The following is a 115,343-nucleotide window of genomic DNA, read 5'->3' on the forward strand; positions in this document are numbered from 1 at the left end:
CTCAACAATTGGTTCAGGCTCAACAACTGGTTCAGGCATAGCACTAGCCACTGACTGTGCTAAATTGTCATTATAATCAATACCGCTTTGTAGCTCAGCGTGACTTGAAGTCTGATAATCAACACTATAAAGCTCTGGCGGCGGTGCTGAGGCTTCATGTGCAGCAGCATCTGGGGCTGATGCCGAAGATACTGGTTCTATAGCTGGTACTTTGGTAGCAGACCCATCACTATAATAAGTATTGCTCAAGACTTCATCGACTGGCAACGGACGAAACGCCAGTAATCGCAAGATGCACATCTCAAGCGCTTGCATCGGCGTACTTGCCAACTTAACACCTTCACGGGCTTGCACAACGATCTCGTAATACAGTTGCAAGACATCAGGGCTGATATGCTGAGCTAGCGTATAAATGTCTTTTGCTTGCGCCTCATTGACATTAAGAGCGACCTCAGGCAACAGCTGAGTCAATGCCAACTGATGTAACAGCTCAGCGAGCCCATCAAACATACTAGTCGCATCGACCATTTGCGCGCGCATTTGCTCAATATGAGCAGCAACCGCAGACTTATCATGATTATAGATATCTGTGATTAGACGCACTAAGTCAGCAGCATCAATAAGACCAAGCATTGCATTAACAGTCGCATCATCCAGTGCGCCTTGACCAAAAGCAATGGCTTGATCGGTCAATGATAGAGCATCACGCACAGAACCTTTGGCTGCACTTGCTAACTGCCAAATCGCTGGCTGAGTATAGCCTACCTGCTCTTTGGTCAAGATATTTGCCAAGTGCTCGCTAAGTAACGTTTGAGGTAATGGGCGCAGAACGAACTGCAAGCAGCGCGAAATAATCGTAATCGGTAACTTTTGTGGATCAGTCGTCGCTAATAAAAACTTCACATGTTCAGGTGGCTCTTCTAACGTTTTTAATAGCGCATTAAAGCTGTGCGTAGACAGCATATGTACTTCATCAATAAGATAAACCTTATAGCGACCCTGACTTGGTGCATATGGGACATTGTCTAACAACTCGCGAGTGTCTTCAACTTTGGTACGCGAGGCAGCATCAATCTCAATAAGATCAATAAACCGCCCTTGATCAATGGCAACACAGTTATCACATACGCCGCAAGGCGTACTGGTAATACCTGTATCACAGTTCAAGCATTTAGATAAAATACGCGCAATCGTTGTCTTACCCACACCGCGCGTACCTGTGAACAGATAGGCATGATGCAGACGATTATAATCAATCGCATTAATCAGCGCTTGAGACACATGCGTCTGCCCAATCAACTCGTGAAAGTTTTTTGGTCGGTATTTGCGAGCTAAAACTTGATATTGCTGCGTCATAATAAATGCCAATGTAAATAATACAAATATAGAGGGAGCGTCGAACTAATGAATCATACTATGTTTTGGTTATAACTGAGCTTGAAGTTGGGCCAGTCGGTCATATAAGCGTTGAGTACTTTCATCAATCAATGAGCCTGCTTGATGAAATATATCCAGATAAACCTCAGTATTTACACTGTCTTCGCACGGCCTAAACTCTACGCCCAGTAAAAACAAATTGTCCATCACTGGCTCTTGTAACTGGACATTGATATCTGACAATAAATCTTTATAAGAGAGCCGAACATTCTCTGCGCTTAGCGAACTGCTATCGTCTTGCGCATAAAACACCATGAGATAATGGCGTCCAAATACATGATAAGAATGCTCATGACGGACATATCCATTCCAGCGCGATTCTTGATCCATGGTTCTATAAGCTAAGATTTTCTCTACTAGACATGCATAGGTATACATTGACTCATCTACCAAAATATCAACCTGATCATTTGGTAAAGGTCTACCCGCTTCATAATAACGCTCAAGAACACTGTTAAACAGCTTGAACCACATCCGAGTATTTTTTTGCATCTCAGCCATTAAGGCATCGGCATACACAGTCTGATTCGGCTCTACTGCTTTAAGTAAGCGTAATTCGACTTGCTCAATTAACTCGTTATCGATTAGCTGCTCTTGCACCCTAATCGCTCTTTGATGAAAGTCAGGTGATTGTAGAAACTGTTTAAGCAATGTCGATTCGTTTTGAAATGATGCAAAGCTAGATAGTTGACGACGATGAAAATCTAAAAAAGTTGTCAAATCACTTGGCGTCACCAATTGATTGAGGATATCAACGAAGTTTTGATGACTAAAGACTTGTAAGATACTTTGCTCATCATCTAAGTCTAAAACACAGTCTTCTGCAAAAAACCGACTGCCATATTCGTAGCCAACTGCATAAGATGAATGGCCCGATTGATCGTCTTGATGATTGATAGACAATGATGTTAAACCGATAAAGTAAACCGCTTTATCAGTTGTCGCGGCACTTCTATCTACAATTAGGCTATCATTTTTTTGATAAATCTGAGCGTGGCGTTTGATAAGTTGGTTAACAACTTCTTTTCTCCACTCACGAAATTTAGCATTATCCACTTCTTGTCTATTCGCTTGCATCACAACCGTATTGACGAGCAAATAAATAGTAGCGCCAGAAAACTCAAAAACAAAATCATAACCCTGAAAATGATCAGAGTCAGTGATTTTGTCATCAGGCAACTCATACAATGATAAAAAACATTGCTGAATCATTTTTTGCCATGTCGCATGTGATGCTTGCTGAATATCCATAATACCTCTATAAACGATATTTCACAAAAAAGCTTATACCCACTCTGTGAAAATGAGCAAAAGCTTTTTATGCTGAGTTAAGTATCAGTTTGGATTTACAGCAAGCAAACCCATATTAGCTATCTTGTTTGCGGCGCATATGCGGGAACAAGATTACATCACGGATACTAGCAGAGTCGGTAAATAGCATTACTAGACGGTCAATACCAATACCCTCACCAGCTGTCGGTGGCAAACCGTAAGACAATGCTTCGATATACTCTTCATCAAAATGCATGGCTTCATCATCGCCAGCGTCTTTTTCAGCAACCTGACCACGGAAACGCTCGGCTTGGTCTGCTGGATCATTAAGCTCACTGAAGCCATTAGCCAATTCACGACCACCAACGAACAGCTCAAAGCGATCGGTAATCTCAGGATTGTCATCACTACGGCGCGCTAGTGGTGATGTCTCAGCAGGATATTCAGTGATGAACGTTGGCTGACGTAATTGATGCTCAGCCGTTTCTTCAAAGATAATCGTCTGTAGTTTACCCACACCGAACACATCTTTGACTTGTTGCTTAAGTGTCGTTGATGCATATTCTGCTAGGTATTCACGATCATTGATACGCGCCATGTCAAAGTTTTCAGCATATTTTGCAATCGCATCAGACATTGATAGACGAGCAAATGGTGCTTTTAGGCTAATGGCTTCTTCTTGATAAGTCAGCTCTGTTGTGCCCAACACATCTATTGCTAACTGATTAAACAGACGCTCAGTCAAATCCATCAAATCATGATAATCAGCGTAGGCTTGATAGAACTCAATCATGGTGAATTCAGGGTTATGACGGGTTGAAACCCCTTCGTTACGGAAACTACGGTTAATCTCAAATACGCGCTCAAACCCACCAACGACCAAACGCTTAAGATAAAGCTCAGGCGCGATACGTAAATATAAAGGCATGTCTAATGCATTATGATGTGTCTCAAACGGACGAGCTACTGCGCCGCCTGGTATCGGATGCATCATTGGCGTTTCAACTTCCATAAAACGCTCATTAAGCATAAATTGACGAATACCACTGACGATCTGACTGCGAACCATAAAGGTATTGCGAGTCGTCTCATTGGTCATTAAATCAAGATGACGATTGCGATAGCGAGCTTCTACATCAGCCAAGCCATGGAATTTATTTGGCATTGGACGTAGTGATTTGGTCAGTAGCGTAATTTCTTCAATATGCACATACAAATCGCCTTTACCTGAGCGACCGATATAGCCTGATACCCCAACGATATCACCCAAATCTAGTGATTTGATGCTCGCACGCGTTTCCTCATCAAGCTCTTTACGTGCTACATATAGCTGAATACGGCCTGTCATGTCTTGAATCACGATGAACGAACCACGGTTGAGCATGACTCGACCCGCCACGTTGACCTGTGTTTTTTCACCATTTGCTGCTTTTTCTTCAATTTCCTGCTTTGAGACACCATCAAAAGCCGTCTGTAAGTCTTGCGCATAATCAGTGCGTTTGAACGTATTAGGATACGGCTGTTTACCTGAAGCACTGATATCATCTAGCTTGGCTTGCAGTTGTGCGATTAGCTCGTTAGCATCTTCTACGACTGGGGTTTGATCTTGGTTCTGATTATTGTGCTTTGACATAACACTCTCAATATTTTTAGGTAATTAAATGGATAAACGAAAACAGAAAAATTAAATCAATACTTATTATTATAAGAACAGACATGGTGATAAAAACGATACAACTGTTGGTACTTTTAAAGACTAACTACTAGTCATTGCCACCGATACTGGCCATTAAATCGGCCTGATGCTCACGCAACAATGCATCAAGAATCTCATCCAAGTCGCCTTCCATAATGGAGTCAAGCTTGTATAAGGTAAGGTTGATACGGTGATCGGTCATGCGACCTTGTGGAAAATTATAGGTACGGATACGCTCTGAGCGATCGCCACTACCGACCAAGTCACGACGTATAGAATCCGCCACATCGACCTGTGCTTGTACTTTGGCTTGTTGAATTTTAGAGACCAGCATTTTCATAGCATGCGCACGGTTTTTGTGTTGGCTACGCTCTTGCTGACACTCTACCACGGTACCCGTTGGAATATGCGTCAAACGTACAGCAGAGTCAGTCGTGTTCACATGCTGACCACCCGCGCCACTTGAGCGGAAAGTATCCATTTTGATATCAGCAGGATTGATATCGACGGTATCATCAATCTCAACTTCTGGCATGACCGCAACCGTACAAGCGGACGTGTGAACACGACCTTGGCTCTCGGTTTCAGGAACACGCTGTACGCGGTGAGCGCCCGATTCAAACTTTAGGCGACCATATACACTATTGCCAGATACGCGAGTGATGATTTCTTTATAACCGCCATGCTCACCTTCATTTGCAGATAGCACTTCTAGTGTCCAGCCCTGGCTCTGCGCGTATTTTTGGTACATACGGAACAAGTCACCAGAGAAAATCGCTGCTTCATCGCCGCCTGTCCCTGCACGAATCTCCAAGAACGCTGGTACTTTGTCGTTAGGATCTTTTGGTAGCATCATCAGATTGAGCGCTTCTTCCATCTCTACGATGGTATCACGCGCACTCTCAATCTCATCGATCATCATCTCTTTCATGTCAGGATCTGTTGCATCGGCTAGCATCGCTTCTGCATCAGCCTGATCCGTTTCTGCACCCACGTAGTTTTGCCACAGCGTCGTGATCTCCATCAAGTCGCTGTGCTCAACAGACAATTCACGGAACTTATTATTATCACTGATGACACTAGGATCTGATAATAAAGCGGTGACCTCTTCATAACGGTCTACCATCTGGTCTAAACGCAGGCGTAAGGATTCTTTCATAAAAGGACTTTTAATTGGATAAGAGGAATAAGCCCGTGATTATAGCAAATTTTTTGGGGTAAATTAAAACCTCTAAGCATTCTTGTCGATATTCTAAGCAATCTTGTTGTTATCCTCTCAAACATCTCTGTCTATATCTAGATGTCACAGCTTAATTTCAATAGCAAAAACGACAGACAAAAAAATAGCTAAGAATATTCTTAGCTATTTTTATCAAAACAAGTAGTCAAAGTATTAGACCTTGCGAACTAAGACCGATCCAATAGAGTAACCTGCACCAAATGAGCAAATAACGCCCAAATCACCTGATACTAAGTCATCTTTGTGGCGATGGAATACGATCATAGGACTGGCTGAGCTGGTATTGGCAAATTCAGCAATAACACTCGGTGCAATCGACTTATCGGCATCTTTACCAACCACGGTACGCAGAATCAAATCCAACATATTGGCATTGGCTTGATGCAACCACATCATCTTAACATCAGATGTTGGGATGTCGTTTTCTTGCAAGTGCTCAGTGATAATCTCTGACACTTTTGGACAGACTTCACGGAATACTTTACGACCATTTTGCAAAAACAGCTTATCAGTGACCGGTGCTTTGATATCTGGATACATTTCAGTCTGCGCTGCTAGATACTCTGAGCGATCCATAAAGCCATATTCGTTTTTGATGTTGGTCGAAAACTGAGTAAATAGTTTAGAGTTTAAAATCTCGTAACCTTTTGGCGTATCTAGTTCTTCAACAATAGAAGCCGTCGCCACATCGCCGAAAATAAAGTGGCTGTCACGGTTGCGCCAGTTTAGATGCGCTGAGGTAATCTCAACGTTGACCACAGCAATACGCTTGGCCAAACCAGAGATGATAGAACCGTGTGCTTGTGACAGACCAAAAGTCGCCGCACTACACGCAACGTTCATATCATAAGCAAAGCCGCCAATCATACCAATTTCGTTTTGGATCTCGATAGCAACCGCAGGATAAGTACGCTGGAAGTTTGAGCAAGCAAGGATGATGCCGTCTAAGTCATTGGCCTCAAGTCCAGCATCAGCCAAAGCGTCTCTTAGTGCTGCTGCGCCCATTTCGGCCATGACTGACAGCTCTTCGCCCAAGTTACGGTAAGGGATAACTGGCGCCATAATTTCAGTATTTAAGATACCTTCTTTTTCCATCACATAACGTGATTTGATACCAGATACTTTTTCGATGAAAGCAGCTGAAGAAGGCTCAAGTGCCGTCACTGTCTCTGCAGCTATCTCTTCAGCATGTTCGGTATTATAGTTTTCAACATACTGGTTAAATGACTCAACTAGCTCTTCGTTACTAATGCTGTAAGGTGGGATATAAAGACCAGTGCCTGTGATACAAGTCGTCATGATAAGCTTCCTTGTCTACTACTGTGGTGCTTGGAATAAGCATAAAAGTGGAAAAATAATAGCCATTCAAATTCAGTGAATAACTGTAAACTTAAAATCAGTGTGTTTATTATGCCTGAATATTATAATTTTTCTAATACTTTGTTACAAATAATCTGTTTCTTGCCATAAATTAGCAAAGACCGCCGTCCTTTTGCGGTAGCTACGTTATAATTGGCATCATTTATTCTGTACGACTCCTCGAACTATCTTAATTATTCAGAACATTGATACACGCTCATACTTAGGAATGCTCATGGCAGAACTTCTCAACTGGTTATTTAGTCAATACGCTGATTACTCTACGATATTTATCATTCTTGAACTGATTGCCGTTGTCTTTGGCGTAGCAAGTGTCTTACTCGCCAGCAAAACCAATATTTTAGTCTTCCCTATTGGTCTGGTCAGCACTGCTATATTTGTGTACCTACTGTGGAAGTGGCAACTGTTTGGCGATATGTTTATCAATGCTTACTATACTGTGATGAGCTTGTATGGCTGGATTAACTGGTCAAAGAACAAGAAAAACCAGTCTGTTGAACACAAGCAGTCAGATACCAATAATGTCCGTATTGAGCATTTGCATGCAGGTGACATTCCTATACTTTCTGCTTTGGCAGCAGGAACGATAGCTTTTGTAGGATTGGTTTATTATTTCCGTCCAGTGATTAATAATGGCTTTAGTTTCGATGGTGCGGTACTTGGAATCCATCTATTTACTTGGGTCGATTATACTGACATGCTCACTACGGCTTTATTTTTGATGGCAATGTGGCTCATGGCGCGGCGTAAGATTGAGCATTGGATACTCTGGATCATCGCTGATGCGATATCGGTACCGCTATACTTCTATAAAGGTTTTACTTTTACCGCGCTACAATATGTAGTCTTCACTCTTATTGCAATCTGGGCATACTATGAATGGCAACGACGCTACCGTGTACAACCTCGAGCAGCATACGCCTAAACCCGTCATCAACGTCGCGGTTTTAGGGGCAGAAAGTACGGGTAAGACGACCTTATGTCGTGATTTGGCCGCGCATTTTGATACTCCTTGGGTGTCAGAATATATGCGCACCTACTTACAGGCAAAATGGGACGACGAGCAGCTGACTTGTACGTGGGAGGATCTGCTCCCTATCGCACAGGGACAGATTACACTAGAGAATACCTTAGCCAAACAGGTCGCTCAGTCGTCTGATGCCAGTCATTATTTGTTTTGCGATACCAGTTTGTTTGAGCTGATGGTTTATTCCTATTGGTATTATGGCGACTGCCCTACTGCCCTTGAGCAAGCAGCATTGGCCCATCATTATGATTTGATATTATTGACTGATGTTGATACGCCATGGGTGGCTGATGACCTGCGAGACAGTCCGCATCAACGTGATGAGATAAGCAACTATTTTGCCAGTCAATTAAGTAAGCATCAAAAACCATTTCAAAGCATTAGTGGCGATAGAAAAGAGCGTGTTCGGCAAGTAGTAGCGCAGCTCGCTGATATAGATAATATATCGCCTGACTAAAGCTAAACAGCTATACCCAAAAACTTATTCATATTTGTGTCTTTAAGACTTTCTTGTCTTTAACACCTTTTTGTATTTGAAACCTAAGAGATACCCATGCTAAAGAAGTTTGAGCTTTATTTAGAAAAAACCATATTTAATAGCCGCTGGATACTGGCGCCTTTTTATCTAGGCCTTGTGTTAGGCATTATTTTATTATTTATTAAGTTTGTCCAAAAGCTATGGCACATGTTCGCTGACATTCTGACGGCCTCTGAAGCCAGTGTCATTGTAGATATATTGGTATTGGTTGATATCTCTCTAGTTGCCAGTTTATTGCTTATCATTATATTCAGTGGCTATGAAATTTTTGTCTCAAAAATCGATACTGGTATCCATGATGATCGTCCTAGCTGGATGGGCAAAGTAGACTTCTCTGGCCTAAAACTCAAAGTCATCGGAGCGATCGTTGCTATCTCGGCGATTGATCTTTTAAAATCCTTTATGGATATCTCTAGCGGAATGAGTGAACTTGATGCTGACAAACTCATGTGGAAGGTTATTATTCATATGACCTTTGTATTTTCTGGCTTGTTATTCGCTATTATGGATAAAGTCGTTGGCGACACGAAAAAGCATTAAAAACATTAATAATCGAAAAATAATTATCTGGAAATATCAACTCTCACCCTTTCACAGTTTTTTCATATTTCCTGCACATCTTCTCTTCATGCCCTCTCTATGATGTCTTTTAAAGCCACAGTCTGCTATCTCGGCAGCTGTGGATTAAAGACACTTAGGAGGCGACCACATGCAAAAAACATTATTGACGAAATTATCTATCATTGTAGGACTTTGTATTATTTTTTCGATTGGTCTCAGTATGATTAGCGACATCATATATGAGAGACAATACTACGCAGAGTCAGTGATAAAAGAAATCAGCGAGCAGCATGTCAATCCACAAGAGGTCATTAACCCATTTATCGCCATTCCTACGACAATCACACCGGCATGTCAGTCAGATACAACAGATACACCAAATGTAAAGAACAAATGCGAACCGTCATACTCGAAAATCGAGACGATATTTGCCTTTCAGACGCAGGCAGCACAAAACCTAAAAGTAAACACAGAGACTTATAAACGCGGTATTTATAGCTCTACTAGCTATGATGGTCAGCTGACATTCGATCAAAGTTATACGCTTGATGAGACTTTAAAAAATTTAGATCAGATTGGCACTACAATTGACGATGATGTAGATTCAGTCGGTATATCTCCTAATACAGACAAAACACAACTAGCCAAAACCATTACCCACTGGAATAAAGCAAAACTGATCATTCCCGTGTCTGACTTACGCGGTGTCACTACCCTGCCTACTGTCACAATTAACCAAAAAACGATTGTAGCAAACTATCCGCAGATACCAATGATAGAAAACTTAACCTATGTTGAAGTAGATATTCCTAAAGACGTATTGGAGCAATTAAGCAATCCTACTAGCCAGCAGAATAAAGATAGCTTTATTGTTACAGGCTCAGTGGATGCAGATCTAAATAAATCAGAGGTGAGTAGCCAATTATCCAGCCCTAAAGACAATCAAGCGCTCAGTATTGTGATCGACTTGCCATTAGCTGGCATTAGTAATTTAACGACTGTCCCAACTGGGCAGAACTTTACTCTGTCTATGCACAGTGACTGGCAGACACCAAACTTCATCGGCAAAGCATTACCAAATACCAAGAGCATTACCGCTGAAGGATTTGATGCCAGTTGGCAAAATCAGTATCTAACCGTTGCCAATAACCAATACCTTTCTCAATGTCTCAGCGCGCCTAATCACCAATGTACTGTCATAAGTGAATCAACGCTCAATACCAATAGTCATTCGTACAATCCTAATTCGTTTGAGGCATCAAGAGGTCTGACGACAGACAGTGCAGCAGTAGCTAGTAGTAATCAAAGTATTCTGCTAAACAGCTTTGGCGTTAGTTTTGCGAGCCCTAACGATGTCTATCTACAAACTGAACGAGCCATGAAGTACGCCTTGCTATTAATGTTGGTATCGTTTGGCACTTTCTTTTTATTTGAAGTGCTCAAATCAAGTCGCATCCATCCTATTCAGTATCTACTCGTCGGCTGCGCACTATTTGTCTTTTATGTCTTATTACTACCACTTGCAGAACAAATCGCATTTTGGCAAGCCTATATGGTAGCGGCCAGTGCTTGTGTCGGGCTTATTGGCTGGTATAGCTACTATGTATTTGGCGGTTTCAAACGAGCAGTAATCTTTACCGCGACGCTTGCTGGACTATACGCTGCATTTTTCGGTATTTTAAGTACAGAAGATCTCAATCTACTACTGGGTGCGATATTCTGCTTTGTGATACTTGCCTGCGTGATGGTGATGACTCGCAAACTTGACTGGTATAAAGTGACCTAAATAAAGTCACGTAAATGATGAGAGCCATGCGCTGTATAAAGCAAGTCAGACAAACTGTCAGTAAATGAAAGGTTTTTATCTGATAATTTGAAAAAAACTTGGCTGCCTTAGCTTATCAACTGAGCTAAGGCGGCCAAGTAGTAATATTATTTGACGATATGGTTGTTTAACGCTTTAGCCCAATTATTGCAATTATCCTCGCAGCGCGGGCAACAATGATTGGGGTCAGAGATTTCATCAACATAACCGCAATACATACAAGCATAATAAACCCCTGCTTCTACTTGCTCGACCGGTCGATATTGCTTAGGGAAAAGCGGCATACCGTAGTCTGTTTTTTCAGAGGTGTGCAATAAAATACTAAAATTGCCATCAGCTTCGAGCAAACCGACACGAACTTGTCCTAAATGTTCAACCCCTTGTTGGCGCATTTCAGCAAAAAACTCATCGTGTGACATTTCCCCCTGTTTAATCTTATCAAGCACCAACATGCCATCTTCTACAATATACATTGAGCGCCCCTCTAGCAGGTCCTCAAAAGGCTGGAACTTCATCATCGCCCAAGTACACAGCCTATAGAGTGAAATGACCGTACCCATGATGAGTACCGCTTGGATAATAGGCAGGTCTTCGGTGAACATAGGGTCACCTGCAATAGAGCCTAGCGATAAAATAATGGTTAGCTCAAAAATAGAGAGCTGACGAACGCCGCGCTTACCAGTGAAGCGTAAAAATGTGATAATTAATACAAACATTACAGTGACACGTATTAAAATTTCTACGGCAAACAACCAAGTTGTGTCATAAATAAAAATACTTGCCCAATTCATACTATCTTTCCTATTTATTTATCTAATTATTGTGTTTCATGAGTGTTGTTCTAAGAGTTCGTTTGATGCGAAGCACATCATCCCTATTTTTAGACCTTATCGTCAATACAACTATCGTTATTCTGATTTAAAAGAGACTTTTTGCCATAAGTACGACAAAATATCCTGTCTTGTGAGACAACTACGAACCATGAATTGGATTAATCAGTTATCAATCTATTATCTTTGCTAAGGAATAAGCGTTCGTTATAACAGCGTATCTCAAGACCTAAAATTAAAATCCTATGTTTGCCTGTCTTGTGTCATTTATTCATTGTAGGAATTATTTTTGAAAGCCACTATTTATACTATTATTGCGTTAATCGCCTTTGCCGCAAACTCCCTGTTTTGCCGAATGGCATTGGCAGAAGGCTATATCGACGCTTGGAGCTTTACAGTTATCAGGCTAATCAGTGCGACAGCTTGTCTAGGCATTATCATGGCTGTACATGCTTACAGACTGCGACGCCAAACGTCTAATCATGACGAACCTACTGTCCACGCTATATTAAATGATAAAGGCAGTTGGTTGAGTAGCGTCAGCTTGGTGATTTATGCGCTGTGTTTTTCGATTGCGTATGTAGAGCTGGATACTGGCACTGGTGCATTGATTTTGTTTTCAGCGGTTCAGCTGACGATGATTGGCTGGGGTATCTACAAAAAGGAACAGCTCAGCACACTACAATGGTTAGCATTTGCCGTTGCAGTGGCAGGGTTTGTATATTTGATGCTGCCATCAGCTGCCATACCATCACCATTAGCGGCAGCGTTGATGGCTATGAGCGGCGTGGCTTGGGGAGTATACAGTATACGCGGGAAATCATGCGTCTCACCGCTTCGAGCGACAGGGTTTAACTTTGTGCGTAGTTTAGTCGCTGTGCCTATACTATTACTGGTAGGTATGACGTACATAGATGACTTGGGTTTCAAAAATATCAATTTGGATGGTATTACCACTGAAGGTGTACTACTCGCCTGTGCATCAGGAGCAATCGCCTCAGGGTTGGGTTACAGTATCTGGTATACAGCGATGCCACTATTGAAAAACACACAAGCTGCTATCGTTCAGCTATGTGTCCCTGTGATTGCTGCGTTGCTAGGTGTGATATTTTTGTCTGAACAGCTGACTATGCCGTTTATAGTTGCAAGCACAGTCATTTTGGGCGCGGTCTTGGTGTTTACCTTAAATAAAAAAGTACCGGTATAAAATAATGCCATTAACAACCTATCATTAGCTAAACTGCTCAGAAAAAGTTCCAGCTAATTACGTTACCGGACAACATAAAACGCCCCGATTCTTATAAATCGGGGCGTTTTAGTATATGAGTTATTATTTTAATATTGCTAGTCCCTGGTCAACAGCTTTTAAACAACAGTCTTAAACGACGGTCACTTCTAGACGAGTATCGACATTGCCGCGAGTAGCATTAGAATACGGGCACACCTGATGCGTGGCTTCGATCAACTGCTGCGCCTGCGCTTCATCAATACCTGATACTTCTACAGACAACTCTATCTCTAAGTTATAGCTACCGTCAGCTTTCATACCGATACCCACTTGCGCAGAAGTTTTTGAAGCGGTAACAGGCAGTTTCATGTGCTGTGCTGTCATGCTCAAAGCGCTATCAAAACAAGCCGCGTAACCCATGGCAAAAAGCTGTTCTGGGTTCACGCCTTCTTTGTCTTGCTCTTGAAAAGATACCAAGTCAAATCCTAAAGAACCATCGTCTAATCCAGTATGGCCAGAACGTCCACCAGTGGCTGTTGCGCGCGTTTTATAAAATATTTTCATGAGTAATTATTCCTTGTTTCATATTATCAGAGGTCATACTTACGCTGTTGCGATGAGATTATTATAGATTCCTCTGCACTTATACGTTAGAACAAACCTCTATAACTCTTGCCTAATCCTACAAATATTTATACTATCAGGCAATTATATAAAATAAGCATTCGTGATGAATCAAACGACTATTGACCAACTTTTAGCAGTACTACCTAGAAATAAAACCATTGAATCTGCTGTTTCAGGCTTGTTCTTTTACTGCGCGGACAAACCAAGCAAAGCCGTGAGTTATATTCAAGAGCCAAGTATTTGTATTGTACTGCAAGGTGAACGAGAGATTTACTTGGGTGCTGACTGTCAAAGGTTTGACAATAGTAACTTGATGTTCTGTCCAGTTAATATACCGCTAAGTATGCATATCAAGCACGCTTCGATAAAGAACCCTGTTATTGTTTTATCAATGAAATTAGATTTAGCTATGATTAGAGATGTATTAGCGCAGATACCGACCACACACCCAGTAGCAGGCAGTCATTTAGGAATAAAGTGGCACTTAGATGACACCATAATGGACGCGTTTGAGCGATTGATACGCTTGCTTGATTATCCAAACGATATTGATTTTCTGTCTTCTTTAATTCAACAAGAAATATACTATCGCCTACTCTTGGCTGAGCAAGGCAACAAACTTAAGCAATTGGTCGTTAGCGGCAGCCATACACACCGCATTGCCCAAGCAACTGACTGGATAAAGGCACATCTAGATGAACCTATTGTGGTTGAGAGCTTAGCTAGTAGATGCGGCATGAGTGTCTCAGGGTTCCATCAGCATTTTAAAGAAATAACCCAGCTGAGTCCGCTACAGTATCAAAAAAGCTTACGTTTAATGGAAGCCAGACGCTTAATTAAGATGCATGGGGCGCAAATATCACAAATAGCAATGCAAGTAGGCTACGAAAGTCCTAGTCAGTTTAGCAGAGAATATAAGCGGTTTTTTGGTCTGAGTCCGAGTAACGAGTTGTAGTTGTAGTTGTAGTTGTAGTTGTAACCTTGTCTTCTAATAGAATAAATTTTTTGCTTAGGCTATTTATGAAAGTATTCCTTAAAAAATATCATTTTTAAATTGAATGATTTGTGGAGTATTTTAAATAAATAGAAAAATTGGTTGACGTGACTATATATTCGTATTATAACATATTATATATATTTAAAATAATGAATGTATAGGAGCAGCTTTACTCTGCGTACGATCGATGTAAAGCGATCAATAGAAAGCTTAGGGAGGAGATAACATGATTCGTTTAAGCTACACTCTAAAATGCTGGGCACTTGGCATCACTTTTTTTACAGTGTTCTACTTTATGGTAGTCATGAGTGACCCTGGCTTTAGCAAATACATTTACATGTTGGCTTTCAGCACTTTGCTATTCCCTATTGCTAAGCGTGCAGTCGATATTATGACCGATTTTTTCGCACCAGATATTGAGCTGTTCAATGGATTGCTACCATCGCTTTTAATCAATATTGTGATTTGGATGCTTACTCCATTTATCGTCGCATTAACTGTGATTGCCTATGTACTTTATAGCATGGGTGTACTGACAGAAAAAATTAGCCATTAAGTATCAATTATCAAGTACCAATCATTAAATACTAGACATTAGATACCAGTCGCTAATTATCAGACATTAAGCCTTAATAGCTCATAGAGAAGGTAGTTTGCAAACTATCTTCTCTAACTATGTATATAGCGACTAAAACGACTAATAGATTTAACTTACAACGGCTATTTGCTAATTTTTTTGCCAACAAACTGTACTACAGCGCTAAGCCCTTGATGCCGATTTCCTTCTGATACCATGCGCAACTTCTCTACACCAATCACTTCGTTCAGCCCTACAAGCTCATGTTGAAAGTTCTGTAAAGCGCCAAAACGCTCCCTTTGACTGGCAGGTGGTCCACCGATTGCCTCTGTTTCAAGCTGTCGTTCTGTATAAGCCTCGACGATAAATACTCCCTCTGGCTTGAGAGCAGTGCCAACTTGTGCATGTACATATTGACGTACCGTTTCAGGCACGTGTGCCCAGATAGAAACTATGGCATCCCATTTATCCTGACCAAAGTTGTAATCTGCTAAATCAGCTACTTGGGTGGTAATAGCTACCCCTTTCTCTTTGGCCAACTTGTTCGCTTTGTTTAACCCTACTTCGGACATATCCATCGCAGTCACCTTGAAGCCTTGCTCAGCTAAGAATACTGCATTTCTACCCTCGCCCTCTGCTAGACAAAGTACGTGTTCACCTACAGGTATCTGCTCAAATGTCTCTCTCAAAAAATCATTAGGTTCGGTGCCAAATGCGAACTCTGTGCCACTATAGCGTTCATCCCACATTTTAATCGTCCTATTGTTTGAGATTGATATCCAATTTAGTAGGTAACATATGGCATGTAGAACGCTTAGTCATAGAGCCCATATCTTAAGATCAATGTGTGCTCTATATCATAACGTACCATACAAACCTAAAATTTAGCCTAACTCACCTTATCCCACATCTTGCTTAGACGCTTGGGCGATACTGCCATACGTGTTTTCATAGGCTGAGCAAACAGTTGAATACGATACTCTTCCACCATCCAGCGATACTCACTAATGGCTTCTTTGTCCGCACGTCCTGCTAGTCGCTCCATATGCAAATCAAGCGCGTATACACCATCAAGGTCGGCATCGAGATTGTGCTCCAAACGCTCTAGTCTAATCTGTAACGCTTCAAGATAGCGTGGATACTGTTGCCAATGGCTATAATCCATCCGATAAACAAAATCAGCCAAATGTAAATCTTCTAACTGATCTTCGATATCATCGATAGACTCACCAAATATTTCACGATCTAACATCAATAGCCCTTGGCGAATACGTTGCCAACGAGTGTAGACATTCTTAAGCGTTTTGATAACGCTTTGACCAGTTAATAAGAAGTTATTGACTACCACTTCGAGCGTCTGGGCATACTCCTTAGAGGTAAACGGTAGCTCCTCGCTCAATCCAACTGCGATGTCATCGGCGCTTTCTGGTAAATTCTCAGAATGATCAAATAAGACATAGTGCTCTTCGAGAGCCGCGTCTAACGCAGCATCTATAACGATCGTTTTGAGTTTATCCATATCGCCAAGTGGCGCAAATGCCAGTTTAAATATACTGTCGATTTGGCTCGTTAGCTGCTTTTTCTTTGCACCCAGTTTGCCTTTGATTAAAGTCAGCACCCCGATACGATGTGCTTGAAGTGCTGCATTGACATCAGTGTATTGATGAATCGATACAGCTTCTCCCGCTTCATCAGCGACGAGCGCCGCAAACTGTTTCATTACCACGCCTGCGCTATGATGATTTTTGCTAAAAGCAAAATGCTCAGGAAACTCAGTATGCACGCCTTGCTGTTCATTTACCGCTTGACTGGTCTCAGATGCATGACGAATCTGTAGGGTTTGCAGATCACGGCCTTTTTCGATGATACGGTTTTTCTCATCGACCACGCAGATTTGTGGCTGCAAATAACGATCAATCGTAGATGGATTGAAGTTCTCTGGCGTCACCGACATGATACCGCGACGATGTAATGACTGACACAGCTGTTTCAGTAACCCTTGTCCACCCTTTGGTTGCAACTCATCAAACAAACTGTCTGCAGTATTGGGTATCGGTACGATTTGACGACGTATCTCTTTTGGTAGCGACTTGAGAAGCTGCAACACCAATTCATAGCGCCAACCGGGCACGCCCCACAGTAGCTCAATAGCGTCGAGCTGCGGTAATGCGGCAAGCGGTACACGTATGGTCACACCATCATCATCGCTGGCTGGATCAAATATATAACGGAGCGGCAGTTTTAAATCGCCCAGTTGCCACACTTCTGGGAAGTCCCCTGTGGTCGGTGCTTGGCTATTAAGTACGTCTTCATCAGTAAAGAATAGATGCTTGGCATTATGTTTCTCTACTTCTGCACGCCAATCTTCAAACGCTTTGCGACTGGCAACGTGTTCAGGGATTTTCTTGTCATAGAACTGATAGAGCGTCTCTTCATCCACCAATAAATCACGGCGACGCAGCTTGTCTTCGATACGCTCAACATGAGCAATCTTGTCCATATTATGTTGCAAAAATGGTGCATTGCGACCAAAATTACCCGTAACCAAACCATCACGGATAAATATCTCTCGTGATTCAACTAAGTTAACTTGCTCATAATTGGTCAGCTGCTTACTAATAATAATCAGTCCAAACAGACTGATCTGTGCGTAGGCTTTGACGCGTCCTGTTTTCTTAGACCAATGTGGTTCGAAGTAATGATATTTCAGCAAATCACCTGCCGCTGAGATAATCCATTCTGGTTCGATTTTGGCAACGGTACGCATAAATACTTGCGAGGTTTCGACCATCTCAAACGCCATTACCCAAGGTGGTATTTGTTTAAACACTGTGCTGGCTGGGAATATCTTGGCCTTTTGCTGACGCGCCGCCAAATACTCACCGCGACTTTCGGTTTTATGCGCAATAATAGACAGCAGACCCGTCAATAATGCTCTATGCAAATTAGCATATTTGACGGCTTTTAGCTCTTCGTCTTCGATCGCTGTCGGATCATTGACAGCCACATTTTTATCAGAAGTTTTTGATTCATTAACATCAGTTAATTTCAGCTCAGTGACCATTTGTACCAACTGACGATGCGTCTGATGCCATTCACGTACACGCGGGAAGCTTAAATAGTTCTTCTTAGTAAACTGCTTACGCTGATTACCAGACAGTTTATTGCCGTCTTCATCTTTTTCAAACAGCGCCTTCCATAGACTCAGATAAAACAAAAAGTCAGAGTCGTCTTGACGGAAGACCGCATGCTTTTGATCCGCTTGCGTACGTTTATTGGCAGGACGCTCGCGTGGATCCTGTACAGCAAGCGCTGCCACAACGATCAGCATTTCGCGAATACAATCAAAATCAGAACCAGCCACCAGCATACGTGCTAACCTTGGATCGATTGGCATACGTGCCATTTTCTGACCAGTTGCTGTCAAGCGCAGGTGATCAAGCCCTTTTCTAGTTTTTGGCTTGTTGGTTTTGTCCTGAGCAGCAGTATCTTTCTTGGAAGTAATAGCGCCCAATTCATCTAGCAATTTATGACCATCAGTGACCAATCGGCTATCAGGCGGCTCAATAAATTCAAAGTCATCCACACTACCCAGACGTAAATTGGCCATTTGCAAGATTACTGACGCTAAGTTAGTACGTAGAATCTCAGGCTCAGTAAACTCAGGGCGGCCACTAAAATCTTCTTCACTATAAAGACGAATACAAACACCTGGAGCAACACGGCCACAGCGACCTTTACGCTGATTAGCCGCTGCTTGCGAAATTGCTTCAATCGGTAGGCGCTGTACACGAGAGCGATACGAGTAACGCGAAATCCGCGCGAAACCCAAGTCAATCACATAGCGAATACCCGGCACGGTCAATGCAGTCTCAGCAACGTTGGTCGCAATAACAATACGGCGACCTCGACCCGATGGCTGAAAGATACGCTGCTGCTCTTCATAAGTCTGCCGTGCAAACAAGGGCAGCACTTCTGTATGGCGCGGGCCATGACGCTCAAGCACTTCCTGCGTCTCACGAATCTCGGCTTCAGTCGCGGCAAATATTAAGATATCAGCTTGATCGGCATGACCTTTACTTTGCGCGTCGCTAAAGCACTCTTCGACCGCAGCAACCACAGCACGCGGCAGGTTCTCTTCAAAATCATCGTAGCTGTCGTCTTCCGAGCTATTTACTGGTTCATCTGTCAACGGACGATAACGAACTTCTACTGGAAAACTACGCCCTTCTACATTAAAAATAGGTGCAGGAACTTGCCGTTTTAGCTTGCTATCATAACGGCTGAAATACTCACTAAAGCGCTTGGTATCAAGGGTCGCCGAGGTAATAATGACTTTTAAATCTGGGCGCTTGGGCAGCATCTTTTTGAGATAACCCATAATAAAATCGATGTTTAAGCTACGCTCATGCGCCTCATCGATAATAATCGTATCGTACTTACTCAAAAACCGATCATGACCCAACTCAGCGAGTAAGATACCATCTGTCATGAGCTTTACAACAGATTGTGCTGTCCCTTGCTCATTAAAGCGAATCTTAAAACTGACCGTATTACCTAATGGCTCACCCAACTCTTCTGCGATACGGTTTGCCACACTACGAGCAGCCAATCGTCTCGGCTGTGTATGCCCTATCTGCCCTGTGATACCTCGTCCTGCTAGCATCGCAAGCTTAGGCAACTGCGTCGTTTTACCAGAACCCGTCTCACCAGCGACAATAATGACTTGATTATCGATAATCGCTTGTACTAAGTCTTCTGCGCGTTGGCTAACGGGTAGATCTAGATTTAGCTTGGCAGGTAAATCACTTGGAATACTATCAATACGTGCCTGCACGGCTTCTTGAGAACGTGTCTTTATTTTCTCGTACTGAGCACGTTTCTTGGCAAGTACATCATCTAGATTGTTCTTTTGTTCAGAACCCTGATTAGATTTTTTATTTTTAGACACAGCAGCACGTGCCAGCTCTCTTTCAAGACGGCTTAAGTAATAGCTGTCTTTGGCAAGTACTGGTAAATCCGCCAGTGCTACTGTTGGCTTCTTAGTATCTTGAGTTTCATTTACAGTAGATGTATCTGAACTGCTGTTTTTAGGAATATTGGGCTTAGAATTATTGGGCATATTTGCTTAGGCTATTTATTATGTAGAAGTGGTTAGATTATGGGGGTAATTGGGGTACGATTCAAGTTAGTCGAGTCCTGATTGCTCTCGTAAGCTATCCATTAAGTTCATTTAATCAAGCATGTATTGGGTTACTTTTATAAAATTTAGATGAACCTATTATAGCGCCAATTTCTTTAAATTCTTGATGCTTAGATAGCCAACGTATTCTTTGTCTTCGCAAGCATTCAGCTCATCTATATCACTGATAGGCTCAATCGAAAGTCGAACATTTGAGAGAAGATCATTTACGTTATATATGTCATCTATATCTACTGCAAACTTATCATCGATATGTGAGGCAGCATCAAAAGGTGATGTTTCATCTTTAAAAGTAAATTGCTTATAAAAATCACTGTTCTTCGCTTGTTTGATCGCGTCAGCTTGGTTAGGTGCAACGATGAGTAGCTTATAATGGAATTCTTCAAAACTGCCCTGCTGATAGCCACCTAGATTGATAAAGAATAACTTTAAGTCAGCAGCAGCCGTTATTTGCTGACTTGGTTCAATTAACTTGATGGCATAACTACCCACTTTAGTAATTGCTCGATATGAATCAATATGCCATTTATTTTTTACTTCAGGCCAATGTTCATTAATATCTCCTATCAAGTCACTCACTTGACTGGCTGCGCCAAAAAAAATATCGTGTTGCTCAATCAGACGACCTTTAGGACGACCTCCAAGCTGAACCATATATAGTGTTAGCATTTTACGTAATCTCTATTGAATCAAAATCCATAGTTAATCTAAAGGTAATGCTGTTATTACTAGGATAGAATGTTTTTAAGAACTGTCATATTGGAACCACTCTACCCGTCTTCAATGCAAATGCCCAATCTTCACGTCCGTTTCTTAGAGCCATATTTGCTGCTGCTTCATAGTTATAAGCCACTTTGACATGCTCAGTTTGCCAATGTTTACCTTGTTGAGTCTCAATACACTTGATAAGAGCATAATTAGCATGAGGCGAATAAGTTTGCATCTTATGAATAATAGGCAAATCATCTTCGTAAGCTGGATAGCCAACGCTACCACTATTCACAATAGTTTGTCCTGACGACAGTACTACTGTTCGCGGGATATGTGTGTGACCACATAAGATAATATCATTATCAATACCATCAAGTAACGCCAATATAGTCGCATCATTACGCACTATTGGTTGACCCGTTTCAATATCCTCTAGTAAATATATCATGTCATCGGTCGGCGAACCGTGGCAGAGGTATACATCCTCACTTACATGAAAATCAAATGGCAAAGACCGCATCCATTCAATCGCTTTTTTAGAGAGATCTTTGATAATAAAACCCATGGTTGGATTATTAGCAATTTCTGCTGTAGTGGCTTCATAAATCTGCCTATCCTGATTGCCTCTAATGGTAATAATATCATCTCGATTTGCCATTAATAGCTCATAGGTAGCATGAGGCGCTATTGGCCCGTATAAAATATCACCAAGATTGACAATCTGATCAACATCTCGATGTCTTATATCGGCAAGCACAGCTTCGAGAGCGTAGAATTACTATGAATATCTGAAATCGCAGCGATGGTTGTTATCTGTTTCTTTTCTAAGTTATTCATTTCCTGACTCACTAATCAAAAACTGCTTTACAACGTCAACGGTTGCTAACGGATCTTCTTCGTGCGGTACATGACCTAAATTATCAAATATCTTAAGCTGACTATTACGTATATCTCTATGAAATAACGCGGCGTTTTCTACAGGAATAAGATCGTCTTTTGCACCCCATAAGATCAAAGTCGGTATGTCGAGCTGCTTTATCTGCGCTTGGTCACTGGCATCATCGCTCTCATTTAGGCGACGACTTAGTGCTTGCCGATTACCTTGGCGCAAGGTCAATTCATAATATCTATCAACCAAGGCATCGTCGACTTTACTGTCATCGGCATACACGCTTAAAACGCTTTTTTCGACGACACTTCTGGGTAGGATACGATTTAAAATTGGTGACATCATTGGATATTTAGCAAGTTTAAAACCAATAGGGACATGTTTGGGCATTGCTGGATAACCAACTGAGTCTACCAATATTAACCGATCGACACGCTCAGGATACAAAGCTGCGGTGCGCCACGCTACCTTGCCTCCTAATGAATTACCAGCTAGCGTGACACGGTCCAGCTTCAAATGATTGAGTACTTCAATGACAAACGCCGCATAATTTTCGCTACTATATTGTGTGCTCTCATCCACGTAAGGACCGGTCAAACCGAACCCTGGCAAATCCATACTCAAGACACAGTATTGATCAGACAGCGCCTTGGTCCAGCCCTCCCATGTATGCAAACTTGCCGATGTACCATGCAATAAAACGATGGTTTCAGGTTGATTCTTTTCGGCTGTATTGCCACGATTTATATGACAATTAGCTGACTGCACTACATGCGCCTGCATACTTTGTATGTCTATAAATTCACTGTTGGATAGTTGCCATTGTTTTAGCTCAGCGATGGTACGATCAGGTGCCCAGTATTTTGCTATAAATACTATTATCACAGCCATTGCGCCTAGTACTACAAGAATAATTGCTTTTAATAAATACTGTGTCATGTGATCAAATCCATTTAATAAGATGACGTTAATAATAAACATTCTATACCGCTAGCTCGTATGATAAGTCATAAAAAACCCCAACGTTCAATTTGTCTTGAACATTGGGGTTTTTAGCATTTGTACATATGACTATGTCTACATGAGCTATTTAACTACAATAAGAAAAAATATGCCCAACACCCAACGATGATAGTAGAGATAATATTAAGTATGACACCTGTACGTATCATCTCTGTTTGCTTGATCAAACCTGTACCAAACACAATAGCATTTGGCGGTGTGGCAACTGGTAGCATAAAGGCACAAGATGCACCGATACCAATAATAAGCACTAAGACCTCACTCGGTATACCCATGTGCTCGGCAATTGCCACAAACACAGGTACTAAGAGCGCTGCTGAAGCCGTATTTGATGCAAACTCTGTCAAGAAAATAATAAAGGCTGAGATTGCAAGCATCACCACCAATAGTGGCGCTGTTTGTAAGCCATTAGCAACCGTCTCGCCTAGCACTAATGAGGCACCTGATACTTTTAAGATATTTGATAGCGCAATACCGCCACCAAATAACATGAGCACGCCCCAATCCGTATTGTCTGATACCTGTTTCCAAGACACCAGACCCAAGCTCACGACCGCCACTGCTGCAAGCAACGCGACAACGGCATCTGTATCTTCGATACCAACTGCAGCACCAATTTGTTTAGACAATATCCAGCTAACTGCCGTGACAATGAAAACAGTAATTGTTAATACGCGTGTCTTGGTCCAAGGAATAACTTCATCTTGCTCTAGCTTCATAGTACGGTTTAGGTTCGGCTTTAGATACAAATACATCGCACCCAACAGTACTGGTAATAGTATCAGCATCATTGGGATACCAAACTTCATCCAATCAACAAATGCGATATCCAATGCTTTTGCGGCAATGGCATTGGGCGGAGAACCCACGATAGTACCTAGACCGCCAAGGCTGGCTGAATAAGCAATACCAAGCAGTACAAACACAAAAGTACCGCGATCTTCTTTACTATCAACTTGCGTCAAGATACCGAGTGCCAATGGAAGCATCATTGCCGTTGTCGCTGTATTTGAAATCCACATGGACAAGAATGCCGTCACACCAAATATCAAAAATACTGCTGTACTGAGCTTGCCGCCCGACAACGATAGAATTTTTAGCGCGATTTTTCTATCGAGCTTTTGTACATGTAACGCGGCAGCCAAGGCAAAACCACCAAAGAAGAGATAAATAATGGGGCTAGCAAAGCTCTGCAGACCTACTTCAGCATTAAAATCAGGAATGCCAACCAAAGTACCAACTACAACCACTAAAATCGCAGTGATAGTGACGTGTATCGCCTCAGTGAGCCATAGCACACCAATAAAGAATAACAACGCTAGCCCTTTATTCGCACTGACTTCAAATGGTAATACGCTATAAATAATAAAGCTAATGATTGCCGCGATGGCGACCACGATCAACCCTTTTCCCGTTCCCTTTGGGAATGTATCTGTAAATAAATACTCATTGCCATCATTAGGAAGATGGCTATCCAGTTTTTTCTCTGACATAAATTATCCTTATTGCCTCCAGAGGGAATATGACGTCAAAAATTATTGCAATACACAATTATTGTATGACATCATGATATTCATATAGCGAATATTACGCGGGAAAATATCATATCAGAATAATTTATATATGAATACAATCTGATTAATTTTGTTTCTTTAGCTCATCTGTTTGATTCGTTAATAGCGGTCACCCTTCGACTATTTTTATTTTTAGACAATGGCTCTCTCACTGCTTTCATACAGACCTTGATTTATAAAAATTACATAAAGCCTCTAAACATTCATCATTTAGGGCTATACAAGCAAAAACTGATACCACATAATCAAAAGGTTAAATAGAAAATTATCAATAAAAACAAAAGGAATAACTTTATGACAGACGCAAATAAAACTGATGCAACCACCAAAATGGCACCAAAAGACATTAACCAAGATGGGTTGGCCGAAAAAGATCAACAGCGTACTGACGACTCTGTATTAGATATGATGCAAGGTATGCATGAACATGAAGATCATGAAGAAGATAGAAAATAAAAAATAAATCTCATGAACAATGACATTTATCTTCATTTTTAAGTAGATTATGTTTATCTAGTACAAACAAAAAAGATAGGCGTTTATCACTATGATAAGCGCCTATCTTTTTTTGGTTCCCTAACCTCTGGCAAATGATCTGAGACATAGTTGTACACAAATGCTGCTGTCGACACAATGGCGATGGGAACAAACAAAGCATCATAGCTGACTTTTGCAAACAAGAAAGCCCCTACTGCGCTACCACCGCAAAAGCAGTACCAAATAACAGCTTGAAACCCCAAGGTTGGCTTACTAATAGAGCGACCAGCAAGCCAGTTACCAATTGCCGCCCCCATGTCTGAGGTCAGCCCTGTCAAGTGAGTGGTACGAATGACCGCCCCACTATAAGTTGCCACCATCGCGTTTTGCAATCCGCAGGCCATTGCTGCTGCTAATTGCCCCAAGTAATCATGCTGCTGATATAACCAATAACTCACCAACAGTAGTGCTGCTTCTAGATATAGCGCTCGCCCATAACGACGACCGAGTTTCAATGATGTCTGTCCAATGACAAAGCCGCTCAGTATAGCTCCTGCCAAAAAGGACAGCAACAAGGTACCAATATATAAAATACTACGCGCGTCTGAATGAGCGATTGCTGCTGCAAACAAGCTTACATTGCCCGTGACATGCGACACTGATAAATTGGCAAACCCCATTAGCGCCGTCGTATTCACGCAACCAGCACTAAATGCCAATACTGCCCCGCCCCATAGTATCCACTTTGGTAACTTGGTTATCATATCCCTCGCTCAAAAGCACGTAGCTAAAAGTGCACACTGCTAAAAGTGCACATAGCCAAAAAGACTCATAGTATAACTAGAAAAGACAGCCAATTGGCTGTCTTTTCTACTATCAAGCGAATCATCTATAACAATTACTGTGCTGGTTCATCAAGCATCATCAACTGCTCACTGATAGCAACTGTATTAAATCCTGCATCAACGAACATAATCTCACCTGTGATACCAGATGCCCACGGCGACAATAAGAATAATGCAGCGTTACCTACTTCTGTCTGTGTGATGTTGCGCTGTAGTGGCGCAATTTTTTCGCTGATATCGAGCATTTTACGGAAAGATTTAATGCCGCTAGCCGCTAGCGTGCGGATAGGACCTGCAGATATCGCATTAACACGGATACCTTCACCGCCCATAGACGTTGCTAAATAACGAACGCTGGCTTCAAGACTGGCTTTTGCCATACCCATGACATTGTAGTTTGGCAATACTGAAATGCTACCTTCATAGGTCAGTGTCAGCATAGAACCATGACGCATCGCTAGTAACTCACGAGCCGCTTTTGCCAATGCCACAAAGCTGTAGCTAGAGATATCATGCGCGATGTGACTGCCTTCACGCGTAGTGGCATTCACAAAGTCACCATCTAGCTGATCCATCGGTGCAAAACCAATGGCATGTACCACACCATCAATACCGTCGCCCCAGTGAGCAGTCACTTGCTCAAAGCACGCAGCAATTGACTCATCAGAAGCTACGTCACATTCTAGAACCAAATCTGCTTCAAATTTTTCAGCGGCCATATCGACGCGTTTTTTGATTTTGTCATTCGGGTAAGTCAGAATTAGTGAAGCCCCTTCGCGGTGCAGCGCTTCTGCGATAGCCCAAGCGATAGAGAGTTTACTTGCGATGCCAGTTACGACAAATCGTTGTCCTTGCAGTAGCATAAGATTTCCTTTTGAATCAATCGAGATGATTTAGAATAAAAATTTATTTAGAGTAATTAGAAGATTGAGACTACTAAATAGTACAAATGAAAAGATGAGTTATTATACACGAATTAATTTAAGTAAACAGTCGTAAACTGTATTTGGTTCTTGTTATTGGATTGACTGATACAAACAACTAATAACGTCAAAATGACTATATAGCAGTTTATCACTTGAAGTAGTATCGACAATAAGAGTTTTTCGTGAGTTATTAAATTGCATTTTAGCATCAACACTTTACGATAAAATACTCAGACTATAGTAGTTTGCTTATTTCATGAAAAAATCGCACTTCGAATATTAACACTACAACCGTTTCGATTAAGTACCAAGCACCCCTTTATTGATTAAAGACTCAACTGCTAGCTACAGCAGTATGAAGTTCAGCAGATTTCGAGTATAATCACAGCCCTTCCCAGCTTGCACAATTTTTATAAGAGTCCTCACATGATAGGATTCAACGTTAAGCTACACCCACATTTTGGATGGCTGCCAAACTTATGAGTAACACCCCCATCATAACCCCAGATTATAAAGAAAGTACCGAATCTTATCGCCAACTGATTGCTTCAACTGGCGAAGACTTAGATCGTCCGGGTTTGCTAGATACGCCTGTACGTGCTGCAAAGGCCTTTGCCCATCTGACCCAAGGCTATCATCAAAGTATAGATGAAGTGGTCAATGATGCTGTGTTTCCATCAGCCAATCGCGAGCTGGTACTGGTACAGAACATTGAGTTTTATTCACTGTGTGAGCATCATATGCTACCGTTCCATGGTGTCGCTCATATCGGCTACTTACCTGACGGCCAAGTATTAGGACTGTCAAAATTTGCCCGTATCGTTGATATGTTTGCTCGTCGTTTGCAAATACAAGAAAACCTAAGTGAGCAGATTGCGCAGACCATTATGGATGTTACTGACTGCCGCGGCGTAGCAGTTGTCATGGATGCATCTCATATGTGTATGATGATGCGCGGTGTTAGCAAACAGCATTCAACCACGCGTAGTACCGCGATGCTTGGCGAGTATCAACACAATAATCAAGCCCGTAATGAATTTTTGGGTGCGGTACCTAAGCGTCAGCCAGCGTTTTAAGTTGCTGTTAGTTGCATAGGCTGTTGTGAATAACAACCAAACAAAAAGGACGCATATGATGCGTCCTTTTTGTTTGGCTGAGCGATAGGAAATAGTACTAACCAACTGGTTTCACATCATCTACCCAATCACCATAACCAGCAGCTTCCATCTCTGCAAGTGGGATAAAGCGAAGCGCTGCTGAATTCATGCAATAGCGCTTGCCTGTCGGTGCTGGACCGTCATCAAATACATGGCCTACGTGTGAGTCCGCGTAACGACTACGAATTTCAGTACGAGTCCCAAATATTCCTCGATCTGGCTTTTCAACCACTAAGCTCGTATCCAATGGGCGAGTAAAGCTCGGCCAACCCGTACCAGATTTATATTTATCACGCGAAGAATACAGTGGTTCACCAGATACGACGTCTACATACAATCCAGGCTCTTTGTTATCCCAGTACTCATTATCAAAGGCACGCTCAGTACCTTCTTTTTGAGTGACTTTATACTGAATATCACTAAGGGACTTCTTTAGCGCATCTTGTGAAGGTTTTACAAATGTATCTGGGTTAAAACCTTTGCTTACTTTGCTATCTGATGTGTTATTTGGCGTCACTTGCTGTGTGCTATCTGCTTCGGGCGTAAACTGACTAAAATCAAGCTCGTAGTTTTTACCATAGACACTCTCGATAAACTGATAACGACCAGAATTGAAGGTATAGGCTTTATAGCGTATCGGGTTCTTTTTATAGTAATCTTGATGATACTCTTCAGCAGGATAAAAAGTGCTAGCAGGAACAATCTCGATCACTACTGGCTTTTCATACACACCAGAGGCTTGCAGTGATTGCTTAGCCGCTTCTGCGATTTGCTTTTCTTGCGCATTGTTATAGAAAATCGCTGGACGATACTGTGTGCCGCGATCAACATACTGCCCTTTATCATCAGTAGGATCAGCGATTCTCCATAGCGCCTGTACTATGCCATTGTAAGTAATTTTCTTAGGATCATAATACACCTGCGCTGCCTCGGTATGCCCAGTACCACCTGCTGACACCTGCTTGTAGGTTGGGTTTTCAACGGTGCCACCCGTATAGCCAGACACGACTTCTACCACGCCAGGGATTTTTTCATAACCTGCTTCAACACACCAAAAACACCCACCCGCTACCGTGGCTACTGCCAATCCTGGCGTAGTCGGTGCATATGGGTTAGCGGCAGTTGTGTTCTTTACAGTAGAGCTGTTTTCAGTTGATGCGCAGCCTGCGTAAATCGCACTACTCGCTATGATAACTAACCCTATAACTTTAGATGGTAATATGCGATTCATAAAAATCTCCTAAGCGTGATGTCCTTTAGATATCCTAACGCTTTTGTATCACTGAAACATTCCTATAATGTAATATATTTACAGTTTATTAAGATATTTTTTATCAACCGGGTGCAATCACAAGATAAATTAAACGATTATTTGATAACGATCATATATTTTAGTATGAGTTAACTATAGAAATAAGACGGAAACTTTATTACCTCAATGCATTAAAAAAGCCCATCCTCCAAAGAGTAATAGACTTTTTTAGTTTAATATCATTAGCCCTATCAAAAACTATGACGCTGTTTCATTATTACTATCAGCACGTTCGTCACTTGCTTGCTTAATTTTCGTTAGAATTTCTTTGATTTCAGATGCTGATAGATAGGTGGGCACGGCATAGGTGTCACTGACTTCTTTTGCAGCTGCCTTTGCAATATCATTAAAGTCGCTGGTTTGCATACCATTGACAGTCGGATCAATGTTTAGATCTGCAATCAAGTCTCTAACTTGCGTAATAAGGTGATCTGCTATCTCACTATCGCCATTGGCTGCTTGACCATCCTGTACCATACCGGTTCTTTTCGCCAATGCAGCCAGTCTCTTTTTGCTCGCTTTACGATTGACGTCGAGCACATAAGGCAACACGATGGCATTGGCACGACCATGAGGAATACTATAGTAAGCGCCTAACTGATGCGCGATAGCATGCACATAACCCAAACCTGCTTTGTTAAAGGCGATCCCGCCGTAATGAGCGGCGATACCCATCTCTTCTCTTGCTTTTAGATTATCACCATCTTTATAAGCTAGTGGTAGATAATGCATAACAGACTTTACGGCAGAGGCTGCATAGTAATCTGTCTCTACGCTGGCATTGGCACTCATCCATGCTTCTAGTGCATGGGTCAATACATCAATGCCAGTATCTGCTGTGATATGGGTTGGCATGCCTTTCATGATAACTGGGTCAATCGCTGCGGCTAGCGGTACCATTCTTGGATCGATAGACAATGCTTTTTGATGCGTTTTATCATCCGATACTACTGCGCCAAGCGTCGCTTCTGAACCTGTGCCAGCCGTCGTTGGCACGCAGTATAAAGGCGTTGCAGGCTTTCTTGCTTTAAGAATACCGATTAGCTGCTTTGGCTTGCACTTATTGCCTTGAGACATGGCTATCATTTTGGCCGCATCGATCACTGAGCCGCCGCCAATGGCTACGATAGAGTCACAATTGGCTTCTATAGACTGACGGAGCCCTTCCTCAACTACTTTAAAAGTAGGATCTGGCGTGATACCGTCATAGATGTGATAACTGATATTTTTCGCATCTAGATAATCAGTGACCTTTGCAGGTATACCCAGTTTGTTGAGCACTGCATCCGTGACGATAAACACATTGGTATTGCCTTCATTGATAAGCATATCGCATAGCTCATCACAGGCAGTCTCACCGATAAAGAGCATTGGTCTTCTGATAGGTATCACATAAGAGACTGCTTTTAATACCTTTGCCCGAGTCTTAGCGACAGCCAAATAACCAGCATGCTGCAAACTGTTGTTCTTTACCAATTTAGTAATACTGTTTTGTGTTTTCATGGGCACAAAAATCCTTTTTAATGATTGTTTTAACTGCAATAAAGACCGTTTTTGCCAGCCAGTTAAATATTACTAATTTACGAGCGCCAGAATGTATAAAGATACGTATCACAGCATTATAAAATGGGCAGCTCTCTAAAATTATTGTACCACTGCTTTTTTCAATATGTCGCTATTATTATGAACTGCGATGTGTCAGTTTTATACCAAGCCGCTTATTTTAGTCGCTTAATTTGATTGATCAGTCTCAGTGGCTACAGCAAGTCGTTTAAACTAGTCAGTACTTGCCTTGAACAGCTTCTGAGTGTAGGTATGTTGTGGCTGATTAAAGAGATCTTCGGTACGTCCAGATTCTACGCAAGTGCCTTCTTTTAACACCATGATATGCTGACACAGTGCACGTACTACCTTGAGATCATGACTGATAAAGACATAGCTGATTTTTAGTCTTTCTTGGATTTCTCGCAGTAAGCTGACCACTGTTACCTGTGTGGTACTATCGAGCGCAGAGGTCGGCTCGTCTAATATAAGTAAGCTTGGTTTCATAATGAGCGCACGCGCCAGTGCCACGCGTTGACGCTGGCCACCTGACAGCTCATGAGGATAACGCTGCGCAAATGCTAAAGGCAAATGTACCGTAGCAAGACTATCTAGCACCGCTTGCTGACGGGCGACTTTATCCACGCCTTGTACTAACAATCCTTCTTCCACGATTTGCATGACCGTCATACGCGGATTAATACTGGCAAATGGATCTTGAAACACCATCTGTATCTGCGAGCGGAAGTTACGTAGCGCTTTTTTGGACAATGCTGAGATATCTTGATCATTGACCACTATCTGCCCATTCACACGTGCTTGGTTGCTCAGTAATTGGCTAAGCGCCAGCGCAATGGTGGTTTTGCCAGAGCCAGACTCACCGACGATACCCAATGCCTGACCTTTTTGCAGTGTCATATCGACATCTTTGACCGCATCGAACCAGCGCTTAGTACCACCAAACAGACCTTTTTCAATTGGGAACTGTACATTAAGACGCGTCACTTCTAATACGCTTGATTGTTTATCTGCGTTATCGTCTTCTATAGCTAATGCCTGCCCAAAGTCTTGCTTGATAAGTGTGCAAGTATAATCAGCTTTAGGCTGATCAAATACCGCTGACGTTTGACCCTGTTCAATCGTTTTACCTTGGCGCATAACGATGACCTCATCACTATAGCGCCTGACCAGATTGAGATCATGACTGATTAATATCATCGCCATATTGTGCTTGCGTTTGAGATCATCTAGTAGCGCCAAAATCTCATGTTGCAAAGTAACATCGAGCGCAGTCGTTGGCTCATCAGCAATTAAAATATCAGGCTGCTGAGCCAATGCCATGGCAATCATCACTCGCTGACGCTGACCACCCGATAACTCATGTGGGTAACGGTTCAACTTGTCAGCAGGATCTGCAATATTGACATCATTTAGCAAAGCGATACTGGTTTCTCGCCATTGCTTCTTAGCTACGCCAACTAGACGCAACGATTCAGCAATTTGTTTCGCGACCGTATGTAACGGGTTTAATGCGGTCATTGGCTCTTGAAACACCATACCGATACGCTGTCCACGAATAGACCGCAATGCAGCATTACGCGTCTTATCATTCGCTATGGACAAGGTCGACATGCCTGTTGTACTTGCAAGCTTCACCTCACCAGTAACGGTGAGGCTATCTGGTAACAGCCCTAGTAGCGCAAGACTGGCAATTGATTTACCAGAGCCTGACTCACCAACGATGGCCAAGGTTTGCCCTTGTCTTAACTCATAAGACAGTGTATCGACCAACTGAACTCCTGTAGCAGTCGTGATACCTAAACTATCTACGGTTAGCATAAGCTTATCTTGTGCACGATTAGGGCTTTCATTTGGCGCGTTGCTGTGCTCGGCAGCGATAATATTTTTAGTCATATTAAGAACGCCTCGGATCAAACGCATCACGCAGTGCTTCGCCAACGAAGATGAGCAATGACAAAATAAAGGTCAAACTAAAGAATCCTGACAAAGCAAGCCAAGGTGCATCAAGGTTGTTCTTTCCTTGTACCATTAGCTCACCAAGAGACGGCGAGCCAGGTGGCAATCCATATCCCAAGAAATCCAGCGCAGTCAAAGCGATAATATTGGCCGTTAGAATAAATGGCAACTGCGATAAGCTAGAAGCTAACGCATTGGGTAAGATATGTCTGAGCATGATTTGGCTGTCCGAAACACCTAAATTGCGTGCAGCTCGCACATAGTCAAAGTTGCGGGCTCGCAAAAACTCTGCCCGTACCAAACCGACCAAACCCATCCAACCGAACAACAGCATCATGGCGAACAGCATAATAATGCTAGGACTAAACAAACTGACCAAAATAATGATCATAAACAGCTGAGGCATACCGCCCCATACTTCCATAAATCGCTGCCCTGCCAGATCGACCCAGCCGCCATAATAGCCTTGTACCGCACCGACGATAATCCCAATCAAGGCGCCCGCGAGCGTCAGAGCCAGACCAAACAGTAACGACACTCGCATACCATAAAGTATTCGTGCCAGCACGTCGCGTCCCATATCATCAGTACCAAGCCAGTTCTGAGCATTGGGCGGCGCTGGGTAAGGCAGACCAAGCTCGACGTTGGGCGTCTGATCAGCAAACGGGATAGGCGGCATTATATAAAAACCTTGCTCATCAATCAGCGACTGCACTGCAGGGTCTTTATAATTGGTTTCGGTTTCAAACACACCGCCAAACGTCGTTTCAGGATAAGCTTTTAATACTGGAAAGTAATAATCGCCTTGATACTGCACTAACAATGGTTTGTCATTGGCAATGACGTTAGCTGCCATACAAATAACAAATATCACTGCGAAAACAAACAGCGATATCACCCCAAGTCTATTTTGGCGAAAGCGATTTAGACGCGCCTGCCATATAGGGTTTAAGCGAGGCTTTTTTGTGGTAGATAGCTGATCAGGCATTGGCGCTTTATCTGGTTCGCTATTAATAGGACTGCTCTTTGATGAAGGTTGATTATTTGACATTAGCGCCCCTCAAAATCAATACGAGGATCAATTAAGTGATAGCTCAAATCACTGATTAATTGCAGTAGCAGCCCCACTAAGGTAAAGATAAATAGCGTGCCAAATATCACTGGATAATCGCGTTGTTGAATGGCTTCAAAACCTAGCAAACCGAGGCCATCAAGTTTAAAGATAATTTCAATCAAAAAATTACCCGCAAAGAAGATACCAACAATAGCGGCTGGAATACCTGCGATAATAATCAACATCGCATTGCGAAAAACATGTCCGTATAGCACCTGACGCTCACCTAAGCCTTTAGCACGAGCGGTCAGTACATACTGCTTGCCCAATTCCTCTAAAAAGCTGAATTTGGTCAAATAGGTCAAACCTGCAAAACCGCCTACAGTACTTGCCAGTAACGGTAACGCCAAATGCCAAAAATAATCTTTTACTTTACCAAGCGCGCTTAGCTGATCAAAATTCTCGGACGTCAGTCCCTGTAACGGGAAAATATTCCAGTAGCTGCCACCCGCAAAGAAAACCAGTAAAATCACTGCAAAGACAAACACAGGTATCGCATGTCCGATCGCTAGCAGCATAGCAGTGGCTTTATCAATGCCTGAGCCATGATGCATCGCTTTATAGACGCCTAGCGGAATAGCGATCATATAGATGAGCAACGTACTCCACAGCCCAAGCGATATCGAGACTGGTAACTTCTCTACGATAAGATCGGTCACCGACTGCCCTTTAAAAAACGACTCACCAAAATCTAGCTGAGCGTAGTTCTTTAACATAAGCCAAAATCGCTCTGGAGCGGATTTATCAAAACCATATTGGGCATTGATTGCAGCGACCATCTCCTCAGAGAGGCCTCGCGTGCCTTGATAAGTACTGTCGTTGCCACCTGCACTGCCCGCGCCAATATTACCACCAAGCGCATTGTCTTTTGCACCCTGTTCGATGAGCGCCAACTGTTGCTCAACAGGCCCGCCTGGTGCCGCCTGTACGATCACAAAGTTGGCAAGCAATATCAAAAATAGTGTCGGCAATATCAGTAGTAGTCTTTTTAAGATATAACGACCCATAATGGCGACTTCCTAAGTAAAGAGAGATAGCAATGACGTTCAGCAGCGAATTGATTTTTGTTGAAGCAGTACACAAAAGCATTTTTTAAAAGTTGTTTTTTAGCTCACGTAACGCTGCAAATACCGTCAATGACTTCTCATCATCGATAGACATTTTGGATTTCACTCCTGCGATTACACTTGGCTCTTGTGTACGTAAAAACACATTTACCGCGCGCTCATGCTCTAGTGTCACTGGTAGCGTTGCCATGCCTTGCTCAGTTTGAGCCTCTGCTCGTGCTAATGCTTGCTGCATTGCTTCGTTGACAGGTTCAATAGACAGGCCAAAACGCAGATTACTCGCTGTATATTCATGCGCAGGATACAGTAGCGCCTCATGAGGCAAGCCGTTCAAACGCTTAAAGCTCTCATGCAATTGCTCAATCGTACCAGTAAAGACACGCCCGCAACCTGCACTAAACAACGTATCACCGCAGAAGCAGTGCTTTTGCCCATCGATATCTAAGATATAGGCCATATGGCTAGCGGTATGCCCTGACACATCCCAGACTTGCGCAGAGCAGCCCCATGCGCTTACCGTGCTACCGTCTTTGATAGTTTGATCTTCATCGACGCCATGCTCACTATGCGCAACCAGATGAGTCATCGGATACGATTCCTGTAACTCTGCGACGCCGCCGATATGATCATGATGATGGTGAGTCGTCCAAATCGAGGTTAGCTCAAGCTCATGCGTCTCTAGATAATCAATGACCGGCTGGGCTTGACCTGGATCAATGACAATCGCCTGCTTATTATTTTCATTAATCAATGTCCAGATATAGTTATCGCTAAATGCTTTGATTGGGTGAATACGGATACTCATGTTAAATCCTTACCGGTAGTTATTTTTGTTACGTGTTATTTTAAATTATTTAATCTAACTGTTATTTGATAACAGCAGCATATATTTGGCAAAAACAGCATATATGCTCAGCTGTCCGTTGTTATCGAGTCAAACTTTATAATAAACACTGTTTACTGTTTTAAATATTTATTGATACGCCCTTCTGCTTCTTTATCCACCCACCAGTAATCGATACCAACAGCATTGGTTGGTAGTTTTTCGGTATGGCGATACTGATCCCAGTAAGCGACATTGGTACCAGACTTGCCGTATAGCGGTACGACATAATGACCTGCGCGCAACAACCGATCTAGCACCTGCGTATACAGTACAATTTCGTCACGATTTTTGGCATTACCAAGGGCAGCAACGACCTGATCGACGGCTGCATTCTTGATACCAGCGCTATTATGATTGCCAGGCTCGTCGGCTGCAGCGCTACCCCAAAATGCGGCTTGCTCAGCACCAGGAGATAGACTTTGAGCAAATACATCCACGACCATGTCATAGTCAAAACGGCGCATACGCTCATAATATTGCGGCCCATCGACTTGGCGCAAGGTTGCATCAAATCCCAAGCGTTTTAGATTGCGAATGTAAGGCAATAATACACGGCCCATGGTCTCGCCTGTCATCAAAATCTCAATCTGAGCAAGCGATCCATCAGGTTGATATAATTTCATATCCTCATAATAAAACCCAGCCTCTAACAATAGCTTACGCGCTTCTAATAACCCTTGACGATTAAAGCCGTTCCCATCACTGGTGGGTAGCTGCCATTCTGCTAATGTTGCTTTACGTTGAGTCGGTTCGAGCTCAGACAATAACGGCGTCAATACCTGCATCTCTGCATCAGATGGCATACCCGTTGCGGCAAGCTCCGATCCATGGAAGAAGCTCTGCAAACGTTCATATTGCCCATGAAATAGGGTTTTATTCATCCATTCAAAATCGTAAGCAGCTGTCAATGCTTGGCGAACTTTGATATCTTGAAAGATTGGGCGACGCATATTCATCACCAATGCTTGCATCGGTACTGGATTTTGACTGGTTATCGTCTCTTTTTGGATAAGCCCTGCTTTCACTGCGGGGAAATTATACCCAGTTACCCAGTTAGATGCTTTATTTTCGGGGCGAAAACGGTATTGACCGGATTTAAAACCTTCAAAGGCAATTTCATCACTTTGATAATAAACAAACTTGATCATATCAAAGTTGTAGCGGCCACGATTGACCATCAAATCACGACCCCAATAATTGGGATCACGTATATAACTTACCGAACGCCCTGCATCGACGCGTCCCAATTTATAAGGACCGCTACCCATCAATGGTGACAGACTGATTTTCTCAAAATCGGTATCAATGGAAGATTTGGCAAAAATAGGAAACTGCCCAACGGTCAGTAAAATCTCTTTGTTTTCAGCAGATGCAAAGACAAACTTTACTTGTTGATCATTAATGATTTGGATGTCTTTGATATCACTTAGATAACTGCGAATATACATGGGGCCTTTGTTCAATATCGCCTCAAAAGTTGCTTTTACATCGCGACTGGTCACACCCGACCCATCCCAAAAACGAGCATTAGGATTGAGATGATAAATAATCCAGCTCGTATCATCTGGATCATATGTCACTTTACTTGCCAGCTGCGGATACATGGTAAAAGCTTCATTCAATGAGCCAGTCATTAAAGTATCATACAGATAGTCTGTGCCAATCATCGCGACACCCGTGGTCATCCATTTATTGGCGCTATTAAACGTACCGCGAGCATCTAGAGAAAGAGTGCCTCCTGATGGCGCTTTTGGATTGGCATAAGGTAAGTAAGGTGCATCGATGTACTCAGTAGGACTATTATGCCCAAGCGCAGTCGTCGTGATAGGTGCAGCGATACTGCTCGGTATCCAACTGACGGTGATGGTTAGCAATACAGCTTTTAACAGGGCGTTTTTTATTATCATGACGTTATAACAAACCTCTATGCTAACCAATATAAATATCAAAACGTAAAGCCTGACAGCAAAACAGCGTTATAGCAAAATTTTATCATAACAAACTTAGGTTTTTTAACCTAATGGTTTGCCATGGATATGACTTAATGGTGATAGCATTCAGCGATATCCACGACAAACCATTATTACTACGCGCTAATATGACCAAACTGTCTGTTTATACATATAAAAAGGCGCAACCATGACTAGTTGCGCCTTTTTCGATATGAGTTTATATATGAAGACTCTATACGCTAGCAGTTACTATTTCGCTTACGCGTGCTTTTTTTCAAAAGCAATCATAAAGTCAACCAACTGCTGTACCCACTCAAGTGGCACGGCATTGTAGATACTGGCTCGCATACCGCCCACATCACGATGACCTTTTAGATTTAACAAGCCAGCTTTTTCTGACTCTTCTAGGAATACTTTATCGAGGCTGCTGTCTGCTAAAGTAAACGGCACGTTCATGATAGAACGATACTTAGAATCTACTGGATTATTATAAAAACTGCTCTCATCGATTGTCTTATAAAGTAAATCGGCTTTCTGCTGATTGATTTTACCGATAGCAGCCACACCACCCTGCTCTTCTAGCCAATCAAACACTAGCCCAGCTAGGTACCAAGAATACGTCGCTGGCGTGTTAGACATAGACTCTTTATCAGCTTGATGCTCATAATTCAGCAGCATAGGACACCATTCGCTGGCCTGTCCCATCAAATCCTCACGAATAATGACAATAACCAGACCTGCAGGACCGATGTTTTTCTGCGCACCCGCGTAGATCATGCCAAATTTAGACACGTCTATCGGCTGTGACAAGATACAAGATGACATATCAGCAATGATTGGCGCATCTACTTGTGGTGGCTCAAATATCTGTAGGCCATGAATTGTTTCATTGGCACAGTAATGAAAATAAGCGGCGTCTTCACTGATATTCCAATCACTTTGCGCTGGTACGTCAGTAAAGTTACTTTCTTTGCCAGTTGCAACTAGGTTAATCTCTCCCAAACCCAATGCTTCATAGCGCTGGGCTTCCTTGATCGCTTTGCCTGACCATGCGCCTGTCGTCAAATAGTCACCGCGTCCACCATTTAACAGATTCAACGGTATCGCAGAAAACTGCAAACTTGCGCCACCTTGCAAAAACAGCACTTTATAGTTATCGGGTATTTCCATAAGCGTGCGTAGCTTAGCTTCCGCTTTGTCAGTAATGGCCATATACTCTTTACTACGATGGCTGACTTCCATGACCGACAGGCCGCGACCTTGCCAATCAAGCAGTTCGCTCTGCGCGCGTTCTAATACGGCTGTTGGCATGGTAGCAGGTCCAGCACAAAAATTTGGCAGGCGATGCGGTGTAGCAGTTGCTGTAGACGTTGGGGTTGTAGGCATAATCACAGTCCTAGGTATGATGAAATAAAAGGATGTTTTTTATTTCAGTTCGTTGATAAAGGCATTGGTATCGATGTTAGTTTTTATACAACTCAATGAGATATCTGCTCCCACAGCTGACGTTTAGCATCACTGTCTGCGAGCATTTCTTCTAATGTCGGCACAGTGGTCAGATTGGGATGTTGAAGGCCATCAGGCAGCGCGGTCAGTGCAGCAACTTGTATTTCTTCACTCCGGCCAATTCGAAAAATATATCCTGCAAGACTGGCATTGGCAAGCTCAGCAGTATCCATACCGTCGCAAATCGGAAATGACGTCGTCTCGCAAGTGATTGATAGCGCTTGAGTGATGTTTTGCCATAGTTTTTGACTGTCACTATTTAGCGCTTTGATATCAACCAATATTACCCAGTCACCATAGCGGCAACCTTGCAGATCAAATGGTGCTACTTTTTTTAAGCTATCATCATTTACGCTGTCATCACTAGCACTCTGCGGAAAATCACTCTGCGCGAATTGAGGTTGCTCAATATGTGCATTCGTAGAGGTTACAGCAGTTTGGTTCGATGTAGTACTTGGGATGTCATGATAGTTAGACCCAGTACTTGAACTAATAATATTTGAACTAACAGCACTTGAACTAACAGTATTCGAATCAACGGAATCAAAACTATAAGTAACAGGGCTTTGCTCGCTAGCCGTCTGTTCAGTGGTAGCTTGCAAATCAGAATCATACTCATCAGCAACATAGCCGTTAGCATTGTAATTATTGATATCATAACCATCAGTCGGTTGATCAACTGTGTCTACAATTCTAGCGCTCGCTACTTCATTATTGTTAGACTCAATATCAGTGGAATCAATATGTGATTGCTCAACCGAAGCTGTCGCAATGTCAGCCATATTGATGGTTTTTGACACAGGCTGCACCCACTGATTGATACCCATCATCGCTAGAATTTGGCGTTGCTGTACATGGCGCTGTAATACAATTAGCGGGTCTTGGGTATCACTCATTCGACTCTACTATCCTACTCATTTTGTTTATATCATTTATAGATTTTTTTATGGTTTTGGCAGCTTTTATTAAGCATTCGTCATACTATCAATTAAGTACTGAATAAATACCCATCAAAACAGCTGTCGAATGCCTAGCCAATGCTCTGACATTGCCAGCAAACAATCGTATTCATCTTGGCTGATTATCGTATCGTGTAACATCACCGTATGCAACGTACTTAGCCATTGGCGATACTCATTATGAGTCGGCTGGTTCAGCTCACTTTCATTATAATCTATTTGGCTACCGTCCTGTTGCTTCTCTCGATAATTATCAGCATTCTGAGCACCTATCACGCGCTTGATAAAGTGATTGGCAGAGACAGGAACCGCAGAAATAATCGCCAATAACTGAATGCTATTCAAGAGCTGTGCGGTCAATAATAGCCACTGTAAATTAACATCGCTTACTGTCATAAGATCAATATCAATCAAGCGCGCATGCCGTCTCAAATCTACAATATAATGCGCCACACTGTCGTTACCTTCACTCAATAACGATCGGTCATGCATTGAGATCATCTGACCTTTTGCATCTTTTGATAGTCGATAAGCTAATAAGACAACAACTGATACTTCTGATTTATTAAGACCTGTAAATACTTGACCCGAAGGATCTAGTTGCGCCCTTACGTCTTCCATACCAGTCTTCAGTATTTGCGGCCATAGATCCTGCGCGTCTGTATCTTGTAAAACTTTAGACAATATCGGTAGCAACTGCTGCAAATGTAGCGCTCGCCATAATGATAATATTGGCGATTTTTGATGTGCTAAAGCTAACGAATTATTCAGAGCCATAGCATTGGAGTTATCACTAGATATATTTTGATCTGACGAATCATAAGCTAAGCTTTTGGTTAAGTCAGATGTCAGCTGTTGGTTAAATAACTTAAATATGCCCTGCTGATAACGCAACAACATCGTACGGCATTTCTCTTGTTTTTTATAGTACTGATGACTGTCGTGACTATGATCGTCTTTACTTTTGAGTTTTATATTTTCGATACATAGTTCAGATAAATCCTGTTGACGCAATTGGGTTAAGGCGAGCTCAATCAAAGCGCTGTCTAAACGCCTGTCCAAACTGGCTACTACTGTCATCAGCTTAGTATCTATCCTATGCGGTAATATTTGCTCATGGGAAATCGAGTCAGTCACAACAGAGAAGCCATCATTCCAAATATCATTCAAACTGTAAATGGCAATCGTTGATAGTGGTTGATGCTGATGACAAAGCAAGACAGCTTCGACTAATGCTAGCGCACCTAGAGGATGATAACTATGGTTTAGTATGTACTGAGGTAGCGATACCTTTTGAATATCATTAAACCCAATTAGTGTGTTTTCTGGTAGGTCAGCGTCAGGTTTGGCCTGCCACGGTTTTAATAGCTGATGAACGCCAACGTCTTCGGCCTGTACTTGAAGCCGCCCATCAATTACTACATCATCTTCTACGGCAAACTCTAAACCGTCATCACCTTCTGATTCACTACTATCTTTATTACGATTGTCGCTTATAGACTCAGCAAAAACTTTTCTATCACTTATCTGTTTAGTGTCACCTGTATTAATTGTTGCAGCTGTTTGAGTCTCAAATACTGACGAATGCCGCGTATTTTTTTCTGGGAAATCTTCACTTAGGCTATTTTCTTTTGTTGCTCCCCAATCACCTAAGCGTCGTTGCCTATATATTTCTTTAACCTTTTGCTGATTTATTCGCTTTTCTTTGGCGACTTGTACTGCGAATTGATGATAAGCATCCGCATTAATAGCGCTCATACGCTCAGTCAAGCTTGGATGGGTGGCAAACCATGACACATCACCCAAGTCTGCCCCACTACTAGCAAAGAAAAAATGGCTGAGTCCATTGATATCGGCGATGCCAGACAAACGCGAGCCGAGCGAGTCTTGATGTATGGCTTTTAAGGTTTCGATAATCGCAGGCGTACGTGTCAATTGAACACTAGTGGCATCAGCAAGTAGCTCTCGCTCACGATTAAAACTGTGCTTAATCAACTGCGCGCTTGCCATACTGGAGAAGCTTAAACCATGTAGTAGCAATGTCCAGACACTACGCGGGGCTTGACGATCTATTATAGGTGGCGTTTGCACCCATTTAGACTGACGCTTGGCTGAAGACTGCTGTTGTTGTGATTGCTGCTGCCAGTAGGCGACCCATTCACTATGCGTGTTGAAATTGGCGGTTTGCGCTTCTGTATTGCGTGCAAGCGTATCAACCTGTCTTTGTGATAGAGACTTTTGGGAAATACTATCGCTATCAAAGTGACTATAATTAGAGAGACGATTAGAGATATGATTGGATATTGGGTCACTCCAGTCATACAGTATCTGCAAGCCTGCCAATACTACCATCAGCTGTAAGTTGAACGTAGCATCGCCGTGCAATATATGACCATATTCATGACCAATGAGTCCGTATAGCGCCTCATCAGACAGTTTATCTAGCGCACCTTGGGTAACGACGAGTACCATATCTGAGCTATGGCGACCAGCGACGAAACCATTGATACCCTGCTCGTCAGGTAGCACGTACAAAATAGGGGTTTGCAAACCTGCCGCAATGGCCAGTTGTTGAGCGATTTCATAGTAGCGACGATAAACGGGCGGAAAATCGCGCTCGTCACGTACTGCTATATGACGTGAACTATAGCGAACCTTTTCTTCAGCTTCGTGTTGATGAGCGACTCCTTGACTGTGCTCCCATGCTTCTTGGCTGTTATCAATGAATAGCCTAACCGCCCCTACTCGCTGAGCAATAGCGCGGCCACCTGCTCGCAGGCGTCGATACTCTAAAAAACTACCACCAACGAAACTGCCTAACGTCAAGACAATGACCAGAACCAATACCCAGTAGTATATACCGCCTGTAAATACTGTCAGCAGTATAGACATGACAGCCAGTCCCACTGCCATATGAGCAAGTACAATCAGGAAAAACAGTCCATAAAGTAATAGACTGCGCCGCGTACGTATCCGCTGTTCACCAAAAAAATCCATCAGATTAGGCTGCCTAGAGTTCGCCAAAATTGTCTAAACCTTAGCCCATGTTTACAATCGGTGCCTGAGCAATCGCTTCTCTATCTTCAAATACCAAAGGACTGAGTGGACGAAAGCCAAAAGTCGTACTAACGAGGTTATTCGGGAATACTTCGCGATCGTTATTATAAAACATCACGCTGTCATTATAATGCTGACGCGCAAATCCGATACGATTTTCCGTATTGGTTAGTTCGTCCATGAGCTCCTTAATCATACTATCGGCTTTGAGCTCTGGGTAGGCTTCGACGACAGCAGAGAACTGACTTAACGCTTTGGACAACATACCTTCTGCTTTTGCAAACAGTGCCATATGTTCTAGCGAGTCTGGCTGATGTTTATTAGAGTCTTGTAGATCTTGAGCATGATTACGCGCACTAATGACGCGAGTGAGTGTTTCTTCTTCATGACTCAAATAACGCTTGGCAGTTTCGACCAAGTTTGGAATCAGATCATGACGACGCTTCAATTGCACATCTATTTGAGCAAAGCCGTTCTTTGCTTGGTTACGTGCGCGTACCAATCTATTAAAAATGGATACCCCAAACACAACTACCAACACCACAAATGCAATGAATAGCCAAACAAACATCTTCATAATCAAACTCCAAGGTGTCTAGAATGTTAATAAAAAGTTAATACATTGTATTTTAACTCATATTAATCAATAAAACCTTAGAACTAGATCGGAACTACAAAGGAAATCGAACAGGGAATTCAATTGAAAACCACATAAGCAAATAGCTAACCATCAGACGAAATTTTGACCAAAAAAAAGCCCTTTACAATGAAGGGCTTAACATATCACAAATAGGTTTTTTGTACTTTATAAATATAATTATCAAATTTTAGTCAAAAAAAAGCGACTCCAAAAGCACATCCTCGGCACACACTATAACTATTACCGTTGCTACCTTCCGGTCCTGGCGGGATTCATAGAACAATGTTGCGAGGCTACCAATGGAGCCACCAGTCGCAAATTATACAAGAATTTTTTAATTTTACAACCCCTATCTTAAAACTGTTTGCTTTAGACCCTAAATAGTACTGTTAATTAATTCATTAGCTCATGTCAGCAATATATGAGCACAAACTATATCAGCAACTTAGGTCACAAAATTCTCACAGCAACTTATATGAATTTTGCTATTTTAGTGAATGAAGTTGTACCCATGTCGATTTCTAGAGAACAATAGGACAACTTTTCATGTATAAATGAGCGTTGATAATTGTCATTTATATATTATTAGAATCAACTTAGGAGATAATAATGAAAAATACTTTATTGAATAAAGCAGCACTAGCTTCTGGCACGGTTTGTCTTATGACAGCAATGATGGGTAGCGCCCATGCAGAGCCAACAGGCTATGATCAACTGACGTTTCAAACAGAAATAAAAGAAGAAATTCAGAACGACGAAGTACGCGCCAGCTTGTATAAGAAAGCACAAGCAACTGACTCTAAGACTTTAGCCACAATACTCAATACTTCAATCAACAATGCCATGAAAATCGCCAAGCGCTACCCTAGCGTGACCGTGAGTACAGGACAACAGCGCACCTATCCACGCTACGACAAAAACGATAAAATCATCGGTTGGACAGGTCAAGCAAACATAGACTTAAAAAGTACAGACTTTTCAGCGACTAGCCAGCTTATTGCTGATTTGCAAGAAACTTTAGTGATGGACAATCTTAACTTTGGTGTATCAGATACCAAAAAGGATGCTCTAGAACAAAAGCTAATGACCGAAGCCTCTCGTGCTTTTCAGCAGCAAGCTAAGAGCCTTACCCGCGCTTGGGATGCTCGTGGCTACCGCGTCGTCAATGTTAACCTAAACACAGGTAGCAACTATCCACGTCCGATGTATAGCGCTATGAGCATGAAATCAGGAATGGCAGACGAGTCAGTACCAAGTCAAAGCTTTGAGTCTGGTAATAGTACTATTTCTGTGACTGCTAACGGTACCATTGAGCTAACTAAATAAGACAGCTTATAGTTCAATAAAATAAGTGATTTACATTAAAAAAGGCAAGCGTCGTTAACGGTGCTTGCCTTTTTATTTTGCTAGCGATATCTATTCATTATATTCAATCATTATTGAGACTGAGCAACTTCCTGTTGACGCAGCTTTAGCATCAATTTTTGATACCAAGCTAACTTTTGGTAAGCCAATAGCTGCGCAGCCTTTCTTTTGTTGTCTTGCAATGTGGTTGTATTTTGAATCACGTATACAGTACGTGTGATTTGCTCAAGTGTTTGGCCAGTTTCGCTTTGTATAACAGCCTTGATTGTATGAGCGCCTGGCAAAACATCAACAGTAGCAATAGATGCGCTCAAACCTTGTGCAACCTGTTTATCATCAAAATAAATACGGACACTATCACCTGCCTGTAACGCAGGCTTAATCTGCACATTGACATCGATATTCTGTACGGGACGACGATAGGCTCTCTCTTCGCTAGGTTCAGTAATTACTAACTGATAGTTTACTGGCGTGGTAACCTTAGTATTTATCGCAGACGACTCAATAGTAGTCGTCTGCGACGCATTTGATGATTGGCGACTTGTACTAGAATTGGTTGTCGTATTCAGACTAGTTGACCTGCTCGTCTCATTACCCGTCGTAATAGCCGTTTGACTGACTTGTTTGCCAGCTTGCTGCTCATAATCCTGTGGGCGGTCAGTGAAGGTGACTTGACCGGTTTGCTCATCAACCACTTTATAAATAGGTGCAGCATTCGTGAGAGATGTACAAAGACTAGCGAGAGCAACCGTAGTCCATAACCCAACTCTAATCCTACTCTTCAAGAAACTCGGTTTTGCTAATAAAGCCATAATCTATCAACCTAGGTAGTGTCTACTATTAATATGCTTTTATAGAACTATTATGCGTGAGTTTTGACCTGAAATCAGCAGCAATTTCAAAGAAAATTCAGCAATTGGACTGATACACTTTATTAATACGCATAAAAAAACCAGCTAAGAATAACTTAGCTGGTTTTTTTGACTCAAAATAACTGAGTGCTTTAGCGACTAATTAGCAGCTGTAGTACATGTCAAATTCAACAGGGTGTACAGTTACGTTCAGACGTTGTACTTCTTCTTCTTTCAAAGCGATAAACGCTTCTAGCATGTCTTCAGTGAACACATCACCTTTTAATAAGAAGTCATGATCGTCACGCAGTGCTTGTAGTGCAACGTCTAAGCTCTCTGCAACCGTTGGGATTTGTGCTTCTTCTTCTGGTGGCAAGTCATACAAGTTTTTGTCAGCAGCTTCACCTGGATGCATTTTGTTTTGGATACCGTCAAGGCCAGCCATCAATAGTGCAGCAAACGCTAGGTATGGGTTAGCCGTTGGATCAGGGAAACGTGCTTCTACACGTACCGCTTTCGGGCTGCTCACGTGTGGAATACGGATAGATGCTGAACGGTTAGACGCTGAGTAAGCAAGCTTGATAGGCGCTTCATAATGAGGAACTAGGCGCTTATAGCTGTTCGTTGATGGGTTAGTAATCGCATTCAACGCACGAGCATGCTTGATGATACCGCCAATGAAGTACAATGCTGTTTCAGACAGACCAGCATACTCATCACCAGAGAATGTGTTTACGCCGTCCTTTGAGATTGACATATGTACGTGCATACCTGAACCGTTATCACCAACGATTGGCTTAGGCATAAAGGTCGCTGTTTTGCCAAACTGATGCGCAACGTTATGAACAACATATTTCAATTGCTGAACTTCATCCGCTTTACGTACCATTGTGTTGAATGCAACACCGATTTCAGACTGGCAAGAAGCAACTTCATGGTGATGAACTTCAACCGAACCTTCACCAACGATTTCTTCGATACGTTCACACATAACAGCACGCATATCATGTGAGCTATCGATTGGTGGTACTGGGAAATATCCGCCTTTCACACGTGGGCGATGCGCCATGTTGCCCCACTCGTAAGTCTCGTTAGTCGACCATGCTGCTTCTTCAGCCGTGATTTTATGACTAACGCCAGACATATCAACTGACCATTTAACATCGTCAAATACAAAGAACTCAGGCTCAGGACCGAAGTAAGCAGTATCACCGATACCAGTAGACTTTAAATACTCTTCAGCGCGACGTGCGATAGAACGTGGGTCACGGTCATAACCTTGTAGCGTTGATGGCTCGATGATATCGCAAGTCACTACCACAGTCACCGCGTCAAAGAACGGGTCAACAAAAGCAGTTTCTGGATCAGGACGCAAGATCATATCTGACGCTTCGATACCTTTCCAACCAGCGATTGATGAGCCATCAAACATTTTGCCATCTTCCATGACATCTTCATCAACGGTATGCGCTGGGAAGCTGATGTGCTGCTCTTTGCCGCGTGTATCAGTAAAGCGAAAATCAACCCATTTAGCATTAGAGGATTGGATAAGATCTAATAGTTTATTCGACATGAATAGTCTCCGTTGTGTTGATCACGTAATTGCGATTTAAAATTATTAATATGATGTTCTTGTCCAAGAATGTCAGATGTGCTCTCAATACTAAAATAGCGCATTCGATATTATGCTTATTATCAGCACTATTTTGCGTATTAGTCAAGATGCTCATCTAAAGCGTTTACTCAATCAGACCAATATTTATGCACATGGTCTAACATACGCCAATTCAATCCTAACGACATTCTAGCAATATACAACTCATAATGCTGAACTCTTCAGGCTCTTGTTAATAATTATTTTTAGACCATTTTTTGGGCTTTAAAAATAATCATAACAGCAATAGTGCAAAGGCTATGCCAATGTATTGACACTCCAACTCCAGATATAGTTGTAGGCAGATGCAATTATCAATATTTACAGTGATTTATACGATTAATATCGTTATATATTAATTAATTCCCATCAAATTAATTTTTAGAATAGCACTTAATTAGAGCACCAGTTGAGAACTAAAAGCACTAAATTGGTGCAAATAAAAATATATTTATTATTTAAATGCTATTTAATAGTGCGATGCTAATAGTTGAATTCATAACCTTATCCCTGAGCAAACTATCCTCGTTATCAACACAATAATAAAAAATGTGTTTTTACTTGGTGGTTACTTAGATAGCCTATACCCTACATTTGATAGAAAACAAAATAGTGGTAAGATAACCGCGCACAATAACACCCTCTGTTATAGTCATAGCTACTTGTGTCCGGCAATCAAGTAACTCTATAACAGTGAAAACAAATTTTATGTTAAAAATATAATAAAACTGATAAGTTGAAGCCTTAATGATTTTGATGATCGATAATTACGATAGCTTTACGTACAATATCGTACAGTACTTCGGTGAGCTAAAGCAGGACATTACTGTCTGGCGTAATGATCAGGTCAGCATTGAGCAGATTAAAACCCTCGCACCTGATGTCATTGTGATTGGCCCAGGTCCGTGCGACCCTGACCGTGCGGGTATTTCGCTGCAAGCCATTGAGACATTTAAAGGGATTATTCCCATACTGGGTATTTGTTTGGGTCATCAAGCGATCGGTCAAGCCTTTGGCGGTCAAGTGGTCAAAGCTGGCGAAGTCATGCATGGCCGCTTATCCGCTATCTATCACAACGAGCAAGGTGTGTTTGCTGGACTACCTAATCCGTCACAGGTTACGCGCTATCATTCGCTCGTCATTGACAAGACAAGCCTACCAGACTGCCTTGAACTTACCGCATGGACACAAAATGCCGATGGTAGTATTGAGGAAATCATGGGCATTCGCCATAAGGAGATGGCTGTAGAAGGTGTTCAGTTCCATCCTGAGTCGATATTGAGCGAAGCAGGTTATCAATTGCTCAATAACTTTTTACAGACTCATGGTTTGGCTACTCTGACATCCGATGAGCTACCGCAAGTTGGCTAGATTTGACTAAAATCACGTCGGTAAAAAATGCTGCTTTCATAAGCCTATGCTAAATTTCACACAGATTCATATAAAAAATAATAGTAAGTGAGACCATAATGAGTACGACAAAAATAGAAGAAACGCACACACCAGAAAGTATTACAAAATTGTCTGATGAACAAACGCATCAACTGTTAACCACAGCTTTGGGTAGAATATTTCAACACATCGATTTAACCTTTGATGAGATGTATCAAGTGATGCTCATCATCATGCAAGGTAGATGTAGCGACGCCATGATGGGCGCTATCTTGACAGGGCTGCGCATGAAGGGCGAATCCATCGACGAGATTACTGCATCAGCCAGCGCCATGCGTGCACTAGCCGCCAATATTGAACCAAAGAACTGTGATTACTTGGTAGATATCGTTGGTACTGGCGGTGATGGTGCTAACTTGTTCAATGTCTCGACTGCATCAGCATTGGTTGTTGCGGCAGCTGGTGCACAAGTTGCTAAGCACGGCAATCGCGGCGTCTCGACCAAATCGGGTAGCTCAGACTTACTTGAGCAAGCAGGTATCAGTCTTGCGCTCACTCCAGAGCAAGCAAAAGACTGTATCGAAAACCAAGGTATTGGGTTTTTATTTGCGCCCAATCATCACAGCGCCATGCGTTATGCCAACCCTGTACGCCGTGAGCTAAAGGCACGTACAATCTTTAATATTTTGGGCCCATTGACCAACCCTGCTGGCACGCCAAACTTAGTCATCGGTGTATTTACTGCGCAGCTATGTGAGCCGATTGCCAAAGTGATGAAAAACTTAGGCGCACGTCATGTCATGGTAGTAGGCGCAAAAGATGGTCTTGATGAAATCAGTCTTGCCACTTCGACCACAGTCGCTGAGCTAAAAGATGGCGAGATATCTGTTTATGACATGATGCCAGAAGATGCGGGTATCGAATCTCAAACTCTTATTGGCCTCGATGTCGACTCTCCAGCACAAAGTTTAGAGCTGATTCGTGCTGCGTTATCTGGGGCCGACACTCATGACCGTGCCGTACTTAAAGCACGTGATATGATTGCGCTAAATGCAGGTGCCGCGATATACACCGCAGGACTTGCCAGCAACTACCCTAACGGTGTTAGCCGAGCACAAAAAATTATTCAAAATGGCGATGCTTTACTAAAACTTGAGTCTTTAGCCAACTATACCCAAAAGCTAGTCGCTCAAGGTTAATCTATACGCATTTATATACTGTCTATAGTCAAAGAAATCTAAAACGGATATCAGGCAGCCAACCATAGATTGCACAAGTCGTATATCTAAGAAGGGTAATGCCGTAGCCGCTTAGTAGTTATTAATAGCTCTCTGACTATATTTACATTTAACGATATTCGGATACCAGTATGACCACAACCCATTCAGACATACCATCAGTGCTACAGCGCATTGTCGCCACCAAAGTAGAAGAAGTAAAAGCCGCTCGCGAAGCATTGTCTTTAGAGGAATTGAAAGCCCAGGTCGCAGCTGATGATAAACCGCGTCGAGGTTTTGCCGCGGCGCTACGTGCTGCTGGCGCTAAAGAAAATGGTATCGGTATCATTGCTGAAATTAAAAAAGCCTCACCGTCTAAAGGCATTATCAATCATAACTTTACCCCTGCTCTATTTGCACAGCAGTATGAGCAAGCAGGCGCTAGTTGTCTGTCTGTATTGACCGACCGTGATTACTTTCAAGGCGATGACAGCTACCTTATTCAGGCGGCTAATACCTCAAGCTTACCGATATTACGTAAAGACTTTATGATTGATGTCTATCAAATCTATCAATCTTACCTAATGGGCGCTGACTGCATCCTACTCATTATGGCTTGCCTAGATGATGCCCAAGTACAAGAGCTACATGCACTGAGTATTGAACTTGGTATGGACGTATTGATAGAAGTGCATACCCAATCTGAGCTTGAGCGTGCGCTACAGTTGCCACGTTCAGTACACAATATCTACGGTATCAATAATCGTGATTTGAATACCTTTGATGTGGACCTGCAAACCACGCTTAATCTCAAGAATATTTTAAACGATGCCCTCGCTGCTGATAGCGCTGAACAAAAACCACTTATCGTGACCGAGAGTGGTATTCATAGCAGTGATGATATCCGCCTCATGTTAAATAATGAGATTCAGCACTTTTTGATCGGTGAGCAATTTATGAAAACTGATCATCCAGGACAAGCGTTACAATCCTTACTTGCGGGCGTCGCGGCAGACGGGTAAAGTAACTCAATAATTTATGCTTAAATAAATGCTCGATAGCTTGAACAGTGTCTGCGCTATAGACATTGTTCAATCAACCATTCATCAATCAACGATACGTTAACTTTTATGTCAAACTCTCTGTTTTCAAAAGAAATGCAAGACCAGCTCAAAGAACTCAAAGGCCAGCTGAGCAAGGGCCGTGATACCAATTCTCCTGAAGGTGAGAATCAAAAGCCAACTGAGCCGGTGTCGCTACCGACTCAAAAACAAGTAAAAAAGACAGTTAAGCAGCTAGATAGTGAACATATCGATGACGATAAAGTTCTATTTATGCAAGCCATGCACGGTGTCAATCAGTTAGAAGACAAAAATGTCCGCTCACCTGCTAGCGCAACTAAAGCAGGTAAGCCTGATGCAGCGACACTATCAAAACGTGCTGCAGCTCAAGGTAGTGAAGCCAGTGATTTAGGCGCAGGCTTGTCAGATATGCAAGCACTGCTGAACCCTGTCGCTGCTGAAGCTTATTTGTCTTATAAGCAGCCTACACTGCAAAACAAGATCTTTGATCAGCTCAAAAAAGGTAAGCTGCGCTGGTATGATGCGGTAGATATCCATGGCTGTACGATAGAAGAAGCACGCGAAGCGATGACTCAACTATTGAGCCAAGCCAAGCAGAAAAACGAAACTATGGTAAAAATCGTCCATGGTAAAGGTAGCGAAGCGATTCTAAAAACCTGTATCAATGGTTGGTTGCGTCAATTGCCAGAAGTATTAGCTTTTTGCTCTGCGCCACCAAAAGATGGTGGTAACGGTGCTGTACTAGTACTACTTAAAAAACCTAAAGCAGATGGCGAATAGGTCTACTGTTAGTGATACGGTACTACATCAAAAGGACTGCTTATTTGCAGTCCTTTTTTTATCACTTACCAATGGTTTAGACATAGACTATAACCATGTTTCCTTTAATGAATGCCTTCTTTAATGTACATTCCATTTAATGTTAGCTTCTCATTCTGCATTAATATATTGACTTGAGCTCCTTCTAATTAGCAAAGCGAAATCACTATGAGCATACATACTATTGAAAACACCAACGAACTCGAAAAGCAGATTGCTGCACTAATTACCATTGAACCAAGGTTCGCTCCTGTCTACAAGCAGGTAGGCACACCTAACCTTAGGCATAACGCAGGTGGGTTTGAGCAGTTGATGAGAGCAATAGTCGGTCAGCAGTTATCAGTAGCTGCCGCTGCCAGTATTTGGAAACGGTTGGTTGATGCAGAATTGATTACCCCGCAAGCGATACGTGAAGCGACAGACGATACTTTGAAGACGCAAGGATTGTCTAAGCAAAAAACTCGTTATGTACGCTCTTTAGTGGATCATGATATAGACTTTTCAGCCTTAGAAACCTTGCCAAATGAAGAAGTCATAACAACCTTGACAGCCGTGACAGGCATTGGACGCTGGACAGCTGAGATGTATTTATTATTTTCGCTAAAACGTGCAGACATACTCGCTGTCGATGATTTGGCCATTAAAGTTGCAGCCATGGAGTTGTTAGGCTTAGCAGAGCGCCCAACACCCAAGCAGCTTAAAGACCTAACTCAACACTGGTCACCTCATCGCAGCGCTGCCAGTCTATTGCTTTGGTCGTACTACGGCTCATTACATGATAAAACCGCAGTACCTTTATAGCTGATTGGGCAAAAATAGCACTAATATTACTAAATGCCATTCGAGATGAAAAAGTCTCTTTTAAGGCTGGTTCCATATAGAAAAGCCAGATTTGTTTTTAGTGTGCTTAAACTTACTTTTTCTTAGCATATGACTTTTATGCTTGAGTGCCTTAAGCGCACCACTTCTGCTGACGGTCGCCATAGAGAATTTGTGGTGACTTGCAACATCATTTTTAGCCTTGTCGCTATCTTTACGAATATTAATGCCATCGTCGTTGTAATCTTTCCTGTATACGCTTGTGTTTACTTCCTTGTTATCAGACACTTCATTATTAGCAGAGTTACTACTATTATCTGATTCATTTCCTTCTGCTGATTCATCAGTGCTACTTCCCACATGATGTTCAAGCTCCGTTTGATTAACAATCAACTGCTGAGTCGGCAATGCATGTTCTACTTTATATTTCGCGACTTTCTTTAATATATCGACAAACAAAGCGTTTTGTTTGTCATAGAACTCAATGATACCAATAGCATTCACATAAGCTTGCAACTGAATAACATAGCAATCTTGGCGCAGCTCCAAAATATTGACCTGATTCCATTCTTGATTGGTCAAATCATGCTCTTTTATAAATTCATCCAAGTCATTAACCATTTTAAATATTACGTCAAGATCAGCGGTACGCTTAATATATAAGTAATGGAAGAAACGAAACATATCGCGAGAGGTAAAGTTTTCGATCTGCATCGATGAAAAATCACCATTTGGTACCGTAACAATCGTCCGCGACAAGGTCCGTACACGCGATGAGCGAATACCAATATCAATAACTGTGCCTTCGTAAGTACCAAACTTACAATAGTCACCGATACGCACAGGTGAATCGGCCACCACGACGACACTACCAACTAAGTTTTCAATCGTCTTTTGCGCACCAAGGGCTAATGCCAAACCACCCACACCCAGTGCCGCAATACCAGTGGTCAAATCAAAACCCAAATTGCCAAAAATAACAATCACTGCAAATATCAGTAATAGCGCTTTGACAACCTTGCGCAGCAGTCCCAAAATTGAGACTCGCTCAGTATAGTTTTTCTTGTAGCTTAGATTTACCGCTCGGGTAAATATCGCATCGATCACTCGCAATAGTAGCCAAGTCAGCGCCAACCAAGAAGCAATATCCGTAAAGCGATTGACTGGCTCACGTAGTGTCACCGATACGCCTGCATAAACCATCACCTCTGATAGTATCAATGCCATAATGACCACAGAAAGTGGCAATATTACCTTATTAGGTAATGGCAATGGCGTACCACGCAAGTACGGATAGACAATCCTCAATAAATGGTACAGTAACCATACCGCGACATAAGTGAGTACAAAGCTAGTCACAATCATGGTGAGCGCGGCGACCAAATCAGCTAGTTGATAGCCAAAAAGCTTTTTGCCATCTAAAGAGTCAACCGTATAGCGCGAGACTAAGGTCGGCTCAGTATTTTCTATCACTTCTGGTACTGAGGTCAGCGTATCGCTAGAGAACTGCCAATATTGCTCATTCTGTTTTGAGACCACTCTTTCTAGCAATAGCGGAACACTTCGCTCGCCGATATTAATCACACCGACATTTTCTTGGCTAGGTGGCAGTTGGTCAGTTAGATTACCCTCAGGTGAATTGCTAATCTGTAGATCCGGCTGAAAACGCCCTCCGGCATCCAGTGCTTGTTTAAACTGTCGCACAACGGTCGTTGGGTTATCGGACTTTGATAAGTTGAGATAATTACTTGCCAGCAAATAATCATTTTCACCCAGCGCACTGATAAACCCTTGTACCGTATGACGCGGCGTATCTCGGCCAAACGAATCAGGCAATGGCGTACTTACTGTCTCTCCACTACTGTCATTACCCACTCCAAGCGCACCAGCCTCGACAGCATAAGCATTATTTGGCAAGGCGATACTCAACAGCATAGTCAGTAATAGCATCGCGACTATAAATGGCATTTTAGTAATAGCAGAGAATAAATTAGGCGAAGAACTGGGAGTCAGATTATGCTTGATAGACAAAACAAACCTCTTAGTTTAAAAATGGCATGATAGATTGACAGGTGACGTCCATACTATAGTAACAATTATTTATGACAGCAGTGCTTTTGATTACGCAATTTTGTAGCTAACTGTATTGGTATTTGGTTTCTTACTCTATGTGCATTTCTAATAATAAGTATTTCTAAAGACAGCTTTCTCCTATAAAACTAAGAAGATGCTAATGAAATATTTAGGTAAATTAATTTTTAATAAATTATTTAGCAAGCTAACCTGAATAACATTCAGCCTAACCTGAATAAACATTAGGTTAAAGTAGTTTATAAAGCAGGACAATTTGTAGATAATGAGCACAGTTTTGCTTATATACTGTTTTTTGTAACTTTTAACCCCTTTTACGTCATAATAGTTACCTCTCATTTCTGCATTTTTAACTTGATTACTTTGGAATCGACTATGTCTGTATCACGTGCATCTTCACGTACCTATCTTCGTTTAAGTATTTTGAGCGCGCTTGGCTTATTAGCAGTAAATATTGCAATGGCAGCCACTTCTGAAAACACTTCCATTGACGATAGTAACTTACCACAAGTTGAGCTTGATAAAATTGTCGTAACAGCAACCCGTACGCCGACTAAGACCAGTAATATTATCGCTCAGACACGGGTAATTGATAAAGAAGAATTGCAACGTTATCAAGGTCAAACCGTAACAGATGTATTAAAGAATCAACCAGGCATCAACATTACTCAAAGTGGTGGCATGGGAAGTGTTAGTAACTTTTATATGCGTGGTTACGACAGCAAGCAAGTTCTTGTAATCATTGATGGTATCCGCTACAGCTCTATTTCTACAGGCGCGCCAGCACTAAATCTATTATCTGCCGATCAAATCGACCGTATCGAAATTTTATATGGCGCATCAGGTTCTAGTATTTATGGTTCTGACGCGATGGGCGGTGTCATTCAAATATTTACTAAAGGCAATAACGTAGAACAATCTAACGTTTCAACGACCGTGGGTTATGGTAGCAACAACCATTACCAAGTAGGCGTAACAGGTCAGCTTAAAAATGAGACTTCCTCATTGAGTTTGGGTGTCAGCCGCAACGAAACAGACGGTTTTAACGCGATTGCTAACCCTAGTTCTTATGATTACAATGCTGATGATGATGGTTTTAAATCTACCAATGCCAGTCTAGCGTTACAACATAAGATTTCAGACTCTGTAAGTGCTGGACTCAGTGCATTATATTCTGACTCTACGACGGATATTGACTCTGCAGGTAACGCTTTCACAAATGCTTATTCAGATCAAAAAAATGGTAGCGCCAATGTTTTTATTCAGCATCAAACACCGTTAGCTGTCACTAAATTTAGCTATGGCCAAAGCATCGATAAATCCACTACTCATGATGCTAACTCTATTGATTATCAAGATGGTAGTCAATTTGATACTATTCAACAGCAGGCACGTTCAGAAACAAGTATTAATGCACAACCTGGTACCGTGATTATTGGCGCAGAGTGGTTATCACAGAAATTAGATGCATCTGATGTTTTAGATTTTTCAGGTTATCCTGCCCCTGCCACTCAAACTGCTTACGATCCCGAAGATAGAACCGTTAAAAGTGGTTTCGTTGGCTATCAATTATCAGAAGATACTTATGACCTACAAGCCAATTATCGCGTCGATGACAATTCACAATATGGCAATGAGGACACATACAACATAGGTGCCGCTATACGTCCATTAGATGGTTTGCGTATCGGTGCAAGCTATGCGACAGGGTTTCGCGCGCCTACCTTCAACGATTTATACTACCCTGGTTACAGCAACCCTGACTTAAAGCCTGAGACCAGTAAAAATACGGAAGTGTTTGTAGAGTACAATAAAGGCAATCAAATATCCCGTCTAACTGGCTATCATACTGACGTTGATGATTTCATTAGCAATGCCACTAATACGAGTAAGGCACAAATCAAAGGCTTAAGTTTGACTTCAGACTGGCGCATTAGCTCGTTTGTATTTGGCTTAGGATATGACTATTTAGACGCGAAGAACAAAACCAAAAATGATGTCAACTTTGATCAACAACTGCCCTACCGTCCTAAAAATAGTGGTTTAGTTTATATCGGATATCAGCAGCCTACGTTCGATATGCGTCTCGAGGCAAAATATAGTGATGATAGACTTACAACCGAAAATAATGAACTTGATAGCTATACGCTGCTTAGCTTAAGTGGAAGCACCTATATCACATCCAATCTGCGCGCTAACTTACGCGTTGATAATATTACTGATGAAGATTATACCCTTGCCAGCCAATTCGGTAATGAGTACGCTACCGAAGGCACTAGCTATTTTGGCTCTTTAACCTATGATTGGTACTAAACCAGTCATAAATTAATATAGTATCTATTGCAAACAATATAAAAGGTCATCTACAGGTGGCCTTTTTTATACCTATGAAAAATATACAGGTACTTATGCCATGATTGCTTGTCATTTATCTCAGTCAATAGGTGACAATTAACCACTCATCTATTACAATAACGACCTCCGAGAGGTGTTGCGCCATAACAGTGACTTACTGCATTAACATTCTAAAGTTATGCAATCACAGGTTATGTTAGGCTCGGTTAACTGTCGAAAGACCATGCTTTTGGTCGCTCACAGCGCAAACAACGGCACCTGCGTTTTTATTCTTTTTATCATTCGTTAACCACTGATAGGAGCATATTATGGACGCAGTGTCTACTACACCATCTGCCCATACGATCGACCCCTCTTTCACTGACTATAAAGTCGCTGATATCAGCCTTGCTGATTACGGCCGCCGTGAAATCACCCTTGCTGAAGCCGAAATGCCTGCCCTAATGGGCTTGCGTCGTCGCTACGAAGCAGACCAGCCGCTTAAAGGCGCGAAAATCGCTGGCTGTATCCACATGACCATTCAGACTGCTGTACTTATCGAGACACTAGTCGCGCTAGGTGCTGAAGTACGCTGGACATCATGTAACATCTTCTCAACTCAAGACCATGCTGCTGCTGCAATTGCTGCTGCTGGTATCTCTGTTTATGCTTGGAAAGGCGAAACAGAAGAAGAGTATGAATGGTGCCTACGTCAGCAAGTACATGTTGGCGGCGAAGCGTCAGGCCAACTTTGGGATGCTAACTTAATCTTGGATGACGGCGGTGACTTAACTGCTTTGATTCACAGCGATTATGCAGAGCTTCTTGATAACATCCATGGTATCTCAGAAGAGACCACCACTGGCGTTCATCGCTTGGTTGAAATGCTTGGTAAAGGTACGCTTAAAGTACCAGCTATCAACGTCAACGATGCGGTTACCAAGTCTAAAAACGATAACAAATACGGCTGTCGTCATAGCTTAAACGATGCTATTAAACGCGCCACCGATATGTTCCTTGCTGGTCGCCGCGCTTTGGTTATCGGTTATGGCGATGTAGGTAAAGGTTCTACACAAAGCTTACGCCAAGAAGGCATGATTGTACGTGTTTCAGAAGTTGACCCTATTTGTGCTATGCAAGCATGTATGGACGGTTTTGAAGTCTTATCACCATACATCGATGGTGACAACACTGGCGGCGCAGACAACATCAACAAACGCTTGCTTGAAGACACTGACATGATCGTCACGACCACTGGTAACTACCATGTTTGTGATAGACATATGCTAGCAGCTCTTAAGCCTGGTGCTGTGGTATGTAACATCGGTCACTTTGATACCGAAATCGACACTCAGTTTATGCGTGATAACTGGCGCTGGGTTGAGATCAAGCCACAAGTTCATCAAATCTTCCGCTCAGACGATGAGAACGATTATTTGATCTTGCTTGCTGAAGGTCGCCTAGTAAACCTAGGTAACGCAACTGGTCACCCATCACGCGTTATGGACGGCTCATTTGCCAACCAAGTATTGGCTCAAATGTATCTGTTCGAAGAAAAATTCGCCGACCTGCCAGCTGACCAACGTACTGACAACCTATACGTAAAAGTATTGCCTAAGAAGTTAGACGAAGAAGTAGCTGCTGCGATGGTTGCAGGCTTTAACGGTACGCTAACTAAGCTGACCCAAAAGCAAGCTGAATATTTGGGTGTGCCAGTTGAAGGTCCATTCAAGCCTGACGCTTATAAATACTAAAAGGAGCCTGACTGTGAGTAAGCCTGCTTTCTCCTTTGAGTTCTTTCCTGCAAAGACCGAGCAAGGTCACGAAAAGCTTCTCAGCACTTATGATGAGCTTAATAAGTTATCACCAGCTTATTTCTCGGTAACTTATGGTGCGGGCGGTTCAACCCGTAGCCGCACCTTAGATATCGTACAGGCACTAAGTACGCGTGGTACCACTGAAATCGCGCCGCACATGTCTTGTATTGGCGATGACAAAGCTGAAATCGCTGAATTGCTCGAGTATTATAAGACTTTAGGTATTAGACGCTTAGTAGCGCTACGCGGCGACTTGCCATCAGGTCAGGTGGGCATGGGTGAACTACCATTTGCGGTAGATTTGGTAAAATACATTCGTGAGCATTCAGGTGATCACTTCCATATCGAAGTGGCCTCCTACCCTGAAATGCACCCACAAGCGCGTAGCTTTGAGTTTGATATTGATAACTTGGTAAATAAATACCAAGCTGGTGCCAATGCCTCGATTACTCAGTTTTTCTACAACGCTGACAGCTATCTGTACTTGCGTGATAAGTTAGAGAAACGCGGTATTGATACAATAGCTCAGCCTTTGGTCGCTGGTATCATGCCAATTACCAATTCAAGCAATCTCTTGCGTTTTGCTGATAGCTGTGGCGCCGATATTCCGCGCTATGTACGTAAGCAGTTGACGGATTTTGGTGACGATAGTAAGGCTATTCGTGAATTTGGCTTTGATGTGGTTTATCGCTTGTGTGAACGCTTGATTGCCGAGGGCGTACCTGCTATGCATTTTTATAGCATGAACAAAGTTGAGCCAAACAAACGCTTGGTAGAAGCATTGGGATTGACTGCTTAAATTTGTAAGCATTCTAGAATATCCCTTAATCATTCCTGAATACATTGTTAATGACTGGCGCTTCTAGGAGCGCCGGTTTTTTATTGTCAAAATTTTGACCAATAGTCCTTTACAGTCTTACTCATAAACTTTATCTTATTTGATTTTTAAAAATTTCTTCACTGTGTAATAATGCTGCTCTAAAAATAATTATCTTTATTAAGAAAAATTCTCATAAAACAAATGTCATTAATTGTCTCAAGTGATATTCTATAGATCTAATAATAACTATACTCAATTAAATAATAGGAATAAGACCACGTGCGACGTTTTTTTTATGCCGTTAACAACGACAATGCTGATGCCTCATCACTACCTAAACTGGGTGAGTTGCCACTAGGTAGCAATGTCGAATTACCCGATAGTGTTGTCCATCACTGGTGCCGTGTACTACGAGCAAGTACTGGTGATCAAGGGATTTTGTTTGATGGATTTGGCGGCGAATATACAGTAGAGCTACAGGCAATCAGTAAAAAAAATGCCACTGCTACTTTGCTTACACATATAGACGACGATCGTACGCCGCCTACTATCACTCAGATTGGTTTGGTAATGAGCCGCGGTGAGCGTATGGATTATGCTATTCAAAAAGCAACTGAGCTTGGAGTGACTGCTATTCAGTTGCTCAGCAGCCATCATGGTGAAGTCACATTGAAACCTGCTCAAGTTGAAAAGAAACTGGCGCATTGGCAACAAGTAGCGATTGCCGCTTGTGAACAATGTGGTCTTAATCGTCCGCCTCTTATTCTTGCGCCACAATCTATCAACGAATGGCTAAGCAATACCAATTCTGATGCTAAGACTACTGAGGCTATGGCTACTGACGTTACAAAGACGCAAATGGCTGTCAGTTCTATCGTTTCTGTGCTTAGTCATGATTTTTACTATCAAGTATTAGCAAACGCTCCAGATCTATGTATGCAAATGAGTGTACCAGCAGCAGGACAACCTGCCATGCCTAACACTCTATCTGACATTCTCAAACAACAGACCCCTTATATCAAACTGTTGATCGGGCCTGAGGGTGGTCTGAGTCAAGATGAATGTCAGCAGGCACAGAATGTTGGATTTGAGCCTTGGCAAATCGGCACAAGAGTATTGCGTACCGAAACTGCACCAGTGGTAGCGTTAGCTACTTTACATGCCTTAAGCACCTAGTAAAAACTGATAAGTACTAGTATGACTATCGTAGTTTTTATCTTTTATGCTTATAGTCAAAATAAAGTCTGTTCTGTATCGTACACAGTAAAACGCGATACCAACTCAATGTTAATAAATTGATAATGCAGTTCTTATTTTTATAAGCCCTTATCTTTTGTGAGCCACTATTATGAGCAATTTTGACACTATTCCAGTATCAATCAAGCAGCAGTTGATGAGTACGCTATGTGAACAGCTTGAAGACGCCATATTTGTATTAGATGATAATTTACGTTATTTAGCGGTTAATGCCAGTTATGAGCTTATGATTGGCTACAAAGAAGAGTTCTTGGTTGGTCGGCCACTTGGTATTTATGCTGCTGAGTTTTTATCAGAAGCAGAGCAGCTGATCTTGAAAGACATCAGTAAAAACCTAGACAGTCATGGATTTTACGAACTTGATTTTTCGATGATCAATCGTTATGGCGAACCTATTGATTGTCATGTCACTTATCGCAAGATTTATGTCGAACAGACGGCCTACCATGTCGGTATGCTGCGTGACATGTCATCCGTTATCAAAGACCAAAAACAGGTCGCGCATTTACTCAACTATGATCAGCTTACGGGTCTCCCTAACCGCAAGGTGTTTTTGAGTCAGACAAGTGACATGCTATTGGATAGTTACCAAGAGGTTGTCCTTGTACGCTTAAATATTGATCGTTATCGCAATCTCGCCAGCTTATTAGGGCCTGATGGTGCCAATGACTTAATAAAAAACTTTGTAGAAGAAATCGAAAAGCTCAAGCTGCATAATTTACGCTCCTTTTCTCACTTTGGTGGTGATGATTTTGCGCTATTGTTTGAAGTTAAAGATGCCAATATGGTACGTCATCAACTAGACACACTCATGCAAATGTGTGAACGCCCCTTCTCTACTGATAAGAGCCATGCGACAGATGCAAATATCTATTACCATATTTCTGTAGGTGTCAGCTGTTTTCCAAAAGACGATAACGAAGTAACCGGTTTATTGACCAAGGCAGAAAAAGCATTGGACTATGTCAAGCAGCATGGTGGCGATGATATTCGCTGGTACGATGAAGCCATTGAAAGCGCCACCGCTGGTAGCTTAGAGCTAGAGTCTGAGCTTAGGACTGCTACCCTTGAAGGTCAACTCGTTCCTTATTATCAGCCAAAGTTCTCATTAGAGACTGGGGCTATCACAGGTTTTGAAGCATTGGTACGTTGGCAACACCCTACTCGCGGATTGCTCAAACCTGTTCATTTTATTAATGCCATTATCGCGCACAAGCTCTCCTTTGATTTGTTTTCGCAACTGGCCATTAAAATCGTCAAACAACTAGCCGTTTGGCAACAGCAAGGGTTTCATCAACACGTCTGTATCAACGCTGATGCCGCGGAATTTAGCCATCCTGACTTCTTTGATATGGTGAGCACACTACTGACAGCAAATGACGTTGCTGCCCATCAATTGCATATCGAAGTGACCGAGTCGTCTTTGATTCAGCGTCATGATAATGTAAAAAAACAGCTTAACTCGCTTAGAGAGCTTGGCGTACGTCTAGCGCTCGATGATTTCGGTACTGGTTATGCGTCATTGAGCTACTTGCAAGAATACCCATTTGATTTTATCAAAATCGATAAGAGCTTTATCTCCAATATTGAAACCGATCGTACCCAGCACGCGATTGTAAAAGCCATTTTAGACTTAGCAGTCGCTTTAGACATGCAAGTCGTCGCTGAAGGTATCGAAACTGAGCAGCAGCGCGATGTGTTGTTAGATATGGGTTGCAAAATTGGTCAGGGCTATTGGTTTAGCAAACCCGTGGCTGCTGATGTCGCCACTGCTATGCTGATTAAACAAAACACTTCTGAGTAAATGCTAAGCTATTCGCTATAACTTATTAACCATAAGCTACTATGTTCAGACTCCTAGCATATGAGCATGTTTAATGTTTATTACGTTTATATCTGTGAAATAACTTACAGGCTCGGTTCTACCAAATAGTGTTGTAATTTATACCGATGCGTTTGTCTTTATGGCGAACGCTATTTTTTTGGCTGTCGTTTTGTCACGTTAATACTAATCATATAAAGGACTATCTGTCTTAGTAACGTTAGAGTTTTCATATGCTTAATGCTGCTGCTTCCTAGCGCCTAACGTCGATTGCATAACCGATGCAAGATAGGTTCATGACTTATCAGTCCTGTCACCAAACTTGTATAATCACCTATGAAAGCCTATCTTTTATAGTGAATTTGTTAGAGCACATTTAATCTTTCTTTGACTCTGACAATCACCACTCTTTTTAACACTATTTTATGTAATCGATAGCATGGTTGACCTGCTTTACTGTTTATCATTTATTTAGATTTCCAGACTGGCTAGGTAAGAATAACGCACTAGAGGATAGTGCGACCATATGCTCATTATTGGCTATACTCGGTTACATTACAAAAAGGACAGGAAGTTATGCAATACAAAGCGCCCTTACGTGATATCCAATTCGTTATGCATGAACTACTCGATAGTGAAAGCCACTACAAAACTTTGCCTGCGTTCCAAGAAGCTGACCGTGAGCTAATGGACAGCCTATTTGAAATGGCTGCAAGCTTTGCTGAAAACGAACTGTCACCATTGAACCAAAGCGGTGATGCTGAAGGCTGTAAGTTTGATAATGGTAAGGTCACCACGCCAAAAGGCTTTAAAGAAGCTTATGACGCGTATTGTGAGCTTGGCTTCCCTGCTTTATCTGCTGAAGAAGATTTTGGCGGTCAAAACATGCCGTTCTCATTATCTACTGTCATCAATGAAATGGTTGGTACGGCTAACTGGTCATTCTCTATGTACCCTGGCCTATCACATGGTGCTATTCAAACCATCGAGCATCATGGTACTGACGAGCAAAAACAAACCTATTTAGAAAAAATGGTCACTGGCGAATGGTCAGGCACCATGTGTCTTACTGAAGCGCATGCGGGTTCTGACTTGGGTATTATCCGTACCAAAGCTGAGCCTAAAGAAGATGGTAGCTATAGCATCACGGGTCAAAAGATTTTTATCTCTGCAGGTGAGCATGACCTAACTGATAACATTATCCACATTGTTTTGGCTCGTCTACCAGGCGCACCTGCTGGCACCAAAGGTATCTCACTATTTATCGTTCCTAAAATGACGGTAAACGCAGATGGTAGCGTTGGCGAAAGCAACAATGTCGTTTGTGGCTCTATCGAACACAAAATGGGTATCAAGGCCTCTGCAACTTGTGTCATGAACTTCGATGGTGCAACGGGTTACTTGATTGGACCTGAAAACCGCGGCCTACAGTGCATGTTCACCTTTATGAACGTGGCACGTATCGGTACTGCCGTGCAAGGTTTGACTGCAGCAGAGTATGCATTCCAAGGTTCATTGACTTACGCAAAAGACCGCTTAGCAATGCGTTCACTATCAGGTACGAAAGCACCAGAAAAAGCGGCTGATCCTATCATTGTACATCCAGCTGTTCGTAACATGCTATTGACGGAAAAAGCCTTTGCTGAAGGCGGTCGTGCGCTAGTTTATTATCTCTCACATTTTGCAGATACCGTCGCAAAAGGCGAAGGCGAAGAGTTGAAGTTTGCTGATCAAATGTTGTCACTACTGACACCAATTGCTAAAGCGTTCTTGACTGAAACAGGTCTAGAAGCTGCCAACCATGGTATTCAGGTTTATGGTGGTCATGGTTTCGTTAGCGAATGGGGTATGGAGCAGAACGTACGTGATACACGCATTTCTTGCTTATACGAAGGTACCACAGAGATTCAAGCGCTTGACTTGTTAGGTCGTAAAGTCTTGGGTTCACAAGGTAAGCTACTTGCTAACTTTGTAAACGTTATCCAAGAATTCTGTGAAGAAAACAAAGAAAACGACGAAATGGGTCAGTTCATTCGCCCACTTGCCAAGCATCTTAAAGAATGGGGCGATTTGACTGCACGCATTGGCATGCAAGCAACTGAAACGCCAGATGCTGTCGGCGGCGCTGCAGTAGACTATATGTATTTCAGCGGTTATGTCACCCTAGCCTACTTATGGGCGCGTATGGCACTGGTTGCTCAGACTGCTATCGCAAACGGTATTGGCGAAAAAGCATTCTATGACGCTAAAGTTAAAACGGCTCAGTTCTACTTTGCTAAGCTATTGCCACGTACTACTACGCACGTACAGCGTATCAGCACTGGTGTAGAGCCATACATGAGCATGGACGTTGATCAGTTTGCCTTTTAATTAAAGCGCTAAACTTCGTAATCGTATAATCTGAGCGGCAATATACTTCGGTGTGTTGCCGCTTTGTTTTGCGGGTGCTTATGACGACTATCAACATAGTTTTGACAGTAGCAACTATCTATAAGCACCGACCTGTCTACCTTCTCACATTATAGTTATCAGCAAGGTGTCTATAAGCACTTCAATAGCCGCTGCTAACTTTTGGTGTACGCACAATTCACGAAGAAATACACTCGCTCACAAGCTTATTTGTTAAACTTTGATTATTAATCGCTAAGGTTATACCAAGAGAACAGTTGATAATCTTAACAACTTCAATTTTAATTATTTGAACCAAAGGAATGTTTATGGCTGTTTATAATGCCCCTCTTAATGACATGCGCTTTATCTTAAATGACGTATTCAAAGCGCCAGAGTTTTGGCAAAACAACGAAAACTTGGCTCATGTCGACATGGAAACTGTCGATATGATTTTAGAAGAAATGGGAAAACTGTCAAAAAACATTCTACTTCCTATTAACCGTAGCGGTGATGAAGAAGGCGCAACTTTCGAAGGTGATGGCGTCGTCACGACTCCGACAGGATTCAAAGAAGCCTATAAGCAATATGCTGAGTCAGGCTGGGTTGGTTTAAGCGGTAATGCTGAATACGGTGGTCAGGGCTTCCCTAAAATGGTTACCATGCTCACCGAAGAGATGGTTTTCACTGCCAACCAATCATTTGCTCTGTATCCAAACCTAACAGTCGGTGCGACACTTTGTTTAAATGCAGCTGGCTCTGAAGAGCAAAAGCAAACTTATCTAGAAAAAATGTACAACGGCGAATGGGCTGGCACCATGTGCTTGACAGAGCCGCATGCTGGTACTGATTTGGGTATTATCAAAACCAAAGCTGTGCCTAATGATGATGGTAGCTATGATATCTCTGGCACCAAAATCTTTATCACTGGTGGTGAGCACGACCTTACTGACAATATCATTCATTTGGTATTGGCAAAAACACCTAATGCACCAGAAGGTTCAAAAGGCATTTCACTATTTGTCGTACCAAAATTCTTGGTCAATGCAGATGGTAGCTTAGGCGAGCGCAATACGTTAGCGGTAGGCTCTATCGAACACAAAATGGGTATCAAAGCCTCTGCGACTTGTGTCATGAACTTTGATAATGCTAAAGGCTGGATGGTTGGCGCGGAAAACACTGGTCTATCATCAATGTTTATCATGATGAACTATGAGCGTGTCACTATGGGCTTGCAAGGCCTTGGTGGTTCTGAGCTTGCCTATCAAAATGCAGCGTTATATGCCAATGACCGCGGTCAAGGCCGTAGCGATACCCAGCTACAAAGCCCAGAAAAACCTGCTGACGCTATTATTCACCATGCTGACGTCCGTCGTATGCTATTGAACGCCAAAGTAAACACTGAAGCGTCGCGCTGTTTTGCGATGTATGTTGCCAAAAATCTTGATGAAGAGAAGTTTAGTACCGATCCTGAGTCAGCCAAAGCGGCTGCAGCTCGTGTTGCCCTACTGACACCAGTTGCTAAAGCGTTCCTGACTGATAAAGCACTGGAAGCCACTGTTGATTGTCAGCAAGTCTTTGGTGGTCATGGCTATATCCGCGAATGGGGTATGGAGCAGATCGTTCGTGATACCCGTATTGCGCAGATTTATGAAGGCACCAACGGTATTCAAGCGCTTGACTTGTTAGGTCGTAAAGTTGCTCGTAACAACGGTAAGTACGTCACTCATTTCTTGGGTGAGATTCGTGACTTTGTTAGCAACATGCAAGCAGACCACGCTATCAAACAAGCTACGTTGAATGCAGCGGATACCATCGAAGAGTTAACCACCACTGTGCTTAACAACATCGGCGAACGCAAAAATGAAATCAATGGCTGTGCGGTTGACTACATGCATGCGTTTGGCTACCTTGCCTATTCATACATGTTTGCATTGATGGTAGAAGCTGCTAATGGCAAAGAAGGTGAGTTTTATACCAACAAAGCCAAGCTTGCGGACTATTTCGTTGGTCGTGTCTTACCGCGTATCGATGCTCATGCACAAATGGTCAAAGCTGGTAGTGACCCAATGATGAACTTTGATCTTGCTTATTTTGACGTTCCTGCAAGCTAAGCTAGCTTTAAAACTAACCTAAAATACCTTGATTAAAAGGACAGTCGTGTTACTGTCCTTTTTTTTGTCAAAATAACTGCTAACAAAATAATTCAATATCAATAGGCAGTTCCGATTAAAATAACGCAAGACAAGATGTCGCTCGACTACGATTGAACGATTGGCAAACATTACTCAACCACTTATACCAACTTAAATAATAAAAACGATTGAAACAACCATGATAAAGGGTGCGACGTGTCAGAATTAAAACGCATTTTACAACAGATTACCGCCTTGAGCGACGTGCCAGATCCTGCGGTACTCAAACGCTTGATTGATGAGCTACGAGTCAGTGATAAAGAACCTGCATTGGCCAACGAAAAAATTCAATCCCTTATTGATATCATACATCAGCATCCAGAATATGGAGATGGGCTATCTAGTTTTGTGCTAAAACTGATTATCCAATATCGACAAATTGCGCTCTATACCGATACTGGCATCATGTCCGATCAAGGGTTCTTTAACAGTTTACGCCGGTTAATTGGTCATCGGTTTTTACCATTACTACCACAAGATGACTCTGTCGTTGAACTGGTGGGCTACTTATTTAATAAACGCTCTGATGAACGTTGGCTTGCCAATATTGAAAAGGAAAAATGGGACAAACTGGTTGAGCTGGTTCGCGTAGAAGAGAAACATTTAAATCTAGTCGCTACCGCAAAAAACAGTATTTTAAACGCCATTATCATTTTGTCTTATCGCATCAGCGGTATCGGCTTGCATCCTGATTTGATGGAGTCCTATCCGCAGATACTGAACTATTCCGCATCTTTCGTTGCCCAAAATCAAGAAGCCGTACTCTTCGTCAATCAATATCGTCAAGCACATGAGCTTGATACCTTGACAGATATCACGCCCGAGCAAGCAGTCGATCCCGCGCCATTATTGGTCATGCTAGAGCAGTGCGAAGATATCGTCGCTACCGTACGCAAGCGGATTTATAAAACTGGTATCTCTATCCGTTTGACTAATATGATGCTGCGTTTAGATCAAAGCTTGCAGCGTATGCGGATTTTGACTGAGCTGGTCACAGACGATAATCAAAAGCGAGATCGCGCTGTTATCGAACTGATACAGGCGCTCATCACTACGGCCAATCAGCGCTATAGTATTGGTTATTTGATTGATAACAATACCAAACTGCTCTCTCGCAAAGTCACAGAAAATGCCAGCCGCGTCGGTGAGCATTATATTAGTACCGACAAAGCCGGCTATCAAAAGATGCTCAAAAAAGCCTCTATTGGTGGCTTTATCATTGCATTTATGGCAACCATAAAAATACTGGCTTATCACTTAGCGCTCGCACCCATGGGTCGCGCGTTCATCAACAGTATGATCTATGGTTTGGGCTTCGTATTTATTCATGTTATTCGCGGTACAGTCGCTACCAAGCAGCCAGCCATGACCGCTGCTGCAATCGCTTCTACCATATCTGAAGGCTCTGGCAAAAAATCACATCAGTTGACTAAGCTATCAGAATTGGTCGTCGATATCTTGCGTACCCAGTTTATCGCTATCATGGGTAATGTCATGTTGGCCGTACCCGTCGCCTTGATCATATCTTTTGCTTGGTTGCAATATACTGGCGCGCCAATGATTGACACTGAGAAAGCAGGACACTTGCTACATGATCTCGACCCGTTCCACTCATTAGCACTGCCCCATGCTGCCATTGCTGGGGTTTACCTGTTCTTATCTGGTTTGATTGCCGGTTATTACGACAACTTGGCAGTTTATAACAACGTAGGCGCACGTATACAACGTCACAAATTATTAAAATACATACTACCTAGTTCATGGCTTCAGCGTTTAGGCGGCTTTATAGAGGCCAACTTGGGCGCTATCATGGGTAACTTCTTATTCGGGGTGTTCTTAGGTAGTACTGCGACTATTGGCTATATCTTCGGCTTACCAATTGATATTCGTCACATTGCCTTTGCTTCAGCAAACTTGGCACACGGGCTATTCAATATATCTGCTGATGACATCAGCTGGAGTCTCATCCTAATTTCTATACTTGGCGTGGCACTTATTGGTCTGGTCAACTTAATCGTTAGCTTTTCACTGGCACTGTTTGTCGCCCTACGTTCTAAAGAAGTTCGCTTTTTTGAATGGAGTCGCCTCACAAAGCTGGTATTTGGCCATATTATTAGTCATCCGTCTGACTTTTTCTGGCCACGTGATAAGCCAATGAAATATGCGCGTATCGATAGTCAGGGTCACATGATATTTGATGATACTTCCGCACAAAAAAATGGCAAATCTATACCAAGTAATTATGTGGTAAGGCGTCTGTCTGATGTTAGGATACTGCCTGAATCTAAACATGCTGATGCTCAACATTCCCAGACGAATACCGATATCAACTATGAAAAGCAGCCGACAGATGGGCATACGCAGCCGTATAACTCTCCTGAAAAGGTAATGGATTTGGACGATGGTTTAGTCGATGACGAACTAAACAGCGTTCCTTATACCGATGATATCCAATACGACAAGGCCACCAAAACGATAAGTACGATTGATAATGATGTTGTTAGTGATGAGCCACACCATACTGACTCTGATGATAAGCAGACTGGTGACGCAAAAACACCTTTACCGAAACCTAAAAAACCACCAAAGCTGCCTAGTTAAATAGGTAGTTGCGGTGGCTTTTGCTCGATCGGCTGTTGATAATAAATTAATTTTTTATAAGACCTGTTATGAGATTATGTTCGGTGCGCTATACAGGAATCGAACTGCTTTGGGAAATTCTTTTACTCCAACTTCCTTTACCTCTAGGAGATTTCCACAACTCAGGCATATGAGGGAAATTTACAAACTCTTCATCTATTCTCTCAATATATGTTAATCCATTTATAGCAACATAGTCTTCATCGAACAAATGGCTCCATAAATTAAGTAGAACATTTCATTACATTATTCGCGGTAGTATTTAACTAAGTTACAACCAATACAGTTAGCTTGAGATGCTTCAAGCGACATTGAATACATGTAAAATAATGGATTAGATATGACCGAAAAAGTAACCAACAAAGTAATTTTTAGTAGTAGAATTTTTTCAATTAATTATGTTACCTACCCTACTAACCACAGCGTTATGAAGCACTGTGACCCTGTGCAAAAAGGCCGTTATTACAAATTAAACTTTGTTTTAATTCAGCCTAAAGTTGGTGGTGTGTTCGAGTGTTCAAACTGCATTATAAACCTGTTCGACAGAGTTTATTTATTTCGTCCCGATAAATATGAGCACAGTGTTTCACGAATTCAGTTTGGTAAACGCGTGTTATTGAGTTTTGCTTTGAATATTTAGCCAAAGCTTATTAAAGCTGGGCAAACTGTCGAGTTATTTTCCTTTGATTGGTTTGCCATAAGTATACCCCTAAGGGAACCAGCTATTTCACCCTTAAAGCCTATTAACAGACCATCTAAAACAGACTGCTATAATGGAACCACTTATAACAGACTGTTTATTTAGCCTTGTATATTAAGACGCTTATGATCTTCTTTATGGACTCGGGCACTGTGCGCTTGAAGTTATTACCTTGCCGTCACCCAATCTATAAGCCAATAGATAATTACCCCACACGCAGCCACCGTCGAGTGCGCGCGCATGTGGCAAATCAATCTCGCCTTTTAGCGCAGCCCAATGACCAAATAGTATCTTACGAGTGCGCGGTACTTGCCACTCAAACCAAGGCAAAAAATCGGTTGGCATAGCTTCCTCTAAGCCTGCTGAAAAGCTAAACTCAAGCGACCCATCCTGCTTACACAAGCGCATACGCGTAAAGTAATTAGCAATCGCCCGCATCTTAGTAAATCCTTCGATACCTGCATGCCATTCATCCGCTTCTTTGCTATATAGATTCGGTAGCAATTGGTCGAGCTGCGCCAAATTACTTTGCAGCTGAGCTTCTAATTGCTGTGCGTATCCTGCGGCGGCTTCAATACTCCAATGCGGTGGAATACCCGCATGTACTAGCACCGTGTGCTCATCAGGATAGGCTAATATCGGCTGCCTGCGTAACCATTCGAGTAATTCATCACAATCATCCGCAGCAAAGATAGGTGCGGTTTTGTCTTTACTTTTAAGCTTGGCGGCCCCGCGCCAGACTGCTATCAAATTAAGATCATGATTGCCCAATACCGTTGCCGCAGCGCCCTGCTCACACAACGCTTTAACATGACGCAGCGTGTTCAATGAGTCCTCGCCGCGTGCTACAAGATCACCAGCAAACCATAGTTTGTCTTGGGCAGGATCAAAGTCCAGTGTTTTTAGCAATTGTAGATACGCAGCATAGCAACCCTGCAAGTCACCGATAACATACTGATGGCGAAAACTCATAATACCTCAACGATTTAAACACGATAGTTAAAGACAGATCGATAAGAAATAAATACCTAAGCACTAACCATAAAAATAAAGCATAAAAAACCGCCATTATAATTGACGGTTAGTAGCATGCTTTTATGTATCAAAAATACATTATACGTCTAGCTGTTGTGAATGATTGCTTAAGTTCACAAAGTCTGTGACGCTTAATGTCTCAGGTCGTGCCTGCGGATCGATACCACAAGCCGCAAAATCGTCTTCGCTCAATGTCGGCAGCAACGTTGATTTTTTGAAGATAGCCCGTAGTGTTTTGCGACGATGGTTAAAAGTCTCACGTACGACAATAGCAAAGTGCTCTTCATCATTTGCGACTACTGGTTTGTTAATATGCGGCGTCAGACGGAAGACAGCACTGGTCACCTTTGGTGGTGGATTAAACGCACCGCGAGGAACGGTCAGCAAATAATCTGTATCACAGTGGTATTGCATGATGACCGATAAACGGCCATAGGTCTTGCTACCCACATCGGCTGTAATACGCTCGACCACTTCTTTTTGCAACATAAAATGCATGTCTTGAATCACATCGGCATAGCTAAGCAGATGAAATAAGATAGGCGTTGAGATGTTATACGGCAGGTTACCCACTACGCGCAGCTTACCGCGCTCTTCACTATATAGCTCACGGTAGTCCACATGCATCGCGTTGTCTTTGATAATCTCAAAGTTTGGATGGCTATTGGCACCGATACGAATACGCAAGCTATCTGCCAAATCGCGATCTAGCTCCACGACTGTCATTGCATCTACTTCTGCCAATAACGGCTCGGTCAATGCGCCCATACCAGGTCCAATCTCGATCAAATTGTCATCGCGCTCTAGACGAATACTTTCGACGATTTCGCGAATGACGCTAGTATCATGCAAGAAGTTTTGGCCAAAGCGTTTACGCGGCTGATGTTTGGCAGCACGTAAGCTGTTAGAAATAGTTTGAGCATCAAATGAAGTTTTGGACATAAAAGAGTCTTAATGTATAAAAGAGAAATGGGCAATGATAATGTAATAGCAGCAATGTTTTAGCTTTATAATAATAAATTATACCACAGCTCATAATTAGGCTGTGTTTTTGAATAATTATTATCGATAAACGAGCCATGCTTTCGAGCAACTGACTCGGTAACTTTTTACCTCTACATCCATATAATATAAACTCTGATTATGTTAAATGGCAGCGTCAAACCAAGCGCTAGCAGACAGAAACAAGTCTAAAGACGGCGTCATCATAACGATTGCAGCGTAAAAATAAATCGATAATTAATTGATTTTTAACACTTCTCAGGTTCATCAAAGCCCCACTGCATAGCGCAATTGGTTATGTTTCACCTTTTGAGTTTGAAAAGCGCTATTATGATCATTTAACCCTGTCAGGTATTGCTGTCTGACTCCAGTAAGCCAGTCTCTGATATAGTCGGGGGCGGTTCAGCCCTACGCGATCGCCAGCTCGCTAAATAAACACCCTTAGGGAATTCACATATGATCCTGAAACTTAACGTCACCCTCCATTATCGACTCTCAGAGCCCATGGATCTTTTGCTTCAGATCGAAGCCGCCGATCTTGCGGATCAACGGGTGCGGTCAGCCGAGATTTGGACATCAGACGTTGCGCATTTTTCACGGGTTACCGCCGATGATGGCATAGGTGAGCGGATTTGGATTCACGCTGAAGGGGATTTTAGCTGCACTTATCTCGCAGAAATCGCCGTTGACCGTCCTGCCTTAGACATATCGGCACTATCCCAAACGCCCCTGCATCTTTTGCCCGGAGAGACAATCAGGCATTTGATGCCGTCTCATTATTGCCCTTCAGAACAGTTCCATGCCTTCGTGGACGCCGAGTTTGGCGATCTCGCTGGCGGCGCACGGATTGCCGCGATGCGCGACTGGATCGAGTCGGCATTTAGCTATGTACCCGGATCGAGCCATGCACAAACCACCGCGCTCGACAGCTTTGCTCAACGTCAGGGCGTATGCCGCGACTTTGCGCATGTTCTCGTAACACTAGCGCGCGCGTCGTCGATACCAGCTAGGTTTGTGAGCGTATATGCGCCCGACGTGACACCACAAGACTTTCATGCCGTGGCCGAGGTCTATCTTGAAGGGAGCTGGCACCTCATTGATCCGACCGGTATGGCAAGTGCAGACACGATGGCTCGCATTGGTGTTGGGTCCGACGCATCCAGCGTCGCGTTCTTAACCTCGTTTGGATCCATGGAATTGGTCAATCAATCGGTATCCGTAACCAGACAACCTTAGAGTCCTGATCCTAGGCTTTCGAGCCTGCGTTTAAGACCATAACCGCCGCCATAATATGAAGGAGGTGGCAGCGGTTTTGGTCCATCGGCTTCTCGCTCTTCCATTCTTCACCGTGCAGATGAAAGTTTTCGTTCAACGGATCAAGGTCATGGCAGGAGAACATCTCAGGCGGTGTTTTTCAGATATTTTATCTACAAACTATCTCAAATGTAGCGCAACCAACATAGCAGCTCTTTGCTCTCGTATCATTTAACATGAAAGTCTTTCTAGGGAAGCAACAGTGGCTCCCTAGTGAGGACTTAGGTCTTTGACTGTAGGCTAATGGTGGTTATGGTTCGAGTGCTCTGGATAGTTGTCGTACTCTTTATAAGCGATCACATAAAATCGGGGATTATCCTGCTTTATTTTAAGAAGATTATTCACTGATGGCACAGTGAGTTAATCACCATTTCATAATACCTCGTGTCACCTTGATACTGCCAACAAGCGTTGAACCTTCATAATCTTTAGTTAATCGTAGCAATGTGCTTTGAAAACCCAAATTGGGAAAGGCTGCTTCGACCTTTTTAATAACAGCTTTACTCATGCCCTTACGAATATGGCCTTTTGATATGTCAACCCAGTCTGCTTTTCGACAAGCCTCAATAACTGCCTCATTTTTACCAGAATAAGGGGTGATTTTGTGATGCCAGTGAATTGCATTACGAAGTAGTTGAGGATCAAATCCCCAGTCATATTTTTCATTATCTGCAAGTGCAACTGCTTCAGAGGGTTCCAAATAAGCCAGTTTATGATCTGTCCATAATCCTATGTCATGATAGGCAAATATTGTTTCAATTAAAGCCTCATACTCAGGTTCATTGTCCAAAAAATGCATGGCATAAGTAATGGCACGATAAACATGGTTACGATAGCCTGGGAAGTCCTTATCAATCAGATGCTTATAACGTGCAAGGATTTCTTCCACTCGAGATCGTACTAGTTTGATTTCAATATCAGACATAGCTTACACTCCTATTTTTATCAAGAAACCTTAATCTAGCAAGCCTATTTCAAAAGTTAAATACTTTTTTAAGCGATATAGATGATTATATGTATCAATAGAACCACTTACATTACGTTTAATTATTCATAAGTAGGTATTACTCACACTAAAACCATCAAGTACGATGTGAACAATACCTATTAGGCGATGAGTCATAACAGAGGTATATCAATGAGTAAGCGACTTATCCGCCATCTCATTCGCCATATTCAATGCTTGGTATAAGCTAGTCGCACTCGCACCGCCGCTTCCTGCCAAGTCTAGTGCCGTACCATGATCGACAGAAGTACGAATATAAGGCAAGCCTAAGGTTAGATTAACCGTATCACCAAAACCGTGCGATTTTAATACTGGCAATCCTTGATCGTGATACATGGCAATGACCGCATCACAGTTTGCTAAATGTCTGGTAGTAAATAACGTATCCGCTGGCATTGCCTCTGAAATATTGACGCCCATATTGATAAACTCGTTGAGTACTGGATTGATAATTTCAATTTCTTCCATACCCAAATGGCCGCCCTCGCCTGCATGTGGATTGAGGCCGCAAACCAAGATACGAGGCTGCGCGAGACCAAACTTTTCTCTCATGTCATCGATGACGATTTGTACCGTTTGGCGTACATTGTCCGCAGTAATCGCAGCAGGGATGTCCTTCAACGGCAAATGTGTAGTGACAAGCGCTACTTTCATCGCTTGATTGGCAAGCATCATGACCACTTTCTCACAGCCGCTTTGCTGCATAAAAAACTCAGTATGACCACTAAACATGGTGCCATCTAGCAGCTTGATACCAGCATCTATCAACGCTGATTTTTGCAATGGTCCGGTGACGATGGCAGCGACTGTATTATTTATAGCCAGTTTATGAGCAATATCTAACTGCTGAGCCACCATCGCTGAGTTAGCAATATTGACTTGCCCGCAGACAACTGGTGCGGCACAAGGAATATCCAGTAGGATAAAAGCACTATCAGCGTCTATATCTTGCTGTGATATCTGCTCTACCAAGTTAACATCGAAATTATCGGTATTTATATCTGTATTGATAGTATGCCAACTAGGTGTACTTTTGAGCACGCCAGCTGCAACCAATTCCTCCGCGCGAGTTTGCATCGTTTTAGCATCAGCAGTCACCCAAATTGGTCGAGCAAAGTCTTGTAACTTACCCTCTGCTGCTAGTCCTAGTACTACGTCCATGCCAATACCTGCAGGCTCACCTGTAGTGACTAATAGCGGGCGCTTTTCTTCTGTCATAACGATAGCCTTTTTTATTTAAATTACTGATTTTATTATATTTATAATTATTATTCTAAGTTTTTATACTTAGATAATTTATGGTATTTCTTAGTTCATGAAAAACAATCACTTCAGATTTAGTGTTTTATCAAGTCTAAAAAACCACATTATGTGTTAAACTTTCGCATCTGATTGTAGCATTTACAGACAAACCTGAGACCGCGTTTTGGTACTTCTATCGTAGAGGCGCGCTACGTTTGTATTGCTCTATCATCGACATCCTTTTTCATACCCATTTTAACTCATTAGGCACTCATGGCAGAAAACGACAAAACCGACGACTTACTCAATCAGACACCGCCGCACAATATTGATATTGAAAAGGCATTGCTCGCGTCTTTGATGAGTATCGAAGAGGCGTACGACAAGATTGCCGATATTGTCACCAAAGATGACTTTTATGCTGGGCGACATCAATACATTTTTGATGCCATTGCCCATTTGGCGGCAGTGAATGAGCCTTATGATACCGTCATGGTACACGACTGGTTAGAAGCGCAAAAATTACTCAAAGGCGCAGGTGGTGACAGTTATTTGGCCGATATTTTGAGCCAAAGTCCTGCGACTTTGTTTAACCTGACAGCCTATGCCCAGCGTGTACGTGAGCTCTCAACCCTACGCCAGTTAATTACCACTGGTAATGACATGCTGACGCTTGCCTATAATCCAAAAGACCAAAGCGTTAGTGACATTCTCGATAATGTCGAGGGCAAGATATTTAGTATCAATGAGCAGCACAATAAACGCGCAGAACAGCGTGGCCCTGTCGGTATCACTTCTGTCTTGACCAATGTTATCGATAAAATTCAAGAACTAAAATCTAATCCCGATGGCATGATTGGTTTGCAGACACCATTTGCTGAATTGAATAACAAAACCCAAGGCCTACAAGCGGGTGATTTGATTATCGTCGCTGCGCGTCCTTCGATGGGTAAAACCACTTTTGCGATGAACTTGGCAGAAGGGATTTTGTTTAATGAAGATTTGCCAGTCGTGGTGTTTTCGATGGAGATGCCTGCGGAATCTATCGTGATGCGTCTGCTATCCTCATGGGGGGCGATTAACCAAACACACTTGCGCTCTGGGCAAATGAATGAAGATGAATGGGCAAAGATGATGAACGCCATTCAACATTTGCAATCAAAGCATTTATATATTGATGACAGTACTGCCCTACCGCCGTCTGAGATGCGTTCTCGCTGCCGACGTATCGCCAAAAACCATGACGGTCGCTTGGGTGCAATCGTAGTCGATTATCTTCAGCTGATGAAAGTACCTAGTCTAGATGGTAACCGTGTTGGCGAGATTTCTGAGATTTCTCGTAGTCTAAAGGCGCTCGCACGTGAGCTTGAATGTCCAGTGATTGCGTTATCACAGCTTAACCGTAGTCTAGAAAACCGTCCAAATAAACGCCCTATCATGTCAGATCTACGTGAATCTGGTGCGATTGAGCAGGATGCCGATTTGATTATGTTCATCTATCGTGATGAGGTTTATAATGAAAACTCGGACCATAAAGGCGTGGCGGAAATCATTATTGGTAAACAGCGTAACGGTCCTATCGGTACTATTCGTCTAGGCTTTGAAGGTCAATTTACCCGCTTTATCAATCTAACGCCAGAGTACTATCAAGGCGTGAGTTTTGAGAATGATGAGTAACTAACCTTATAAAATTTAACCCTAACAAAGACTAAGCCTTATATAGACTCAGTTTCAATTATAGGTTAATGAATAATTTTACATAACCAATTTTAATACAATAGCCAGTACCGCATCAACTCAATCGATGCAGTACTGGCTTTATCACTTCATAATTCTACTCATACAGAAGGCGATTATGCGCACAATTACTATAAAACCAAAAGCCCTTACCCATAACCTAAATCAAGTAAAACAACGTGCTCCCCAATCTAAAGTGTTGGCTATGGTCAAATCCAATGCTTACGGACATGGCGTGGCGGCGGTCTTGCCAGCACTACAGCAAGCAGATGGTATTGGGGTCGCAACGTTGAATGAAGCGCTAGAAGCCAGACAGTTAGGTTGGGAGAAAACCATTGGTCTAGTAGAAGGGGCATTTAGCGCTGATGAGTGGCAACAAGCGATTAATAATGAGATTAGCTGCGTGATTCATCACGGACCACAGCTAGAATGGGCCCTGCAAAATGTCCCGCCAGCTGGTAGTGCAACCAGAGTGGCTTGGCTCAAATACAATACGGGCATGAACCGTTTGGGTTTTAACGCTGAGGGCGTGCTATCAGCAGCAAAACGCCTACATGAAGCGGGTTATCAGCTGATCCTAGCCACGCATTTTGCCAATGCTGATGACCACGATCATCCATTAAATGCCATGCAGATTGAGCGTTTCTCAAGCGTACTAGTAACTTTGAAAGACACCATTAGCCCAGATATCCAAGGCTCATTATGCAACTCTGCTGGTATCGTCAACTTCCCAGAACATCATTATGACTGGGTACGTCCAGGCATTATCTTATACGGTAGCTCGCCTGTGGTTGATAAAAGCGCACAAGAATTAGACTTGCAGCCTGCAATGGAGTTTAGTGCGCAAATCATTGCTCTACAAACCGTTAGCGCCAATGATGCGATCGGCTATGGTAGCCGCTGGCGTGCGCAGCAAGACACCAGAACGGCATTGGTCAGCGTTGGATATGGCGATGGCTATCCACGTGTGGTCACGGATGATGCGTATGTCACTGTCATGGATGCTAACGACAGCCAAAGCTACCGTTGCCCAGTGATTGGGCGTGTAGCTATGGATATGATTGTCATTGATATCAGTAGCGCACCTGAGAGTCTTGCTATAGATAGCAAGGTCATGCTCTGGGGCGATGCGCCGCGTGTCGACGAAGTTGCAAATCATGCTGGGACGATTAGCTATGAGCTGTTATGTCGCCTTAGCATACGTCCAAATCGTACACAGGCATAATCATTAGCGGCACAGTCATTAGCATACAAGGTATCGTGGTTTGCTAAGGAGATTTCAGTCTATTTGGCAAGCCATTTGATCTTGATAAAAATGAACGTTTACATTGAAAGTAAATACGCTATACTAAAAGTTTGTTGTCAACCCAGTATACGCACTGACGCGATGCTATTGAAGACTGATGACGTTTCACTGACTGCGATCGACTGCTAGGATTACTATGAGTTTGCGCCATTTTTTAACCTTATCTGATTTAACCAAACAAGAACTAGAAAACTTAATCAAACGCGCAAGCGAATTGCGTAAGATGCAGCACGCAGGCGAGATATACCAGCCTTTTGTTGGTCGTACGCTTGGTATGATATTTGAAAAATCTTCAACGCGTACCCGTATCTCATTTGAGACCGGTATGGGTCAATTTGGTGGTAACGCCATATTTTTATCACCAAACGATACGCAGCTCGGTCGCGGCGAGCCACTAGAAGATTCAGCACGCGTGATTTCTAGCATGGTTGATATCATTATGATTCGTACCTTTGGGCACGAAAAAGTTGAAACCTTTGCTGAATATTCCAGTGTACCGATTATCAATGCGTTGACCGATGACTATCATCCTTGCCAGTTGCTTGCTGATATGCAAACCTATTACGAGCATCGCGGTAGTATCGAAAACAAGATCGTCACGTGGGTTGGTGATGGCAACAATATGTGCTCGTCATTTATGCAAGCTGCTAATCAGTTTGGTTTTGAACTACGCGTGGCAGCGCCTTATGGGTTCGAGCCTGATCCGAAACTTATGGAACGCTTTTCACATTGCGTCAGTCTGGTAGAAAACGTACAAGACGCGGCAAAAGATTCTAACTTAATTGTCACCGATGTGTGGGCAAGTATGGGTCAAGAATCAGAGCAAAACACGCGTGCACGTCGTTTTGCTCCTTATCAAGTGACGCCGTCTCTATTAGACAAGGCTGACCCTGAAGTGGTATTTATGCATTGCTTGCCAGCCCATCGCGGCGAAGAAATCTCTCATGATATGCTTAATGACCCACGCTCTGTCGTATGGGACGAAGCTGAAAACCGCCTACATGCCCAAAAAGCATTGATGGAGTTTTTACTTAAAGACAAAATCAAGTTGCCTGCATAACTTAGGTTATTTTATAAAAAGACAGTGAGATCAATAGTAAGATAACTTGCTAACAAACTCCTAAATAAGTTTTTAAATAAAAAAGCCGTCCAGATCTGGGCGGCTTTTTTTGTTTATACAAATGATCTAGAGATAGTTTAACGCGTGAGCGTTGTCACGCCATTAGCACCTGCTTTTAGCAGAACGTCTGCTTGGTTTGCTGCAAAGATACCATTACAGACCACACCGACGATATTATTTAGCTCTTTTTCAAGCGCGATTGGATTACTCACATTCAAGTCATAGGTGTCTAGAATGACATTACCATAATCAGTGACAAAGTCTTCACGATATACTGGCTCACCGCCCAATTTGGCCAATTGGCGAGCCACATACGAGCGGGCTTGTGGTAATACTTCAATCGGTACTGGAAACGCGCGACCTAATATATCAACGCTTTTGCTATCATCGACCATACAGACGAACTTGTTTGAAGCTGCTGCCACAATCTTTTCGCGAGTCAATGCACCGCCGCCGCCTTTGATAAGTTGCAAGTGCTCATTTACTTCATCCGCACCATCGATATAAACATCCAACGTGCCAGCAAAGTTCAAATCAACTATTTCGATACCAAGCGCACGAAGTTTGTCTTCTGTCACCTGTGAGCTAGCGACGGCGCCAGCAAGCTTCAATTGTGGCAACAACTCAATCAAACAGTTAACCGTACTACCTGTCCCTACCCCAAGTATCATATCGTCTTCGATATAGCTTAGAGCAGCTTTGGCCGCGGCTTGCTTTTGTGCTTGCTGATCACTCATCATAAATCCTTGGAAAATAAACGTATGGTCTTAAAAAAAGTAAAAGGCTAAAAGAGGTAAAATGCGCGGCTATTATAACCGATGCTATTAACGGATGTTAGCGCATCATGACGCTAATTTGTGAGTCCCATCGTGCCTAGCTAAGGCTTAACTTCGGCAAATACCTGCACTTCATGTAAATTCAAGCATGAAATCCCAAGAAAACTGCAATTGAGTCTTGCAAGATACTAAAAATCGGCATAGGCTAATCTATTTCGTTTTTATATTCATTCTGTTTAGGGATTACTATGCTGTCACACTGGGTACGAGCCATCTTACAAGCCACCGTCTATGACGTTGCTATTCAAACACCACTTGAAACGGCGCCCAAGCTGACCCAACGTTTTGCCAATGACATTCGATTTAAGCGTGAAGACTTACAACCGGTCAAATCCTTTAAATTGCGCGGTGCTTATAACCGTATCAGTCAGTTGAGCGACGAGCAAAAAGCGCGTGGCGTCATTTGTGCTTCAGCAGGTAATCATGCGCAAGGCGTGGCGTACTCTGCACGCAAATTATCACTAAATAACATTATCGTCATGCCAACCACTACTCCTGATATCAAAGTGGATGCGGTAAGAGCACTTGGTGGCAATGTAGATCTGCACGGTGATAGTTTCGATCAAGCAAACCGTTATGCGATTGACCGCGCTGAACGCGAAGGACTGACCTTTATTCCACCTTATGACGATGAGCTGGTTATCGCAGGACAAGGCACCATTGGTCTTGAGCTGACCCAGCAGTGGCGTAATATGGACTATGTATTCGTTGCCGTTGGTGGTGGTGGTCTGATTTCAGGTGTGGCCGCATTTTTAGGCGAAGTGGCACCACATGTCAAAGTGATTGCGGTAGAAGCCGAGCAGTCAGCTTGTCTAAAAGCGGCGCTTGAAACAGGTGAACGTGTCAAGCTCGAGCAAGTAGGATTGTTCGTCGATGGCGTGGCAGTCGCACAGATTGGCGAATTACCTTTTGACGTCGTCCGTACACAAAAGAGCGATAACTCAGGCCCTATCGTTGAGCCTGAAGTGATCACTTGTACCAATGATGAAGTGTGTGCAGCTGTTAAAGATATCTTTGAAGAAAATCGCAGCATTGTTGAACCTGCTGGCGCATTGTCAGTCGCGGGTATGAAAAAATATATCGAAGCCAATAATATTCAAGATAAAAACTGCGTCGGTATCATTTGCGGTGCCAATATGAATTTCGACCGCCTGCGTTATATCGCTGAACGTACCGAAATCGGTGAGAAAAAAGAAGCCATCTTTGGGGTTACTATCCCCGAGCAAACAGGCGCTTTCTTGAACTTCTGTCGCAGTCTACACGGTCGTAACATCACAGAGTTTAACTACCGTGCCGATAGCAAGAAGTCACCAGACTCAATGGAGCCTGCCTCAATCTTCGTCGGTATTGCTTTAAAAGAAGGTGAAAAAGAGCGTCAAACCATCAGTAACCAATTGTCAGACGATGGCTACACTGCTCACGACCTGACTGATGATGATATCGCCAAATCACATATCCGTCATTTGATTGGTGGTCATGCTCATGTCGAAAACGAGCAATTGCTACAAGTGGTATTCCCAGAACGTCCAGGCGCATTGCTAACGTTCTTAGAGAAATTGGGTGATGACTTCAATATTACCTTATTCCATTACCGCAATCATGGTGCTGCTGAAGGTCGTGTACTGGTTGGCCTGCAAGCCTCTGAAGGCAACTCTCGTCAGCTACAAGATGCGCTTTTAGATATTGGTTATGACTGTGCCACGGTCAATGACAACATTGGCTATCAGTTGTTTTTGAAATAGTAAAAATAGATATCATATTTCTTATCTAATGGCAGTTTTTAAGTCGATTAAAAACTGCCATTTTCATATTAATAATGATTATGAGCTGGCAGGTATGGCACAGTGATAAACAAAGTATTAGTGATATTGACCTGTCTGATTTTCGTGCTTATAGGTTATAGATTCCTTCAACCTAAAAACACGGTACATCAGCCGGCAACCAATGCAGCAGCAGATATCGTAACGCAACCTACTCTTACCTCTACTGACGTTGATAACATTGATGATATACCGCCGACATACGTTGATTTGGGTACCACTTCAACATCAGCGCCAACTGCAACTCCAGTCTTATCGACACAACCAGCCCCAAGCTTTTCATGTGACGGCAGAACACATTGCTCACAAATGACATCCTGTGCAGAAGCCACTTATTTCACAAACTACTGTCCTAATACCAAAATGGATGGTAACCATGATGGTGTACCTTGTGAACAACAATGGTGCAACTAACTACAGTCATCAAATTTATTTGCAAATATTAAAGTTGCCCTAATATTGTTTATATAAAACTATGATTTAATATAAAAACGAATGCAGAGTGATTCTTATGAAGAAAAGTGCTGATAATAACCAAGGTTTGGTGAAAATCCGTCTCGATAAATGGCTATGGGCAGCTAGGTTTTATCGTACACGCACCCTAGCCAAACAAGCGATTGAAAGTGGGCGCGTACACTATGCCGGTAGCCGGGTAAAAACCAGTAAAGAGATTTCAGTCGGAGATGAGCTAACCATTCGCCAAGGCTCAGCGACCGCTATGACCGAAAAGACGGTCGTTGTTGAGGCGCTATCTGCACAGCGTGGCAATGCGACTGCCGCTGAGGTACTATATTCAGAGACCAAAGAAAGCGAAACCCGCCGTGCTTACTATGCCGAACAGCGAAAACTGGCCAATCTTGCTCGTCCTGACAACAAGCCCAACAAAAAAGAGCGACGCGATCTACAACGTTTTAAAAGTAATCAAGATTAAAACCGTTTCACTATCTCACCTTTTGGCCATGCATCATATGGCCAAAGCTTCATTTTTAAATGACGCTATTGTTTAGTCTCTATCCTTGCCATTCCAAGCATTAAGCGTTACGCTAGCAGCTGATTCAATCGATTGCATGCTAATAAAAGCCGCATTAACAATGCCGGTCTCTTATAGCATGTTTTTTTTGTTATAGAAGGTCATATTATGCTGATGAAAGCCTGTACTCCCTCGTCTGTATTATTGGTATGTTTAGGAAATATCTGCCGCTCCCCTACTGCTGAAGAAGTTTTTCGTCAGCAAGCAGCGATTGCTGGACTATCTATAAAAGTAGACTCAGCAGGCACCAGTGATTGGCACGTTGGCAGTGCGCCTGATGCTCGCTCACAACGTCATGCTAAGTCACACGGCTACAAAATTAATAAGCTAGTCGCTCGTCAAGTCAGTGCCAATGACTTTCTTGATTTTGATTTAATCTTAGCCATGGATTCACAGAATTTAGCTGATCTACAAGCGATCAAAGACAGCATTGCAGAGTCAGAAGATAGTTTGGCAACACTAGCCCTATTCAGTGAAGAAGACCCTACCTATTGCGGCAGTGATGTGCCAGATCCATATAAAGGCGATAACGATGATTTTGAAGAAGTGATTGAGCGTATCGAATCAAGCGCCCAAGCTTGGATAGAAAGCTGGAAAGCCTGCTAGCCATACCGTCTATATTTCTGCTACTCTTGCATCCGGTATCCTCTATAATATGGTTAATCCTCTATAAAAGAGCTACAGCGTTAACCTCGCTTGAAGTATCACAGTTACGTCTGCACTCAGTTGCCTTGTATCTCTTTTAAATTGAATCAATTATAGCTACCTATCATTTATTATCCTTTTGCCACATAGGCTATGTTATGACCCAAGCTTCACGCCTTGACCACAGTACTCAGTCTACCATCAGCTCTGATGTTTCGAATGTTTCAGCGACTGCCGTAGTTAATGATTCAATTGACTTGTCACATGACAACACTATGGCATTGGCCTGTATTGCTGATTCTGTCGTGACGTTAGAGAATGAAGCGCAGCTTGATGATTTTATGGCAGCTTATGTAGAGGATACAGCAAACAAATTGCCATTGTTTGTAATGTCTGGCGGTAGTAATGTTTTATTACCTGAAGCGTTGAACGCCATAGTATTGCAGCCAAAGATGCGTGGTATTCATCTGACCAATCAAACCGACGGTTATGTTGATATCGAAGTAATGGCTGGCGAGAACTGGCATGATTTGGTCGTACATACGGTCAATCAAGGTTGGTATGGATTGGAAAACCTTGCCCTAATACCGGGTCTGACAGGCGCTGCACCCATACAAAATATCGGTGCATACGGCGTACAATTAGAAGACCGCTTACAGTATGTACGCGCCTATCATTTGCCGACACAAACTTGGCACCATTTATCAGCTGCTGATTGCCAATTTGGCTATCGTGACAGTATTTTTAAGCGCACACCAAACACTTGGCTTATTAGTCGTGTAGGTTTCAGATTACATACTGATCCCACCAATATTTTAGCCAGTTATGGCGATGTACAGACTGTGGCGCAGCGCTATGCGGAGCAACAAGGACGCGAGCAAGCGATGCCTCATGATGTTATGCAAGCCATTATAGATATTAGACAACAAAAACTGCCAGACCCAAAACAGCTACCTAATTGTGGCAGTTTTTTTCAAAACCCTATTATTGCTCAGGAGCAGTTCACAGCGCTGCAAGCAGCTTATCCAGCTATCGTTGGTTATGCGATGCCTAATGCAATGGTAAAGGTTGCGGCTGGTTGGCTCATTGAGCAAGCAGGATTAAAAGGCGGCGGCATTGCACCTATTTTTACGCATAAACAGCAAGCACTAGTATTAACCAACCATACACCTCAGCAAGCCACGCAAGAGGATGTAGCCATAGCGCAGAAATATATCGCTGCTACTATCTATGAGAAATTTGCCATTCAATTGTCACGTGAGCCAGTCTGGGTAAATGCTGATGGCTCAATTGGATATGCTGAGCATGTGGCCTAAAAAATCATGGTCTAAGCGGCTATTATCTAAACGATTATGGCGATATTACTTGCGGTTTTCTGAACGCATGGTGACGCTATTCCGCATTATCAATATTACTTTTATACTAGGCTCAACTTCCGTCATTTTAGTGATTATTAGCTTATTTACCCCGCTATTTTCGCAAGCAATCGTTTATATCTTTTCTCTACTGCCGCTACCTGATATGCCTTCTGCTGCCATGAGCTCACCGCCTACCGCCTATGTGGTACTGGGCGGCGGTCTGACCAATGACCACAACAACCAGATTATCCTCAATCGCTATAGTCTCAATCGTGCTCGTACCGCTGCAGGTGCTTACCATGACTTACCTCTACCGATCGTACTGAGTGGTGCTGAAGCTCCATGGCTCGGTCAGTGGCTGATGGAACACGGTATCGACGGACTGATAAGTGAAAATGCCAGCATGAATACATGTGAAAACGCCCGTTTTACAGCCAAACGTATTCCGTTACGCCATGTATATCTGATTACTGATAGCTATCATATGGCACGTGCACGCAGACAGTTTGCCTTAAATGGTATCAATAGTACACCACTTCCTGCGCCACTGCCAGTAAGACGCGACTGGATGAAGCCTGCCCACAACTTAAGTCACTCACGGCGCGCTGTCTATGAGGTCGCAGCCTACCTGCGCGATGTGATACGTCCACAGATGGACTGTCGCCATGCCAATGATGTGACTTCACAGCAGCTATTGACCCCAAGAGGCAATGCCGCAAAAAACTCTGACGAATAAACGTTAAAGACATATACGATACTATCGAGAGACGCATTCTAAATGCTACCGATCATCCACTGCATTTGTGATGGGTGTATAATAATAAGAGACACTGCTATTTAAGAGATTTGCCATGCTCAGTATATTTTTATTAATTCCATTAAGTCTCATGCTGTTTGTGGTTGCTATTTGGGCAGTGCGTTATGCGGTCAAGTCAAATCAATTCGAAGATCTGGACAATGCATCACAGCGTATTATATTGGATGACCGTCAAGAACGCCGCCAAACCATGCAGGCTCATGAACGCTCAGCACCTACCCAGCAAAAAGATGAAACAGTGGCAACTGATGGAAAAAACGATAATTCTGAGATAAATAAAAACTCATAAATCTAATCTTATCTACCTTATACATGCGTAATTTATTGGTACCGTTTTATTAACCAGTTCAGCACTAGCAAGTTCGCCCTTTACTATTCTCAGGAGACGCATTCATGACCATCGCTTTACTTGTGGCGGCATTACTAATGGGATTCTTTGGTTCACCGCATTGTTTAGGCATGTGTGGCGGTCTTGTGACCGCATTTGGTCTGTCTATGAAAGATGTCAGCCCCGCCAAACGCCGTGCTTTGGTGGCCACGTATCATTTTGGACGTTTAACGAGTTACGCATTATTGGGTTTAATCGCAGGGCTTATCGGTATTGCCGTATTAAAGCCATTGATGATGGGTAATAGTACACCGCGTATTTTATTAGGATTGGTACTGGTATTCGTCGGTGTAACGATGCTTGGTGCACCGTTTTTGACTAAGCTCGAACGTTTTGGTATGCGCTTTTGGCAGTATCTTAGCCCATTGCGTCAAAAGGTATTTCCACTCAATACTTTTCCGCGCGCACTAACAGCAGGTTTGCTTTGGGGCTTTTTGCCTTGTGGTTTGGTATATGGCGCTCTACTGATTGCGGTCGTTGCCCATAATCCATTAAGCGGTGCTGCGCTGATGTTTGTCTTTGGTTTAGGAACCATACCGATGTTGGTTGCAACGCATGAAACAGTTGGTTGGCTACGTGATAAGATTGGACGTTTTCGCTTAAGACAGTTAAATGGTGCAGTTATGGTAATATCAGGTTTGGCAGTAGCAGTCGTGCCGATGGTCATGGCAAATATGCATGGCGGCCATGGTGAGATGAACCATGGTAGCCACGCTGCGATGATGTCTGATATGGACTCTCACGACATGAGCCAAATGAATCATGATATGGATATGACAACAGACATGGGTCACAACATGCAGGATATGGACAACCATATGGATCATAGTATGCATGACATGAGCGATGAATCAATGGACATGAATCACCATGAGCATACTGAAATGATGGAACATGCTCAATAAAGTCATCTAAACAGATACTATTAACACTTCGCATATAAAAAAGCCCTCAATACCATGTTTGATATTGAGGGCTTTTGCTTGTTAGGTAGTGCTCAGTTTATAGCAATTATTCCTGCCACTGCTCAAGCGTAAACTTGGTCTCTAAATGCTTTTCTAATGCCGGTATATTAAAGGCATCATCCTCACTCACAAAGCTGATACTAATACCTGTCTGGCCTGCACGGCCCGTACGACCAATACGGTGTACATAATCATCTGGTTGGTCAGGCAAAGTAAAATTGACCACGTGGCTAATATCATCGACATGGATACCGCGCCCTGCTACATCTGTCGCCACCAAAATAGATGCATGACCATCTTTGAAACGCTGTAAGTATTTCTCACGTTTTTGCTGAATGACATCGCCCGATAGCATCACAATATTATGCGCTTGACGTAGTTTGTGATACAGACGCTTTACTTGGTCTTTACGATTGGCAAAGACGATGACCTTCTCTACTGCTTCATCACTGATAATACGCTGCAAGGCGTCTAGCTTTTGATCTTCTGTCAGCAAATAAAAATGTTGATCTACTAACTCGCTGGTCTTGTGTTCAGGCTCAATTTCAACAAACTGAGGCTCATGTAACCAGCGATAGGCCAAATTCATAACATCTTGGTTGAAGGTCGCAGAAAACAACAAGCTTTGGCGATCGGTATTGGCAGGCATTCGACCAACTAGGCGCTTGATATCAGGAATGAACCCCATATCTAACATGCGATCGGCTTCATCAAGTACCAATACCTCTACTCTATCTAGATACACCATGCCTTTGTTAGCAAGATCAATTAGACGACCAGGCGTCGCTACCAAGATATCAACGTATTGACGTTCAAGCTCGTGCTGCTGAGTTTCATAGTTAGTACCGCCCATAATACAAACACTATGTAGCGAAGTATATTTGGTTAATGCAATGCAGTCATCAAATATTTGCTGAGCCAGTTCGCGAGTTGGCGCCATGACCACAGCGCGCGGCTCACCGAGATAGCGCTCTTCGTCATTGGTAAATGGACGCTTAAGCAAAGCTTCCATAATAGTCAGTAGAAAGGTCGCTGTTTTCCCTGTGCCTGTTTGTGCTTGTCCGATAGCATCTTGATGTGCCAATGTATGCGGTAGTATCTTTGCTTGAATGGGCGTCAATTCAGTAAAACCTAGATCACTTACTGCACGCAGGGTCGCTGTTGAAAGTGGCAAATCAGTAAACGTTGTAAAATTGCTCAAAAAAATATCCTTTTAAATGAATTGCTTGTATTTTATTAATTATAAATAGGCTCACAATGAACCTTTATAGTGTCAAATGTAGCGTTTAAACCATAATCAGTAAAAGTAGCCTTATCGAGGCTGCGGAAAACCATCAGACATATAGGCATAAAAAAAAGCCAAGCCCAAATCCAATCCTACCAAATATGCTGCAGTTCACTCAACATAGGTAAGATAAGATGGGCTTGACTCAGTAGTATATCAGTAGTTTGTACAGACATTATAACTAAACCGCTCTAATGTCTGAGTAAATTACTCTTCTATCTTTCTGACTTCTTCAGCTTGCAGACCTTTGTCACCTTCTACTACGCTGAACTCAACTTTTTCGCCATCTTTTAGAGAACGATAGCCATCACCCTGAATCGCGCGGAAATGGACAAAAATATCTTCTCCGCTGTCACGTTGAATGAAACCAAAGCCTTTTGAGTCATTAAACCACTTAACGATACCTTGCTCACGAGCTGACATAATATTACTTCCTAAAAAAGTCCGCTTAGCCCTAGCTTCCTTTGCGACATTGCATATAAACAGGGTCTAAGATTATGAAATCAAAAATTAAGAGTATTACTACTCTACTTACCATCATATATATAGTGCTTTAATTACCTACATAGTACTTCCATAACGAATTCGCCAAACGTACTTATCGTCATGAAATTTGATGATAGCAACAAACTTGCAATATTTATTGCATAAAAAATATCATAGCACGGGTTTTTAGCAACATAAAGACTTTTAATACGCTTTTTAATATCTAAATAATTTTTTTAGACAAATTTTTATAACCTAGCTGGCAAGCTGTTATGATAAAGAGCAAAATGCGTTGAAGCCATTTTAGATTAACGCCGCGCACCTTAGATTATTCTTATATTATAATAAATTATTAACACCGCTCAATAGTTACCGAGACCATTATGACCTCCTCTACTCCATCAAAAAAAGCCGAACAATCGACTAACGAAAATTCAAATCAAATATTGACTCATAAATTACTACTGGTAAATGGGGTAAATCTGAATTTACTAGGCAAGCGAGAACCGCACATTTATGGTCATACGACACTTGCTGATATAGTAAAGCAATTAGTCGAGCGCGCGGCTCACCACGGTGTAGAGTTAATATGTATACAGTCCAACCATGAGGGTAAGCTAGTAGATGATATTCAGTATCATGGATTATTGGCGGATAAATCTGCGCAAGTCGATGCTATCATCATCAATCCAGCTGCATTTACGCATACTTCAGTGGCTCTACGCGACGCGCTATTGGCCACCCAAAAGCCATTTATAGAAGTACATTTATCCAATGTTCATGCCCGTGAGCCTTTCCGTCATCATTCATATCTAAGTGATGTTGCGGTCGGAGTCATTTGCGGCTTGGGACAATTGGGCTATCAAATGGCGCTTGATTACTGGTTGAGCAATATGTATGCAGTTGACACAAATAAATGATATGACTGCGCTTAATTTTTAATAAAAAGTTACTCGCGTCTTCACACATTAGTCAAACAGTAATCTTGCAATTAAAATAATAGAATTACGACTGAGCAAATAACCCATTATACGGTGACATGAATGGCAAAATCGTCCAGAAAACGCTTTATGAAACTCGCTGGCATGACAGCAAGTATTGCTGGCAAAGCCGCTAAAAACTCATTTAAGCATCTCTCAAGTGACGAAGAAAAACGTCTGCAAGCTCGCTCAGATCTGATGCAAGACGTCGGCGTTCAAATTGCTGAGACATTGGGTGAGATGAAAGGCGCAGTGATGAAGGTCGGGCAGATTGCTTCACAATATAAAGATGTGTTCCCGCCTGAGGTTGCGTCAGCACTTGAAAAGCTACAGAAAGATGCACCGCCAATGCCGTATGCGCAGATACAAGCCCAAGTTGAACGCGAGCTAAAAGCGCCTATCTTAGAATTGTTTAGCGAGTTTGAAGAGACCCCATTTGCCGCAGCATCCATTGGACAAGTGCACAAAGCAACGTTGCCATCGGGTCAAAAAGTGGTAGTCAAAGTCCAGTATCCTGATGTCGATGAAAACTGTGATAGCGATCTCAAACAAGTACGTATGGCATTAAAAATCGCTGGCGTGCTCAATATGAGTAAGCAACTACAAGAGCAGCTTTTTAATGAGATTCGCCAGAGCCTGCATGATGAATTGGACTATGTCAAAGAAGCTCATAACTTACGCGTATTCGGCGCTTTTCATGCAGAAGATGAAGGCCTTATTATTCCCAAAGTGATTAGTAGCCACTCTTCTAGACGGATTTTAACGCTGACCGAAGAGATGGGAGAGACATTAACTGTCGCCGCGACGTGGAACAATGATGTCAAACAAAAAATAGCAGAGCGCCTATTTCACTTTACCGCAGGCCAGCTGTTTGGGTTGTACCGTATGCACTGCGACCCTCATCCAGGTAACTTCGCGTTCCGTCATGACGGCAGTGTCGTGGCATATGATTTTGGGGGTATCCGCAGTTATAGTGATAGCGAAGTGCAGCTATTTAAACGCTTTGTCAAACATGCACTAAGAGGTGACGTCACTGCACTTGAACAAGATCTGATTGCATTAGATATTCGCCGCGAAGATGACAAAAACATCCCTGGTGAGTTTTATGAAAAGTGGCTATCGATTGGTCTAAAGCCTTTATCCATTAGACCCTATCAAGAAGGCGAATTTGATTTTGGCAGCAGCCAAGTACATCACGAGGCCATTGCCCAGATGCGTACGTCTTTAAAGTACTTTGGTCAGTTTCAACCCTCAGCTACCACTATGATGCTAGACCGTACTGTATCAGGACAATACTGGAATCTGGTCAATCTAGGCGTCGAGATCGACCTGTCACCACTGGTTGATGAATACATCGATGCGTAGTAGGTATGTTGACTACCACGATTAAATCTATTTTTAGATATGTAGCGCGTGTCCACAACGATCGCAAAAGTCTGCCCCTACTGCATGGCCGAATTTACCACAGTTTGGACAAGTCACCGGGTTCAACTGTGGACGCATGTTACGTGCTAGCTCTGATGTGAAAATACCTGTTGGTACCGCAATAATCGAGTAACCTGTGATCATGACCATGGTTGCAATTGCTTGCCCAAGCGGTGTCTTGGGTGACATATCACCGTAGCCAACCGTAGTCATCGTGACAACTGCCCAGTAGATAGACAGTGGAATACTGGTAAATCCATTCTCCGGCCCTTCTACCACATAAATAATCGAACCAAAGATAGTTACTAACAATACAAGCGATAGGAAGAAAACTGTAATTTTCTGCTGACTGGTTTTTAATGCAGACGCCAAAAACCCAGCCTGTTGCATATAGGCCTTGAGCTTAAGAACGCGGAACACGCGTAAAATACGTAATACCCGTATCACGAGTAGATACTGTACACCCACAAACATTAGGCTCAAATAACTTGGCAATACAGACAGTAAGTCTACTATTCCAAAGAAACTAAAAGCATAGCGTAAGCGGTTGGGTGCTGAAAACAGCCTTAACGCATACTCAATAGTAAACAAAATAGTAAAAAACCACTCTGCATAAAAGAACAACGTGCCATACTGCAAACGCATATATAGCACACTATCAAGCATGACGACGGCCACACTGGCTAAAATTGCAATCAGCAAGACAATATCAAAGAGCTTACCCAGACGAGTATCTGTGCCTTCAATAATGATATGCGTACGGTTACGCAAGTGTGTAAGAGCTTCGGCGGTTGGTTGCTTCATAGAATCAGTACTTTATAAAATCAATGGCTTGATAGCACGCAATGACTTAAAATGTGATGGATAAGGGCAAGTTGGTCAAAATAGCTAAAACTGGTTTATAATATCGCTCACCTATCACAGTGAATACAATCTATAAGTTGCCACAGTGTAGCAAAAAAGCACTCTCAACAACATACAAATCGTTAACGTGCCAGTAGCGCTACTACCTCAAATAGACAAAGTAATGATAGTATAAAATCAGGCAATCAGATACCGAAGGTTGTTGTTGATCACTCTTTTTACCCATAAAAATAGTACGTAGAACTTAAGGATGTTATATGGCAGGCCATTCAAAATGGGCAAATATTAAACACCGTAAAGCCCGTCAGGATGCAGTAAGGGGTAAGATATTTACCAAGATTATTCGTGAAATCGTTTCAGCTGCCAAACAAGGCGATCCCGATCCTGACAAAAACCCACGCTTACGTGCCGTTATCGAAAAAGCTCTATCCGTCAATATGACGCGCGACACGATTAATCGTGCTGTCGACCGTGGTACAGGTGGCGGCGATAATGAGAATATGGAAGAAGTCAGTTACGAGGGTTATGGTGTTGGTGGTGTGGCTGTATTGGTCGAAACCATGACGGATAACCTTAACCGTACGGTCAGCGAAGTACGTCATGCTTTTACCAAGAATGATGGTAATCTTGGCACATCAGGCTCAGTGGCGTATCTATTCACTAAACGTGGCGAGATCACTTTTAACGATGTCAGCTTAGAAGATGAAGTCATGCTCGTTGCACTAGATGCGGGCGCCGTTGATATTGAAAATGATGGCGAAAGCTTACTCGTTATCACAGAATGGGAAAGTTTCGGTCAAGTCCAAGATGCCCTTAATGCGGCTGGTCTTGTTTCTGACAACGCCGAGGTCACTATGTCACCATCTACCACGGCTGAGATCGACAATGTCGATGATGCTGAAAAAATCATAAAGATGATTGATATGCTAGAAGATGCTGATGATGTGCAAGAAGTTTATACTAACGTGAACTTCTCTGCTGAAGTCATGGCTCAGCTTGAAGCATAAGCGTATTAATTGTTCAGTAAAAAGGGCCAGATACTAAAAGTATTTGGCCCTTTTTTATTCAGATAGATTTAATTTTACGTCCAACTTCCTTCTAGTGCTAGTAAATACTCTTTTTTATCTAGCCCGCCTGTATAACCACCAAGCTTGCCGTCGCTTGCAATCACTCGATGACAAGGCACGATAATGCTAAAAGGATTTTTGCCATTGGCCTGCGCAACCGCACGGAATCCTTTTGGACTGTTGACACGCTGCGCGAGTGTGGCATAGCTGATGGTTTCGCCATACTCAATACCTTGCAGTGCCTGCCATACTCTTTGCTGAAACTCAGTACCCATAGAGAAATCTAAAGGCAAATCTAACGTCTTGCGTTTGCCATCAGCATAGTCTTTGAGTTGAAAGATCGTTTCTATTAATAATGCTTGCGCAGGTTCATTCATGCTTAGGCTATTTTTATCTATAAAGGTAAAGTCTTCATCTGTCAGACCATAGTGCTTTTTAAGTTTAGGTACAGATTTTGAGCTATGCCATGAGTTACCTGCCAGCAGCCAGTTGGCTTCAACGAGCATAGGCTGACCATGCACATTGACACGAGTAATTAGTGTTAATCGATGTGACCCAAAGGCTGCTGTGGTAACTATCATAGCGTCTACTTCCCTATTCTTTTAAAAATAATTTACCAATTAAAACTGGCTCTCTTATTCTTTATCGTCGGTCTCGAATAAGGCGGCGACAAACTGCTTCGGACTAAAAGAACGCAAGTCGTCAATCGACTCACCCACACCAATATAGCGGATAGGCACATCTGTCGTTTCGGCAATATTAAATACCACGCCACCTTTAGCAGTACCATCTAGTTTGGTAATAGTAATACCTGTCAGCGGCACAACCTTGTTAAACAGTTCGACTTGGTTGATAGCATTTTGACCCGTGCCAGCATCCAGCACAATCATACCTTCATGCGGGGCACTTGGATCCGCTTTACGCATGACACGTACGACTTTCTCTAACTCTGCCATCAAATGTGTCTTGTTTTGCAGACGTCCAGCAGTATCGGCGATAAGCACATCGATATTTTTCGCTTTGGCTGACTGCATCGCATCAAAAATAACAGAAGCGCTGTCAGAACCATGACCTTGCGCTACCACTGGAATATGATTGCGCTCGCCCCAAATCTGTAGCTGCTCAGTAGCTGCCGCACGGAACGTATCACCCGCTGCCAACATGACTGATTTGCCTTCACCTTGTAGACGCTTGGCAAGCTTACCAATCGTTGTGGTTTTCCCTACGCCATTGACACCTACTACCAATATAACAAACGGCTTTTTGCTAGTATCAATCACCAATGGCTCAACTTTTGGCGTTAGGATATCAACCAATTCACTTTGCAATGCTTTATATAGAGAATGTGCATAAATCAAGTCACCACGATCTGTTTGCTCGGTGAGGCTCTTGATGATACGGTTCGTCGCGTTGACGCCAATATCGGCTACCAATAGCTGATCTTCGACTTCTTCTAATAGCTCGTCATCAATCTCTTTACCACCGATTAAGATACTGACCATGCCTTCGGCTAAGTTTTTGCGTGATTTACTGAGCCCCGTTTTCATACGGTTGAACCAGCTGCCCTTTTTCTTATTCTCTTTTGTCTCTTGTGACTCTGTAGCAGGCTCTTTGCTAGTAGCTGCCTGTGTGTCGCTGTCAGCTACCGGGTTTACACTTGGCGTATCACCCAATTGCTTTTGCAACGGCATAGCAGGAATGGTTGACGCAGTATTAGTTTGACTTGTAGCGGCTGTCTCTGTAGCGCTTGAAAAGCTTTCAGAATTACCCTTAGGGACGTTATGCTCTTCTGTCATGACAATTGGTGTCGCTAAAGCAATATTGTCTGCAGCGTCATTGCTAGAGACGTCTTGGTTTACCGTACTGTCCTTTTGTGAAGCAATACTCTCTGTTTCATCAATAATAGGCACAGATTGCACCGGTAGACTGGGTAAGGTAATATCATCGTCATCTAAGTCGTCAAGACCAGCATCAAGGTTAATGACTACGCGGTTGCTATTGTTTGGGTTGTTCATAAGTTTGCCCTAAAAGTTATCACGATCAATTATTTGTTTATTGTTAATGGATTTATAGGTTGTCATCTGGCTACGAGCGACATGACGCTTAATTTTGACCTATTTTAGCATAATTCAAGTCATGCTCAGCCCTTACCCTATTAGACTATCGTCAAAATTTATCTGTTTAAAAAATCACTCGATGATTTGAGAAAGTTTTGCTTAAGGTTTGGACACAAAATTCTGACCTGTTACTTGTCGGACTTCCCCTACTCTACCAAGACTTATTCGATAAATACTTATTAGGAATCCGTTATGTCATTATTCTCTAAGCACTACAAAAAAATCAGCAGCATCAGTGTGGCGGTTTTATTAACGACAACTATATTGGTGACCGGTTGCACCACGACGCAAGAGTTTAGACCAACTGCTAGTGTTATGGTTGGTGCTCAGACCTCTTTGTAATGCCATTTATTACTATGATTAGCATTTAATTCTTCTATTATTATTTTATATAAGTAGACCATACCATGCCATTGTCTTTACCTCTAGCAGCTGCGCCATTACGCATGGCTTGTGCCTTAGCAGTAGCAGCGTCACTTGCTGCATGTCAAACCAATACGATACCTACTAATTCTGCAACCGCGACAAGCTCAATCACAACAGATAGCTTGGCTCAAAACATATCAGATGAAAATAAAACGAGCAAAGACACACAGTCGTCTGAGTTGACAATGGACATGTCAGGTCGACATGAATATCAGTTAAAAAATGGTCTAAAAGTCGTCATAAAAGAAGACCACCGTGCCCCAGTCGCCATGACACAAATCTGGTACCGAGTGGGCTCGGCAGATGAGCCTCTTGATAAAGGCGGTATCTCTCACTTGCTCGAGCACATGATGTTTAAGGGCACGACCAATGTCTCTAGTGATGATTATGAGCGGCTAATTGCTAAGTTTGGCGGCGTCAACAATGCCTTTACCAGCTATGACTATACGGGATACTATGAGCTATTCCCTGCCAATCGTATGCCATTAGCGTTAGAGCTTGAAGCAGATCGCATGAAAAACCTTATATTCGATGACAAAGAATTTGCCAAAGAGCATCAAGTGGTCATGGAAGAGCGCCGCCAACGTACTGATGACAATCCGCTTGCCAAAGCGTATGAGTCATTTCGTCTGCTAGCTTTGCCTGACAGCCCAAAAGGCGAATCTGTTATTGGGCCTATGAACGAGCTAGAATCGATTAAACTTTCAGATTTAAAAGACTGGTATAAGACATGGTATGCACCAAATAATGCAACGTTAGTCATCGTCGGTGACGTGCAACCACAAGAAGTACTTACTCAAGTCAAACGTTACTTCGGTGATTTAGAAAAAAGCAACCTACCCAAACGTACCTCTGTGACTCAAAAAGGCTTCCGTGGTTATCAAAAGGTAGACTCTGAGCAAGCCGTACAAGTCCCCGTTCTACTGATGGGTTACAACGTGCCAAGCCTTGCCACGGCAGGCTCAAACAATGAAAAACAAGCTTATGCCCTGTCACTTGCGCAAGATGTGCTCGATGGCGGCTTATCTGCACGCTTAGAGAGTCGACTGATACGTGAGCAAGGTCTGCTTACTACAGTTGGTACTTCTTACGACTTGCTAGATCGCGGTGATGGCCTGTTTTTGATTCAAGCAACACCTCGTGAAGGCGTCAGCTTAGAGCAAGCACAACAAGCCATAACCTCAGAAATAGAAAAGCTGAAAACCGATCCTATTGCCGATGATGAGATAAGTCGCGCCAAGACCAATACGGTTACTGGGTTGATTTATGCGCAAGACAGCATGGAAGGACAAGCGCGTATGATTGGCTCGTTACAATCTATCGGCCTAGATGACAGACTGCTTGCTAAACTGCCAACTAAGCTCGATGGTATCAGTGTGGCTGACATTCAGGCTGCTAGTAAAAAGTATTTGGTCAAAGACAACTTAACGGTGATGCATGTCATGCCACCTAAAGACAATAAAACCTCAGCGAAATAGTCGCTGCCTATTATCAAACGTCTCATAGAAATGACCATAACACCGTATTCTTAATAAGAAGAAACTCATGATTCAGAATAAATACGACTCTAAAGCAAGACAAGAATCTTTTAAGACTGCTTCATCCTCTATAAGCAGCACTATCGCATCTAAAAAGCGATCCCACCTCAGTGCTAGCGTAATTTTTGCTTTTAGCGTCTTGGCTACTACTGCGCAGGCTGATACAACGACTGCTGAAGATTACCGCTCACCTGCTGCAGTCGATGCAAGTGCGCCAATTGCTGCCTTATCTAAACTGACCAGCTTAGACGATGACAAACCTTTAAAAGTCACTGTACCGACCATTCAACAGTTTAAGACCAAGTCTGGCGTACCTGTCATGTTTGTACAAACGACCACCTTGCCAATTGTCGATGTGGATTTGCGTTTTAATGCTGGTAGCGCGCGTGATGGTAGTATCAAAAGAGAAGGTTTTGGTATTGCGAATATGACAGCGACGATGCTCGAACAGGGCTCAAAAAGTCTAGATGAAAACGCATTTACACGTGCAGTGGAAACGTTGGGCATCAATCTAAGCAGTAGCGCCTATAAGGATATGTTTATCGTTTCACTGCGTAGCTTATCTGATGACAAGCATCTCCTGCCAGCCATTGACTTAATGACACAGATGGTAAGTGAGCCTTCATTTAACGAGGAAGTTCTAGCACGCAATAAAGCAAGACTGTTGGTAGGCCTGCAGCAACAGAAACAAGATCCTAATAGCTTAGCAAGTATCGCTTTCAATAATGCTTTGTACGGTACTCACCCTTACGCACATCCATCAGTCGGTACGCTAGAAAGCGTTCCTACGATTGAGAAACAGCAACTGATAGACTTTAAAAACAAATATCTAGTGGCAGCAAACGCATCTGTTGCTATGACCGGCAACCTGACATTAGCACAAGCCAAAAAACTGGCAGAAGACATCACTGCTAAATTGCCTACTGGCCAAGCTGCCACTGACTTACCTGAGCCAAAACCGCTTACCAAAGCGCAGCACGTTCATATTCCATTCCCAAGCACTCAAACCACTGTACTCATGGGACAGCTGGGTAGTAAACGGGCAACTGACCCAATAGCACAGCAGCAGCAGACCAACTTTGCTGTTGGAAACGAAGTCATGGCAGGCAGTGACTTTAATGCGCGACTAATGACGGAGGTAAGACAGAACCTCGGCTATACTTATGGAATCTCGGGATCGATGAATCCGATGCTCTCTCGAGGTCCCTACCAGATTGGTTTTTCGACACGTAATGACAAGGCGCGTGCGGCTATTGATGCAAGCTTAGAGGTTATCAATGAGACGCTAGACAAGGGTATCACCAATGAGGAGATGCGCTTAACTACAGATAATTTGAAAAACAGCTTCCCGATGGGGTTTGCGAGCAATGCTGGTATTAATAGCTTACTCGGAATGATGAACTTTTACCAATTACCGAATAATTACTTAGCTGACTATACCAATCGCATTGATCAAGTCACACTTTCAGAGGTCAATCAAACCATGCGAGATACGCTAAAGCCTGATAACTTTTTAATAGTTACGGTTGGGCAAGAAGATCCGTGGAAAGAAAATAAAGCGGCAAAAAAAACCAGTAAGAAATAAGTTGCTAGGAAAGTAGTTTAGAAAAGTTAAGGCTCATTAATTTTGTGAACGTATTATAAGTGGTAAAGAATACTGCTTATAATATGTCCATTTAAATATTTGAATTACTATGATGCATTAATAAGAAGCAGAACATTCTTAATGCTTGGCATTAGGAATGCTTGGCGTCAGAAATTTTTAGCGCAACATCATAGACAAAATGTTCTGGCTTATGGGTAGCCCCGTTATAGCTTAAACGGATAACATGCTTATCATAAGACGTCACTTTATAATTACCATTGGCAAAGTTATGTAGCGTCGGCACAATTAATAGCGCTTCTATTTGACGGTTATCTACTTTAACATTGAGGCGCTGACCCTCTCGCGGATATAAAAAATAATCACAGTAGTCATTTACCATGACCTCTGATATACGTTCGATAACCTGATTACCCGTTTCTTCTTGAATTAATTTTGGACAGACATCAGAGCGCTTAGAGGCCAAACGAGCATAAGAGTTCTTGATACTATCTTCTATCTCTTTAGAGCTTTGTATATGTCTATCAGACTTATGCGTCACTATCATATTGTTTTCAGAGGACATCTCTGTACTACACGCACTAATCAGTAATACCGACATAAGTGCAGAAGTAAATAAAGCGCCATACTTATAATTCGAGTGCAAAAAACTTTGCTTCTCGTTATTTAACTTATGATAGCTTTTCATTGTCGAGCGCTGATTTTTCATAGTTTTCGCTTAAAGTAAATTTGGTGGTTTTCTTTATAAGCCATGAAAATATAAAGGCGATTGATAACACATATTATTAAAGCATAGTTTTTAAAGACCAAACAAATTTTTAATGAACTCATGCGTCTATCCTATGAATCCTACCAAATAATTACAAAATTATTATTTTTAGTAAACACCGGAATAGTATATATAAAAATGAATATATATCTAGCGTTATCTCGTCTAACTTTATATTCATTCGAACTTTCGACTCTTAACAAGTCAATTAATAACGGCAAGAAGAAGAACTACTAGCGTGATTAAACCCCCACTTGCGATAACCATCCGTATCTAAATGAATAGCCCCTGTCGCATATAACCCTAAGCCAAAGTTATAAGGCTGTCCTTGATACTGCCAAAACTGGCATAAGCCATCATGCATGGTACTCAAGCGCCATAGGTTGTCTTCATACTCAGGCACCCAGATATCGATAGCGCTTGCATTCATATGCTTACTACCGTCTGCCCCGCCTGCACAATCATTCAAACCTGGGTTACGATATACCGAACGTATCTCACTGCTGAGTGGTAAAATACCTTGGTTTTTCAACTCACTATAAAGGCGCAATGTTGGTACAATGTTAGACCATAGCTCTTGAGGTGGCAATTGATACGGCTCATACCCGCATTTACTCCAACTACGGGCAGTCGTCAGCAGTTGCGACAGTGGCGGTACATTCTGTGACCCGACTCGTGCGCTGAGATAGCGTTCATACTCTGCTACCTGTCTGGCACGATAGCTATTGCTATTTAACCACGCGTTAAAGTCCATACTCATAGAATCGTTATAAGCACCATTATAGGTGTTGTTTGCTGTACTATAAGTAGTACCGCGCCTCACTACATTCACACGTTTGTTTTCTTCAATGGACAACCTAGCATCAATCTCGAAATCACGCTGTTTTTGTACAATCAAGTTTTGCATACTGTCGCCACTTGATGCATTCGCACTACTCAACATGGTGACACCAGGACGCTGATTTGAGCTGTTAGTAGAGGGCGTTATATAAGCATTACTATTATTGCTTGTACTGCTACTTTGACGTATTTGAATACGGCGTTCACTATCATCACTGATGATAACGGCATGAGCACTGACACTGCCAGCACATAGGATAAGGGTGATAATAGGTTGGCAAATTTGCCTATACGCATGGATTTTTGATTTTATCATTGCAAGAAACTACCGCTAAAAACGTTTTATCGATACTATCAAATTTTCAACAAGCAGGCTAAACTATCGCTTCTAATTTGAAGTCCAATATTGATAATTAACACTTATCCTTACAACTTTTATAATTGAGTGACTTTATTATTATTTGTGAATTATATAGCCATCGCTTGCTCGCATATTTTTATTAAAGTCGGTACTTTTTAGTACGCTTCTCATCATTATTTATAATGAGATAATTTAGTTAGTACTTCCCTCCTACACCAATTGTTAGCCAAATTCTGCCTATGTCTTCTAACCCGCAATATCGTTTTTCACGTCAGAGCCATCATTTGGGTCAAGGTCATGCACCAACACTATGGCAACGTATTCATATCGATCCATGGTTAACTTTACTGTTATTGACGGTTTGTTGTATTGGTCTGACGATTCTATACAGCGCCGCAAGCCAAGATATTGGTATGGTCATTCGCCAAATGGTCAGTTATGGGGTGGCATTCGCTGTAATGTTTACTATGGCGCAAATACCGCCTAGTCTCTATCGTACTTTTACGCCTATATTTTATGTCTTAGGACTTATATTATTAGTGCTGGTAGATATTATTGGTGAAGTCCGTATGGGTGCTCAGCGCTGGATCAATTTGCCTGGGTTCGGTAGTGTGCAGCCTTCAGAGTTTATGAAGCTCGGCATGCCAATGATGTGTGCTTGGTTTTTGTCTAAGCGTGATTTGCCACCGTCAGCATCTAGCATTGCTATTACCTTGGCATTAATCATTGTACCGGTGCTATTAATTGCCAAAGAGCCCGATCTTGGCACATCACTACTGGTCGCTGCTAGCGGCATATTTGTGCTTTTCTTAGCAGGTCTTTCATGGCGTCTAATCTCTGCTGCTGTAATTTTGGCTGTACCGTTTATAGCATTTGCTTGGAACTTTTTACTCCACGACTATCAGCGTACGCGAGTATTGACACTCCTTAATCCTGAAGCAGACGTACAAGGTGCTGGGTGGAACATCATTCAATCGAAGACAGCCATTGGTTCTGGTGGCCTCACTGGAAAAGGCTATCTAGAAGGCACACAATCACACCTACATTTTCTGCCAGAAGGCCATACTGACTTTATTATTGCCGCCTTCTCCGAAGAGTTTGGTTTACTCGGTGTGATGCTACTGATGTTCATTTATTTCTGCCTTTTATCACGCGCCTTATATATCGCGTTCACTCATCCTGATGTTTATAGTAGATTGTTGGCTGGCGCTATCGCCATGTCTTTCTTTGTTTATATATTCGTCAATGTCGGCATGGTTGGCGGCATTTTGCCTGTCGTAGGTGTTCCACTACCATTTATTAGTTATGGTGGTACGGCTATCGTGACTTTGATGGCAGGATTTGGCCTACTCATGTCTATCCATACACATAAATCCGGCTAATTTGTATCAGGTACTTTTTATACAAACCAACTTTAAAGTAAGTCGTTGTAATAATTATGGTAGTACCATTAAGATAAATTGTTTTGTACTACTAATGATTTGATAAAAGACAATGAGCAGTCATGGCGCGAAGAAGGGTTTTATTCTTAGCGCTATGGCTTTTTTATTTTCATGGTCTTCATATAATTTATGTTCGTATCAATCACTATAATAGTTACAAATCCGAAATAATTGTTCGTTTTAGTGCCTCTTATTTTTAATAGTAAATAGACACGATTTCCGATATTACTTAATCACCTATAAGTTCAGAAAGATTTTATTCCTTGTTTTTTACAAAAAATTGCGTTAACCTCGTTTTACTGTACTCTGATACATAACCCGTACATAGCTACTAATAAACTTTGCATTTAAATATATTTAGGTTGTAGCGTAGCCGTATAGTTAGCATCTTGTAGATTCCAGACTTTCAAATACACTACTTAATTAACGGTTTGATAACAAAGCGATACGCGATGTCCTCTGAACTTTTTATTAATGTAGCATTCTAAAGAAGTTTGTATATCGCACATCATGTAAATACGACATATAGTGACATTGTCACTTAGTCCTGATTTTGGACTTTGTATTCAATGCTTATCGCTAACTATCATTTGAGCGTATCGTTAGTCACTTTAGCTCTATTTCTGCTGAATACTGATGATAATGAAATGAAAAATTACCATATATTAATATCTATAAGAGCCACGTATTAATCAATATGAAAACAATAGATTAATGCCATGCTCAATCTAAAATATTTAGAGTTAGGTTTTGATGTATAAGTTATAGAGGTATTTATGAACAAGCGTTTATCTGGTTTACTTACAATGTCAGCAATGCTATTTGCTGGCTCTGCAGTCGCTACCAATGCAAATGCTGTAGAAGCAAAGACCACACTTGCTATGATTTCGCAAGATAACGCCTCCCACATTGACCGTGTACTTGGTGAATTAAGCCGTCAGCATGATGGTGCATCAAGCTTGGTAAAGTCAGCCCGTCAGCCAACCTCATTGGCACTTAGCAGCTCATTGTTAGCCAATGATACGACACAAGTTACAAATGACGAAGACGTACTAGAGCGCCTAACAGCTGTTGCCTCTAATTCTGTCAGCAAATTTAAGCAGACTGGCCTCGCGTCTTGGTATGGTCGTAAGTTTCATGGTCGCAAGACTGCCAGTGGCGAAACTTTCGATATGAACGGTTTAACTGCAGCGCATCGCTCATTACCATTGAACTGCTATGTCAAAGTGACTAACAAGACCAATGGCAAAAGTGTCGTGGTAAAAGTGAACGATCGCGGCCCATTCCATGGTAACCGTGTGTTAGATTTGTCTTATGGTGCGGCCAAAAAACTCGGTATTACGAGTAAAGGCGTGGGTAACGTTGCTATTGAGCGTGTTGCAGGACCTTAATTTTAGGTAACGGTTTTAAAGACCTATAATATTGCTAGCCTATAAACCATAAAAAAAGCCTAACTAATCATTAGTTAGGCTTTTTTTATGGTTTATATTTATCGCTCTAGGCTAATAGTAGCGACTAAGCTACTCAAAACGAAGTACTATTAGTTCTATATACCTTATAACTCAAATGCGCTTTCGATGGCATCATCAAGTCGTTCAACAGCAATCACATTGATACCTTTAAACTGAGGCGCATCTTTAGCAGGTGCATTGGCCTTTGGAATGATGGCATGTTTAAACCCATGCTTCATCGCTTCCTTCAGGCGCTCTTGTCCATTGGGTACTGGGCGTATCTCGCCCGATAGACCAACTTCGCCGAATACTGCTAATGAAGATGGTAACGCCTTCTCTTTAATACTTGAAGCACAGGCCAACAGTACGGCCAAATCAGATCCCGTTTCTATGACTTTGACCCCACCGACGACGTTGACATAGACATCTTGTCCACTGGTATGTATTCCGCCGTGACGATGCATCACTGCTAGTAGCATGGATAAACGCTGAAAGTCTAAACCCAATGCCATCCTTCTAGGCGAACCTTGTGAATCATCTACCAAGGCCTGCACTTCTACTAGTAACGGCCTTGTACCTTCACGACTGACCATTACTACAGATCCCGCAACAGGTTTGTCATAACGACTTAAAAATATCGCTGATGGATTGGCGACTTCTTTGAGTCCCATATCAGTCATACCAAAGATGCCCAGTTCATTAACCGCACCAAAGCGATTCTTGACCGCACGAATCATACGAAAACGCGAGTCAGACTGGCCTTCAAAATAAAGTACGGTATCAACCATATGCTCTAATACTCGCGGACCTGCTAACGTACCTTCTTTGGTCACATGTCCTACTAAAAATAGCGCTGTCCCTGTTTGCTTAGCATAGCGAGTCAAAATCGCTGCAGACTCTCTAATCTGACTAACACCACCTGGTGCAGAGTTAATAGCATCCGTATAAATAGTCTGAATAGAATCAATAATAGCGATGGCTGGCTGCTCTTGCGTTAATGCAGCACAGATAGTTTCTACGTTAGTTTCGGCCAGTACACGCAGTCTATCAGCAGGCAAGTCTAAACGTTTGGCTCGCATGGCCACCTGTGCAAGTGACTCTTCACCCGTCACGTATAATGCACTACCTGCCAGTGAATCCGCCCGTGCCATATTGGTCGCCGTTTGCAGCAGAATCGTTGATTTACCAATACCTGGATCACCACCGATTAACACCACAGAACCTGCCACTAGTCCACCGCCGAGTACGCGATCAAACTCACTGATACCGGTTGGTAAGCGTGTGTCGAGCGTCACACTTACTGCATTAAGCGGCATGACAGCACTGTGAGTACCGGAGTAGTTACCAGCTGGCGCGCTGCTACCACGAGTAGCAGCTCGTGCGTTATTAGGCTTCGCGGTGCTCTTATTATGATGGGGCATGCTCACATTTGGGGCTTCGACTAAACTGTTCCATTCCCCGCAATCCGTACATTGCCCAGCCCATTTACCAAAATGCGCACCGCAATGCTGACAGACATAGCTGCTTTTATTTTTTGCCATAGCTTATAAGCCTTATTCAGAGGGTCAATCGAGAATAATGAAGAAAGTATTGTCACGCTTTATAAGCGCTGATTCAAAAATATTTGTCATGATAAGTCAGCCATTGGTTTTGCAAGCTGTACTTGAAAGAGGATGATATTAATTGTAGAGATGTTAATTGTAGATATAAGTAGTAACTGGCTTATAAGCTCTATATAGAATAGTGTTAACCAGCTTTATTAGTTAATTAGAAATTACAAAATTATTGGTATGAATTTTACGCAGCGTTTTGAAGGCAAAATGCAGAGGAAGTAAGGAAAACCTATGCCAGCATAACTCTACTTTCATAGCTCTGTTTTACTCTGAACCGATTTTATAAAATAGAGTATGAGATAAGGAATTTAAAGCTCTCACTTATACTTGAAAGTCTTTACCTAGATAAACAGATTTGACTAAATCATTTTCTAACACTTCAGCTGAAGTGCCTTCTGCAATGATAGCACCTTCTGATACGATATAAGCCTTTTCGCAAATAGCTAATGTATCTCGAACATTGTGATCAGTGATTAAAACGCCAATGCCGCGATTTTTTAACGTCAAAATAACGTCTTTGATATCGCCGACAGAGATAGGATCTACCCCTGCAAAAGGTTCATCCAATAAGATAAACTTAGGATCAGCAGCCAATGCTCGCGCAATCTCACAGCGACGACGCTCACCGCCTGACACGCTCATACCCTGAGACTTGCGCACATGTTCTAAATGGAACTCGCCAATCAACTTTTCAAGCTCTTGCTGCTGTTCAGCTTTACTTAATTCTGTGCGAGTCTGTAAGATAGCTAAGATGTTATCTTCGATAGACAATTTACGAAAGATTGATGCCTCTTGCGGTAGATAGCCGATACCCGCACGCGCACGCTCGTGCATTGCGTATTTAGATAAATCCATTTTACCTAGCGTAACACGGCCTTTATCCATATTGACCAGTCCCACCACCATATAGAAGCTAGTCGTTTTACCAGCACCGTTAGGCCCCAACAGTCCGACAACTTGACCCTGTTCGACAGAAAATGAAACGTCTTTGACTACCCAACGCTTTCCATAGCGCTTGCCTAGATTTTGCATAGTCAATCGAGCGACAGGCGCCGTATTGGTGTTTGATGCCGATAGGTCTAGATTTTTATCATCGCTCATAACTTACTCTTACTTTCACAAAATTTAAGCATTGCTAAAGGCAGACTTATTTACTCATAGCCTGTTTATTTGGATTAACGTACGCCACTTTGGTTTGTACCATTATTAGGCGGGAATACCAGTTCAACGCGCTGATTACCACCAGCGGTTGCTTCAACATCACCTGCTTTTAGGCTATAACGGATAACATTACCAGCGAAGCTTGCACCATTTTGAACCAGTTTTGCATTGCCAGTTAGCGTAATAATCCCAGACACTGCATTGTAGTCAATCTTATTAGCCTGCCCTTTTGCCAAGCCTTTTTCTTGCGTGACTACTTGCTGCATAGTCGCTGGACGGCCAGTTGCTACTGCTGAGTTAATGCTACGCTGCTGAGAAAGATTGACCGTGATGTTATCAGCCGTCATCTTAAACGTACCTTGAGTAATAATGACATTACCTGCATAACTGGTCACGCCGGTACGCTCACTATAAGTGGCTTTGTCCGCTAGCAATTTAATCTGCTGATTAGAATCTGATGGCAATGCGTGACTATATAGCGGTAGCGCCAATAACATCACCATTGGCAGTGCGCGCAATTTGTGCAAGCAGAGTAATGATGCGCGTAAAGTAGGCAAAAATTTAAGTTTCATATAAATAACTCATTTCATAATAGGTGGTAGGATTTGCAAACTTTATGCTAGCTGCTATTTTTTAACACAGTAAATAAGAAATACTTTGATTAAAATAATGCTTTATCTTGGCGTTCAGATGGAGAAAAGGCAACAGCCACTTGGCCAAATTCATACTCACCCGTCTCAAGATTGGCAGTCATACTAGAGGCTTCAAATCGATTCATGCCTTGTTCGATTTTTACAGGCGCATCACTGTATACTTTGCCTGATTTCGTATTACCTTTTAGCGTACTACCAGTCACTTTTATCGGTTCGATATCAGGGGTACTCTTATTGCCTTCGCTCACCAGTGTAAATCCACCTGATAAACTGAGCTCCCCTGTCTGTTGACTGATGGCTGCACTGCCCGCCTGAATACGATAGCGTTGCTCTGCAGATGGCTCCCAATTCATGGTAATGCCTGACATCTCATCCTGATTAGTCTCAGGATTATGCGTCAAAGACTCAGCTGTAAGCTCGTATTCGGTTTCACCTTGTTCATTGGTCTGTACGGCTTTAATATCAGTAGCTTCATAATCGACATCTGTCGTTTCAATATTGACTGGCGGCGTTACGTCGCCTTGCTGCTGAAAAAACCAACCCGCGATACCGGCAATAATCAAGGCTAATACAATTAAGACACGTGTATTCACGACTGGTTATCCTGAGTTTGTGCCTCATCAAGCGTGTAATGCGCGATAAAGTCTTGATAATGTCCATGACCTTTTAAGATAAGATCACATATCTCGCGCACTGCACCAGTACCGCCAGCACGAGTCGTTACCATGTCACTGCGCTTGATAACTTCAGCATGCGCATTAGGTACGGTTGCCGCAAACCCTACTGTTTGCATCGCTTTAATATCTGGTAAATCATCGCCCATATAGGCACAGTCGGCAGCAGTGATGTGCAGGGCAGGATCTAGAGAAAACAGCAGCTCGTTTAGTGCAACAAGCTTATCATCACGGCCTTGCACCACATGGTTAACGCCCATTTCTGCTGCGCGCTTGTTTACCATTGCACTACTACGGCCGGTAATAATGGCTGTCAAAATACCGTAGCGCGCTAACGACTTAACGCCCACACCATCTTGTACTGAGAACGCTTTGGTCTCAACACCATTGGCATCATAGATAATTTGACCATTGGATAAAATACCATCGACATCCATGACCAATAATTTTACTTGTCCGGCTTTCTGTATCAAGTCCTGCATTATTTGTCTCTTTTTAATATTTATTTTTGAAGCGTTATTCTATATAGCTTAACTATTTCAATGGCAACTCACAAACCTTATTTGACACCAGCTTGCAGCAAATCATGCACGGTAATAATAGCTTCTAAACGATCTTCATCATCAATAATCAATAATTGGCTAATACCACTCTCATTCATGATACTCAGCGCATCTGACGCACGCATCGTTTTACTGATATGGCGTGGATTGCTAACCATCACTTCATGCATTGGCGTTTGTAGATCGATGCCTTTTTCTAACCCTCGGCGTAAGTCACCATCTGTGAACACACCGACGACCTTATTGTTATCATCAGTCACTACTGTCATGCCCAATCGCCCAGCAGACATGGTAAATAAAGCTTGTTGCAATGGGGCTTGCTGATGAATCAAAGGCAAGTCTTCTGACTTGGTATGCATCAAATCTTCAACACGCGTCAATAGCTGACGACCCAAGGCACCAGCAGGATGGGATAGTGCAAAATCTTCAGAAGTAAAATTACGGGCATGTACTAAAGCCACCGCTAACGCATCTCCGAGCGCTAAAGTAGCCGTCGTACTGGAGGTAGGCGCTAGATTAAGTGGACAAGCCTCCTGCGACTGACCAAGCGTCAATACAATGTCAGCTGCTCGTGGCAACATACCGCGCCTATCACGACTGATACTAATGAGTGGGATATTTAGATGCTTAACAACTGGCAGTAGCATCTTGATTTCATCTGACTCACCTGAGTTTGAAATAGCAAGCAGCACATCACCTTTCACAAGCATTCCCAAGTCGCCATGCCCTGCTTCACCAGGATGCATAAAAAAAGCAGGCGTACCAGTTGAGGCAAAGGTCGCTGCAATCTTGCGTCCAATTAGCCCTGACTTACCCATGCCCGTGACTACCACTCGACCCTTGCAAGTCAGAATGATGTCACATGCTTGTGCGAATCTATCGTCAATCTGCTCTGTTAGCAACGCTAACGCAGATATTTCGGTATTAATGGCCTCGATAGCAGTGGTAATAAATTGCTCATGGGTTAAGTTGTTTTTGGTATCACTCATGAATCCGCTCTATTTTTATAATGAATCAATACGCTATTTTACTACACTATGTTTCATATTAGTAATGGTCTACAAAATCTACACTAATATAGTGCTTTATACTGTATAAAGAGCTTGCTGCTAGCTATACAAAAAAAACCCACTATATCAGCAGGTTTTAAACGAATAAATAATGTTTTAATATTTTTTTAGATAACATGCTCGATTATGGCAATGAGTTAGCTGTTGCTATCATTAGAACCATCGTTTGGCTTATCTTCGAAGCCTGTATTATCTGCCGTGGCATCAAACCCACGATCTTGGCCGAAGCCACCACGCTCAAACCCGCGCTCTTGACCTTGACCGAAACTACCGCGTTCAAAACCACGATCCTGACCTTGGCTAAAACCACCACGATTAAATCCACTACGACTCGATGCAAATCCGCGCTCTTCAAAGCCGCCAGCAGCAGGGTTACTACCACGTTCAAAGCCACCGCCTTGATATCCAGTCGGTGTTGCGCTCTGAGGCTGAGCACTTGTACCTGTCGTTGTGCTACTACGTGGGTTACGTGCTGGCACGACTGTTGAAATGGCATGCTTATATACCATTTGGCTCACTGTGTTTTTTAAGAGAACGACATATTGATCAAATGATTCAATTTGGCCTTGTAATTTAATACCATTTACCAAAAAAATAGAGACAGGAATGCGATCTTTGCGCAGCGAGTTCAAGAACGGATCTTGTAAAGTTTGTCCTTTTGACATGAAATCTCTCCTAAATATTATATAGTTATGTTTTGAGTGCCAATTATTTTAAGTGTTAATTTAATTATAATGGCTAAAAGGTAGATACAATAAGGTGTTTTCTTTATAAAACGTATCTAAATAAATATTCGTTGCTCTTAAGTGATTCCACTTTATCGCGAATACGTTATTATTGTAAATAATTAAGTAACTAGTTGTTTCGTTAATACTTTCTGTCTACAAAAGTTTATAGACCAGACAGCATAACAATGCTCAAAGCACTGAGCCAAATTATAACAGCTATCTATGTCAATTTTTGAAACTAATTGTGTTAGCTATTATTACACTTTAAGACAAGTACTCTCGTGCTTCGACCATGGTTTCAAACGTTTGTAATATCATACGACTGCTAGTATCAGCCTTGTTCTCAGATTCTGCTATTCCATTTGATGACGCACTGGGCAACTGCATTACCTTTCTTAGCCATGTGTACTGACGTTTTGCTAGCTGTCTTGTAGCATATAATGCCTTATTTTGCATTTCCTGACAAGCAAGCGCCTCGGTCTCTTGGCTAGCCATGTTTGGTTGAGCAACTAACTGAGCAACGTTATCTGTGATTTCTTTTTTTCCGTTGACAGCTGTATGCTTTCCAAAAGCTTCATAAAATTGAATTTTATCCAGATGAGTCTCATCAAATATCGGATGATCAATATGCACCAAGTATTCTAGTACTTGCCTGTAACCCACACATCGCATCGAAGGCATATTAGGCGTGAGCGGATAGTTTTTTAGTAAGTCTATGACTTCAGCCACTAGCCCTTCATTCCACATGATATCTAGGCGTTGTTCGATACGATCATGTAGCCATGAACGATCTGGCATTACCGATAGCACATGCCACTGCTGCTCTGGATTATGTGCCAAGGCTTGCTTTGGCTTGCGCTGCCAGTCACTTATTGGAATATGTGTTTGTAGATAGACTTCAACTGCTCGAGTGATACGCTGAGTATCAGTAGCATTCAAGCGCTCGTGACTTGTAGGATCTATACTCCCCAAATAATCATATAGAGCACTAATACCTTCCTCTTGACGCCACTGCTCTACGCGCGCGCGTACGCTGTCATCGCTATCGGGCACAGGAGACAACCCATCGAGTAGCGCCATGTAATACATCATGGTGCCACCTACTAATAATGGTATCTTGCCATTTCTATGACATTCGTCAATGAGACGGGCAACATCACTGACAAACTCAGCCACGCTATAGCTTTGCGTAGGATCGATGATATCGACCAAATGATGTGGATAACGCGCCAGCTCAACCGCTGTTGGCTTGGCTGTGCCAATGTTCATGTCACGATATATCAGCGCTGAGTCCACAGAAATTAATTCAAAACGACCTGTGTCGTATAGCTCGTATGCCAGTGATGTCTTGCCGCTAGCAGTTGGTGCCATAAAACAAACTACGCTATTATCCGCCAGCTTGTGAGAGATGCTATCAGACGAATGTTGCATAAAGTGGCCTTTCATAATATATGGATAACTCAGATATCAATTGGTTTGATTGCTTTAAGATGTTGTAATTATTTTCAGATATTCAGGATAGCATTAGATTTACTAAGCGATAGCTATCTATCGTCTTGATAGCATTGTTCATGATTATCTCAGTAAGATCATTCGAAAAAACCATTGAATCCTGTGCAGACATTTGAGTATTGACCGTCATAAGTTGCTGATTAATCTTAGTAGCACTGCTTAGCAACCTATCTTTTTTGAATACTTGCTGACTAGAGGTGAGTGATTCAAATAACTGGCTTACTTTAAACTGCCAATCTTTAGCACTTATCAGTACACACTGCCCTTGGTAATAAAATAACAGCCAAGGTAGACTTCTATCATCTGTGCTTGAGTCAATACCGACAGCTTCTACATCATCGATAATATCTAAGCAAATTGGTAAAGATGCAGAAATAGCTGCTCCATCAGAATAATATGAAGTGCTGTTATTACTGTTGTTACTTTGGTCTGATTGCTCATTGATATAAGGTTGTACTGGCTCTTGCAATGAAGGATTATCTGAAGATGATTGGTTTGCAGTAGACTGATAAGACTGCTTATTAGATTCTACTTTATTATGCTGCCTTGGGTTATTGTTAGACTGACTACTTGAGATGGGCATTTCAGACAAACGACTTTCAGAAGCATCTTCGTTTGATAATTCTTCAGATATGTATTGGCTGTCAGTTTCTGGCTTCGGTACAGATTTAAATACAGACTCAGACCCAAACTTAGCTACATTAATCGTTTTCAACTGCATACGAACTGTATGACCTAAGTGCGCCATAATATTATTCAATGGACTGATTTTGATACGTTGTTTAGATGGATGTACATTGATATTTAACCATTGAGTTGGTAAATCAAAATACAGTGCATACCCCATACCTGCTAGCTGCGCACCTTGTGCCAGTTGACGTATTTGATTGCTAATCAACGCTTCTTTTACCAGTCTGCCATTTACATAAATCAGCTTTGGTAAGTCAGATTTTTCATAATGCAATGGCCATAACCAACCACTAATCGCTGCTTGATTAGCATTGCTACTATCATACTCTACAGACGACTGTATCAGACTCGACAAATCTATCGATATTGCTAATGCATTATCTGTCAATGCCATACCAGTCGCTTGTTCCAACCGCGGTAGTGGCAAACGACCGTCATTGTTACCACTAATACTCGTAGCACTTGCAGATAATGATAGCCGCTGTTTATTGTCATGGTAAAGTGTCAAAGCAATATCGGCACGCGCCAGTGCAACTTCACGAACAATCGTTTCAATATGACCAAATTCAGTGGCAATAGATTTCAAATTGCCACGGCGGGCAGGCACATTGAAATATAAGTCTTTTACGACAATCGTAGTACCCCGGTTATGGACAACTGGTAACAGTTTCGGTGTATCATCTAATACGCCAGCGACCTGTAATTGACGACCGATACCGCTCTCATCATGACTACTGGTTAAGGTTAAACGCGAGACAGCAGCCATAGCCGCTAACGCCTCACCGCGAAAACCCAACGTCGTAATACCATGTAAATTAGCAACGTCAGCAACCTTACTGGTCGCATGACGAGTGATGGCCATGACCATATCATCAGGATGAATGCCCACCCCATTATCTACTACCTCAATTAGGCCCATACCGCCTTGAGTGATGCGCACTTCAATATTGGTCGCGCCAGCATCGATGGCATTTTCCAGCAGCTCTTTGACCACTGCTGCTGGACGTGTCACCACTTCACCTGCTGCTAATTGATTGATCAGCAACGGCGATAGTTTTTTGATGCGGGTATTAGGATGATTATCTGGCA

The 115,343-nt window shown here is 42.5% G+C and carries 93 protein-coding genes, 1 other RNA gene and 1 pseudogene (1 of these 95 cut by a window edge); 43 read left to right on the top strand and 52 right to left on the bottom strand.

From position 1 onward, the window contains the following. From dnaX to ACQKCP_RS03815, 5 genes are all read right to left on the bottom strand, one after another. Window positions 1-1,356 (bottom strand): DNA polymerase III subunit gamma/tau (dnaX, locus tag ACQKCP_RS03795; protein WP_427611350.1); only part of this gene is annotated, 1,356 nt, incomplete at its 3' end. A gap of 69 nt (window positions 1,357-1,425) precedes the next feature. Continuing rightward, window positions 1,426-2,688 (bottom strand): hypothetical protein, encoded by a 1,263-nt coding sequence (locus ACQKCP_RS03800; RefSeq protein ID WP_427611351.1) that lies wholly within the window; start codon window positions 2,686-2,688, stop codon window positions 1,426-1,428. Between the two features lie 115 nt (window positions 2,689-2,803). Continuing rightward, entirely contained in the window at window positions 2,804-4,342 is a 1,539-nt protein-coding gene (gene lysS, locus ACQKCP_RS03805) for a lysine--tRNA ligase (protein ID WP_296209946.1), read from the bottom strand. A gap of 130 nt (window positions 4,343-4,472) precedes the next feature. Continuing rightward, the gene (gene prfA / locus ACQKCP_RS03810) at window positions 4,473-5,564 is read right to left on the bottom strand and encodes a peptide chain release factor 1 (RefSeq protein WP_057760300.1); all 1,092 of its coding nucleotides are present in this window, start codon (window positions 5,562-5,564) and stop codon (window positions 4,473-4,475) included. A 234-nt stretch (window positions 5,565-5,798) separates the two neighbouring features. Then, window positions 5,799-6,944, bottom strand: a complete 1,146-nt coding sequence (locus tag ACQKCP_RS03815) for a beta-ketoacyl-ACP synthase III (RefSeq protein ID WP_057760302.1) — start codon at window positions 6,942-6,944, stop codon at window positions 5,799-5,801. A gap of 295 nt (window positions 6,945-7,239) precedes the next feature. On the opposite strand from ACQKCP_RS03815, the gene pnuC reads away from it, so the two are divergent. The 4 genes from pnuC (at window position 7,240) to creD (ending at window position 10,937) form a co-directional block, all read left to right on the top strand. Beyond that, the gene (gene pnuC / locus ACQKCP_RS03820; RefSeq protein WP_427611352.1) at window positions 7,240-7,950 is read left to right on the top strand and encodes a nicotinamide riboside transporter PnuC; all 711 of its coding nucleotides are present in this window, start codon (window positions 7,240-7,242) and stop codon (window positions 7,948-7,950) included. Continuing rightward, window positions 7,922-8,509: an AAA family ATPase gene (locus ACQKCP_RS03825; protein WP_427611353.1), complete on the top strand. Its 588-nt coding sequence runs from the start codon at window positions 7,922-7,924 to the stop codon at window positions 8,507-8,509. Before pnuC ends, ACQKCP_RS03825 begins: the two co-directional genes overlap by 29 nt. 96 nt (window positions 8,510-8,605) lie before the next feature. Continuing rightward, on the top strand, window positions 8,606-9,130 hold the full coding sequence (locus ACQKCP_RS03830) for a TIGR00645 family protein (protein WP_427611354.1): 525 nt from the start codon (window positions 8,606-8,608) through the stop codon (window positions 9,128-9,130). 169 nt (window positions 9,131-9,299) lie between these two features. Further along, window positions 9,300-10,937: a cell envelope integrity protein CreD gene (gene creD, locus ACQKCP_RS03835; protein ID WP_427611355.1), complete on the top strand. Its 1,638-nt coding sequence runs from the start codon at window positions 9,300-9,302 to the stop codon at window positions 10,935-10,937. 146 nt (window positions 10,938-11,083) lie between these two features. Here the strand turns inward: creD and ACQKCP_RS03840 are convergent, their stop codons facing one another. Continuing rightward, on the bottom strand, window positions 11,084-11,767 hold the full coding sequence (locus ACQKCP_RS03840; RefSeq protein WP_298807642.1) for a DUF421 domain-containing protein: 684 nt from the start codon (window positions 11,765-11,767) through the stop codon (window positions 11,084-11,086). A 328-nt stretch (window positions 11,768-12,095) separates the two neighbouring features. Here ACQKCP_RS03840 and ACQKCP_RS03845 point away from each other — a divergent pair, with 328 nt between their 5' ends. After that, window positions 12,096-13,013 carry a DMT family transporter gene (locus ACQKCP_RS03845; protein ID WP_427611356.1) on the top strand — a complete coding sequence of 306 codons (918 nt, stop codon included), beginning with the start codon at window positions 12,096-12,098 and terminating at the stop codon, window positions 13,011-13,013. A gap of 171 nt (window positions 13,014-13,184) precedes the next feature. Here the strand turns inward: ACQKCP_RS03845 and ACQKCP_RS03850 are convergent, their stop codons facing one another. Continuing rightward, complete coding sequence (locus tag ACQKCP_RS03850; protein ID WP_160021698.1) at window positions 13,185-13,598, bottom strand: organic hydroperoxide resistance protein; 414 nt, start codon at window positions 13,596-13,598, stop codon at window positions 13,185-13,187. 166 nt (window positions 13,599-13,764) lie between these two features. Between ACQKCP_RS03850 and ACQKCP_RS03855 the strand changes: the two genes are divergently transcribed. Further along, window positions 13,765-14,616, top strand: coding sequence for an AraC family transcriptional regulator N-terminal domain-containing protein (locus tag ACQKCP_RS03855; protein WP_427611357.1), 852 nt, complete (start codon window positions 13,765-13,767; stop codon window positions 14,614-14,616). Between the two features lie 268 nt (window positions 14,617-14,884). After that, window positions 14,885-15,214: a hypothetical protein gene (locus ACQKCP_RS03860; RefSeq protein ID WP_404692954.1), complete on the top strand. Its 330-nt coding sequence runs from the start codon at window positions 14,885-14,887 to the stop codon at window positions 15,212-15,214. 164 nt (window positions 15,215-15,378) lie between these two features. Here ACQKCP_RS03860 and ACQKCP_RS03865 read toward each other — a convergent pair whose 3' ends face one another. From ACQKCP_RS03865 to ACQKCP_RS03890, 6 genes are all read right to left on the bottom strand, one after another. Further along, the gene (locus ACQKCP_RS03865; protein WP_427611358.1) at window positions 15,379-15,984 is read right to left on the bottom strand and encodes an SAM-dependent methyltransferase; all 606 of its coding nucleotides are present in this window, start codon (window positions 15,982-15,984) and stop codon (window positions 15,379-15,381) included. A gap of 140 nt (window positions 15,985-16,124) precedes the next feature. Beyond that, a complete protein-coding gene (gene hrpA / locus ACQKCP_RS03870) occupies window positions 16,125-20,357 on the bottom strand; it encodes an ATP-dependent RNA helicase HrpA (protein WP_427611359.1) in 4,233 nt (1,410 codons plus the stop codon). A gap of 159 nt (window positions 20,358-20,516) precedes the next feature. After that, entirely contained in the window at window positions 20,517-21,107 is a 591-nt protein-coding gene (locus ACQKCP_RS03875) for a DUF1543 domain-containing protein (RefSeq protein ID WP_427611360.1), read from the bottom strand. A gap of 85 nt (window positions 21,108-21,192) precedes the next feature. Further along, window positions 21,193-21,906 carry a metallophosphoesterase family protein gene (locus ACQKCP_RS03880; protein ID WP_427611361.1) on the bottom strand — a complete coding sequence of 238 codons (714 nt, stop codon included), beginning with the start codon at window positions 21,904-21,906 and terminating at the stop codon, window positions 21,193-21,195. Window positions 21,907-21,978: 72 nt separating this feature from the next. Beyond that, window positions 21,979-22,977: an alpha/beta fold hydrolase gene (locus ACQKCP_RS03885; protein WP_427611362.1), complete on the bottom strand. Its 999-nt coding sequence runs from the start codon at window positions 22,975-22,977 to the stop codon at window positions 21,979-21,981. 155 nt (window positions 22,978-23,132) lie between these two features. Then, a complete protein-coding gene (locus ACQKCP_RS03890) occupies window positions 23,133-24,554 on the bottom strand; it encodes an SLC13 family permease (RefSeq protein WP_427611363.1) in 1,422 nt (473 codons plus the stop codon). Between the two features lie 375 nt (window positions 24,555-24,929). Between ACQKCP_RS03890 and ACQKCP_RS03895 the strand changes: the two genes are divergently transcribed. Further along, window positions 24,930-25,091, top strand: a complete 162-nt coding sequence (locus ACQKCP_RS03895; protein ID WP_197411792.1) for a hypothetical protein — start codon at window positions 24,930-24,932, stop codon at window positions 25,089-25,091. 89 nt (window positions 25,092-25,180) lie between these two features. On the opposite strand, the gene ACQKCP_RS03900 is transcribed toward ACQKCP_RS03895, so the two are convergent. Beyond that, window positions 25,181-25,876: a YoaK family protein gene (locus ACQKCP_RS03900; RefSeq protein ID WP_427611364.1), complete on the bottom strand. Its 696-nt coding sequence runs from the start codon at window positions 25,874-25,876 to the stop codon at window positions 25,181-25,183. A gap of 134 nt (window positions 25,877-26,010) precedes the next feature. Then, the gene (locus ACQKCP_RS03905) at window positions 26,011-26,820 is read right to left on the bottom strand and encodes an enoyl-ACP reductase FabI (RefSeq protein ID WP_101205004.1); all 810 of its coding nucleotides are present in this window, start codon (window positions 26,818-26,820) and stop codon (window positions 26,011-26,013) included. 542 nt (window positions 26,821-27,362) lie between these two features. Between ACQKCP_RS03905 and folE the strand changes: the two genes are divergently transcribed. Beyond that, window positions 27,363-27,959, top strand: a complete 597-nt coding sequence (folE, locus tag ACQKCP_RS03910) for a GTP cyclohydrolase I FolE (protein ID WP_427611365.1) — start codon at window positions 27,363-27,365, stop codon at window positions 27,957-27,959. A 97-nt stretch (window positions 27,960-28,056) separates the two neighbouring features. Here the strand turns inward: folE and msrB are convergent, their stop codons facing one another. The 12 genes from msrB to ffs all read right to left on the bottom strand — a co-directional run bounded on the left by msrB (window position 28,057) and on the right by ffs (window position 44,354). Further along, window positions 28,057-29,271 (bottom strand): peptide-methionine (R)-S-oxide reductase MsrB, encoded by a 1,215-nt coding sequence (gene msrB, locus ACQKCP_RS03915; protein ID WP_427611366.1) that lies wholly within the window; start codon window positions 29,269-29,271, stop codon window positions 28,057-28,059. A gap of 279 nt (window positions 29,272-29,550) precedes the next feature. After that, window positions 29,551-30,855, bottom strand: a complete 1,305-nt coding sequence (locus tag ACQKCP_RS03920; protein WP_427611367.1) for an iron-containing alcohol dehydrogenase — start codon at window positions 30,853-30,855, stop codon at window positions 29,551-29,553. A 273-nt stretch (window positions 30,856-31,128) separates the two neighbouring features. Further along, the gene (locus ACQKCP_RS03925) at window positions 31,129-32,733 is read right to left on the bottom strand and encodes an ABC transporter ATP-binding protein (RefSeq protein ID WP_427611667.1); all 1,605 of its coding nucleotides are present in this window, start codon (window positions 32,731-32,733) and stop codon (window positions 31,129-31,131) included. A gap of 76 nt (window positions 32,734-32,809) precedes the next feature. Beyond that, entirely contained in the window at window positions 32,810-33,859 is a 1,050-nt protein-coding gene (locus tag ACQKCP_RS03930; RefSeq protein ID WP_427611668.1) for an ABC transporter permease, read from the bottom strand. A 62-nt stretch (window positions 33,860-33,921) separates the two neighbouring features. After that, entirely contained in the window at window positions 33,922-34,992 is a 1,071-nt protein-coding gene (locus ACQKCP_RS03935; protein WP_179798986.1) for a microcin C ABC transporter permease YejB, read from the bottom strand. Between the two features lie 85 nt (window positions 34,993-35,077). After that, a complete protein-coding gene (gene gloB / locus ACQKCP_RS03940) occupies window positions 35,078-35,857 on the bottom strand; it encodes a hydroxyacylglutathione hydrolase (RefSeq protein WP_427611368.1) in 780 nt (259 codons plus the stop codon). A gap of 152 nt (window positions 35,858-36,009) precedes the next feature. Further along, window positions 36,010-37,842, bottom strand: a complete 1,833-nt coding sequence (locus tag ACQKCP_RS03945) for an extracellular solute-binding protein (RefSeq protein WP_427611669.1) — start codon at window positions 37,840-37,842, stop codon at window positions 36,010-36,012. Window positions 37,843-38,148: 306 nt separating this feature from the next. Next, window positions 38,149-39,276 carry a 3-phosphoserine/phosphohydroxythreonine transaminase gene (gene serC / locus ACQKCP_RS03950; RefSeq protein WP_427611369.1) on the bottom strand — a complete coding sequence of 376 codons (1,128 nt, stop codon included), beginning with the start codon at window positions 39,274-39,276 and terminating at the stop codon, window positions 38,149-38,151. 92 nt (window positions 39,277-39,368) lie between these two features. Next, a complete protein-coding gene (locus ACQKCP_RS03955; protein ID WP_427611370.1) occupies window positions 39,369-40,292 on the bottom strand; it encodes a DNA polymerase III subunit psi in 924 nt (307 codons plus the stop codon). A gap of 114 nt (window positions 40,293-40,406) precedes the next feature. Next, the gene (locus ACQKCP_RS03960; RefSeq protein WP_427611371.1) at window positions 40,407-43,379 is read right to left on the bottom strand and encodes a M48 family metalloprotease; all 2,973 of its coding nucleotides are present in this window, start codon (window positions 43,377-43,379) and stop codon (window positions 40,407-40,409) included. A gap of 13 nt (window positions 43,380-43,392) precedes the next feature. Continuing rightward, window positions 43,393-43,989 carry a LemA family protein gene (locus ACQKCP_RS03965; RefSeq protein ID WP_201548292.1) on the bottom strand — a complete coding sequence of 199 codons (597 nt, stop codon included), beginning with the start codon at window positions 43,987-43,989 and terminating at the stop codon, window positions 43,393-43,395. A gap of 268 nt (window positions 43,990-44,257) precedes the next feature. Beyond that, an RNA gene (ffs, locus tag ACQKCP_RS03970) (signal recognition particle sRNA small type) lies at window positions 44,258-44,354 on the bottom strand. A 307-nt stretch (window positions 44,355-44,661) separates the two neighbouring features. Between ffs and ACQKCP_RS03975 the strand changes: the two genes are divergently transcribed. Then, entirely contained in the window at window positions 44,662-45,378 is a 717-nt protein-coding gene (locus ACQKCP_RS03975) for an SIMPL domain-containing protein (RefSeq protein ID WP_427611372.1), read from the top strand. Window positions 45,379-45,488: 110 nt separating this feature from the next. Here ACQKCP_RS03975 and ACQKCP_RS03980 read toward each other — a convergent pair whose 3' ends face one another. Both ACQKCP_RS03980 and glnA read right to left on the bottom strand, forming a co-directional pair. Then, window positions 45,489-46,229 carry a DUF4124 domain-containing protein gene (locus ACQKCP_RS03980; RefSeq protein WP_427611373.1) on the bottom strand — a complete coding sequence of 247 codons (741 nt, stop codon included), beginning with the start codon at window positions 46,227-46,229 and terminating at the stop codon, window positions 45,489-45,491. 202 nt (window positions 46,230-46,431) lie between these two features. Then, complete coding sequence (gene glnA, locus ACQKCP_RS03985; protein ID WP_057760355.1) at window positions 46,432-47,841, bottom strand: type I glutamate--ammonia ligase; 1,410 nt, start codon at window positions 47,839-47,841, stop codon at window positions 46,432-46,434. Window positions 47,842-48,669: 828 nt separating this feature from the next. Between glnA and ACQKCP_RS03990 the strand changes: the two genes are divergently transcribed. The 5 genes from ACQKCP_RS03990 (at window position 48,670) to ACQKCP_RS04010 (ending at window position 53,233) form a co-directional block, all read left to right on the top strand. Further along, the gene (locus ACQKCP_RS03990; RefSeq protein ID WP_427611374.1) at window positions 48,670-49,293 is read left to right on the top strand and encodes an anthranilate synthase component II; all 624 of its coding nucleotides are present in this window, start codon (window positions 48,670-48,672) and stop codon (window positions 49,291-49,293) included. 98 nt (window positions 49,294-49,391) lie between these two features. Beyond that, window positions 49,392-50,513, top strand: coding sequence for an anthranilate phosphoribosyltransferase (gene trpD, locus ACQKCP_RS03995; protein WP_427611375.1), 1,122 nt, complete (start codon window positions 49,392-49,394; stop codon window positions 50,511-50,513). Window positions 50,514-50,683: 170 nt separating this feature from the next. Then, window positions 50,684-51,553, top strand: coding sequence for an indole-3-glycerol phosphate synthase TrpC (gene trpC, locus ACQKCP_RS04000; RefSeq protein ID WP_427611376.1), 870 nt, complete (start codon window positions 50,684-50,686; stop codon window positions 51,551-51,553). A 108-nt stretch (window positions 51,554-51,661) separates the two neighbouring features. After that, window positions 51,662-52,393, top strand: coding sequence for a Smr/MutS family protein (locus ACQKCP_RS04005; protein ID WP_179798976.1), 732 nt, complete (start codon window positions 51,662-51,664; stop codon window positions 52,391-52,393). A 207-nt stretch (window positions 52,394-52,600) separates the two neighbouring features. Further along, window positions 52,601-53,233, top strand: coding sequence for a DNA-3-methyladenine glycosylase family protein (locus tag ACQKCP_RS04010; protein WP_427611377.1), 633 nt, complete (start codon window positions 52,601-52,603; stop codon window positions 53,231-53,233). 60 nt (window positions 53,234-53,293) lie between these two features. Here ACQKCP_RS04010 and ACQKCP_RS04015 read toward each other — a convergent pair whose 3' ends face one another. Continuing rightward, window positions 53,294-55,219 (bottom strand): mechanosensitive ion channel family protein, encoded by a 1,926-nt coding sequence (locus ACQKCP_RS04015; protein ID WP_427611670.1) that lies wholly within the window; start codon window positions 55,217-55,219, stop codon window positions 53,294-53,296. A 498-nt stretch (window positions 55,220-55,717) separates the two neighbouring features. Between ACQKCP_RS04015 and ACQKCP_RS04020 the strand changes: the two genes are divergently transcribed. From ACQKCP_RS04020 to ACQKCP_RS04055, 8 genes are all read left to right on the top strand, one after another. Next, the gene (locus tag ACQKCP_RS04020) at window positions 55,718-57,655 is read left to right on the top strand and encodes a TonB-dependent receptor plug domain-containing protein (RefSeq protein WP_427611378.1); all 1,938 of its coding nucleotides are present in this window, start codon (window positions 55,718-55,720) and stop codon (window positions 57,653-57,655) included. A 350-nt stretch (window positions 57,656-58,005) separates the two neighbouring features. Further along, window positions 58,006-59,430, top strand: a complete 1,425-nt coding sequence (gene ahcY / locus ACQKCP_RS04025) for an adenosylhomocysteinase (protein WP_347163109.1) — start codon at window positions 58,006-58,008, stop codon at window positions 59,428-59,430. 13 nt (window positions 59,431-59,443) lie between these two features. After that, window positions 59,444-60,292 carry a methylenetetrahydrofolate reductase [NAD(P)H] gene (gene metF, locus ACQKCP_RS04030; RefSeq protein ID WP_427611379.1) on the top strand — a complete coding sequence of 283 codons (849 nt, stop codon included), beginning with the start codon at window positions 59,444-59,446 and terminating at the stop codon, window positions 60,290-60,292. A gap of 300 nt (window positions 60,293-60,592) precedes the next feature. Further along, window positions 60,593-61,489 (top strand): 16S rRNA (uracil(1498)-N(3))-methyltransferase, encoded by an 897-nt coding sequence (locus ACQKCP_RS04035; protein WP_427611380.1) that lies wholly within the window; start codon window positions 60,593-60,595, stop codon window positions 61,487-61,489. 172 nt (window positions 61,490-61,661) lie between these two features. Continuing rightward, a complete protein-coding gene (locus tag ACQKCP_RS04040) occupies window positions 61,662-63,374 on the top strand; it encodes a putative bifunctional diguanylate cyclase/phosphodiesterase (RefSeq protein WP_427611381.1) in 1,713 nt (570 codons plus the stop codon). A 594-nt stretch (window positions 63,375-63,968) separates the two neighbouring features. Continuing rightward, complete coding sequence (locus ACQKCP_RS04045; RefSeq protein WP_427611382.1) at window positions 63,969-65,762, top strand: acyl-CoA dehydrogenase C-terminal domain-containing protein; 1,794 nt, start codon at window positions 63,969-63,971, stop codon at window positions 65,760-65,762. 347 nt (window positions 65,763-66,109) lie between these two features. Continuing rightward, entirely contained in the window at window positions 66,110-67,894 is a 1,785-nt protein-coding gene (locus tag ACQKCP_RS04050) for an acyl-CoA dehydrogenase C-terminal domain-containing protein (protein WP_101204979.1), read from the top strand. Between the two features lie 237 nt (window positions 67,895-68,131). Next, complete coding sequence (locus ACQKCP_RS04055) at window positions 68,132-70,576, top strand: site-specific recombinase (protein ID WP_427611383.1); 2,445 nt, start codon at window positions 68,132-68,134, stop codon at window positions 70,574-70,576. An 874-nt stretch (window positions 70,577-71,450) separates the two neighbouring features. Here ACQKCP_RS04055 and ACQKCP_RS04060 read toward each other — a convergent pair. Both ACQKCP_RS04060 and rsmA read right to left on the bottom strand, forming a co-directional pair. Continuing rightward, on the bottom strand, window positions 71,451-72,287 hold the full coding sequence (locus ACQKCP_RS04060) for a symmetrical bis(5'-nucleosyl)-tetraphosphatase (protein WP_427611384.1): 837 nt from the start codon (window positions 72,285-72,287) through the stop codon (window positions 71,451-71,453). Window positions 72,288-72,428: 141 nt separating this feature from the next. Beyond that, window positions 72,429-73,292 carry a 16S rRNA (adenine(1518)-N(6)/adenine(1519)-N(6))-dimethyltransferase RsmA gene (gene rsmA / locus ACQKCP_RS04065; protein WP_057760387.1) on the bottom strand — a complete coding sequence of 288 codons (864 nt, stop codon included), beginning with the start codon at window positions 73,290-73,292 and terminating at the stop codon, window positions 72,429-72,431. Between the two features lie 516 nt (window positions 73,293-73,808). Here rsmA and ACQKCP_RS04070 point away from each other — a divergent pair. After that, a complete protein-coding gene (locus tag ACQKCP_RS04070) occupies window positions 73,809-74,588 on the top strand; it encodes a transglutaminase-like domain-containing protein (RefSeq protein ID WP_427611385.1) in 780 nt (259 codons plus the stop codon). A gap of 442 nt (window positions 74,589-75,030) precedes the next feature. On the opposite strand, the gene ACQKCP_RS04075 is transcribed toward ACQKCP_RS04070, so the two are convergent. Then, window positions 75,031-75,591 (bottom strand): hypothetical protein, encoded by a 561-nt coding sequence (locus ACQKCP_RS04075; protein ID WP_347163119.1) that lies wholly within the window; start codon window positions 75,589-75,591, stop codon window positions 75,031-75,033. A gap of 210 nt (window positions 75,592-75,801) precedes the next feature. Continuing rightward, complete coding sequence (pdxA, locus tag ACQKCP_RS04080) at window positions 75,802-76,890, bottom strand: 4-hydroxythreonine-4-phosphate dehydrogenase PdxA (protein WP_427611386.1); 1,089 nt, start codon at window positions 76,888-76,890, stop codon at window positions 75,802-75,804. A gap of 297 nt (window positions 76,891-77,187) precedes the next feature. On the opposite strand from pdxA, the gene dnaB reads away from it, so the two are divergent. The 3 genes from dnaB to argF all read left to right on the top strand — a co-directional run bounded on the left by dnaB (window position 77,188) and on the right by argF (window position 81,017). Further along, the gene (gene dnaB, locus ACQKCP_RS04085; protein ID WP_057760393.1) at window positions 77,188-78,591 is read left to right on the top strand and encodes a replicative DNA helicase; all 1,404 of its coding nucleotides are present in this window, start codon (window positions 77,188-77,190) and stop codon (window positions 78,589-78,591) included. 178 nt (window positions 78,592-78,769) lie between these two features. Beyond that, window positions 78,770-79,876, top strand: coding sequence for an alanine racemase (gene alr / locus ACQKCP_RS04090; RefSeq protein WP_427611387.1), 1,107 nt, complete (start codon window positions 78,770-78,772; stop codon window positions 79,874-79,876). Window positions 79,877-80,093: 217 nt separating this feature from the next. Further along, entirely contained in the window at window positions 80,094-81,017 is a 924-nt protein-coding gene (gene argF / locus ACQKCP_RS04095) for an ornithine carbamoyltransferase (protein WP_057760398.1), read from the top strand. 137 nt (window positions 81,018-81,154) lie between these two features. On the opposite strand, the gene rpiA is transcribed toward argF, so the two are convergent. Beyond that, entirely contained in the window at window positions 81,155-81,814 is a 660-nt protein-coding gene (rpiA, locus tag ACQKCP_RS04100; protein WP_427611388.1) for a ribose-5-phosphate isomerase RpiA, read from the bottom strand. Window positions 81,815-82,101: 287 nt separating this feature from the next. Here rpiA and ilvA point away from each other — a divergent pair, with 287 nt between their 5' ends. Continuing rightward, complete coding sequence (ilvA, locus tag ACQKCP_RS04105) at window positions 82,102-83,655, top strand: threonine ammonia-lyase, biosynthetic (protein WP_427611389.1); 1,554 nt, start codon at window positions 82,102-82,104, stop codon at window positions 83,653-83,655. Between the two features lie 188 nt (window positions 83,656-83,843). On the opposite strand, the gene ACQKCP_RS04110 is transcribed toward ilvA, so the two are convergent. After that, window positions 83,844-84,065: a hypothetical protein gene (locus ACQKCP_RS04110; RefSeq protein WP_427611683.1), complete on the bottom strand. Its 222-nt coding sequence runs from the start codon at window positions 84,063-84,065 to the stop codon at window positions 83,844-83,846. Here ACQKCP_RS04110 and ACQKCP_RS04115 point away from each other — a divergent pair. The 7 genes from ACQKCP_RS04115 to ACQKCP_RS04145 all read left to right on the top strand — a co-directional run bounded on the left by ACQKCP_RS04115 (window position 84,043) and on the right by ACQKCP_RS04145 (window position 88,876). After that, on the top strand, window positions 84,043-84,147 hold the full coding sequence (locus tag ACQKCP_RS04115) for an excalibur calcium-binding domain-containing protein (RefSeq protein ID WP_201579448.1): 105 nt from the start codon (window positions 84,043-84,045) through the stop codon (window positions 84,145-84,147). The genes ACQKCP_RS04110 and ACQKCP_RS04115 overlap by 23 nt on opposite strands. A 97-nt stretch (window positions 84,148-84,244) precedes the next feature. Further along, on the top strand, window positions 84,245-84,664 hold the full coding sequence (locus ACQKCP_RS04120; protein ID WP_427611390.1) for an RNA-binding S4 domain-containing protein: 420 nt from the start codon (window positions 84,245-84,247) through the stop codon (window positions 84,662-84,664). Window positions 84,665-84,871: 207 nt separating this feature from the next. Then, the gene (locus tag ACQKCP_RS04125; protein WP_427611391.1) at window positions 84,872-85,369 is read left to right on the top strand and encodes a low molecular weight protein-tyrosine-phosphatase; all 498 of its coding nucleotides are present in this window, start codon (window positions 84,872-84,874) and stop codon (window positions 85,367-85,369) included. A gap of 314 nt (window positions 85,370-85,683) precedes the next feature. Beyond that, the gene (gene murB / locus ACQKCP_RS04130) at window positions 85,684-86,724 is read left to right on the top strand and encodes a UDP-N-acetylmuramate dehydrogenase (RefSeq protein WP_427611671.1); all 1,041 of its coding nucleotides are present in this window, start codon (window positions 85,684-85,686) and stop codon (window positions 86,722-86,724) included. A 49-nt stretch (window positions 86,725-86,773) separates the two neighbouring features. Beyond that, on the top strand, window positions 86,774-87,502 hold the full coding sequence (locus tag ACQKCP_RS04135) for a YdcF family protein (protein ID WP_227511134.1): 729 nt from the start codon (window positions 86,774-86,776) through the stop codon (window positions 87,500-87,502). A 115-nt stretch (window positions 87,503-87,617) separates the two neighbouring features. Then, the gene (ccoS, locus tag ACQKCP_RS04140; protein WP_427611392.1) at window positions 87,618-87,872 is read left to right on the top strand and encodes a cbb3-type cytochrome oxidase assembly protein CcoS; all 255 of its coding nucleotides are present in this window, start codon (window positions 87,618-87,620) and stop codon (window positions 87,870-87,872) included. A 104-nt stretch (window positions 87,873-87,976) separates the two neighbouring features. Beyond that, a complete protein-coding gene (locus ACQKCP_RS04145) occupies window positions 87,977-88,876 on the top strand; it encodes a sulfite exporter TauE/SafE family protein (RefSeq protein ID WP_427611393.1) in 900 nt (299 codons plus the stop codon). A gap of 106 nt (window positions 88,877-88,982) precedes the next feature. Here ACQKCP_RS04145 and ACQKCP_RS04150 read toward each other — a convergent pair whose 3' ends face one another. Together ACQKCP_RS04150 and ACQKCP_RS04155 are read right to left on the bottom strand one after the other, a co-directional pair. Beyond that, on the bottom strand, window positions 88,983-90,137 hold the full coding sequence (locus tag ACQKCP_RS04150) for a DEAD/DEAH box helicase (protein WP_102091784.1): 1,155 nt from the start codon (window positions 90,135-90,137) through the stop codon (window positions 88,983-88,985). A 291-nt stretch (window positions 90,138-90,428) separates the two neighbouring features. After that, window positions 90,429-90,644: a cold-shock protein gene (locus ACQKCP_RS04155; protein WP_057760416.1), complete on the bottom strand. Its 216-nt coding sequence runs from the start codon at window positions 90,642-90,644 to the stop codon at window positions 90,429-90,431. Window positions 90,645-91,090: 446 nt separating this feature from the next. Here ACQKCP_RS04155 and aroQ point away from each other — a divergent pair, with 446 nt between their 5' ends. Both aroQ and ACQKCP_RS04165 read left to right on the top strand, forming a co-directional pair. Beyond that, window positions 91,091-91,627, top strand: coding sequence for a type II 3-dehydroquinate dehydratase (gene aroQ / locus ACQKCP_RS04160; RefSeq protein WP_427611394.1), 537 nt, complete (start codon window positions 91,091-91,093; stop codon window positions 91,625-91,627). Between the two features lie 123 nt (window positions 91,628-91,750). Next, the gene (locus ACQKCP_RS04165; protein WP_427611395.1) at window positions 91,751-93,052 is read left to right on the top strand and encodes an ABC1 kinase family protein; all 1,302 of its coding nucleotides are present in this window, start codon (window positions 91,751-91,753) and stop codon (window positions 93,050-93,052) included. Window positions 93,053-93,085: 33 nt separating this feature from the next. Here ACQKCP_RS04165 and ACQKCP_RS04170 read toward each other — a convergent pair whose 3' ends face one another. Next, window positions 93,086-93,916: an ion transporter gene (locus ACQKCP_RS04170; protein ID WP_057760421.1), complete on the bottom strand. Its 831-nt coding sequence runs from the start codon at window positions 93,914-93,916 to the stop codon at window positions 93,086-93,088. A 317-nt stretch (window positions 93,917-94,233) separates the two neighbouring features. Here ACQKCP_RS04170 and ACQKCP_RS04175 point away from each other — a divergent pair, with 317 nt between their 5' ends. After that, the gene (locus tag ACQKCP_RS04175) at window positions 94,234-94,983 is read left to right on the top strand and encodes a YebC/PmpR family DNA-binding transcriptional regulator (protein ID WP_057760423.1); all 750 of its coding nucleotides are present in this window, start codon (window positions 94,234-94,236) and stop codon (window positions 94,981-94,983) included. Between the two features lie 74 nt (window positions 94,984-95,057). Here ACQKCP_RS04175 and ACQKCP_RS04180 read toward each other — a convergent pair whose 3' ends face one another. After that, a complete protein-coding gene (locus ACQKCP_RS04180; protein ID WP_427611396.1) occupies window positions 95,058-95,624 on the bottom strand; it encodes a methylated-DNA--[protein]-cysteine S-methyltransferase in 567 nt (188 codons plus the stop codon). A 54-nt stretch (window positions 95,625-95,678) separates the two neighbouring features. Beyond that, window positions 95,679-96,590 carry a signal recognition particle-docking protein FtsY gene (ftsY, locus tag ACQKCP_RS04185; RefSeq protein ID WP_227526712.1) on the bottom strand — a complete coding sequence of 304 codons (912 nt, stop codon included), beginning with the start codon at window positions 96,588-96,590 and terminating at the stop codon, window positions 95,679-95,681. 762 nt (window positions 96,591-97,352) lie between these two features. Between ftsY and ACQKCP_RS04190 the strand changes: the two genes are divergently transcribed. From ACQKCP_RS04190 to ACQKCP_RS04200, 3 genes are all read left to right on the top strand, one after another. Further along, a complete protein-coding gene (locus ACQKCP_RS04190) occupies window positions 97,353-97,502 on the top strand; it encodes a hypothetical protein (RefSeq protein WP_156410696.1) in 150 nt (49 codons plus the stop codon). Between the two features lie 65 nt (window positions 97,503-97,567). After that, on the top strand, window positions 97,568-99,064 hold the full coding sequence (locus ACQKCP_RS04195; RefSeq protein WP_427611397.1) for a M16 family metallopeptidase: 1,497 nt from the start codon (window positions 97,568-97,570) through the stop codon (window positions 99,062-99,064). Between the two features lie 67 nt (window positions 99,065-99,131). Continuing rightward, the gene (locus tag ACQKCP_RS04200; RefSeq protein WP_427611398.1) at window positions 99,132-100,709 is read left to right on the top strand and encodes a M16 family metallopeptidase; all 1,578 of its coding nucleotides are present in this window, start codon (window positions 99,132-99,134) and stop codon (window positions 100,707-100,709) included. 151 nt (window positions 100,710-100,860) lie between these two features. On the opposite strand, the gene ACQKCP_RS04205 is transcribed toward ACQKCP_RS04200, so the two are convergent. After that, on the bottom strand, window positions 100,861-101,436 hold the full coding sequence (locus ACQKCP_RS04205) for a hypothetical protein (protein ID WP_427611399.1): 576 nt from the start codon (window positions 101,434-101,436) through the stop codon (window positions 100,861-100,863). Between the two features lie 268 nt (window positions 101,437-101,704). Next, entirely contained in the window at window positions 101,705-102,652 is a 948-nt protein-coding gene (locus ACQKCP_RS04210; protein WP_427611400.1) for a D-Ala-D-Ala carboxypeptidase family metallohydrolase, read from the bottom strand. Window positions 102,653-102,936: 284 nt separating this feature from the next. Between ACQKCP_RS04210 and rodA the strand changes: the two genes are divergently transcribed. Together rodA and ACQKCP_RS04220 are read left to right on the top strand one after the other, a co-directional pair. Next, window positions 102,937-104,079 carry a rod shape-determining protein RodA gene (gene rodA / locus ACQKCP_RS04215; protein ID WP_057760433.1) on the top strand — a complete coding sequence of 381 codons (1,143 nt, stop codon included), beginning with the start codon at window positions 102,937-102,939 and terminating at the stop codon, window positions 104,077-104,079. A gap of 1,109 nt (window positions 104,080-105,188) precedes the next feature. Beyond that, window positions 105,189-105,530: pseudogene (locus ACQKCP_RS04220) on the top strand (septal ring lytic transglycosylase RlpA family protein); the annotation flags it as partial. A 164-nt stretch (window positions 105,531-105,694) separates the two neighbouring features. Here ACQKCP_RS04220 and radA read toward each other — a convergent pair. The 9 genes from radA to mutL form a co-directional block, all read right to left on the bottom strand. Further along, on the bottom strand, window positions 105,695-107,131 hold the full coding sequence (gene radA / locus ACQKCP_RS04225; RefSeq protein WP_427611401.1) for a DNA repair protein RadA: 1,437 nt from the start codon (window positions 107,129-107,131) through the stop codon (window positions 105,695-105,697). A gap of 393 nt (window positions 107,132-107,524) precedes the next feature. Beyond that, window positions 107,525-108,235, bottom strand: coding sequence for an LPS export ABC transporter ATP-binding protein (lptB, locus tag ACQKCP_RS04230; RefSeq protein WP_379544987.1), 711 nt, complete (start codon window positions 108,233-108,235; stop codon window positions 107,525-107,527). Window positions 108,236-108,378: 143 nt separating this feature from the next. After that, window positions 108,379-108,867 carry a lipopolysaccharide transport periplasmic protein LptA gene (gene lptA / locus ACQKCP_RS04235; protein ID WP_179799007.1) on the bottom strand — a complete coding sequence of 163 codons (489 nt, stop codon included), beginning with the start codon at window positions 108,865-108,867 and terminating at the stop codon, window positions 108,379-108,381. 158 nt (window positions 108,868-109,025) lie between these two features. Further along, on the bottom strand, window positions 109,026-109,610 hold the full coding sequence (gene lptC / locus ACQKCP_RS04240; protein ID WP_057760443.1) for an LPS export ABC transporter periplasmic protein LptC: 585 nt from the start codon (window positions 109,608-109,610) through the stop codon (window positions 109,026-109,028). Next, a complete protein-coding gene (locus tag ACQKCP_RS04245) occupies window positions 109,607-110,173 on the bottom strand; it encodes a KdsC family phosphatase (protein WP_427611402.1) in 567 nt (188 codons plus the stop codon). Before ACQKCP_RS04245 ends, lptC begins: the two co-directional genes overlap by 4 nt. A 77-nt stretch (window positions 110,174-110,250) precedes the next feature. Next, window positions 110,251-111,243, bottom strand: coding sequence for a KpsF/GutQ family sugar-phosphate isomerase (locus ACQKCP_RS04250; protein ID WP_427611403.1), 993 nt, complete (start codon window positions 111,241-111,243; stop codon window positions 110,251-110,253). 218 nt (window positions 111,244-111,461) lie between these two features. Then, a complete protein-coding gene (gene hfq, locus ACQKCP_RS04255; protein ID WP_427611404.1) occupies window positions 111,462-111,989 on the bottom strand; it encodes an RNA chaperone Hfq in 528 nt (175 codons plus the stop codon). Window positions 111,990-112,316: 327 nt separating this feature from the next. After that, entirely contained in the window at window positions 112,317-113,483 is a 1,167-nt protein-coding gene (gene miaA, locus ACQKCP_RS04260) for a tRNA (adenosine(37)-N6)-dimethylallyltransferase MiaA (protein ID WP_427611405.1), read from the bottom strand. 82 nt (window positions 113,484-113,565) lie between these two features. Continuing rightward, window positions 113,566-115,343, bottom strand: partial view of a DNA mismatch repair endonuclease MutL gene (gene mutL / locus ACQKCP_RS04265; protein ID WP_427611406.1) — the 3' portion only. Its footprint extends 1 nt past the window's final position; only the last 1,778 of its 1,779 coding nucleotides appear in the window; its start codon straddles the right edge of the window (only 2 of its three bases are visible, at window positions 115,342-115,343); it ends in the stop codon at window positions 113,566-113,568.

Origin of the sequence: Psychrobacter sp. NPDC078631 (genome assembly GCF_050268165.1) — a bacterium.
Classification (GTDB): Bacteria; Pseudomonadota; Gammaproteobacteria; order Pseudomonadales; family Moraxellaceae; genus Psychrobacter.

Coding starts and splice junctions, on each gene's coding strand:
- glnA (WP_057760355.1), bottom strand. CDS start 47,841: ATGTCGAATAAACTATTAGATCTTATCCAATCCTCTAATGCTAAATGG.
- ACQKCP_RS03905 (WP_101205004.1), bottom strand. CDS start 26,820: ATGCTACTGCAAGGACAACGATTTGTCGTAACTGGCATCGCAAGTAAA.
- hfq (WP_427611404.1), bottom strand. CDS start 111,989: ATGTCAAAAGGACAAACTTTACAAGATCCGTTCTTGAACTCGCTGCGC.
- ACQKCP_RS04005 (WP_179798976.1), top strand. CDS start 51,662: ATGTCAAACTCTCTGTTTTCAAAAGAAATGCAAGACCAGCTCAAAGAA.
- serC (WP_427611369.1), bottom strand. CDS start 39,276: ATGCCTACAACCCCAACGTCTACAGCAACTGCTACACCGCATCGCCTG.
- ACQKCP_RS03895 (WP_197411792.1), top strand. CDS start 24,930: ATGACAGACGCAAATAAAACTGATGCAACCACCAAAATGGCACCAAAA.
- radA (WP_427611401.1), bottom strand. CDS start 107,131: ATGGCAAAAAATAAAAGCAGCTATGTCTGTCAGCATTGCGGTGCGCAT.
- dnaB (WP_057760393.1), top strand. CDS start 77,188: ATGGCAGAAAACGACAAAACCGACGACTTACTCAATCAGACACCGCCG.
- ACQKCP_RS04200 (WP_427611398.1), top strand. CDS start 99,132: ATGATTCAGAATAAATACGACTCTAAAGCAAGACAAGAATCTTTTAAG.
- ACQKCP_RS03850 (WP_160021698.1), bottom strand. CDS start 13,598: ATGAAAATATTTTATAAAACGCGCGCAACAGCCACTGGTGGACGTTCT.
- ACQKCP_RS04165 (WP_427611395.1), top strand. CDS start 91,751: ATGGCAAAATCGTCCAGAAAACGCTTTATGAAACTCGCTGGCATGACA.
- gloB (WP_427611368.1), bottom strand. CDS start 35,857: ATGAGTATCCGTATTCACCCAATCAAAGCATTTAGCGATAACTATATC.
- ftsY (WP_227526712.1), bottom strand. CDS start 96,590: ATGAAAACGGGGCTCAGTAAATCACGCAAAAACTTAGCCGAAGGCATG.
- ACQKCP_RS03955 (WP_427611370.1), bottom strand. CDS start 40,292: ATGAGTGATACCCAAGACCCGCTAATTGTATTACAGCGCCATGTACAG.
- lptA (WP_179799007.1), bottom strand. CDS start 108,867: ATGGTGATGTTATTGGCGCTACCGCTATATAGTCACGCATTGCCATCA.
- ACQKCP_RS03900 (WP_427611364.1), bottom strand. CDS start 25,876: ATGATAACCAAGTTACCAAAGTGGATACTATGGGGCGGGGCAGTATTG.
- pdxA (WP_427611386.1), bottom strand. CDS start 76,890: ATGACAGAAGAAAAGCGCCCGCTATTAGTCACTACAGGTGAGCCTGCA.
- ACQKCP_RS03875 (WP_427611360.1), bottom strand. CDS start 21,107: ATGCTAACACTATATATGGTTCAGCTTGGAGGTCGTCCTAAAGGTCGT.
- ACQKCP_RS04125 (WP_427611391.1), top strand. CDS start 84,872: ATGCTGATGAAAGCCTGTACTCCCTCGTCTGTATTATTGGTATGTTTA.
- ACQKCP_RS04180 (WP_427611396.1), bottom strand. CDS start 95,624: ATGATAGTTACCACAGCAGCCTTTGGGTCACATCGATTAACACTAATT.
- ACQKCP_RS04195 (WP_427611397.1), top strand. CDS start 97,568: ATGCCATTGTCTTTACCTCTAGCAGCTGCGCCATTACGCATGGCTTGT.
- trpD (WP_427611375.1), top strand. CDS start 49,392: ATGAGTACGACAAAAATAGAAGAAACGCACACACCAGAAAGTATTACA.
- ACQKCP_RS03815 (WP_057760302.1), bottom strand. CDS start 6,944: ATGACGACTTGTATCACAGGCACTGGTCTTTATATCCCACCTTACAGC.
- ACQKCP_RS04145 (WP_427611393.1), top strand. CDS start 87,977: ATGACCATCGCTTTACTTGTGGCGGCATTACTAATGGGATTCTTTGGT.
- alr (WP_427611387.1), top strand. CDS start 78,770: ATGCGCACAATTACTATAAAACCAAAAGCCCTTACCCATAACCTAAAT.
- argF (WP_057760398.1), top strand. CDS start 80,094: ATGAGTTTGCGCCATTTTTTAACCTTATCTGATTTAACCAAACAAGAA.
- ACQKCP_RS03860 (WP_404692954.1), top strand. CDS start 14,885: ATGATTCGTTTAAGCTACACTCTAAAATGCTGGGCACTTGGCATCACT.
- ACQKCP_RS03975 (WP_427611372.1), top strand. CDS start 44,662: ATGAAAAATACTTTATTGAATAAAGCAGCACTAGCTTCTGGCACGGTT.
- ilvA (WP_427611389.1), top strand. CDS start 82,102: ATGCTGTCACACTGGGTACGAGCCATCTTACAAGCCACCGTCTATGAC.
- ACQKCP_RS04045 (WP_427611382.1), top strand. CDS start 63,969: ATGCAATACAAAGCGCCCTTACGTGATATCCAATTCGTTATGCATGAA.
- lysS (WP_296209946.1), bottom strand. CDS start 4,342: ATGTCAAAGCACAATAATCAGAACCAAGATCAAACCCCAGTCGTAGAA.
- ACQKCP_RS03920 (WP_427611367.1), bottom strand. CDS start 30,855: ATGAAAACACAAAACAGTATTACTAAATTGGTAAAGAACAACAGTTTG.
- prfA (WP_057760300.1), bottom strand. CDS start 5,564: ATGAAAGAATCCTTACGCCTGCGTTTAGACCAGATGGTAGACCGTTAT.
- ACQKCP_RS03925 (WP_427611667.1), bottom strand. CDS start 32,733: ATGCTAACCGTAGATAGTTTAGGTATCACGACTGCTACAGGAGTTCAG.
- rpiA (WP_427611388.1), bottom strand. CDS start 81,814: ATGAGTGATCAGCAAGCACAAAAGCAAGCCGCGGCCAAAGCTGCTCTA.
- ACQKCP_RS04075 (WP_347163119.1), bottom strand. CDS start 75,591: ATGTCTGATATTGAAATCAAACTAGTACGATCTCGAGTGGAAGAAATC.
- ACQKCP_RS03830 (WP_427611354.1), top strand. CDS start 8,606: ATGCTAAAGAAGTTTGAGCTTTATTTAGAAAAAACCATATTTAATAGC.
- ACQKCP_RS04070 (WP_427611385.1), top strand. CDS start 73,809: ATGATCCTGAAACTTAACGTCACCCTCCATTATCGACTCTCAGAGCCC.
- ACQKCP_RS04120 (WP_427611390.1), top strand. CDS start 84,245: ATGAAGAAAAGTGCTGATAATAACCAAGGTTTGGTGAAAATCCGTCTC.
- msrB (WP_427611366.1), bottom strand. CDS start 29,271: ATGAATCGCATATTACCATCTAAAGTTATAGGGTTAGTTATCATAGCG.
- lptB (WP_379544987.1), bottom strand. CDS start 108,235: ATGCAAAATCTAGGCAAGCGCTATGGAAAGCGTTGGGTAGTCAAAGAC.
- ccoS (WP_427611392.1), top strand. CDS start 87,618: ATGCTCAGTATATTTTTATTAATTCCATTAAGTCTCATGCTGTTTGTG.
- ACQKCP_RS04250 (WP_427611403.1), bottom strand. CDS start 111,243: ATGAGTGATACCAAAAACAACTTAACCCATGAGCAATTTATTACCACT.
- creD (WP_427611355.1), top strand. CDS start 9,300: ATGCAAAAAACATTATTGACGAAATTATCTATCATTGTAGGACTTTGT.
- ACQKCP_RS04210 (WP_427611400.1), bottom strand. CDS start 102,652: ATGATAAAATCAAAAATCCATGCGTATAGGCAAATTTGCCAACCTATT.
- ACQKCP_RS03965 (WP_201548292.1), bottom strand. CDS start 43,989: ATGAAGATGTTTGTTTGGCTATTCATTGCATTTGTGGTGTTGGTAGTT.
- ACQKCP_RS03865 (WP_427611358.1), bottom strand. CDS start 15,984: ATGTGGGATGAACGCTATAGTGGCACAGAGTTCGCATTTGGCACCGAA.
- ACQKCP_RS03980 (WP_427611373.1), bottom strand. CDS start 46,229: ATGGCTTTATTAGCAAAACCGAGTTTCTTGAAGAGTAGGATTAGAGTT.
- ACQKCP_RS04175 (WP_057760423.1), top strand. CDS start 94,234: ATGGCAGGCCATTCAAAATGGGCAAATATTAAACACCGTAAAGCCCGT.
- ACQKCP_RS04060 (WP_427611384.1), bottom strand. CDS start 72,287: ATGAGTTTTCGCCATCAGTATGTTATCGGTGACTTGCAGGGTTGCTAT.
- ACQKCP_RS04155 (WP_057760416.1), bottom strand. CDS start 90,644: ATGTCAGCTCGTGAGCAAGGTATCGTTAAGTGGTTTAATGACTCAAAA.
- ACQKCP_RS03800 (WP_427611351.1), bottom strand. CDS start 2,688: ATGGATATTCAGCAAGCATCACATGCGACATGGCAAAAAATGATTCAG.
- rodA (WP_057760433.1), top strand. CDS start 102,937: ATGTCTTCTAACCCGCAATATCGTTTTTCACGTCAGAGCCATCATTTG.
- ACQKCP_RS04015 (WP_427611670.1), bottom strand. CDS start 55,219: ATGCCATTTATAGTCGCGATGCTATTACTGACTATGCTGTTGAGTATC.
- ACQKCP_RS04115 (WP_201579448.1), top strand. CDS start 84,043: ATGACATCCTGTGCAGAAGCCACTTATTTCACAAACTACTGTCCTAAT.
- folE (WP_427611365.1), top strand. CDS start 27,363: ATGAGTAACACCCCCATCATAACCCCAGATTATAAAGAAAGTACCGAA.
- ACQKCP_RS03885 (WP_427611362.1), bottom strand. CDS start 22,977: ATGACACAGTATTTATTAAAAGCAATTATTCTTGTAGTACTAGGCGCA.
- ACQKCP_RS04245 (WP_427611402.1), bottom strand. CDS start 110,173: ATGCAGGACTTGATACAGAAAGCCGGACAAGTAAAATTATTGGTCATG.
- trpC (WP_427611376.1), top strand. CDS start 50,684: ATGACCACAACCCATTCAGACATACCATCAGTGCTACAGCGCATTGTC.
- ACQKCP_RS03930 (WP_427611668.1), bottom strand. CDS start 33,859: ATGCCTGATCAGCTATCTACCACAAAAAAGCCTCGCTTAAACCCTATA.
- murB (WP_427611671.1), top strand. CDS start 85,684: ATGGCATTGGCCTGTATTGCTGATTCTGTCGTGACGTTAGAGAATGAA.
- rsmA (WP_057760387.1), bottom strand. CDS start 73,292: ATGTCCAAAACTTCATTTGATGCTCAAACTATTTCTAACAGCTTACGT.
- ACQKCP_RS04170 (WP_057760421.1), bottom strand. CDS start 93,916: ATGAAGCAACCAACCGCCGAAGCTCTTACACACTTGCGTAACCGTACG.
- ACQKCP_RS03990 (WP_427611374.1), top strand. CDS start 48,670: ATGATTTTGATGATCGATAATTACGATAGCTTTACGTACAATATCGTA.
- hrpA (WP_427611359.1), bottom strand. CDS start 20,357: ATGCCCAATAATTCTAAGCCCAATATTCCTAAAAACAGCAGTTCAGAT.
- ACQKCP_RS04205 (WP_427611399.1), bottom strand. CDS start 101,436: ATGAAAAATCAGCGCTCGACAATGAAAAGCTATCATAAGTTAAATAAC.
- miaA (WP_427611405.1), bottom strand. CDS start 113,483: ATGCAACATTCGTCTGATAGCATCTCTCACAAGCTGGCGGATAATAGC.
- ACQKCP_RS04010 (WP_427611377.1), top strand. CDS start 52,601: ATGAGCATACATACTATTGAAAACACCAACGAACTCGAAAAGCAGATT.
- aroQ (WP_427611394.1), top strand. CDS start 91,091: ATGACCTCCTCTACTCCATCAAAAAAAGCCGAACAATCGACTAACGAA.
- ACQKCP_RS03890 (WP_427611363.1), bottom strand. CDS start 24,554: ATGTCAGAGAAAAAACTGGATAGCCATCTTCCTAATGATGGCAATGAG.
- ACQKCP_RS04050 (WP_101204979.1), top strand. CDS start 66,110: ATGGCTGTTTATAATGCCCCTCTTAATGACATGCGCTTTATCTTAAAT.
- pnuC (WP_427611352.1), top strand. CDS start 7,240: ATGGCAGAACTTCTCAACTGGTTATTTAGTCAATACGCTGATTACTCT.
- ACQKCP_RS03840 (WP_298807642.1), bottom strand. CDS start 11,767: ATGAATTGGGCAAGTATTTTTATTTATGACACAACTTGGTTGTTTGCC.
- ACQKCP_RS03935 (WP_179798986.1), bottom strand. CDS start 34,992: ATGGGTCGTTATATCTTAAAAAGACTACTACTGATATTGCCGACACTA.
- ACQKCP_RS04020 (WP_427611378.1), top strand. CDS start 55,718: ATGTCTGTATCACGTGCATCTTCACGTACCTATCTTCGTTTAAGTATT.
- ACQKCP_RS03855 (WP_427611357.1), top strand. CDS start 13,765: ATGAATCAAACGACTATTGACCAACTTTTAGCAGTACTACCTAGAAAT.
- ahcY (WP_347163109.1), top strand. CDS start 58,006: ATGGACGCAGTGTCTACTACACCATCTGCCCATACGATCGACCCCTCT.
- ACQKCP_RS04040 (WP_427611381.1), top strand. CDS start 61,662: ATGAGCAATTTTGACACTATTCCAGTATCAATCAAGCAGCAGTTGATG.
- ACQKCP_RS04190 (WP_156410696.1), top strand. CDS start 97,353: ATGTCATTATTCTCTAAGCACTACAAAAAAATCAGCAGCATCAGTGTG.